The 112499-nt window shown below is 65.6% G+C and carries 106 protein-coding genes and 1 pseudogene (1 of these 107 running past the window's edge); 67 read left to right on the top strand and 40 right to left on the bottom strand.

Annotated features, from left to right (window positions below):
- A protein-coding gene (locus AC1DT6_RS14650) for an IclR family transcriptional regulator (protein ID WP_441627669.1) crosses the window boundary here: on the top strand, positions 1-256 show its final stretch. Its footprint begins 605 nt before the window's first position; only the last 256 of its 861 coding nucleotides appear in the window; its start codon lies off the left edge, out of view; the stop codon is at positions 254-256.
- A 24-nt stretch (positions 257-280) separates the two neighbouring features.
- Here the strand turns inward: AC1DT6_RS14650 and AC1DT6_RS14645 are convergent, their stop codons facing one another.
- Positions 281-1270 (bottom strand): LysR family transcriptional regulator, encoded by a 990-nt coding sequence (locus AC1DT6_RS14645; RefSeq protein WP_441627667.1) that lies wholly within the window; start codon positions 1268-1270, stop codon positions 281-283.
- Positions 1271-1593: 323 nt separating this feature from the next.
- On the opposite strand from AC1DT6_RS14645, the gene AC1DT6_RS14640 reads away from it, so the two are divergent.
- From AC1DT6_RS14640 to AC1DT6_RS14615, 6 genes are all read left to right on the top strand, one after another.
- On the top strand, positions 1594-2661 hold the full coding sequence (locus AC1DT6_RS14640; RefSeq protein ID WP_441627665.1) for an aromatic ring-hydroxylating dioxygenase subunit alpha: 1068 nt from the start codon (positions 1594-1596) through the stop codon (positions 2659-2661).
- Between the two features lie 6 nt (positions 2662-2667).
- Positions 2668-3621: a PDR/VanB family oxidoreductase gene (locus tag AC1DT6_RS14635; RefSeq protein ID WP_477114747.1), complete on the top strand. Its 954-nt coding sequence runs from the start codon at positions 2668-2670 to the stop codon at positions 3619-3621.
- Positions 3622-3704: 83 nt separating this feature from the next.
- Complete coding sequence (locus tag AC1DT6_RS14630) at positions 3705-4862, top strand: ABC transporter substrate-binding protein (protein WP_441627661.1); 1158 nt, start codon at positions 3705-3707, stop codon at positions 4860-4862.
- Positions 4863-5023: 161 nt separating this feature from the next.
- Positions 5024-5836 carry a MetQ/NlpA family ABC transporter substrate-binding protein gene (locus AC1DT6_RS14625; protein WP_441627659.1) on the top strand — a complete coding sequence of 271 codons (813 nt, stop codon included), beginning with the start codon at positions 5024-5026 and terminating at the stop codon, positions 5834-5836.
- A 61-nt stretch (positions 5837-5897) separates the two neighbouring features.
- The gene (locus AC1DT6_RS14620; RefSeq protein WP_441627724.1) at positions 5898-6773 is read left to right on the top strand and encodes a methionine ABC transporter ATP-binding protein; all 876 of its coding nucleotides are present in this window, start codon (positions 5898-5900) and stop codon (positions 6771-6773) included.
- Complete coding sequence (locus AC1DT6_RS14615) at positions 6766-7410, top strand: methionine ABC transporter permease (protein ID WP_441627722.1); 645 nt, start codon at positions 6766-6768, stop codon at positions 7408-7410. Before AC1DT6_RS14620 ends, AC1DT6_RS14615 begins: the two co-directional genes overlap by 8 nt.
- Before the next feature lie 21 nt (positions 7411-7431).
- On the opposite strand, the gene AC1DT6_RS14610 is transcribed toward AC1DT6_RS14615, so the two are convergent.
- From AC1DT6_RS14610 to AC1DT6_RS14600, 3 genes are all read right to left on the bottom strand, one after another.
- On the bottom strand, positions 7432-8133 hold the full coding sequence (locus AC1DT6_RS14610) for a glutathione binding-like protein (protein WP_441627657.1): 702 nt from the start codon (positions 8131-8133) through the stop codon (positions 7432-7434).
- A gap of 175 nt (positions 8134-8308) precedes the next feature.
- Positions 8309-8446 carry a hypothetical protein gene (locus AC1DT6_RS14605; RefSeq protein WP_441627655.1) on the bottom strand — a complete coding sequence of 46 codons (138 nt, stop codon included), beginning with the start codon at positions 8444-8446 and terminating at the stop codon, positions 8309-8311.
- Positions 8447-8470: 24 nt separating this feature from the next.
- A complete protein-coding gene (locus tag AC1DT6_RS14600; protein ID WP_441627653.1) occupies positions 8471-9292 on the bottom strand; it encodes a class II aldolase/adducin family protein in 822 nt (273 codons plus the stop codon).
- A 185-nt stretch (positions 9293-9477) separates the two neighbouring features.
- Between AC1DT6_RS14600 and AC1DT6_RS14595 the strand changes: the two genes are divergently transcribed.
- Positions 9478-10440, top strand: a complete 963-nt coding sequence (locus AC1DT6_RS14595) for a tripartite tricarboxylate transporter substrate binding protein (protein ID WP_441627651.1) — start codon at positions 9478-9480, stop codon at positions 10438-10440.
- Between the two features lie 100 nt (positions 10441-10540).
- Complete coding sequence (locus AC1DT6_RS14590; protein WP_441627649.1) at positions 10541-11170, top strand: cysteine hydrolase family protein; 630 nt, start codon at positions 10541-10543, stop codon at positions 11168-11170.
- Between the two features lie 173 nt (positions 11171-11343).
- On the opposite strand, the gene AC1DT6_RS14585 is transcribed toward AC1DT6_RS14590, so the two are convergent.
- The 3 genes from AC1DT6_RS14585 to AC1DT6_RS14575 all read right to left on the bottom strand — a co-directional run bounded on the left by AC1DT6_RS14585 (position 11344) and on the right by AC1DT6_RS14575 (position 13956).
- Positions 11344-12351 carry an AraC family transcriptional regulator gene (locus AC1DT6_RS14585; protein WP_441627647.1) on the bottom strand — a complete coding sequence of 336 codons (1008 nt, stop codon included), beginning with the start codon at positions 12349-12351 and terminating at the stop codon, positions 11344-11346.
- Positions 12352-12515: 164 nt separating this feature from the next.
- Positions 12516-13571, bottom strand: a complete 1056-nt coding sequence (locus tag AC1DT6_RS14580; RefSeq protein WP_441627645.1) for an alkene reductase — start codon at positions 13569-13571, stop codon at positions 12516-12518.
- An 88-nt stretch (positions 13572-13659) separates the two neighbouring features.
- Entirely contained in the window at positions 13660-13956 is a 297-nt protein-coding gene (locus tag AC1DT6_RS14575; protein WP_276291090.1) for an ArsR/SmtB family transcription factor, read from the bottom strand.
- A 277-nt stretch (positions 13957-14233) separates the two neighbouring features.
- On the opposite strand from AC1DT6_RS14575, the gene AC1DT6_RS14570 reads away from it, so the two are divergent.
- From AC1DT6_RS14570 to AC1DT6_RS14560, 3 genes are all read left to right on the top strand, one after another.
- A complete protein-coding gene (locus AC1DT6_RS14570) occupies positions 14234-15457 on the top strand; it encodes an MFS transporter (RefSeq protein ID WP_477114746.1) in 1224 nt (407 codons plus the stop codon).
- 150 nt (positions 15458-15607) lie between these two features.
- Entirely contained in the window at positions 15608-17185 is a 1578-nt protein-coding gene (locus AC1DT6_RS14565; protein ID WP_441627641.1) for a DUF1800 domain-containing protein, read from the top strand.
- Between the two features lie 30 nt (positions 17186-17215).
- Positions 17216-18568: a DUF1501 domain-containing protein gene (locus tag AC1DT6_RS14560; protein ID WP_441627639.1), complete on the top strand. Its 1353-nt coding sequence runs from the start codon at positions 17216-17218 to the stop codon at positions 18566-18568.
- A 58-nt stretch (positions 18569-18626) separates the two neighbouring features.
- Here the strand turns inward: AC1DT6_RS14560 and AC1DT6_RS14555 are convergent, their stop codons facing one another.
- Positions 18627-19211 (bottom strand): gamma carbonic anhydrase family protein, encoded by a 585-nt coding sequence (locus AC1DT6_RS14555; RefSeq protein WP_477114745.1) that lies wholly within the window; start codon positions 19209-19211, stop codon positions 18627-18629.
- Between the two features lie 269 nt (positions 19212-19480).
- Between AC1DT6_RS14555 and AC1DT6_RS14550 the strand changes: the two genes are divergently transcribed.
- From AC1DT6_RS14550 to AC1DT6_RS14540, 3 genes are all read left to right on the top strand, one after another.
- The gene (locus AC1DT6_RS14550; protein WP_441627719.1) at positions 19481-19999 is read left to right on the top strand and encodes a BON domain-containing protein; all 519 of its coding nucleotides are present in this window, start codon (positions 19481-19483) and stop codon (positions 19997-19999) included.
- Positions 20000-20253: 254 nt separating this feature from the next.
- Positions 20254-21039 (top strand): hypothetical protein, encoded by a 786-nt coding sequence (locus AC1DT6_RS14545; RefSeq protein ID WP_052685896.1) that lies wholly within the window; start codon positions 20254-20256, stop codon positions 21037-21039.
- 38 nt (positions 21040-21077) lie between these two features.
- Positions 21078-21464, top strand: a complete 387-nt coding sequence (locus AC1DT6_RS14540; RefSeq protein WP_441627635.1) for a nuclear transport factor 2 family protein — start codon at positions 21078-21080, stop codon at positions 21462-21464.
- On the opposite strand, the gene AC1DT6_RS14535 is transcribed toward AC1DT6_RS14540, so the two are convergent.
- Together AC1DT6_RS14535 and AC1DT6_RS14530 are read right to left on the bottom strand one after the other, a co-directional pair.
- The gene (locus AC1DT6_RS14535) at positions 21457-21852 is read right to left on the bottom strand and encodes a PIN domain-containing protein (protein WP_441627633.1); all 396 of its coding nucleotides are present in this window, start codon (positions 21850-21852) and stop codon (positions 21457-21459) included. The two genes, AC1DT6_RS14540 and AC1DT6_RS14535, sit on opposite strands and share 8 nt — an antisense overlap.
- Positions 21849-22094 carry an AbrB/MazE/SpoVT family DNA-binding domain-containing protein gene (locus AC1DT6_RS14530; RefSeq protein WP_276291057.1) on the bottom strand — a complete coding sequence of 82 codons (246 nt, stop codon included), beginning with the start codon at positions 22092-22094 and terminating at the stop codon, positions 21849-21851. The genes AC1DT6_RS14535 and AC1DT6_RS14530 overlap by 4 nt, the downstream gene beginning before the upstream one ends.
- A gap of 138 nt (positions 22095-22232) precedes the next feature.
- Between AC1DT6_RS14530 and AC1DT6_RS14525 the strand changes: the two genes are divergently transcribed.
- The 3 genes from AC1DT6_RS14525 (at position 22233) to AC1DT6_RS14515 (ending at position 23975) form a co-directional block, all read left to right on the top strand.
- A complete protein-coding gene (locus tag AC1DT6_RS14525; RefSeq protein WP_441627630.1) occupies positions 22233-22727 on the top strand; it encodes a MarR family winged helix-turn-helix transcriptional regulator in 495 nt (164 codons plus the stop codon).
- Between the two features lie 188 nt (positions 22728-22915).
- Entirely contained in the window at positions 22916-23341 is a 426-nt protein-coding gene (locus tag AC1DT6_RS14520; RefSeq protein WP_441627628.1) for an organic hydroperoxide resistance protein, read from the top strand.
- 259 nt (positions 23342-23600) lie between these two features.
- On the top strand, positions 23601-23975 hold the full coding sequence (locus AC1DT6_RS14515; protein ID WP_441627626.1) for a CzcE family metal-binding protein: 375 nt from the start codon (positions 23601-23603) through the stop codon (positions 23973-23975).
- Positions 23976-24113: 138 nt separating this feature from the next.
- Here AC1DT6_RS14515 and AC1DT6_RS14510 read toward each other — a convergent pair whose 3' ends face one another.
- Entirely contained in the window at positions 24114-25190 is a 1077-nt protein-coding gene (locus AC1DT6_RS14510; protein WP_441627624.1) for a porin, read from the bottom strand.
- 377 nt (positions 25191-25567) lie between these two features.
- On the opposite strand from AC1DT6_RS14510, the gene AC1DT6_RS14505 reads away from it, so the two are divergent.
- From AC1DT6_RS14505 to AC1DT6_RS14495, 3 genes are all read left to right on the top strand, one after another.
- A complete protein-coding gene (locus AC1DT6_RS14505) occupies positions 25568-25993 on the top strand; it encodes a hypothetical protein (protein WP_441627622.1) in 426 nt (141 codons plus the stop codon).
- Positions 25990-27060 (top strand): FUSC family protein, encoded by a 1071-nt coding sequence (locus tag AC1DT6_RS14500; RefSeq protein ID WP_441627620.1) that lies wholly within the window; start codon positions 25990-25992, stop codon positions 27058-27060. Before AC1DT6_RS14505 ends, AC1DT6_RS14500 begins: the two co-directional genes overlap by 4 nt.
- A 135-nt stretch (positions 27061-27195) precedes the next feature.
- Positions 27196-28059 carry a c-type cytochrome gene (locus AC1DT6_RS14495; RefSeq protein WP_441627618.1) on the top strand — a complete coding sequence of 288 codons (864 nt, stop codon included), beginning with the start codon at positions 27196-27198 and terminating at the stop codon, positions 28057-28059.
- A gap of 97 nt (positions 28060-28156) precedes the next feature.
- Here AC1DT6_RS14495 and AC1DT6_RS14490 read toward each other — a convergent pair whose 3' ends face one another.
- A complete protein-coding gene (locus AC1DT6_RS14490; RefSeq protein WP_441627616.1) occupies positions 28157-29692 on the bottom strand; it encodes a glucan biosynthesis protein G in 1536 nt (511 codons plus the stop codon).
- A 264-nt stretch (positions 29693-29956) separates the two neighbouring features.
- Here AC1DT6_RS14490 and bglX point away from each other — a divergent pair, with 264 nt between their 5' ends.
- Together bglX and AC1DT6_RS14480 are read left to right on the top strand one after the other, a co-directional pair.
- Positions 29957-32245 carry a beta-glucosidase BglX gene (gene bglX, locus AC1DT6_RS14485; RefSeq protein WP_441627717.1) on the top strand — a complete coding sequence of 763 codons (2289 nt, stop codon included), beginning with the start codon at positions 29957-29959 and terminating at the stop codon, positions 32243-32245.
- Between the two features lie 99 nt (positions 32246-32344).
- The gene (locus tag AC1DT6_RS14480; protein ID WP_441627614.1) at positions 32345-32836 is read left to right on the top strand and encodes a flavodoxin family protein; all 492 of its coding nucleotides are present in this window, start codon (positions 32345-32347) and stop codon (positions 32834-32836) included.
- A gap of 268 nt (positions 32837-33104) precedes the next feature.
- On the opposite strand, the gene AC1DT6_RS14475 is transcribed toward AC1DT6_RS14480, so the two are convergent.
- Entirely contained in the window at positions 33105-33908 is an 804-nt protein-coding gene (locus AC1DT6_RS14475; RefSeq protein ID WP_477111326.1) for a GntR family transcriptional regulator, read from the bottom strand.
- Positions 33909-34326: 418 nt separating this feature from the next.
- Here AC1DT6_RS14475 and AC1DT6_RS14470 point away from each other — a divergent pair, with 418 nt between their 5' ends.
- Positions 34327-34806 (top strand): DUF4440 domain-containing protein, encoded by a 480-nt coding sequence (locus AC1DT6_RS14470; RefSeq protein WP_441627610.1) that lies wholly within the window; start codon positions 34327-34329, stop codon positions 34804-34806.
- A gap of 133 nt (positions 34807-34939) precedes the next feature.
- Here AC1DT6_RS14470 and AC1DT6_RS14465 read toward each other — a convergent pair whose 3' ends face one another.
- Together AC1DT6_RS14465 and AC1DT6_RS14460 are read right to left on the bottom strand one after the other, a co-directional pair.
- Positions 34940-36031: a porin gene (locus AC1DT6_RS14465; protein ID WP_441627608.1), complete on the bottom strand. Its 1092-nt coding sequence runs from the start codon at positions 36029-36031 to the stop codon at positions 34940-34942.
- Positions 36032-36188: 157 nt separating this feature from the next.
- Positions 36189-36965 (bottom strand): enoyl-CoA hydratase, encoded by a 777-nt coding sequence (locus tag AC1DT6_RS14460; RefSeq protein ID WP_441627606.1) that lies wholly within the window; start codon positions 36963-36965, stop codon positions 36189-36191.
- Between the two features lie 31 nt (positions 36966-36996).
- Here AC1DT6_RS14460 and AC1DT6_RS14455 point away from each other — a divergent pair, with 31 nt between their 5' ends.
- The 3 genes from AC1DT6_RS14455 (at position 36997) to AC1DT6_RS14445 (ending at position 38063) form a co-directional block, all read left to right on the top strand.
- A complete protein-coding gene (locus AC1DT6_RS14455) occupies positions 36997-37419 on the top strand; it encodes a hypothetical protein (protein WP_477102693.1) in 423 nt (140 codons plus the stop codon).
- Positions 37373-37798, top strand: coding sequence for a phasin family protein (locus AC1DT6_RS14450; protein WP_045236975.1), 426 nt, complete (start codon positions 37373-37375; stop codon positions 37796-37798). Before AC1DT6_RS14455 ends, AC1DT6_RS14450 begins: the two co-directional genes overlap by 47 nt.
- Positions 37799-37916: 118 nt before the next feature.
- Positions 37917-38063 (top strand): DUF3096 domain-containing protein, encoded by a 147-nt coding sequence (locus AC1DT6_RS14445; protein ID WP_082094789.1) that lies wholly within the window; start codon positions 37917-37919, stop codon positions 38061-38063.
- A gap of 184 nt (positions 38064-38247) precedes the next feature.
- On the opposite strand, the gene phaP is transcribed toward AC1DT6_RS14445, so the two are convergent.
- Complete coding sequence (phaP, locus tag AC1DT6_RS14440; protein ID WP_441627603.1) at positions 38248-38805, bottom strand: TIGR01841 family phasin; 558 nt, start codon at positions 38803-38805, stop codon at positions 38248-38250.
- 454 nt (positions 38806-39259) lie between these two features.
- Between phaP and AC1DT6_RS14435 the strand changes: the two genes are divergently transcribed.
- Positions 39260-40420 (top strand): GNAT family N-acetyltransferase, encoded by a 1161-nt coding sequence (locus AC1DT6_RS14435; protein WP_441627601.1) that lies wholly within the window; start codon positions 39260-39262, stop codon positions 40418-40420.
- Positions 40421-40478: 58 nt separating this feature from the next.
- Here AC1DT6_RS14435 and AC1DT6_RS14430 read toward each other — a convergent pair whose 3' ends face one another.
- From AC1DT6_RS14430 to AC1DT6_RS14415, 4 genes are all read right to left on the bottom strand, one after another.
- Positions 40479-40802, bottom strand: a complete 324-nt coding sequence (locus AC1DT6_RS14430) for a putative quinol monooxygenase (RefSeq protein WP_441627599.1) — start codon at positions 40800-40802, stop codon at positions 40479-40481.
- A 44-nt stretch (positions 40803-40846) separates the two neighbouring features.
- The gene (locus AC1DT6_RS14425) at positions 40847-41596 is read right to left on the bottom strand and encodes an SDR family oxidoreductase (protein ID WP_441627597.1); all 750 of its coding nucleotides are present in this window, start codon (positions 41594-41596) and stop codon (positions 40847-40849) included.
- Positions 41597-41848: 252 nt separating this feature from the next.
- Positions 41849-43504: an AMP-binding protein gene (locus AC1DT6_RS14420; RefSeq protein ID WP_441627595.1), complete on the bottom strand. Its 1656-nt coding sequence runs from the start codon at positions 43502-43504 to the stop codon at positions 41849-41851.
- A 509-nt stretch (positions 43505-44013) separates the two neighbouring features.
- Positions 44014-44181, bottom strand: a complete 168-nt coding sequence (locus AC1DT6_RS14415; RefSeq protein ID WP_441627593.1) for a hypothetical protein — start codon at positions 44179-44181, stop codon at positions 44014-44016.
- Between the two features lie 209 nt (positions 44182-44390).
- Between AC1DT6_RS14415 and AC1DT6_RS14410 the strand changes: the two genes are divergently transcribed.
- From AC1DT6_RS14410 to AC1DT6_RS14400, 3 genes are all read left to right on the top strand, one after another.
- Entirely contained in the window at positions 44391-44945 is a 555-nt protein-coding gene (locus AC1DT6_RS14410; RefSeq protein WP_441627591.1) for a YbhB/YbcL family Raf kinase inhibitor-like protein, read from the top strand.
- An 11-nt stretch (positions 44946-44956) separates the two neighbouring features.
- Positions 44957-45370 (top strand): GNAT family N-acetyltransferase, encoded by a 414-nt coding sequence (locus AC1DT6_RS14405; RefSeq protein WP_441627589.1) that lies wholly within the window; start codon positions 44957-44959, stop codon positions 45368-45370.
- Positions 45371-45761: 391 nt separating this feature from the next.
- A complete protein-coding gene (locus AC1DT6_RS14400; RefSeq protein ID WP_441627586.1) occupies positions 45762-46967 on the top strand; it encodes an NAD(P)/FAD-dependent oxidoreductase in 1206 nt (401 codons plus the stop codon).
- A 141-nt stretch (positions 46968-47108) separates the two neighbouring features.
- Here AC1DT6_RS14400 and AC1DT6_RS14395 read toward each other — a convergent pair whose 3' ends face one another.
- Both AC1DT6_RS14395 and AC1DT6_RS14390 read right to left on the bottom strand, forming a co-directional pair.
- A complete protein-coding gene (locus AC1DT6_RS14395) occupies positions 47109-47648 on the bottom strand; it encodes an RrF2 family transcriptional regulator (RefSeq protein ID WP_441627584.1) in 540 nt (179 codons plus the stop codon).
- 109 nt (positions 47649-47757) lie between these two features.
- Positions 47758-48552 (bottom strand): SDR family NAD(P)-dependent oxidoreductase, encoded by a 795-nt coding sequence (locus tag AC1DT6_RS14390; protein ID WP_441627582.1) that lies wholly within the window; start codon positions 48550-48552, stop codon positions 47758-47760.
- 144 nt (positions 48553-48696) lie between these two features.
- Between AC1DT6_RS14390 and AC1DT6_RS14385 the strand changes: the two genes are divergently transcribed.
- The 10 genes and pseudogenes from AC1DT6_RS14385 (at position 48697) to yfiB (ending at position 57004) form a co-directional block, all read left to right on the top strand.
- Entirely contained in the window at positions 48697-49026 is a 330-nt protein-coding gene (locus tag AC1DT6_RS14385) for a hypothetical protein (RefSeq protein ID WP_441627580.1), read from the top strand.
- A gap of 230 nt (positions 49027-49256) precedes the next feature.
- Complete coding sequence (gene purT / locus AC1DT6_RS14380) at positions 49257-50462, top strand: formate-dependent phosphoribosylglycinamide formyltransferase (protein WP_441627578.1); 1206 nt, start codon at positions 49257-49259, stop codon at positions 50460-50462.
- A gap of 200 nt (positions 50463-50662) precedes the next feature.
- Positions 50663-51616, top strand: coding sequence for a homocysteine S-methyltransferase family protein (locus AC1DT6_RS14375; RefSeq protein ID WP_441627576.1), 954 nt, complete (start codon positions 50663-50665; stop codon positions 51614-51616).
- Positions 51617-51679: 63 nt separating this feature from the next.
- The gene (locus AC1DT6_RS14370; RefSeq protein ID WP_441627574.1) at positions 51680-52378 is read left to right on the top strand and encodes an aspartate/glutamate racemase family protein; all 699 of its coding nucleotides are present in this window, start codon (positions 51680-51682) and stop codon (positions 52376-52378) included.
- Between the two features lie 68 nt (positions 52379-52446).
- Positions 52447-52827, top strand: a complete 381-nt coding sequence (locus AC1DT6_RS14365; RefSeq protein ID WP_441627572.1) for a DUF427 domain-containing protein — start codon at positions 52447-52449, stop codon at positions 52825-52827.
- 175 nt (positions 52828-53002) lie between these two features.
- Positions 53003-53908, top strand: a complete 906-nt coding sequence (locus AC1DT6_RS14360) for an ATP adenylyltransferase family protein (protein ID WP_441627570.1) — start codon at positions 53003-53005, stop codon at positions 53906-53908.
- 195 nt (positions 53909-54103) lie between these two features.
- Positions 54104-54226: pseudogene (locus tag AC1DT6_RS14355) on the top strand (Fic family protein); the annotation flags it as partial.
- Positions 54227-54596: 370 nt separating this feature from the next.
- The gene (yfiR, locus tag AC1DT6_RS14350; RefSeq protein ID WP_441627568.1) at positions 54597-55172 is read left to right on the top strand and encodes a regulatory sequestration protein YfiR; all 576 of its coding nucleotides are present in this window, start codon (positions 54597-54599) and stop codon (positions 55170-55172) included.
- The gene (dgcN, locus tag AC1DT6_RS14345; protein WP_441627566.1) at positions 55169-56443 is read left to right on the top strand and encodes a diguanylate cyclase DgcN/YfiN; all 1275 of its coding nucleotides are present in this window, start codon (positions 55169-55171) and stop codon (positions 56441-56443) included. The genes yfiR and dgcN overlap by 4 nt, the downstream gene beginning before the upstream one ends.
- Before the next feature lie 90 nt (positions 56444-56533).
- Positions 56534-57004 carry an outer membrane lipoprotein YfiB gene (gene yfiB / locus AC1DT6_RS14340; protein WP_441627564.1) on the top strand — a complete coding sequence of 157 codons (471 nt, stop codon included), beginning with the start codon at positions 56534-56536 and terminating at the stop codon, positions 57002-57004.
- A 130-nt stretch (positions 57005-57134) separates the two neighbouring features.
- On the opposite strand, the gene AC1DT6_RS14335 is transcribed toward yfiB, so the two are convergent.
- Positions 57135-58277, bottom strand: coding sequence for a Leu/Phe/Val dehydrogenase (locus AC1DT6_RS14335; protein ID WP_441627562.1), 1143 nt, complete (start codon positions 58275-58277; stop codon positions 57135-57137).
- Positions 58278-58561: 284 nt separating this feature from the next.
- On the opposite strand from AC1DT6_RS14335, the gene AC1DT6_RS14330 reads away from it, so the two are divergent.
- Complete coding sequence (locus AC1DT6_RS14330; protein ID WP_441627560.1) at positions 58562-58999, top strand: universal stress protein; 438 nt, start codon at positions 58562-58564, stop codon at positions 58997-58999.
- 55 nt (positions 59000-59054) lie between these two features.
- On the opposite strand, the gene tdh is transcribed toward AC1DT6_RS14330, so the two are convergent.
- Entirely contained in the window at positions 59055-60110 is a 1056-nt protein-coding gene (gene tdh, locus AC1DT6_RS14325) for an L-threonine 3-dehydrogenase (protein WP_441627558.1), read from the bottom strand.
- 21 nt (positions 60111-60131) lie between these two features.
- Positions 60132-61334 carry a glycine C-acetyltransferase gene (locus tag AC1DT6_RS14320; RefSeq protein WP_441627556.1) on the bottom strand — a complete coding sequence of 401 codons (1203 nt, stop codon included), beginning with the start codon at positions 61332-61334 and terminating at the stop codon, positions 60132-60134.
- Between the two features lie 310 nt (positions 61335-61644).
- Here AC1DT6_RS14320 and AC1DT6_RS14315 point away from each other — a divergent pair, with 310 nt between their 5' ends.
- From AC1DT6_RS14315 to AC1DT6_RS14280, 8 genes are all read left to right on the top strand, one after another.
- Positions 61645-63054: an ABC transporter substrate-binding protein gene (locus AC1DT6_RS14315; protein ID WP_441627554.1), complete on the top strand. Its 1410-nt coding sequence runs from the start codon at positions 61645-61647 to the stop codon at positions 63052-63054.
- Between the two features lie 53 nt (positions 63055-63107).
- Positions 63108-64151 carry an ABC transporter ATP-binding protein gene (locus AC1DT6_RS14310; RefSeq protein WP_477111325.1) on the top strand — a complete coding sequence of 348 codons (1044 nt, stop codon included), beginning with the start codon at positions 63108-63110 and terminating at the stop codon, positions 64149-64151.
- Entirely contained in the window at positions 64148-65080 is a 933-nt protein-coding gene (locus AC1DT6_RS14305) for a carbohydrate ABC transporter permease (protein ID WP_441627550.1), read from the top strand. Before AC1DT6_RS14310 ends, AC1DT6_RS14305 begins: the two co-directional genes overlap by 4 nt.
- 1 nt (position 65081) lies before the next feature.
- On the top strand, positions 65082-65948 hold the full coding sequence (locus AC1DT6_RS14300; protein ID WP_477114744.1) for a carbohydrate ABC transporter permease: 867 nt from the start codon (positions 65082-65084) through the stop codon (positions 65946-65948).
- Positions 65949-66049: 101 nt separating this feature from the next.
- Positions 66050-66535, top strand: a complete 486-nt coding sequence (locus tag AC1DT6_RS14295; RefSeq protein ID WP_441627546.1) for a hypothetical protein — start codon at positions 66050-66052, stop codon at positions 66533-66535.
- A gap of 95 nt (positions 66536-66630) precedes the next feature.
- The gene (locus AC1DT6_RS14290) at positions 66631-67704 is read left to right on the top strand and encodes an efflux RND transporter periplasmic adaptor subunit (RefSeq protein WP_477111324.1); all 1074 of its coding nucleotides are present in this window, start codon (positions 66631-66633) and stop codon (positions 67702-67704) included.
- The gene (locus AC1DT6_RS14285; RefSeq protein ID WP_441637524.1) at positions 67704-70829 is read left to right on the top strand and encodes an efflux RND transporter permease subunit; all 3126 of its coding nucleotides are present in this window, start codon (positions 67704-67706) and stop codon (positions 70827-70829) included. Before AC1DT6_RS14290 ends, AC1DT6_RS14285 begins: the two co-directional genes overlap by 1 nt.
- A 113-nt stretch (positions 70830-70942) precedes the next feature.
- Positions 70943-72160, top strand: coding sequence for a TolC family protein (locus AC1DT6_RS14280; protein WP_477102718.1), 1218 nt, complete (start codon positions 70943-70945; stop codon positions 72158-72160).
- A 15-nt stretch (positions 72161-72175) separates the two neighbouring features.
- Here AC1DT6_RS14280 and AC1DT6_RS14275 read toward each other — a convergent pair whose 3' ends face one another.
- Entirely contained in the window at positions 72176-72826 is a 651-nt protein-coding gene (locus AC1DT6_RS14275; RefSeq protein WP_441635373.1) for a TetR/AcrR family transcriptional regulator, read from the bottom strand.
- A 114-nt stretch (positions 72827-72940) separates the two neighbouring features.
- Between AC1DT6_RS14275 and AC1DT6_RS14270 the strand changes: the two genes are divergently transcribed.
- Positions 72941-73984, top strand: a complete 1044-nt coding sequence (locus AC1DT6_RS14270; protein WP_441635375.1) for an SDR family oxidoreductase — start codon at positions 72941-72943, stop codon at positions 73982-73984.
- Between the two features lie 27 nt (positions 73985-74011).
- Here AC1DT6_RS14270 and ada read toward each other — a convergent pair whose 3' ends face one another.
- Positions 74012-75079, bottom strand: a complete 1068-nt coding sequence (ada, locus tag AC1DT6_RS14265; RefSeq protein WP_441635377.1) for a bifunctional DNA-binding transcriptional regulator/O6-methylguanine-DNA methyltransferase Ada — start codon at positions 75077-75079, stop codon at positions 74012-74014.
- A 116-nt stretch (positions 75080-75195) separates the two neighbouring features.
- Positions 75196-75957: a 2OG-Fe(II) oxygenase gene (locus AC1DT6_RS14260; RefSeq protein WP_441635379.1), complete on the bottom strand. Its 762-nt coding sequence runs from the start codon at positions 75955-75957 to the stop codon at positions 75196-75198.
- Between the two features lie 256 nt (positions 75958-76213).
- Between AC1DT6_RS14260 and AC1DT6_RS14255 the strand changes: the two genes are divergently transcribed.
- From AC1DT6_RS14255 to AC1DT6_RS14230, 6 genes are all read left to right on the top strand, one after another.
- On the top strand, positions 76214-77254 hold the full coding sequence (locus AC1DT6_RS14255) for a TRAP transporter substrate-binding protein (protein ID WP_441635404.1): 1041 nt from the start codon (positions 76214-76216) through the stop codon (positions 77252-77254).
- Positions 77255-77300: 46 nt separating this feature from the next.
- The gene (locus AC1DT6_RS14250; protein WP_441635381.1) at positions 77301-79199 is read left to right on the top strand and encodes a TRAP transporter large permease; all 1899 of its coding nucleotides are present in this window, start codon (positions 77301-77303) and stop codon (positions 79197-79199) included.
- 10 nt (positions 79200-79209) lie between these two features.
- Positions 79210-80289, top strand: coding sequence for a LacI family DNA-binding transcriptional regulator (locus AC1DT6_RS14245; protein ID WP_441635383.1), 1080 nt, complete (start codon positions 79210-79212; stop codon positions 80287-80289).
- Positions 80290-80405: 116 nt separating this feature from the next.
- A complete protein-coding gene (locus AC1DT6_RS14240; protein WP_441635385.1) occupies positions 80406-80729 on the top strand; it encodes a hypothetical protein in 324 nt (107 codons plus the stop codon).
- Between the two features lie 204 nt (positions 80730-80933).
- The gene (locus AC1DT6_RS14235) at positions 80934-81776 is read left to right on the top strand and encodes a transcriptional regulator (RefSeq protein WP_441635387.1); all 843 of its coding nucleotides are present in this window, start codon (positions 80934-80936) and stop codon (positions 81774-81776) included.
- Between the two features lie 143 nt (positions 81777-81919).
- Positions 81920-83533: an MFS transporter gene (locus AC1DT6_RS14230; RefSeq protein WP_441635389.1), complete on the top strand. Its 1614-nt coding sequence runs from the start codon at positions 81920-81922 to the stop codon at positions 83531-83533.
- 25 nt (positions 83534-83558) lie between these two features.
- On the opposite strand, the gene AC1DT6_RS14225 is transcribed toward AC1DT6_RS14230, so the two are convergent.
- Positions 83559-85871, bottom strand: a complete 2313-nt coding sequence (locus tag AC1DT6_RS14225; protein ID WP_441635391.1) for a helicase C-terminal domain-containing protein — start codon at positions 85869-85871, stop codon at positions 83559-83561.
- A gap of 304 nt (positions 85872-86175) precedes the next feature.
- Here AC1DT6_RS14225 and AC1DT6_RS14220 point away from each other — a divergent pair, with 304 nt between their 5' ends.
- The 3 genes from AC1DT6_RS14220 (at position 86176) to AC1DT6_RS14210 (ending at position 92973) form a co-directional block, all read left to right on the top strand.
- Complete coding sequence (locus AC1DT6_RS14220) at positions 86176-87738, top strand: hybrid sensor histidine kinase/response regulator (RefSeq protein WP_477114743.1); 1563 nt, start codon at positions 86176-86178, stop codon at positions 87736-87738.
- A 230-nt stretch (positions 87739-87968) separates the two neighbouring features.
- Positions 87969-90023: an NAD(+) synthase gene (locus tag AC1DT6_RS14215; RefSeq protein ID WP_441635406.1), complete on the top strand. Its 2055-nt coding sequence runs from the start codon at positions 87969-87971 to the stop codon at positions 90021-90023.
- A gap of 745 nt (positions 90024-90768) precedes the next feature.
- Positions 90769-92973, top strand: coding sequence for a hypothetical protein (locus AC1DT6_RS14210; protein ID WP_477111323.1), 2205 nt, complete (start codon positions 90769-90771; stop codon positions 92971-92973).
- Positions 92974-93081: 108 nt separating this feature from the next.
- On the opposite strand, the gene AC1DT6_RS14205 is transcribed toward AC1DT6_RS14210, so the two are convergent.
- Positions 93082-93591: a DUF3016 domain-containing protein gene (locus tag AC1DT6_RS14205; protein WP_441635397.1), complete on the bottom strand. Its 510-nt coding sequence runs from the start codon at positions 93589-93591 to the stop codon at positions 93082-93084.
- An 80-nt stretch (positions 93592-93671) separates the two neighbouring features.
- Positions 93672-94637 carry a LysR family transcriptional regulator gene (locus AC1DT6_RS14200; RefSeq protein WP_441635400.1) on the bottom strand — a complete coding sequence of 322 codons (966 nt, stop codon included), beginning with the start codon at positions 94635-94637 and terminating at the stop codon, positions 93672-93674.
- A gap of 97 nt (positions 94638-94734) precedes the next feature.
- On the opposite strand from AC1DT6_RS14200, the gene AC1DT6_RS14195 reads away from it, so the two are divergent.
- Positions 94735-96000 (top strand): MFS transporter, encoded by a 1266-nt coding sequence (locus AC1DT6_RS14195; RefSeq protein ID WP_477102676.1) that lies wholly within the window; start codon positions 94735-94737, stop codon positions 95998-96000.
- A 174-nt stretch (positions 96001-96174) separates the two neighbouring features.
- On the opposite strand, the gene AC1DT6_RS14190 is transcribed toward AC1DT6_RS14195, so the two are convergent.
- The 4 genes from AC1DT6_RS14190 to AC1DT6_RS14175 form a co-directional block, all read right to left on the bottom strand.
- Positions 96175-97572 (bottom strand): MFS transporter, encoded by a 1398-nt coding sequence (locus AC1DT6_RS14190; protein ID WP_441637705.1) that lies wholly within the window; start codon positions 97570-97572, stop codon positions 96175-96177.
- Positions 97573-97970: 398 nt separating this feature from the next.
- Positions 97971-99542 carry a benzoate-CoA ligase family protein gene (locus tag AC1DT6_RS14185; RefSeq protein WP_441636440.1) on the bottom strand — a complete coding sequence of 524 codons (1572 nt, stop codon included), beginning with the start codon at positions 99540-99542 and terminating at the stop codon, positions 97971-97973.
- 49 nt (positions 99543-99591) lie between these two features.
- Complete coding sequence (locus AC1DT6_RS14180) at positions 99592-101136, bottom strand: 3,4-dehydroadipyl-CoA semialdehyde dehydrogenase (RefSeq protein ID WP_477114742.1); 1545 nt, start codon at positions 101134-101136, stop codon at positions 99592-99594.
- A gap of 10 nt (positions 101137-101146) precedes the next feature.
- Complete coding sequence (locus AC1DT6_RS14175; RefSeq protein WP_441636436.1) at positions 101147-101611, bottom strand: DUF4863 family protein; 465 nt, start codon at positions 101609-101611, stop codon at positions 101147-101149.
- An 89-nt stretch (positions 101612-101700) separates the two neighbouring features.
- Here AC1DT6_RS14175 and AC1DT6_RS14170 point away from each other — a divergent pair, with 89 nt between their 5' ends.
- The 4 genes from AC1DT6_RS14170 to boxA all read left to right on the top strand — a co-directional run bounded on the left by AC1DT6_RS14170 (position 101701) and on the right by boxA (position 107411).
- Positions 101701-102684, top strand: a complete 984-nt coding sequence (locus AC1DT6_RS14170) for a helix-turn-helix transcriptional regulator (protein ID WP_441636434.1) — start codon at positions 101701-101703, stop codon at positions 102682-102684.
- A 116-nt stretch (positions 102685-102800) separates the two neighbouring features.
- Positions 102801-104459: a 2,3-epoxybenzoyl-CoA dihydrolase gene (gene boxC, locus AC1DT6_RS14165; RefSeq protein WP_441636432.1), complete on the top strand. Its 1659-nt coding sequence runs from the start codon at positions 102801-102803 to the stop codon at positions 104457-104459.
- A 107-nt stretch (positions 104460-104566) separates the two neighbouring features.
- Positions 104567-105994 (top strand): benzoyl-CoA 2,3-epoxidase subunit BoxB, encoded by a 1428-nt coding sequence (gene boxB, locus AC1DT6_RS14160; protein ID WP_441636442.1) that lies wholly within the window; start codon positions 104567-104569, stop codon positions 105992-105994.
- 136 nt (positions 105995-106130) lie between these two features.
- A complete protein-coding gene (boxA, locus tag AC1DT6_RS14155) occupies positions 106131-107411 on the top strand; it encodes a benzoyl-CoA 2,3-epoxidase subunit BoxA (RefSeq protein WP_441636430.1) in 1281 nt (426 codons plus the stop codon).
- A 126-nt stretch (positions 107412-107537) separates the two neighbouring features.
- On the opposite strand, the gene AC1DT6_RS14150 is transcribed toward boxA, so the two are convergent.
- The 4 genes from AC1DT6_RS14150 to AC1DT6_RS14135 form a co-directional block, all read right to left on the bottom strand.
- Positions 107538-108005 carry a nucleoside deaminase gene (locus tag AC1DT6_RS14150; RefSeq protein WP_441636428.1) on the bottom strand — a complete coding sequence of 156 codons (468 nt, stop codon included), beginning with the start codon at positions 108003-108005 and terminating at the stop codon, positions 107538-107540.
- A 32-nt stretch (positions 108006-108037) separates the two neighbouring features.
- A complete protein-coding gene (gene uraH, locus AC1DT6_RS14145; protein WP_441636426.1) occupies positions 108038-108373 on the bottom strand; it encodes a hydroxyisourate hydrolase in 336 nt (111 codons plus the stop codon).
- A gap of 64 nt (positions 108374-108437) precedes the next feature.
- Positions 108438-108986, bottom strand: a complete 549-nt coding sequence (gene uraH, locus AC1DT6_RS14140) for a hydroxyisourate hydrolase (protein ID WP_441636424.1) — start codon at positions 108984-108986, stop codon at positions 108438-108440.
- Position 108987: 1 nt separating this feature from the next.
- Positions 108988-110346, bottom strand: a complete 1359-nt coding sequence (locus AC1DT6_RS14135; protein ID WP_441636422.1) for an MFS transporter — start codon at positions 110344-110346, stop codon at positions 108988-108990.
- A gap of 350 nt (positions 110347-110696) precedes the next feature.
- Here AC1DT6_RS14135 and AC1DT6_RS14130 point away from each other — a divergent pair, with 350 nt between their 5' ends.
- Together AC1DT6_RS14130 and uraD are read left to right on the top strand one after the other, a co-directional pair.
- On the top strand, positions 110697-111647 hold the full coding sequence (locus AC1DT6_RS14130; RefSeq protein WP_441636420.1) for a LysR family transcriptional regulator: 951 nt from the start codon (positions 110697-110699) through the stop codon (positions 111645-111647).
- A gap of 125 nt (positions 111648-111772) precedes the next feature.
- Positions 111773-112318: a 2-oxo-4-hydroxy-4-carboxy-5-ureidoimidazoline decarboxylase gene (gene uraD, locus AC1DT6_RS14125; protein WP_441636418.1), complete on the top strand. Its 546-nt coding sequence runs from the start codon at positions 111773-111775 to the stop codon at positions 112316-112318.
- Between the two features lie 53 nt (positions 112319-112371).
- Here the strand turns inward: uraD and AC1DT6_RS14120 are convergent.
- A partial coding sequence (locus tag AC1DT6_RS14120; RefSeq protein WP_441634434.1) for an acyl-CoA dehydrogenase C-terminal domain-containing protein occupies positions 112372-112499 on the bottom strand: 128 nt, incomplete at its 5' end.

Raw genomic sequence — 112499 nt, 5'->3', positions numbered from 1 at the left:
GTACGCGGCCCGGCTGGCGCAAATTCGCGCGCAGCGGATCGACAACGCGCTGAGCCGGCCCGTGCCCGGCATCGACACACTTGCGGCGGCCGTGTTCGACCACACCGGCAGCGTTGCGCTCGTCATCGCCCTGATTGGCACGTCGGGCAGCTTCGACAGCGGTATAGATGGCGCCACGGCCAGGACCCTGTTGCAAGCGGCGCGGCGGCTGTCGTGGCGGTTCGGCGCGATGGAACCGGCTGAGGCGGACGGCTAGGCGCCTGCGCGTTCAGGCGCGTTCTCATTGTCCCTTTGCCACGCGCCGCGACCGCTTCACCGGCGGTGGCGATGCCGCCGGTTCATCCTCCCCGACGAACACCTTGGGATAGTGTTCAAAGGTCCGCTTCACCAGCTCGCGCAGCCAGATGATTGCCGGGTCATGGTGGAAACGCGGGTGCCAATGCTGCTTGATGGCAAATTTCGGCAGCGCCACCGGCGGCTGCATGACGCGCACCGTGCCGTATCTTGCAAAGACGTTGGCGAGTTCCAGCGGCACGGTGGCAATCAGATCCGGATGCTGTTCGATCAGTAGCGGCACAACCAGGAAGTGGGGCGTGGACAGGTAGATGTTCCGCTTGATGCCGTGATCGTCGAAGGCGCTGTCGTAGGCCGCGCTGGCTCGCCCTGACAGCGTGACCACAATCTGCGGCATGCGCTGAAATTGCTCCAGCGTCAGGGCTTCGCCGATCTCGCGGTTGCGCGCGCTTACGATCGTCACGAAGGAATGCATGAACAGGCGCTGCTGGAACAGGCCCTCCGGCGCGGCGCGGATGGAGCCAAGCGCCAGGTCGGCTTCCCCGGAACCGAGCAGGCCTTCGATCTGCTGCAGCGGCACTTGCAGCGTGCGCAGCGTGCAGTGCGGTGCTTCGCGGCGCAGCCTGCTGATCAGCGGCGGCAGGAAGACCAGTTCGCCCATATCGGTCATGCACAGATTGAACGTGCGCCGCGCCGCCAGCGGGTCGAAGCGCGCCTGGGACAGGACTTGCTGTCTCACCGTCGCCATCACGCCGACGATGGCTTCGGTCAGTTCCTCCGCCTTGTGCGTGGGCATCATGCCCTCTGGCGTCTTGACGAACAACTGGTCGTCGAAGAACGCGCGCAAGCGGTTCAGGGCGTGGCTCATCGCGCTTTGCGTCAGGCCCAGTTCCTGCGCCGCCTTGGTCACGCTGCGTTCCCGCAGCATCGCGTCGAATACCGACAACAGGTTAAGGTCGAGCTCGTCTGTATGCATGGCCTACATTCCCGCTATTAGGTAGATGACGTTGACGCATGTTTGCTCCAAACCTATTCTGCAGTCAAGGACCCCGCAGATGGGTCCCGGCATACGGAGACAGACATGACGCCCCACCTGTTCGCGCATTTCCACCCGCAACCCCGCCTGCACGGGGCATCGCCCCCATCCTGATTTCCCTCCTGGTCCAGGCCACGGCACCTTAGCCCGGTCTGGCAGCTTCAATTCCTCGCCCGCGCATCGCCGGAAGGCAATGCGTGCACGGCGACGCGCGCCCCGGATTTCCACGCCGGGCGCAACGAGACTTTCCGAAGGAACGCAGCATGTTTATCAAGAACACCTGGTATGTGGCCGGCTGGGACAATGAGATCCCCGCCGAAGGCATGTTCTCCCGCACCATCATCGGTGTACCGGTGGTGATGTACCGCAAGGAAGACGGCAGCATCGTCGCGCTGGAGGACCGCTGCTGCCATCGCGGCGCGCCGCTGTCGGTCGGGCGCAGGGAAGGCGACTGCATCCGCTGCATGTACCACGGCCTGAAGTTCGACAGCGCAGGCCACTGCATCGAGGCGCCCGCGCAGGAGCGCATTCCGCCACAGGCCAAGGTGCGCAAGTTTCCAATCGCCGAGCAGCACCGCTGGATCTGGATCTGGATGGGGGATCCGGACAAGGCCGATCCGTCGCTGATCCCGGATACGCAGTGGCTGGACCACCCGGACTGGCGCAGCCAGGACGGCTATATCCACTATGACGTGAACTACCTGCTGATCTGCGACAACCTGCTGGATTTCTCGCACCTGCCGTTCGTTCACCCGACCACCCTGGGCGGGAGCGAGGACTATGCAGCCGTCAAGCCCAAGGTGGAGCGTATCGATGGCGGCGTGCGGATTACGCGCTGGGCCATCAATACCGAGGCGCCCGCATTCGCCAAAGCCGTCAAGGAATGGCCCGGGAAAGTCGACCGCTGGAATATCTACAACTTCACGATCCCGGCCATCCTGCTGATGGACTCCGGCATGTCTCCCACCGGCACGGGCGCGCCGGAGGGCGTGCGCGTCGATGCCGCGGAGTTCCGGGGTTGCCAGGCGATCACCCCGGAGACCGAGAACTCCACGCACTACTTCTTCGCCCATCCGCACAACTTTGCCATCGACAAGCCGGAGGTCACCGCGTCGATCCACCAAAGCGTGGTAACGGCGTTCGACGAGGACCGCGAGATCATCTCGGCGCAACAGCGAAGCCTCGCGCTCGAGCCGAACTTCAAGATGATGCCGTTCTCCATCGACGCGGCGCTGTCGCAGTTCCGTTGGGCCGTGAACCGCAAGATCGAAGAGGAAGCGGCAGAATCCCCGGCACCCGTTGAGAAGACGGCGATGTCCGGGGTGAGGTAGCACGGCATGCTCGAACTGATCGTATCCAGGCTGACCTCGGAGGCGGAGGGCGTTCGCGGCATCGAGTTGCGGCGTCCTTGCGGCGGTGCCTTGCCCGCCTTCACCGCGGGCGCGCATATCGATGTTCACCTGCCAGGCAATATCGTCAGGCAGTATTCGCTCTGCAACGACCCGGCCGAGACCCACCGCTACTGCCTTGGCGTCGGGCTCGCGCCGTCTTCGCGCGGAGGCTCGCAATATGTTCATGCCGGGCTAAGGGAGGGCGACCCGGTCACCGTGAGCGTGCCGCGTTCGCTGTTTGGCATCGACGCGGCTGYCACGGCGCATGTCTTTATTGCCGGCGGCATTGGCATCACGCCGGTTCTCAGCATGATTCGCTGGTGCGAAGCCAACGGCAGGCCATGGAAGCTGCTCTATTGCATGCGTTCGCGCCAGCGTGCGGCTTACCTGGATGTGTTGTCGCGATATGGCGAACGGGTGCAGCTTCATGTCGATGACGAGAGCCGGGGCGAACTGGCGGACCTGTCCGCATTTCTCGGCGCGCTGGCCGACGGCAGTCATGTGTACTGCTGCGGACCATCGCCGCTGATGGACGCGGTGGCCGCCACGGCGGAAGCGGCGGGCGTGCCACGGGCCGCCACGCACTTCGAACGGTTCAGTGCCGAGCCACGGCAAGCCAGCGCAAGGGCGGAGCAGGCATTCACGGTGATCCTGCACCGGCACGGCGGCCGCTTCATCGTTCCCGCCGGCTCCACCATTCTCGAAACCCTGGAACAGAATGGCGTGCCGCTGCCATTCGCCTGTCGCGAGGGCCTGTGCCGCAGCTGCGAAGTACCGCTCTTGTCCGGCATGGCGGACCACCGCGACCATGTGCTGGGCGATGCGGAGCGCGAGGCGAACACGGCCATCATGATTTGCGTTTCCAGGGCACTGACACCCGAGCTTGAACTGGATATCTGAGCCTGCCCGGAACGCCTCGCCGCCACCATACCCTCACCACGCGCGCCACCGAGATGGCCGCGATACACCAAGGAGACAAAGCGATGTTCCATCCCACCCGCGCACTGATGACTGTCGTGCTTGCCATGTCCGGCCTGGCCGCAGCCACCGCCCATGCCGATATCAACATCGGCGTCACCTTGTCGCTGACCGGTCCTGCGGCGTCGCTGGGCATTCCGGCGAAGAGCGCCATCGACCTTCTGCCCAAGGACGTGGCGGGGCAGAAGCTGAACTTCATTGTGCTCGATGACGCCTCGGATCCGAGCGCCAGCGTTCGCAACTTCCGGCGTCTGGTGGATGAACACAAGGTGGATGTGGTGATGGGTTCCTCGGTCACGCCATCGACCATCCCGCTGGTGGACGTTGCCGCCGAGACCAGGGTGCCGCTGATGAGCCTGGCCGCAAGCGCGAGGATCGTCGAGCCGCAAGACGAGAAGCGGCGCTGGGCATTCAAGGCAATCCAGAACGAAAGCCTGATGGTCGGCGCCACGCTTGACCACATGCGCCAGACCGGTGCGAAGACGCTGGCGTTCATGGGCTTCTCGGATGCTTACGGAGACGCGTGGCTGTCGGCGCTCCAGCCGCTGGCGGACAAGGCCGGCATCAGGCTCGTGGCGACGGAGCGCTACGTGCGCACCGACACCAGCGTGGTAGCCCAGACACTGAAGATCATCGCCGCGAAGCCGGATGCCGTTCTGGTCGCCGCGTCCGGAACGCCCGGCGCCTTGCCGCAGAAGACGCTCGCCGAGCGTGGCTACAAGGGCAAGGTCTACCAGACCTATGGCATCGCCAACCGGGACTTCCTGCGCGTGGCGGGAAAGGATGCGGAGGGTGCGATCTTTGCCGTCGGGCCGGTGCTGGTAGCCGACCAGCTTGAGCCGGACAGCCCGATGCGTCCCGTCGCGCAGGATTTCATCAAGCGATACGAGGCCGCTAACGGGCAGAACTCGGCCTCGATCTTCTCGGCCAATGTCTGGGACGCGGGCCTGGTCCTGCGCTCGGCGATTCCCGTTGCCCTCGGCAAGGCCAGGCCAGGCAGCGAAGCGTTTCGCGCTGCGCTGCGCGATGCGCTGGAGAGCACCAGCGGCGTCGTGACAACCCAGGGCGTGACGACGATGTCCAGGTCCGACCATGTTGGCTACGACAAGCGGGCGGCCGCGCTGGTGCAGATCCAGAGCGGTGCCTGGAAGTATCTGAAGTAGGGTGGCGGACGGACAAGCGGCTTTCGCCCCGGCGGCCGCATTTTCCGGATTTGCTACTGCGGTTTTATTCTTGGACCATCATGCCGCCGCTTGCCTAGACTGGCTCACCTGGCATCTCGCCAACTCAACCATTGCCAGTCCAAACTCAAGGTGAACGGCTTATGAACCTGCGCGCATTGCTTTCAACACTCCTGACCGCCACGGCGGCGCTAGCCATTGGCGCCGCCCCGGCGCTGGCTGCCGACAAGACCATCAAGGTAGGCGTGCGCGGCGGCGTGGACGAGGAGATCTGGGAGGTGGTCACACAGGTGGCCAAGAAGCAGGGCCTCAATGTGCAGCCGATCGTGATCACCGGCACCGCCAGCCCCAACGAAGCGCTGAACAACGGCGACCTCGACGCCAATGCCTTCCAGCACATCCCCTTCCTGCGCGACCAGGTGAAGCAGCGCGGCTACAAGATCGTGGCGGTGGCGGATACGCTGATCTCGCCGATCGCCTTCTACTCGCGCAAGTACAAGTCGCTGGAATCGCTGCCGCAGGGCGCGCGCCTTGGCATTCCCAACGACCCGAGCAACCAGACCCGCGCGCTGGTGATCCTGCGCGATCACGGCCTGATCAAGCTGCGCGATGGTTTCGACCCCTACACCGGCACTGCCGCGCTGGCCGACGTGACCGCCAACCCGAAGAAGCTGGACCTGGTGGAAAGCGCCTCGGTGGTGCTGGCGCGCTCGTTGCCCGACGTTGACGCCGCGGCGGTGGTCAACACCTTTGCCTACCAGGCCGGCCTGATCGCCACGCGCGACGGCATTGCCGTGGAGAAGAAGGAGCACAACCCCTACGTGAACGTCATCGCGGTACGCGAGCGCGACAAGGCCGCGCCGTGGGTGGCGCCGCTGATCAAGGCGTACCACTCGGACGAGGTGCGCAAGTTCATCCTGACCAAGTTCCAGGGCTCGGTGATTCCGGCGTTCTGAGCTTCGGATTTGCGATTTCCGATTCCCGATTGTTGTTGTTCCTGCAATTCCCAGGAGGATCCTGATCGTGTCACAGGTGCTATCGCTGCAATCCAGTCCGCCGCATATCGTCTTCGCGCATCTCGGCAAGCGCTATGCGGGCGCGCAGGCCCCGGCACTGGAGGATGTTTCCTTCACCGTGGCGCGCGGCGAGATATTCGGCATCATCGGCCGCAGCGGCGCGGGCAAGTCCACGCTGCTGCGCACCATCAATATGCTGGAGCGCCCGGGCACCGGGCAGGTTCGCGTGGATAACGTGGACGTGGGCGGACTCGATGAAAACGGCCTGGTGGCGTTGCGGCGGCGCATCGGCATGATCTTCCAGCATTTCAATCTGCTCTCGGCCAAGACCGTGTTCGAGAACGTTGCCTTGCCCTTGCGCGTGGCGGGCGTGCCGCGCGCGGAGATTGCGCCGCGCGTGATGGCGCTGCTGGAACTGGTGGGGCTGGCCGGCAAGGCGCAGGTCTATCCGGCCACACTCTCGGGCGGGCAGAAGCAGCGCGTGGGCATTGCGCGCGCGCTGGTGCACCGGCCCGAGATCCTGCTGTGCGATGAAGCCACCTCGGCGCTGGATCCCGAAACCACGGAGTCCATCCTGGCGCTGCTGCGCGACATCAATCGCCAGCTGGGCCTGACCGTGGTGCTGATTACGCACGATATGGCGGTGATCCGCCAGGCTTGCGACCGCGTGCTGGTGCTCGACCACGGCCGCGTGGTCGAACTCGGCAACGTGTGGCAGGTATTTGCCGAGCCGCAAGCCGACGCCACGCTGGCTTTGCTGCGGCCGCTGCGGCTGGAGATGCCGGCCCCGGCCGGTGCGAATTCGAATTCCAATGCGGCGTACGCGGGTGCGCGCGCCGGCCATTCCGAGGTACGCGGCTATGCTGCCCATGGTTGACAAGTACATACGCGCACTGGGCGAGACCCTGCTGATGGTGAGCAGTTCGTGCCTGGTGGTCTTCGTGGCGGGCATGGCGCTGGCGATCGTGCTGACGCTGAGCGCGCCGGGCGGCCTGCGGCCCCGGCCGCGGCTGTACCGCGCGCTGTCCGCGCTGGTCAATACCTTCCGCTCGATCCCCTTCATCATCCTGCTGGTGGCGATGCTGCCGGTGACGCGGCTGATCGTCGGCACCACCATGGGCACCTGGGCGGCGGTGGTGCCGCTGAGCGTGCACCTGATTCCCTTCTTCGCGCGCATCGCGCAGGTGAGCCTGAACGAGATCGATCCGGGCTTGATCGAGGCCGCGCGCGCCATGGGCTGCCGGCGCTGGCATATCGTGCGGCACGTGCTGCTGCCCGAGGCGCTGCCGGGTATTGTCGGCGGCGCCACGGTCAGCGTGATCGCCATGATCGGTTCTTCCGCCATGGCCGGCGCGGTGGGCGCCGGCGGCCTTGGCGACCTTGCCATCCGCTATGGCTACGAGCGCTACGAGACCGCGGTGATGTTCAACGTGATCGTTATCCTGGTGGCGCTGGTGACGCTGGTGCAGTTCGGCGGCGAACGGCTGGCACGGCGTTTCGACCACAAGCGCTGATCCGGCCAGCGCGTTCACCCGTCAGCGTACGGTCGAGGCATCCTGCCCGAACAACACGCGCTTCGACGCTTCATCGACTACCGGTGCGGTATTGATCGTCTTCGCCAGCGCGTAGGCGCGTTCGGTGGCGGGGCGCGCCCGTATGCGCGCAAACCAGTTTGCCAGATGCGGGAAGTCATCGAGGTTCTGGCGCTGCCGTTCGTGCGGCACCACCCACGGGTAGCAGGCGATATCCGCTATCGAATATTCGGCACCGCAGATGTATGCACGACCGTCTGCCAGGTGCTTGTTCAGCACACCATACAGCCGCGCCGTTTCCTTCACGTAGCGCTCGATGGCGTAGGGCAGTGGCTCGGGCGCGTATTGCACGAAGTGATGGTTCTGGCCTGCCATCGGCCCGAGCCCGCCCATCTGCCAGAACAGCCATTGCAGCGCCATGTTGCGGCCACGCAGGTCCGCCGGGATGAAGCGCCCGGTCTTGTCGGCCAGGTACAGCAGGATCGCGCCCGACTCGAAAGTGGAGACCGGCTCGCCGCCATCATCGGGCGCCTGGTCGACGATGGCCGGGATGCGGTTGTTCGGGGAGATCTTCAGGAAGGCGGGCTCGAACTGTTCGCCGCGGCTGATATTCACCGGGACCACGCGATAGGGCAGGCCAGCCTCTTCGAGGAACATCGTGATCTTGTGGCCGTTGGGGGTGGTCCAGTAGTACAGATCGATCATGTGGATGGTCCTGTTGTGCCGCATGGCAGGCACGGGGAAACGGGAGGCCTGGACGGGCTTGCATGCAGGTGGATTATAGGATCGCCTCCCTTTCCCTGCTGCGGCCGGGACCAGCCGGCGTGGACTACCGCGGTGGCTGCCGGCATGCGCAGCCCGCTTCGCCGGGCGCTACGGCTCAGTTCGTCAGCGGCGGGCACGGCGCCGGATCGCTGCGCAGCGCCGCCAGCACGCGCGGGTCGCGGCTGGCGCGCAGCAGTAGCAATAGGGCCGCCAGCCCGAGGCCGGCCAGGGTAACGGCGGAGGTCGCGGGCATGAGGCCTCTGGCGTCCGTTTGCGCTTATTGACGGTAAGACGGGTCGCTGCGGTCGAGCTGCCGTAGCAGGGCGGCCCAGTGTTTGCGCGTGACCGGTCCGCCAGCATTGTTCACCACCACGTCCGCTACCTTGCGGGCCACCGCATCCGGCGCGATCACCAGCGGCGCGCCACCGGACTGCGCGGCAAGCTGCGCGACGCAGGCACGCTCCAGCATGTGCAGTTCCTGGAAGGCTTGCGCGATGGTAGGCGCGCAAGTCAGCAGGCCGTGGTTGCGCAGGATGAAAATGTCCTTGTCGCCCAGATCCGCCACCAGCCGCGAGCGTTCGTCCAGATCGATGGCGATGCCCTCGTAATCGTGATACGCCACCCGGCCGAAGAAGCGCATGGCGTGCTGCGAGATCATCAGCAGCCCGTCGCGCTGGGCCGAGACGCCGATGCCGGCGGCGGTGTGGGTATGCAGCACGCATCCTACGTCGTGGCGCGCGCCGTGGATGGCGCTGTGGATCACGTAGCCGGCGGGGTTGATGCCAAGGCCGGTGTCGTCGCGCAGGATCCGGCCGTCGATATCGACCTTGACGAGGTTGGACGCAGTGATCTCGTCGAACGTCAGGCCATAGGCATTAATCAGGAAATGTTCGTGCGGACCGGGCACGCGCGCGGAGAAATGGGTGTAGATGTGATCGGTCCAGCGGAACTGCGCCGCCAGCCGGTAGGCCGCCGCCAGCTCCACGCGCACAGCCCATTCATCGGGCGAGACCTCGGTCTGGACAGCGGGGAAGTGCAGGGCGGGAAGGGACTGGCTGGTGTCAAGCCAGGCCAGCTGCGGTTCGGTGACGGCGTTCATGCGGCGCTCCGGCGTATGGGGATGGTGCCGCAACATCATACGGCTGCGGGTCAGGCTTGCCAACGCCGCAATCGGCATATGGAAATGCGCTGGCGGAGCTTGCGCGCGCGGCCGCCGACGCGGCATCCCGTAGAATCCGTTGCAGCGCATGCACAACACATAAAACGAAAAAACAGGAGAGCCCCTTGAAGAAGCCCATTTCCCTGATCGCTGCCGCCGCACTGACGCTGGCCGGCACGCTTGCCCATGCCGCCTACCCCGAGCGGCCCATCAAGCTGATCGTGCCTTTCCCGCCGGGACAGGCCACCGACATCTTCGCGCGCGCGCTGGCCGAGCGCCTGGGCAAGCAGCTTGGCCAGCCGATCGTCGTGGACAACCGCGCCGGTGCCGGCAGCAACCTCGGCATGGAGCTGGCTGCGCACGCCGCGCCCGATGGCTACACGCTGGTCATGGCCGGCAGTGCCATGGCGATCAACCAGACCCTGTACAAGAAGCTGAATTACAACCCGCGCCAGGATTTCCAGCCGATCTCGGGGGTGTTCTCGGTGCCGCTGGTGTTCCTTGCCACGCCGGCTTCGGGCATCGTCTCGCTGCGCGACCTGATCGCCAGGGCCAAGGCCGCACCCGGCAAGTACAGCTACGCCAGCGCCGGCGTGGGCGGTACCCAGCATCTCTCCGCCGAGATGCTCAAGGCCCAGGCCGGCATCTTCATGGTGCACATTCCCTACAAAGGCAGCGGCCCGGCGCAGGCTGACTTCCTTGGCAACCAGATCCCGCTGATGGTGGATTCGGTGACGGCGGCGCTGCCCCTGATCCAGTCAAAGAAGGCCGTGCCGCTGGCGGTGACGGTGGCCAGGCGCACGCCGCAGCTGCCCAATGTGCCCACGGTGCGCGAGGAAGGCGTTGCCGGTTTCGAGGCGCTGGGCTGGGCCATCCTGATGGCGCCCAAGGGCCTGCCGCCCGCGCTGGTGAGCCAGCTCAACGCGGAAACGGTGAAGGCCTTGCAATCGCCGGAGCTGGGAAAGTTCATCACGGACCGCGGCTCGGAACCGATGCCGATGAGCCCGGAGGAAACCGGGAAGTTCCTCGACAGCGAGATTCGCAAGTGGGGCGCGGTGGTGAAGCGTTCCGGGGCGCAGGCAGACTGAGTCGCGCGGGACCAGGAAACGGAATCCTCCGGACTTCCGATTGACGCGCTGCGAAGGGTTCCCTACTCTGGGACAGTGTCCGGCGTTCAGGAGAAGAAGGATGAGAAAAAATGCCTACCCCAAGGCGATCACCGCGCTGCTCCTGGTCGACCCGTACAACGACTTCCTGTCGGACGAAGGCAAGCTCAACCGACCCGCCCGGGCCGTGGCCGATGCCACCGGCACGGTCGGGAATATGCGCCGGGTGCTAGCCGCCGTGCGGGCGGCGGGCATCACGGTCTTCTACGTGCCGCATCACCGCGCCACGCCGGATGATTTTGCCGGATGGAAGCACCTGTCGCCCTACATGGCCGGCGCGCATCGCGTGCAGCCTTTCGCGGCAGGGTCCTGGGGTGGCGAATGGCATCCCGATTTCATGCCGCAACCGCAAGACGTCATGGCCACCGAACATTTCGGGTCCAGCGGCTTTGCCAACACCGACCTTGACCATCAGCTCCGGCGGCGTGGCATGGAGCATCTGATCGTGATCGGCATGCTGGCGAACACCTGCATCGAGACCACCGCGAAATTCGGCGCCGAGCTTGGCTACCACATCACGCTGGTAAAGGACGCGACCGCGGCGTTTTCCCCGGAAGCCATGCATGCCGCCCACGAGATCAACGGCCCGACGTATGCCCACGTGATCCTGACGACGGACGAACTGCTGCCGCAACTGCAGGCAGCGGGCTAAAAGCGCGATGCAGCGGGGGTGCTCCGGCGCAGCTATGCGACGGCGTCTCTCGCCATCCTGCGACGGCAATGCGCCATGGCCCGGACGATGTGCTCCCGGACCATGTAGATGCTGAGGCAATCGGCGACTTCAGCACGCGTCACGCCTTCCACCTTGCGTATGCCCGTGGCGTGCTACAGCGCACGCACAGGAATGCACAGCTCGCAGGTCAGCACCCCCGTGCGCCGGTCCAGCGCGGACACTGCCGAGAACCGCTCGAAGCACGGGCGCTCGTCGCATTGCATGCCGCTCGACGGCAGCCATTCCCGGGTCAGCCACATCCACGCCTCGCCGATGGTGGCAGGGGCGCCGCTGAATGGCGCCACGGCGTAGCGTCCGCCCGGCAGGACGGCGATGCTGGCCTGGCCGCCGGGCTGGAACGCTTCCGGTACCGCCACGCAGGCGTCGTAGCGGCACTTGTCCGGCGGCGTAATGCCCGGGGCGTCGTGGCCGATGCCATAACACGTCTGCTCACCCAGGCCGTTGGCATGCATCCATGGCGCGACGGCTTCGCGCCAGAACGTGCCGATCGCCGGGCCGTAGGGACCGATGTGGCGCTGGTAGGCGACACGTACCTCGGGTAGATCGATGATGCGGACTTCCATATTGCGCTCTCCATGTGCTTGGTGGGAGCCGCCATGGTCGGTGAATGCACGGCCGTCCACCTGACTGGCATTGCGCAGGACCTGATCCGGATTGCTATCCGGATTGCCATGGCGGTTGGCATGGCGCTCGCGTGCCGCCGCCATTTGCTCGGCCCGGTGTTGCGCCGCGCCAGCGCGCCAGGCCGACGGCGTGCAGCCAAACCTGAGCTTGAAGGCGCGCGCAAATGCCTCGCCTGACCCGAATCCCGTGGCCAGTGCGATTTCCAGCACCGAGGCCTCCGGTTTGCAGGACAAGTGAAATGCCGCGGATTCGAGCCGGCGCCGGCGCGCGTAGTCGCCCAGCGTCTCACCCATCCATGCCGCGAACACGCGATGAAAATGGAATCGGGAAAAATTCGCCACATCCGCCAGTTGCGCCAGGTCGAGCGCCGTGTCCAGATGCTGGTCGATATAGTCGAGCACGCGGTTCATGCGCCGCGCGTACTCTGCGCGATGGATGCGCGGCAGCGGTGGGTCGGACGGGTCGGTAGATGCCATGGCTGCGGATTATGGCATGGTGGCGATGCGCACAAACCGTCGCGGGCATGGGAAACGCCCCGCGCGAGGCGGGGCGTTTCAACCTTTCAGCCTTTCAGCCGATCGACCCTTCAGCCAGCCACGCGCGCTGTCGCACGCGAGCCAGCGCGGGCTGTCATGCCGGGTCAGGCGAGCGCGGGGTAGTCGATATAGCCTTCGGCGCCCGGATGGTAGTAGGTCGCTGGCTGCGGCGCGTTCAGCGGCGCGTCGATCTGCAGGCGGCGCGGAAGGTCGGGGTTGGCGATGAACAACTGGCCAAAGGCCACGGCATCGGCTTCGCCGGCTTGCAGCACATGCTCGGCCGTTTCCTTGGTCATCTGTTCGTTGGCGATATAGACGCCGCCGAAGGCCTTCTTCAGCGCGGGGCCGAGGCGGTTGTCGCCGAGCGCTTCACGCGAGCAGATAAAGGCGATGCCGCGCTTGCCGAGGTCGCGGGCCACATAGCCGAAGGTGGCGCCCAGGTCCGAGTCGCCCATGTCGTGGGCATCGGCGCGCGGCGCCAGGTGCACGCCCACGCGCGATGCGCCCCATACGTCGATGCAGGCGTCGGTCACTTCCAGCAGCAGGCGGGCGCGGTTCTCGATCGGGCCGCCGTAAGCGTCGGTGCGCTTGTTGGTGCTGTCCTGCAGGAACTGGTCGAGCAGGTAGCCGTTGGCGCCGTGCACTTCCACGCCGTCGAAGCCGGCGGCCTTGGCATTTTGCGCGCCGTGGCGGTAGGCCGCGACGATGCCCGGGATCTCATCGGTTTCCAGCGCGCGCGGCGTGACATACGGGCGCTTGGGGCGCACCAGGCTGACATTGCCCGCGGCCGCGATGGCGCTGGGCGCCACCGGCAGCTCGCCGTCGAGGAAGACGGGGTCGGAAATGCGGCCCACGTGCCATAGCTGCAGGAAGATGCGGCCGCCGGCGGCGTGCACGGCATCGGTCACTACCTTCCAGCCGGCCACTTGTTCGTCGGACCAGATGCCCGGGGTGTCGGCGTAGCCCACGCCTTGCGGGGTGACGGAAGTGGCTTCGCTGAGGATCAGGCCCGCCGAAGCGCGCTGCACGTAGTACTCGGCCATCAGGGCATTGGGCACGCGGCCGCCGCCCACCGCGCGCGAACGCGTCAGGGGCGCCATGATGACGCGGTTGGGAAGATCGAGGTCGCCGATACGGATCGGATCAAAGAGTGTAGGCATGGCTATTGGTCTTGGTACCGAAAAGGGTGGAGGAGGATGACGCACCATGGACTTGGTGCGGCTTCGGGCGCTTGCGCGCCGCCAGGTTTCACAGATCGCTATGCATGTGATCCAGAAAAGCCTGGATGGTCACTTCGTTGCGCTTGAAAAAAATCCATTGGCCAACCCGCTTGGACGTCACCAGGTCGGCGCGCTGCAGCGTGGCGAGATGCGCCGACACGGTGGACTGCGACAAGCCCGTGCGCGCGTCGATCAGGCCCGCGCAGACGCCCAGCTCAAGCGGGTAGTCCTGTATGGCGAAGTTCTCCTGCGGCGATTTCAGCCAGGCCAGGATATTGCGCCGCACCGGGTTTGCCAGCGCTTTGTGGATGGCGTCGATGTCGATCGGGTTTGAGTCGGAACTCGCGTCGGGGGTGGCTTCAGGGTTCACTGCTGTCACGGAAGGGATATTTGTTTCGCAGGCTGGCGAAACAAATATCTGCTTCTCACAAAATTAATATCGTGACTATACGATATGTGTCGGGACTTTGCCGGAGGGGCGAAAACATCACCAATTGGCCCCATTCCGGGAAAGGTTTTAGCGAAACCCAATCTGGTTGCTTTAAGAAACCATGAAGGTTAGACTTCACTTGGTTTTTTTACAAAACCAGATGGAGCCCGTCATGACTTTTAACCCAGGAAGCGCAGCCGCATTGCGTGCGGCAGCGCCTTCGATGCCTTCTTCGCTGGTCTGGCTGTTCGCGCTGGCTTGCGGCCTCAGCGTGGCCAACGTCTACTACGCGCAGCCCTTGCTCGATGCCATGGCGCATGAATTCGGCTTCGGCACCGGCGCGGCAGGCATCGTGGTCACAGCCACGCAGGCGGGCTGCGCGCTGGCGCTGCTGTTGCTGGTGCCCGTGGGTGACCTGGTCGACCGGCGCCGCCTGATACTGCTGCAATTGTTGTTGCTGGCGATGGCGTTGGCCCTGGTGGCCCTGGCTTCCTCGCGCGTTGCCTTGCTGGCCGGCATGCTCGCCGTGGGCTTGCTGGGCACGGCCATGACGCAAGGCCTGATCGCGTTCGCCGCCACGCTGGCCGCGCCCGCCGAACGCGGCCGCGTGGTAGGCGCGGCGCAGGGCGGCGTGGTGATCGGGTTGCTGCTGGCGCGGGCCCTGGCGGGCGTGCTGGCTGACCTGGCCGGCTGGCGTGCCGTGTATGTGGTCTCGGGCGTGCTGGCGCTGCTGATGATCGCCGTGCTGGCGCGCCGCCTGCCGCATCGGCACGGCGCGCCGTTGCGCATGAGTTATGCGMGCCTGCTGGGCTCGATGTTCACGCTGCTGGCGCACGAGCGCACGCTGCAGATCCGCGGGGTACTCGCCATGCTGATGTTCGCCGCCTTCAGCGTGTTCTGGACCGCGCTGGTGTTTCCGCTGAGCGCGCCGCCGTATTCGATGTCGCATACGGCCATCGGCGCCTTCGGGCTGGTGGGGGCGGCGGGCGCGCTGGCGGCGGCGCGTGCCGGCCACCTAGCGGATCGCGGGCTGGGCCAGGCGACGACCGGCGCTGCGCTGGTGTTGCTACTGGCCTGCTGGCTGCCGCTGGGTTTCGCGCAGCAATCGCTGTGGCTGCTGGTGGCCGGCGTCATTGTGCTGGACCTTGCCGGGCAGGCCATCCATGTCACCAACCAGAGCCTGGTGTTTCGCGTACAGCCGGAAGCGCACAGCCGGCTGGTGGGCTGTTACATGTTGTTCTATGCGCTAGGCAGCGGCGCCGGCTCGATCGCCTCGACCCACGTCTATGCGCGCGCCGGATGGTCCGGCGTGTGTGTGCTGGGCGCCGCCATCAGCGCCGCTGCGCTGGTGTTCTGGGCCCTGACCTTGCGCGCGATGCCCCGGCCGCTTGAATAGCAATCCCCCCGTTTGCGTGGTAATCCGGCAGGAACTTTCATTTTGCTTGCGGATCCAGTATGGAAATCGGGCTGATCACGTCAACCAAAACCCGCCCGCTCGCGTAAGAGCGGTGTCACCTACAGGTGTTCGAGATCAGGCAGGCTATCCATGACCTTCAGCTTTTCACGTGTGATGCCGGTGTTGCTGCTGGCTGCTGCCGCCGGCCTGCTGGGCGCGTGCGCGCAGGGCGGCGGCGCGCCGGACAGCGGCAGCGCCGCGGCGACCCTGAAACCGGCCGACCTGCACTGGCTCAACACCGTCACCTTCGGCGCCAACCAGGCCAGCATGGAACGGCTGCGCAAGCTGGGCCGCGAACGTTATCTCGATGAACAGCTCAAGGCGCCCGCCACCGATGCCGGCGAACTCGCCGCCACCATCGGCGCGCTGAGCATTGCACAGCAAAGCGGCGAGCAAAGGCTGCGCAGCGTGCGCGCCGAGCAGCAGCGCATCAATACGCTCACGGACGATGACGAAAAGCAAAAGGCGCGCGATGCGCTGAACCGCGGCGGCAACGAGGTGCTGCTCGATACCAGCCGGCGCCATCTGCTGCGCGCGCTTTACTCCACAGCGCAGTTGCGCGAGCAGATGACATGGTTCTGGATGAATCACTTCAGCGTGTACTCCGGCAAAGGCTCGATACGCTGGGTGCTGGCCGACTACGAAGACAAGGCAATACGCCCGCGTGCGCTGGGCAAGTTCCGCGACCTGCTGATGGCCACGGTGACCGCGCCGGCCATGCTGGAGTACCTGGACAACGCGCAGAGCGCGGTCGACCGCATCAACGAGAACTACGCGCGCGAGCTGATGGAATTGCATACGCTGGGCGTGTCCGGCGGCGCAAGCGGTTCGCGCTATTCGCAGCAGGACGTGCAGGAACTGGCCCGTGTGCTGACCGGACTGGGCATCAATGCCAGCGGCCAGCCGCCGAAGCTGCCGCCGCAAAAGCAGGCGCTCTACCGCGCCGATGGCGTATTCGAGTTCAATCCGGGCCGGCATGATTCCGGGCCCAAGACGCTGCTCGGCCATCGTATCGAGCCGACCGGGTTCCACGAGGTGGAGCAAGCCGTGGACATTCTCAGCCGCGAGCCCGCCACGGCGCGTTTTATCTCCTACAAGCTCGCCGCGCATTTCGTTGGTGATGCGCCGCCGCCATCGCTGGTCAACCGCATGGCGGCCACGTTCGTGCAGAGCGACGGCGATATCGCGGCGGTGCTGCGCACGCTGTTCCTGTCGCCGGAGCTGAACGCAACGCTGGCCTCGGGCAACCGCAAGTTCAAGGATCCGATGCAGTTCGTGGCCTCGTCGCTGCGGCTGGCCTACGACGGCCGCATGGTGGCCAACCTGCGCCCGGCCATCGCCTGGCTCAACCAGCTGGGCGAGCCGCTTTATGGCCGCATCACGCCGGACGGTTTCCCCGCCGCGGAAAGCGCGTGGGCCAGCTCGGGGCAGATGGTCAAGCGCTTCGAGATTGCCCGCGCGATCGGTTCCGGGCAGGCTGGCCTTTTCTCCAAGGATGATGGCAAGCCGGCCGAGCGCACCGGGTTTCCGCAACTCGGCAACCGCGTGTTTTTCGACAGCATCGAACCCACCCTCGGGCCCGCCACGCGCACCGCGATGACGCAGGCAGCTTCGCAGGCGGAGTGGAACACCATCCTGCTTTCCTCGCCCGAGTGGATGCAGGAATGAGAGGCCCTGCCCTGGATCAAGGAGCGACCCATGCAACGACGTGAATGGCTAAAGGGCGCCGGGCTGGCGGGACTGGCTGCGCTGGCACCCGGCATTGCCTCGCGCGCCTACGCGCTGCCGCAGCAGGCCGATGCGCGTTTCCTGCTGGTGTTCCTGCGCGGCGGCTACGATGCCACCAATGTGCTGGTGCCGGCAGGCAGTGATTTCTACTACGCGTCGCGTCCGAATATCGCCATCGCCAGGCCGGCTGCGCAGGGCGCCCCGGCCGATCCGCGCGCCGCGCTGTCGCTGGCGGCGGCCTTCGATGGCGGCGCGGACCGGGGCATCGACACGTGGGCGCTGCATCCCGCGCTCAAGGACAGCCTGCTGCCCTTGTGGCAGAAGCAGCAGCTTGCCTTTGTGCCCTTTGCCGGCACGGCGGACTCCTCGCGCAGCCACTTCGAGACGCAGGACAGTATCGAGGCGGGTTTGCCGCTGGCTGCGAACGGAAAGGGCAACGGCCGCGCCGATCCCTCGCTGCGCGGCACCGGCTTTCTCAACCGGCTCGCCGAGTCCATGGGCGGACGCGCCGCGCCGGTAGCCTTTACCGACGGCCTGCCGATGGTGCTCAGCGGTGCGCTCAGTGTGCCCAATGTCTCGCTCAAAGGCACCGGGCGCACGCCCTTCGACGAACGCCAGACACGCGTGCTGGCGCAGATGTACCGCGGCACGCGTTTCGAGTCGCTGATCAACGAGGGCTTCGAGCTGCGGCAGACCGTGGCGCAGGAGGCCGAGGCCATGCAACGCCGCAACAGCATGATGGCCGCGAACCTGCCCGCGCAGCCCGAGCCCGACATGGCCAGCCGCATGCAGGAAATGCAGGCGGCCAACCGGCGCGCGCTCAGCGCCAAGGGTTTCGAACTGGAAGCGCGGCGCATGGCCAGCCTGATGCGCGAGCGCTTCAACCTGGGCTTTATCGACGTGGGCGGCTGGGATACGCATGTGAACCAGGGCGGTGCGCAGGGGCAACTGGCCAACCTGCTGGACAACCTGGGGCGCGGCGTCGCCGGCTTTGCCGATGAGATCGGCCCGGTGTGGAGCAAGACCACGGTGGTGGTGGTTTCCGAGTTCGGCCGCACCTTCCGCGAGAACGGCACGCGCGGCACCGACCATGGCCACGGCACCGTGTACTGGGTGGCCGGCGGCGCGGTGCGCGGCGGGCGCATAGCCGGCGAGCAGGTGGCGGTAGAGCAGCGCACGCTGAACCAGAATCGCGACTGGCCCGTGCTCAACGAATACCGCGCCATGCTGGGCGGCCTGTTCAGGCGCCTCTACGGGCTGGACGATGCGCGCCTGGCGCATGTGTTTCCCGATACCCGCGCGGTGGATATCGGGCTGCTCTAGCCGCTTCATCCCCTGGCCGGCAGCACCGGCCGCCCGATCTTGCCCGCGATGCGGCCGGTCACGATCCAGTAGCTTCCAGCGCTGCCTGCAGCCTCTCCATTTCCGCCATCATCTCCGCCGTGAACTCCGGTCCTTCCCATGCCCGATAATCCTGCCGCGCATAGGCCAGCGCATTCTTGTAATACAAAAACGCATTGAGCCGGTTGCGCACATAGTTGTTCTGCGTGCGCGTGACCTTGYCGGGGCTGCCCATCACGATGGAATTGGGCGGAATCACGGTGCCCTCCTTGAGGAAAGCATGTCCGGCGACGATGCAGTTATCGCCGATTACGCAGCCATCCATGATGGTGGCGTTGATGCCGATCAGGCAGTTGTCGCCGATCGTGCATCCGTGGATCGTGCAGTGATGCGTGATGGAGCAATGGCTGCCGATGATGGTTGGCGAGCGGTCGCCGATATGCAGCATCGCGAAGTCCTGGATATTGGTGTAGGCGCCGATCACGATTTCCCTGCTCTCGGCGCGCGCGGCGACATGGATCCAGATTGATGCGCCCTCGTGGATGGTGATCTTGCCATAGAGGTAGGCCGATTCGTGCACGTAGGCGGTGGGATGCAAGCGCACATCGGGTCCGATGACTGCCATGACTGTCTCCTTGAATTATTCTTTTGAATGCGGAGATTGTACGTGGATGCGCTCACGCGCTTTCGCGCGGCACGCTGCGAAAGCCCAGGCTCCCCTGGCGCAAAAAGCAGGGAAACCGGGCCGAAGCGCCCGCGTTTGGCCGCACTTTCACCTGGCCGCGGCTGGTCCTATGCTATGCAGACGCAGCCGTTACCGCGGAGTCCGCCGTGCCCGTCCATCGTTCGTTTGTTTCCGTGCGGATCGCCATGATTGCGCTCGCCGGCGCCGCCATGCTGGCCTGGCCCGCGCGCGGCGGCGATAACGACAAGGAAAACCGTGGCCGCGATCCCTTCTTCCAGATCTCTTCGCGCATCGCCGGTTGCCCGGAGCCGCTCGGGCCCCGCGTGGACGAGGCGCAATGGCGGCGCGATGCCCATCACCGGATCGAAGATGGCAACCACTGCTATGTGGAAGGCCGCTGCCGCCTCGCCAATTCCTACCAGTACGAGAAGGAGATCGTGGAAAGCACGCGCCGCCGCCTGCAGTCGCTGTCGCTCGCCATGCCGGGCTGGCAGGATTCCACGCTGTGGCTCACAGTGCGGGGGCGCTGGCTGCTGGTGCAGGGCTGCGTGGGACGTGGCTTCGCGCATCAGCCGTTCATGGCGGCGCTGCGCGAGGTGGCGGATGTGGAGATCGTGATAGACCAGACCACCGACGATCCTGCGCGCGGGGTGCCTTACCCCTTGTTCGGTGACCGCCAGGGCGTGGCGGCGCCGGCCCGGCCGCAATCCGCTGGCGGGCAGAAGTAAGCACTTTCTTGCCGTGCATGGATGCTTCCGTTCCGGTGTCTGTCCCGGTTGTGGGCCGCGATGCCAAGTGCTACCTTCGGGGCATGCTGGTGGCCCGGCCGGGCCGAAATCCCTCTATCCAGGGGGATCGCCAGCGCGAGGTTTCTGGCTTGGGACAAGACATGACCGCTCACCCTTACGGGCCGACGCGCGCCTTCCGAAGACTGGGCGCGGTGTTATTTCCACTGCTGTTATGCGGGCTTCCCGATGAAGGGATGGCTCAGCAAGGGCAAACCGGCAGCGCAGCGCCCGAGGGCATCCCCGGCACCATCTGCGACGCGCCCTGGTTCCAGTCGGGGGCGCGCGCGCAGATGGAGGCCAGTGGCGACATGCCGATGTCGATCACCATGACCATCCGGCATCCTTCGATCACGGAGAAGGGCTGCAGCGCATGGCTGTCGATCCATTCCAAGTCGGCGCTGGCGGCCATGATGGGCCCGCCGGTGGTCATGGACCAGGTGCACAGGATGAGCTTTGACCGGGGCGCTACGCCCGGCGCGGTGGCCACGGTGAGCAGCCAGCGCGCCACCATCAATGCGCAGGCGCGCTATACGCGCCTGTTCGGGCAGGCCTCGTTCCAGGGCAAGGGCGTGCTGAGCTATGCGGGCCTGGCCATCAGGGAGGGCGTCGTGCTGCCTGGCGAGACCCTCAGTTCCAGCCTGGACCTGGAGATACATAGCCTGGCAACGGACGAGATGGTCACCACCATTCGGGCCCCCTCGGCCTCGGTCTCCATCGGCGAGCGCCGGGTCGGCCGCGCGCAATCCATCGAGACCGCGATGGGACGCCGCGAATGCATGCCCATCACCTATGAGAAGCGATCCTCGCTGGGGCCATTGATGATGGGAGACGACCTCATCCAGACCGAGCCGACGATCATGAACGTCACCGACTGGTACTGTCCGACCGAGGCGTTCGTGCTGCGTACGGAAGTGCGCCAGAAGGGGAAGGTCGAGCGGATCGATACGACGGCGATTGGCCTGGATGAGGATGCGCCGTGATCCGGGAAGCAAGACGCTAACGAGAGGAGTGCCCTGGTATGAATGAAGATAAGGCACTGCTGCCAGTGCTGCAGCAGCTTGAAACCGAACTACACCAGCCTGCCGCCGGCGGCGACAGGGATCGGCTGGACGTGCTGCTGCATGACAGTTTCCTGGAGATTGGCCGGTCCGGGGGCATTCACACCAAGGCCGAGACGCTCAGCGAACTGCCCCCCGAGGCCGCATCCGGCACGATATGGGCGCAGGACTTCTCGCTGCGGCAGCTCGCGCCAGACGTTGCCATGCTGAACTACCGGTCGGCGTGCCGGCGGCCGGACGGCCGGCTGGAACGGCATACCCTTCGCACTTCGATCTGGAAGCTTACCGACAAGGGCTGGCAGATGTTCTTTCACCAGGGCACGCCGACGGACCCTTTCTCTACCTGATGAGCTTCAATCCGGCTGACCTGGCCGTTTTCACGTCAAACGTGGCCGTGTATTCACATTGCGCGTCGTGGCAGGCGCGTTCTATCAAGCAGTCCGCGAAGTCGGCTGCCGAGGAGGCAAACACCCTTAGGGCTTTCCAAACTGTCTCTGACGCTTCAACGGCGAGTTCTTTCGTCCGCAGCAGCGTCTCGATAACCCGAACGATATCTTCGCGTTGCGCGTCATAGCATTTGCTCAACACCCAGACGACCTCGACCAGTACCACTTGCGTCACGTAGCCTTGCCGCTCGGTCGATAGCGACTCGATCAGGGCATTGGCTTTGGGTGACTGCACGGCATCGTCTTGCGCAAGGTAACGAACAAGTACATTGGTATCGAGGCCAATCATCGCGCCGAGGCGCCTTGCCCGGCGATGGCAGCGTTCATATCCTCCACCGAGACCGGCCGTTTCGGACTGCCAATGATGCCTTTCAGCGCCGTTACCGATTGAATGGCTGGAACGACCTCATAACGACCGGATTGCTCATTCATGATGAATTCGATCCGGTCACCTGAACCTACGCCTAACGCATTGCGCACGTCGACAGGGATGGTGACCTGCCCTTTCGAAGTGATTGTTGCTGACGTCATTGTGAGCTCTCCTGCGGAACCTGATTCCTTACTTTAGTGTAAGGATATGGAAATCTCAAGGGAATGGCAGCGGCAGCCCCTATCGACGCCCAGAAAAATAGCTTGCAATTTAATCGTGCGCGATATAAATTTCAGCCCATGGACACGAAACGCACCTCCCGGACCAAGCAAGCTGCACCTGACGCCACGCTCAGTGCCGCGTCGGCGCAGCTGCTGGACCAGCAGTTCTGCTTTTCCGTGTACGCCACGTCGCTTGCGCTGAACAAGCTGTACCGCAAGCTGCTGGCGCCGCTGGGCCTGACCTATCCGCAATACCTGGTGATGTTGGTGCTGTGGGAGGCCGATGGCCTGACCGTTTCGGAAATCGGCGCGCGGCTGCACCTGGATTCGGCCACGCTGACGCCGTTGCTCAAGCGGATGGAAGCCCAGCAACTGGTGCGGCGCGAGCGCGCCGCCGCGGATGAGCGCCAGGTCATCGTCTCGCTGACCGCCGAAGGTCGTGCGCTCAAGGAACCGGCCGAGGCCGTGCCCCGCGCGGTGCTGTGCGCTTCGGCGTGCAGCGTGGAGCAGGTCGTGGCGGTGAAGGCGGAACTGGACAAGTTGCGCGAACGGTTCGCCGAAGCAGGCGGCTGATCAGGATCGCGGTGCCAGGGCGATGCGAGCCACTGGCGCCAGGCGGGCCAGGCAGGAGGGCGGCCCGTTTTTATTGTAATTTATATAGCGTACTATTTAATAGTTAGCTATTTAATATGGAAGGCTCCCGGGCTTTCTCGAACCGCAGGCTCGACGAGCCGGCTTTATCACTTATCAGGAGTGCCATCATGTCGATCGAAAAAGTCCTCTACCGCGCTACCGCCACCGCAACCGGAGGCCGTGACGGCCGCGCGGTATCGTCTGACAACGTGCTGGACGTCAAGCTGGCCACGCCGCGCGAACTTGGCGGCGCGGGCGGCGCGGGCACCAACCCGGAACAACTGTTCGCCGCCGGCTATTCGGCCTGTTTCCTCGGCGCGCTGAAGTTCGTCGCGGCCCGCGACAAGGTGGCGCTGCCTGCCGATACCGCCATCACCGGGCAGGTTGGCATCGGTGCCATTCCCACGGGCTTTGGCATCGAGGTGGACCTGAACATCGCGCTGCCGGGGCTGGACCGTGCCGTCGCGCAGTCGCTGGTGGACAAGGCACACATCGTCTGCCCGTACTCGAATGCCACGCGCGGCAATATCGACGTACGTCTCAACCTGATCTGAGCGCGGATCCGGATTCCAGGCAGTTGGCGCGGATTCGCGCGCCAACTGCCTGGGAACCGGCCCTGCGCAATGCGCCGGCGTGCGCTTCCCTTGCGCATGGGCCGGACCGCCCGGCCGTGCGGAATCGTCGCTGGCATCACCATCACTCATGAAAAAAGCGACTTGATTTGTGTTGTATATATCATTTTTAGAATGATTGCGGCGTAGCTACACTTTTCCTACCTCCCCAACAAACAAGGGCAGGCACAAGGAAAACATAATGACCAAGAAGCAAACGCTTGCCGCCGCGCTGGCACTCTCCATCCTCGGCATCTCGTCAGCCTGGGGTGCCACGGCGCCCACGCAAGCGCCACTACCGGTTGCAATGGCCGACCGGATCGCCGCCCTGTTCGGCAGCCCCGCGGACGTGAGCACGACGACCCGCACCGTGACGCTGACGCCGGGCATGAACTACGTGAACGTGGCATCCGGGGAATCGGTGGCCTTCCGCGCCGGCAACACGACCGTCGGCTGGACCTTCCTGGAGGCGATCGGGGGAACGTCGGTCGATATGAAGACCATTTTCCCGAATGTGGCACAGGCCGGCGGTATCCGCGTGTACATCGCGCCGAGCAAGCTCTTCACCGGAGGCTGACGCCCCACCCCGAAGGCGCCAAAAAATGGCCGGCATCGCTGCCGGCCTAACGTCCTCCGACTCAGTGAACAAGCCAAGGTCGATATGATCGTTCGCTGGCGTGGCCCGCAAGCCCGCCAGCTTGTGCCGCGATGGAGGTCAGAAGCGGTGGCGCACGCCGGCCATGACGCCGGTCTGATTCTGGCCCGCCAGCGTATTCATCGCGTTGGTGACGCCGTAGGTGGCCTGCCCCTTGTTGTTCACGTAGCCGAGCAGCAGGTAGGCGTCGGTGCGCTTGGACAAGGCATAGTCCGCATTCAGCACGAACATCCACGAATCGTTGCTGTCCTTGCGGGCATCGGTGTAGTAAGCCGCACCGGTCAGGCTGAAGGCGGGCGTGATCTTGTACAGCGCGCCAAGCCAGTACAGGTTGTCCTGGCGCACCGAGGTCGCACTGGTGAGTTCGTCGCGCAGCCAGCGGTAGCCGGCGAACACCTTCGCATCGCCGAAGGCATAAGACCCGCCGATGGCGGCGCGCTTGGCCGCGGCGCCGGACGTGGCAACGGTGCTGCCCTGATACTGGTCATAGGCGACACCCACCGAGACCGGGCCGGTGGCGTACGCCACGCCACCGCCGAAATTCTTGCCGACCCGGAAGCTGCCCGGTACTTCGCCGCCGTTGGCGACGTTGCTATCGCGGCCGAAGCTGTAGAAGCCGGTTGCGATCAGGCCGCCGAACTTGCCAGTGTACTTGACGGCGTTGTCTGCGCGGCCGTTGAAGCCCTGGGTATCGACCGAGTTGAGCGAGTAGCTGCTGCCGACCGCCATCGGGTCATAGGCACCGAACAGGTCATACAAGGCATTTTGCTGGCGGCCCAGCGTGATGGCGCCAAGGTCGTTCTGCAGGCCGACATAAGCCTGGCGGCCGAACAGGCGGTTGCCCTGGCCGGACTTGCCCGTGTCGATGTCGAAGCCGCTTTCCAGTACAAAGATGCCCTTCAGGTTGTTGCCGAGATCTTCCACGCCGCGAATACCCCAGCGCGAACCGGAAAGGCCGCCGGATGTCACCCCATACAGTGCGCCGCCCCCGTTGGGGCCCTGCACATGGCTTTGGTAGCTGATGCCGGCATCGGCAATGCCGTAGAGCGTCACGCTGGAGGCAGTCTGGGCGGAGGCGATACCGGAGGCGGAGCATGCCGCGGCTGCGGCGGTCAGTGCGAGGAGCGTTTTTTTCACTATCAATCTCGGTTTTCTTGTCTGGGCGAATAAGGGTCCCTGCTGCCGGGGAGGTCATGGTCGCGATGCGAGCCGGGGACCATCCACCAATGCGGCACCGAGAGTTTGCGTCGGTAGTGTGACAACGATATGTAAACAGTTATGAAAAAATGAAGGTAACTGTTTCTTAATAAGAAATGAACGAGTTTGCGTATGGGCGCCATCCATGACATGCGCCGGGCACCTGCGCTGCCACCCGCGCGGCTGGTGCGGTTGGTCGCGGACGGGCGCCGGATGTCGGGCGCTGACGGAGCGACCGGACGCGCGCAGCCGATTTCCGTTTCTTCCCAAACCGGTAGGGATAGAATCAAGTGCTTTTTTCGACTGGAGAAAGCGCAATGAACCCTGGTGACATCGCCCGGCTCCGGGAAGGCAACGCAGAGAACCCGGCCGCTTCAGCCGCGCAGGTAATGACTTGTATCGCGATGCCTCGAACGAGCACGCTGGACGTGGTCGGGCAGGTCACACCGGGCGGCAGCGCCACGGTGCAAACACTGCCGCTTGGCTTGCGCGATCCGCCCGACGTCCGTTCGCCCTCCCATGTGGCGCTGCCGTTCCCGCCGGGCGACGGCCTCTACGGCGCGCAGCCCGACGCGGGCGATTACTACGGGGTCCAGCTCGGCGCGATGGCCGCGCGCGGCGAACGGGCGGCGCTGATCGTCAGCCTGGATGCGCCGATCGGCATGTCGTCCAATCCCTTCTTCCCGCATCTATTGCAGCGCGTGGATGAAGGCATCGCAAGTCCCGCCGCCGCGCCCAAATGACCAGCCCGCTATCCACGCACCTTCCTCCTGTGCTGCGGCGCGTGCTGCGCCCGCTGCTGGATCCGGCCCGCCGCTATCGCTACGCCCGGCAGATTCACGCTGCCAGGGTGGCGCTCGGGCTGCTGACGTCCATCGCGCTGACCACGGGGATCCACCTGCCTCACGGCGAATGGGCATCCATTACGCTGCTGGTCGTCATCGGCGGCTTGCAGCACCATGGCAACATCCGCAAGAAGGCCGCCGAGCGCGCGCTCGGCACGCTGATCGGGGCGGGGGCGGGGCTGTTGATCATCCTGCAGCAATCGTATTTCCACGCGCCCCTGCTCAGCTACGTGCTGATCGTGATCGCCTGTGCCATCTGTGCGTACCAGGCAATCGGCAAGGGCGGTTATATCGCGCTGCTCTCCGCCATTACCATCTTCATCGTCGCGGGCCACGGCGAGAACGCCGTCGCCGACGGGTTGTGGCGCGCGGCCAATGTGTTGATCGGCATCGCAATCGCGCTGCTGTTTTCCTTCGCCTTGCCCCTGCACGCCACGTACTCGTGGCGCTACAAGCTGGCCGAGGCACTGCGCAGCTGCGCGAGGATGCACACAGCCATCGCCACGGATGCAGCCCTCGACAAGGCCGAACTGCAGCGCGCCATGGTCCTGCAAGGCGGCCTGCTGGTGCAGCTGCGATCCCTGATGCCATCCGTGGCCAAGGAGATCAACGTGTCGATGGAACAGCTCGAGGCAATCCAGCACGGCATGCGGGTCAGCATCAGTCTGCTGGAAGTGCTGGCCGCCACCCGTCCGTGCTTCGACGACGAATCCAGGGCTGTCATCCAGGACTGCCTCGGCGAAGAAACGCGCCGCATCAGCGCCATGCTGATCGGCATGGCGCGCGCCCTGACGCACGGTGTCGTCGCGCGCCTGGAGCCGCGCGGCGATTCGCCACTCGAACGCATGACGGAAGCCATACCCGCGCAATGGGCCGGCTATGTATCGTTGACGCTGAGACTATCCGGCGAGTTCGATGCGTTGCGGCAGCGGCTGTCGGAGATTGCGCAGCGGTGGAATATCTGAAGCCGGTTTCTTTCGCATACACTGTGCGCTCGAACGGCGGGCGCGCGTGCGCATTTCGCGCCGCTGTTCATCCTGCTCCCGGCGCTGTCGACGGCAGGAATACCGTGCAAATTTCGCTCGCTCTGGAGAGAACGCATGAAAGCCTGGATCGCAATGGCCGTTGGCGCGCTTGGATGCGCAATGGCGTTCCTGGCAGGCCCGGCGTGCGCCGCGGACACGGCGACGCTGACCATTGCCGCCGGTACGCAACAGCGCAACTGGACGCGGGAGGCGCTGCTGAATGACCGCCGCCTGACCGACGTAACGGTGGACGACGACAACCTGAAGCACCGGCTGACGTTCAAGGCTATCCCCCTGGCGGCGCTGCTGCGCGGCATGCCGGTGACGGCCGATGCAAGCGCGACGACCGCAGCCAGCGATGGCTATATTTCCCACCTGCCGATGCGCCTGCTGCTGGCCGATAGCGTTGACGGGCCGCGCGCCTGGCTGGCGGTGGAAAATCCTGACTCGCCATGGCCGACGCTCAAGGGCCAGGACATCGGGCCGTTCCGCCTGATCTGGACAGTGCCGGCGGGCCGCGCCACCTCCGTGATCAATGAGAGTCTCTGGACGTACAGCATCGTGCGCATCGACATTACCGCTTTGCCTGCTGAGCGTTTTGCGGCAATCCGGCCCGCCGCCAGCCTGCCGGCCGGCGGAACGGTCGCGCGCGGCTTTGCGACATTCCAGCGCGTCTGCTTTTCGTGCCACTCCCTCAACCGCGTCGGCGATGCGCACCTTGGCCCCGATCTGAATGTGCCGTACAGCCCGGTCGAGTATCTGGGCGACGACAAGCTGGCCAGGCTGATTCGTGACCCGCAGTCGCTGCGCTGGTGGCCTAACGCGCGCATGTCGGCGATCGACAAGAAAACGCTGTCCGATGCGGATCTGAAGGACTTGCTTGCGTATCTCCACCATATGGCCGGACGCAAGGTGGCGGCGCCTGCCGCCGGCTCCTGACCCGGTGTCGGGCGCGCGCTCGGCGGAATGGCGAAGACCGCGGCGTGGACAAAGCATGCGGCTCGTCGCAGGCACTCATGCGCGGCGGCGATTCCGCTTATTGTCCTCCGACCGAATGTGGCGGCAGCTGGTAGCTCCACGTCTCGCTTAGCGTCTTGTCGCCGGACACCAGCGCGGCGCGCATTTCCACCACTTTCCGCGGATCCTTGACTTTGATCCGCAGATTCAGCCGCCAGCCTTTGGTGACAGGATTGGGCTCCAGCACGTTGGCGAGCAGTTCGGCGTTCTCGCTCACGCTGACCTGTGCGCTGACTTGCGTACTGGCTGGAAGGTCAGCGAGCACGGGGCCTTCGAAATCGACTACAAGGCCGGTGCTGCCATCGAGGCGGCGGATCAGGTTGGCCTGCGTGATTTCTCCTGCGGAGCGCAGCGTCTGCTTGACCCAGGCCAGATCCTTGTTGAGCAGGGCGCGCTCATTCATGGTCCAGTGCATCGTGTAATCCGCCCGCAGCGGCTGGCCCTTGGGCGGCAACTGGTCCGGCGTCCAGAAGGCGACGATGTTGTCGTTGGTCTCGTCCGGCGAGGGGATTTCCACGAGCTCGACCTTGCCCTTTCCCCAGTCGCCCTGCGGTTCGATCCAGGCGCTCGGGCGCAGGTCATAGCGGTCCTTCAGGTCTTCATAAACAGAGAACTCGCGCCCGCGCTGGAGCAGCCCGAAGCCCCTTGGATTCGTGACCTGGAAGGTGCTGATGGCGAGGTTGCGCGGGTTGTTCAGCGGCCGCCACAGCCATTCGCCATTTCCCGTGTGGATGGCGAGGCCGTTGGAGTCATGCAGGGCCGGCCGGAAGTTGTTCGGATCGCGTTGCTGGTTCGGCCCGAACAGGAACATGCTGGTCAACGGCGCAACGCCGAGCTTGGCCGGGGCCCCACGCAGAAAGATGCGCGCCTGCACCTTGAGGATCGTGTCCTCACCGGGGTAGAGATCGAAGCGGTAAGCGCCGGTGGCGCGTTGCGAGTCAAGCAGGGCGTAGAACACGAGATGCTTGTCCTGCGGATCGGGCCGAGCGATCCAGAACTCGCGGAAGGCTGGAAACTCCTCGGCTACGGGCAACCCGGTATCGATGGCCAGGCCACGACTGGACAGTCCATACACCTGGTTCTTGCCGACGACCCGGAAATAGCTGGCGCCCAGCACACTCATGATCTCGTCGAGCTTGTCGGCGCGGTTGATCGGGTAGAGCACCCGAAAGCCGGCATAGCCAAGCTTGCCGGTCGCGGACTTGTCGAACTTCAGGTCGCCGAAATTGAACCGCTCCGGGTTGTATTTGATCTCGTGGACTGCGTCACCGGCGATCTCGTTGATGCGAACCGGGCTGCTGAACTGCATGCCCTGGTGGTAGAAGCCCAGGCGGAACGGCGTGCCTGCGTCCTTCCACTCCATCGTGTCGCTTCGGGGCTGGATCTTGATGTAGTCGGCAAACTGCATCTGGCTGAACACGGGTGGCAGGTTGCTGACCGGTGCGGCATATGGCATGTCGGCCAGGGTCCTGGCGCGGGGGGTCACGTCGTCCAGGGAGAACGCGCATGCCTGGGTGCCGCACAGCAGCGCCCAGGCGGCCAAAAGCGCTGGCAAGGCGGTTTGCGTCTTGGTACGTAACGACGCGGCGATGGCGGCAGGAACCACAAGTCTCTCCAGAAAATGCACGTTAAGGAATGCTGTTGTCCCGCAAGTGCGGCGAAAGCCGCTGGTGCAGTGGCGGTAAACTGCGGATGCAATGCAGAAAGATAACGTATTTCGCTTCGCATACCTGTAGAACGGGAGGTGTGCACCATCGCGGGGCGGCTACCCTGTCGCACCGCCTGGATCCTTGGACACTTGGACAACTATCTGATGAGAATGCTCTCTTCGCTGGTCCTGTCGGCCAGCCTGGTCTGTTTGCCGGTTCTTGCCGGTCCCGCGTCGGCTTCCCCCGACGACAAGAACGCATTCATCGCCGATCTCATGAGACGGATGACGCTCGACGAGAAGGTCGGCCAGCTGCGCCTCATCAGCATCGGCGATGACATGCCGCAGCCCCAGTTGCTCAAGGAGATCGCGGCGGGCCGGGTAGGCGGCACGTTCAATTCGGTGAGGCGACAGGACAACCGGCCTATGCAGGACGCGGCAGTGACGCACAGCCGCCTGAAGATTCCCATCTTCTTCGCGTACGACGTGGTACACGGGCACCGCACCGTATTCCCGATCAGCCCGGGTCTCGCATCGAGCTGGGACATGGAGACAGTGGCGCAGAGTGCACGTGTCTCGGCGATTGAAGCCAGCGCGGATGGCCTTGACATGACCTTCGCGCCGATGCTCGACATCTCCCGAGATCCGCGCTGGGGGCGCACGTCCGAAGGATTTGGCGAGGATCCCTATCTTGTCTCGCTATGCGCCCAAGCCAGCGTCAGGGGGTTGCAGGGAACATCGCTGGCCAATGCCGACAGCGTGATGGCCGTTGTCAAGCACTTCGCGCTATACGGAGCCGTGGAAGGCGGGCGTGACTACAACACGGTCGACATGAGCCCGACCCGCATGCTCCAGGATTATCTGCCGCCGTACCGGGCGGGCGTCGATGCTGGCGCCGGCGGGGTCATGATTGCGCTGAATTCAATCAACGGCGTGCCGGCCACGTCCAACAAGTGGCTGCTGAGGGACTTGCTGCGCAAGACTTGGGGGTTCAAGGGCATCACGGTGAGCGACCATGGGGCAATCGACGAGCTGACGCTGCATGGCGTGGCAAAGGACGGGCGCGAGGCCGCCAGGCTCTCCATCCAGGCCGGCGTCGATATGAGCATGCACGACTCGGCTTACCTGGCACACTTGGCCGGGCTCGTGAAATCGGGCGAAGTGTCCGTGCGTGACGTCGACGACGCAGTGCGGGAGGTGCTGGGCGCCAAGTACGACCTGGGGCTCTTCCAGGACCCCTACCGGCGCATCGGTGTCGCAACGCAGGACCCGCCGGACGTCGACGCGGAGAGCCGCCTGCACCGGGCGGCGGCACGCGCCGCCGCGCGCAAGTCTTTGGTCCTGCTCGAGAACCGCGGCCGGACGCTGCCCCTGAAGAAGACCGGAACGATCGCGGTCATCGGGCCGCTGGCCGATGCGCCCATCGACATCATGGGAAGCTGGTCCGCGGTCGGCAAATCCCGGCAGTCGGTCACGTTGCTGCATGGCATGCGCGACGCAGTCGGCGACAAGGGCCGTGTGGTCTATGCCCGCGGCGCGAACGTGACCGACGATGCCGGCGTGGTCGGGTATCTGAACTTGATGAATTGGGACAAGCCCGAGATTGTGCAAGACAAGCGTCCGCCGGGCGACATGATTGCCGAGGCCGTAAAGGCAGCGCGCAGCGCCGATGTGATCGTGGTGGCCGTGGGCGAGTCGCGCGGCATGTCGCACGAGGCGTCGAGCCGCACGAGCCTTTCACTGCCGGGAAGCCAGGAGACCCTGCTCAAGGCGCTCAGGACGACCGGCAAGCCGCTGGTGGTGGTACTGATGAACGGCCGCCCCCTGGCGCTCAACTGGGAGAAGGAGAACGCCGATGCATTGCTCGAGACCTGGTATGCCGGCACCGAAGGCGGCCATGCTATCGCCGACGTGCTGTTCGGCGATTACAACCCGTCGGGCAAGCTGCCCATTTCCTTCCCGCGCTCGATCGGGCAGATTCCGACCTATTACAACCATCCGCGCATCGGACGCCCATTCGTACAAGGCAAGCCACGGAACTACACCTCTCAATACTTCGAGGAGCCGGCCGGCCCGCTGTACCCGTTCGGCTACGGGCTGAGTTATACGGAATTCAGCGTGTCGGACTTCACGCTGTCTAGCCGGACCATGGCGCGCAATGGCCGGATCGACGCCAGCGTGACCGTGAAGAACACCGGGCAGCGCGACGGGGAAACCGTTGTCCAGCTGTATCTCCAGGATGTCGCCGCCTCCGTGGTACGGCCGGTGAAGGAGTTGAAGGACTTCCGCAAGCTCATGCTCAAGGCCGGTGAAGAGCGCGTGGTGCATTTCAGCATAGACGAAGAGAAACTGAAGTTCTTCAACGCGAAACTCGAGTATGCCGTCGAGCCAGGCGATTTCAATGTCCAGATCGGGCTAGATTCGGAGGCGGTGCAGGTGCGGAGCTTCGTGCTCGAGTAGCATGATGGCTCGTCCGTGGCGGATGGTTTTCGGGGCGTGGTTTTGTGACGGGGGCGTGATACAGTCGGTGCGGTATCGACGGACGGCGAGTGGGAGCGAATGAAGACGCTGCTGATCATCTATCACACAATGACCGGGGGAACACAGCAGATGGCCGAGACGGCAGCCGATGCGGCGCGCATGCAGTCTGGCGTCGCAGTCAAGCTGCAGCGTGCGGCCGAGACCGGTCCGGACGATGTGCTGGCAGCCGATGGCTATCTGTTCGCGACGCCGGAGAACCTGGCTGCGATGTCCGGGATGATGAAAGACTTTTTCGATCGCTGCTACTACGCGGCACTTGACCGTGTGAATGGCCGACCGTACGTGGCCATGATCTGTGCCGGCAGCGACGGGCAGAACGCACTGCGTCAGGTCGAACGCATCGCCACTGGCTGGCGCCTCAAGTGTGTGGCGCCAGGCCTGATCATCTGTACCCATGCACAGACGCCGGAACGCATTCTGGCGCGCAAGGAGATCGGCGCGGAAGACCTTGCGCGCTGTGCCGAACTAGGTGCCGGATTGGCGGCGGGTCTAGCGCTTGGCGTGTTCTGACACCGGCTCCAGCCGCGTTCGGGCCCAGCTCGATGAGCGACCGAACCTTCCGTCTGATGCGGCCGCCTTACTTCGTTCTGGTTGGAATGTGGTTTGGGGAGATGTTCGAAGTCCATGACGTCGATGGACCCCGCAAGGCGGGTCTGCCCGCATTGTTGCTGGACATGTGCGGCAGGGCTACACACAGGTTCATTGAGCGCCTGGCCCCGGTTTCCCTGGTCACACCCCGGAACGCGCGAGGGCGGCGTCCCCGATAGCGGGGAGGTGTCTAACTCAACCCCAGCGTGAACGCCAGAAGCAGCGCATTCACGATGAGCAAGCCATAGACGATCGCCATGGACGTTGAGAGGGTCCAAGGCTGTTCATGTTGTGGCGAGGCGCGCCGATCGCGCTTGCGTTTCCACAGGCAGGCCGCGCCAATGCCGAAGGCGGCGAAGCCTGTCAGCAGGCCCGGCAATCCGACGGTGCCTGCTGGCTTGGGCATAGCTTGCCCGGATGCGATCGAGGTCGGCGAGGCCTGAAAGGAGGCAGCCGTCGGCGGTGTTGGCCCGATCGGTTGCGGGCTCTCTTGCATGGCAATCAACTGAGCCGGCGTCGCCCGATCTTCCGCGGCAGGTGCTGGCTCTTGCTTTGGCGGGACGGGCGCCGCAACGGTTGTCCCTGGCGGGACGGATCGCGATGCCGGCTTGATGCGGGCAGCATCCCGCCACCGCCACCATTGGTGGAACAGGTTATCAAGACAGCGCACGGAGCCGCAGGCATCCCTTTCGATGCGCCAGGCGCCGACGTCGGCATCGTTCGTGACGCCGGTCCGCAGCAGCCTCTGCTGCTCGGCGTAGATGCGCTCGTAGCGCATCGAGAGCTGCGGGTCATCGCAGACCAGGTGCCTGTTACGCGGGCGGTTGTCGGTCACCTGCGTACATCTTGTCCCGTTGCCGTGTGGGTCTTCGCAGCGGACCGATCCCGCGCCCGGCGCTGACTTACAGTTGATGTCGGATGCCTGCGCGCCATCGAAGGCGGACAGGCCCAAGACAACGAGCACGGCCAGGTGTCCTGTGACCCTGTTCATCATCGCTCCTCATGGCAGTGGCCACGTCGGCCTTGAGGTTCAACATAGTCGATGGTTGCGTGGGGCGGCAAGCGCGCGGTTGGCAACGCGTGCGGTAGTGCACTTCCTTCGACGTCGCATGTGATTGGTGCGGCGGCTGGCGAACAGGCGCATCGGCGTTTCCCAGCGAGATGCTCAATGCCTGACACGTTCGACAAACGCGCCGGCAAGTGCTCTATCAGTTCCCGCCGCCGCTCTCCTACTTCTGGATGATGTCTCGCCTGGGAAAACTGCACCAGAATCTGCCAGAGCCTTAACAGGGCGGGGAAATCACGAGGCGAATCGAGTTCGCGGCTGCAGCCGCGACCTTGCCGCCTGGCGCCTGCGCCACGACGGGCTTCCAACGCAACGACTGCAGGTTGCAACTCGGGAGAACGCTGCCATGAAACTATCCAGCATTGCTGTCCTGGCGCTTGCGCTCGCCGGATGCGCCACGAACCAGGGTATCCCGGGCAACGCTCAGGCATCGCGAACGGAAAGCTGCAAGGTCACGTCAGAGCAGGAGATTGCGGCGTTGTTCGATCGGTGGAACCGGTCGCTGCAAACAGGGGATCCCCACAAGGTGGTCGCCAACTATGCGGAACGCTCAATTCTTCTTCCGACGGTATCCAACAAGCCTCGCTTGACGGTCGCGGAGAGAGAGGACTATTTCAATTACTTCCTACAGGACGGTCCCTCCGGAAAGATCGACTTCCGCAGCATTGAACTGGGGTGCAATTCCGCTGTCGATTCCGGGCTTTACACGTTCACTTTCTCCCGAACCGGCGCCGTCGTTAAGGCCCGCTATACCTATACGTATCACTGGGATGGGGCGCAATGGCTGATTACAAGCCATCACTCATCGGCCATGCCGGAGAAGTAAGACGTTGGGCGCGGGTCGCAAGGCCGGAGGCCAGACGGCTTCAATCGATAAAGACTAAAAAACGCCCGCCAAAGCGGGCCAATGTCGATATGGGAGATTCGCGCCGGGCTGTCCGCAGCCCGCGCGCGGATTCTCAGAAGCGATGCCGCACGCCAACGATCGCACCGAGCTGGCTTTGCCCGGTACCCACCTGTTCGGTGGCGTTGACGAGGGTCGTGGCGCTGGGGTTGAGCGACGGCCCGAAGCCGGACAATCCCATCGCAGAGCCATCGCGGTTCTTCGCATAAGCGAGGATCGTGTAGAGGTCGGTGCGCTTGGAGAGCGCGTAGGTGCCGGACAGCACAAAGCTGTAGGGATCGGCCGACGAGTTGCGCACGTCCGTATAGTACGCAGCGCCTGTCAGCGACAGTGCCGGCGTTGCCTGGTACTGCACGCCCGCCCAGTAGAGGTTGGTGCGCAGCGAACTGGTGGTGAAGTCGCCGCTGTAATAGCGGTAGCCTGCCAGGACCTTGAGTTGCGAGAAGGCGAACGCTGCCCCCACCGCCGCGCGGCGCTCGCGATTGTCCTGTAGGGCTGCGGTGCTGCCGCGTACTTCGTCGTAGGCCATGCGCGTCGAGAACGGGCCATTGGCGTAGCCAAGGCTTGCGCTCCATTCACGGCCGGCTTTGGAGGCGCCGGGGATTTCTCCGCCGGCGGTACTGTCATAGCCCGTGCTGTAGAGCAGGCCGTAATAGATGCCGCCCGTGGTGCCCGTGAACTTGACGGAGTTGTCGGCGCGGCCGGACATCCATTTGTCGTGCATCAGCAATGAATAGCGCGTCGAGATGACCATCGGGTCGAACGCCGACGAGAAGTCGAACAGCAGGGTCTGATGGCGGCCGAGGGTCAGCGTGCCGTACGGGTTCTGCAGGCCGACGAACGCCTGGCGGCCGAACAGGCGGCCGCCCTGGTTGACCTTGCCCGTGTCCAGGTCGAATCCGTTTTCCAGCACGAACACACCTTTCAGGCCGCTGCCGAGATCTTCCGTGCCGCGCAGGCCAAAGCGGGAGGTGGAGAGATTGCCGGTGGACATCCGCACCGTGGAGGCACTGCCGCCGCCGGCGGTGGGCACGTGGCTCAGGTATTCGATACCGGCATCGACCACGCCGTAGAGCGTGATGCTGCCTTGCGCCAGCGCAGCACCGGGGATAAGCGGCAACAGCGCCAGCCATGCACGAGATTTCATTGCTTGAATTTCCTTATGATTTGCGATGGCCCAAGGGCTCGGTCATCGCGGCGGCGTCAATGTAGCCTCATAAGGACATTGTGGAAAAGGGAGCTGCCGGGACAGACTGTTCATGCTGGTGGACAGTCTTCACCCCGTCCCGGCTTCTGGCGGCGCGCTACCGCTCGCGTTGCAAAAACGCATTCATATAGCGCTGCGGTTCCCCGGTTTCGAACGCGCTGCCAAACTCCGCCACGCTGTTATTGATGGACACGTCCAGTGACGACTCTTCCCACTCGCGCAGCAGCCGCTTCTGCTGCCGTACCACGGCAGGCCCGAAACCAGCCAGCAGCGTAGCAATGCGTTCGATCTCGGCGTCCAGTTCCGCCAGCGGCACGACCTTGCTCACCAGGCCCCACGCCAGCGCTTCGCGGGCATCGGAGATTTCGCCGGTCAGCAACATCCATGCGGCGCGTGCGTTGCCGATCAGCCGGGGCATCAGCGCGGCGTGGATGACGGAGGGGATGCCCACCTTGACCTCTGGCATGCCGACGCGCGCATTGTCCGCGGCGATGCGGATATCGCAGGCCAGTGCCAGTTCCAGGCCGCCGCCGAGGCACCAGCCCGGCATGCGCGCTATCACCGGAACGGGGAAGTGGCGCAGCGCGTCGCAAAGCCCGCGCAGGCCGCTGATAAAGCGTTCGCCGCTTTCGCGGGTGAGAGCCGCCATTTCCTTGATATCGGCGCCGCCGATAAAGCCTTTTTCTCCGGCGCCTTGCACGATCAGTACGCGGATCTCGTCGCGGCTGGCCAGCTCGTTCACCGCCTGGGTCAGCGCGGCGATCACCGGCGTGCTCAGGATGTTGAGCGAGCCCGCCTCACGGATGGTGAGGCTCGCGATGCCTAGGGCGTTGATCTCCACGCCGGCGTAGTGTTTGGTATCTGCTTGGCTCATGGCTTCGTCCGTCCTGCTGCGGTCTGTTGAAATGAATGTCCTTGACGAGCTTCAGCTGGCCGGGGCGTTCCACCTTGGTGCCAGCCACGGCCTGATGATGCATGGCCTCTCCCCGGGACAGGTAGTGATAGTGCGGGCGAGTGTATCGGCGGCACCTCTGCGGAGCCAGTTCATTGTCTTGAAGGCGGTGTTCGCCGAATTCGAACGGTGGCGGGCGATTCGTGCCGGACGCAACGGCGTTCCCAAGTGCATTGCCGGGCGCCCGGCAGGCGTCGGTGCCGCAATGATCTCCAAGTGCCGTGCGGCACGCGCTACACTTGAGCTACCGCGCGGCGTTGGGATAGAAAACCCATCGGCTGGCGCGGCCGGTTTCCTGCTTCACCTACCCCCCAGCGAGGAGATGCACCATGGCTACAACGTCAAATCCGTTCACCGATTTCAGCAAGTTGCTTGAGCAGTACAAGCTACCGGGGGTCGACATGACTTCGGTGATCGAAGCGCGGCGCAAGGATATCGACGCCATCACGGAGGCCAACAAGGTCGCCTACGAAGGCATGCAGGCACTGGTGCAGAAGCAGACGGAGATACTGAGCAAGACCATGCAGGAGATCCAGGCCGCGGCCCAGAAAATGACCGCCGGCGGCAATCCGGCCGAGGCGATGGCCAAGCAGGGTGAATTCGTGCAGCAGGGTCTGCAGACGGCGTTCAATAACATGCGCGAACTGGCGGAGATGGCGCAGAAATCGCAAGCCGAGGCGCTGGCCGTGATCACCAAGCGCGCGGAGCAGAATATCGAAGAGGCGAAGAACCTGATGAAAGGCAAGGGCAAGTAAGCGCAAGCCATAAGCCCGTTGCGGACGGCCTTGCCAGTGCGGATCGCTCGCGGTCCTGCACTGGCGAGCCGCGCCGCTGTTTCATGCCTTTGCGTATATCGTTGTGGAGGGGATCCCCATGATCGCCATCACGAACGCCAGCCCGTTGATTTCGCTGATCGCGGGCATTCTTATCCTGGTCATGCCGCGGTTGCTGAACTACATCGTGGCGATCTACCTGATCGTGATCGGCCTGCTCGGGCTGTTCGGCGGGCATCTGCACTGACTACCGGTCTTCGAAGACGCTTGCGCGATCGGCAAGCTACGGCGGGCGCGCTGATCGACACCAGGCGAGCGCCGGCACATGCGATCAGGCTCAGGGCGGGACACCGGTTCCAGGCATGCTGCCGGGATCGGTGCCATGCCGACCGCGGCGCAGCGCGGTCTCCCGCACTGCGCCGCATGGATGCTTACTGCTTGGCCGTGCGGCGCGAGGCCTGCTGGGCCGCGCCGGACGCCACGGCGGTCGATGCTTCGAAGTTGGACTTGACCGTTTCAGCGGCTTGCTTCGTGGCCTTCTGCACCGATTCGTAAGTGTTGTTGGCGGCGGCAACCGTCTGCTGCAGCAGGGCGGTGAGCGCTTCCGAGCCTGCCGGCGCGTTCTTCACGAACGTGTCGACAAAGGTCTGCACGCTGCGGGTGTGCTGTTCGTACTGCGCTTCCACTGCCTTGGCGAGTTCGGCCTGCGTGCCCGAGGTAATTTCGTACACATGGCGCGCATACGCCAGTGCCTTATCTGCCGCCGGCTGCGCGAACCTGCCCTGTGCGTTGAATACGTCCTTCAGGTCGCCGCCGGACAAGGCAGCCTCGATGTTGCCCTGGCTTTCGGCAAGGGACGATTTCGCTGCCTGCAGGTTCAGCTCGGCCAGTTTCTGGAAACCGTCGAAAGCCGTATTCGTCAGCGCGAACAGGTTGGCGAAATGGGCTTTCTGGGCTTCGGCGAACTGGTCGGACGAAAAAGCGAACATGCGTGTTCTCCTGTGAATCGCCCGGCTGCCAGGCCGGCATGCACGGGATGTGATGTCGGGCGGACCGGGTCGAATATCTGATTAGGAAGGGTGGCGGTATCACTGATTTGCGCAGTGCACCATCCAAGGGCAAATTCTAGAGCCCTCTATTTGGATAGCCCCTAGGGAGATACCCGGACAAAAGCAGGATCCATGCTGTTGCTGTGCAGCAAGGTCGACTTTCGGATGCCCCCGCTTCGTGGGGGTGCTTTTGGCGGCACAGTGCCCTTGACTCTGCCAGGCATCATTGTCTTGTCAGGGTGACATCACGACCTCGGCCCGGACCAGGAGGCGGGCTCAGCAGGCCGCACCTGCGCCGCCCACGGCGGTGGCGCTGTGTTGGTGAGCGCACGTTCGATGGCAAGGCACGGCCGCTAAGATGCGGCTGTCTATTCTCTTGTCGCACGGAATCAAAATGACGACCGACGCCGTGACGCATGAGGTGATCAGTGACGTCCAGGCATTTCGCGCGCTGGAGCCGGAATGGAATGCGCTGTGGCACAAGGCAAAGGGCGAGCATTTCCAGACGTTTGCCTACTGTCACGGCAGCCTGGACGCCACCGTCGATGGCCGCAAACTGCAATGCGTGGTCGGGCGCCGGCAGGGCCGGCTCGTGGCGCTCTGGCCCCTGGTCATGTACCGCAAGCTGTGGTGGCGGTTCATACAGCCTCTGGGGCCAGACTGCAATCCGCCCCATGACATGCTTGTGGAGCCGGGCCCGGATGTGGCCGACGTGGTTGCGTCCACTTGGCGAGCCATGCTTGCCTTGGCCAGACCCGATCTGGTCTACCTGCCTCGCATCCGTAGCGGCTCCCTGCTTGACCGGTGCGCAAGCAGCAGTGGCCGCGTTGCCTGCCGGCTGGACGGGACGACCCCGGCGGTTCTGCCGCGCGAGCGGGCCGAGTGGCCCGCATATTGCCGCCCGCGCTTCGGGCGCACGCAAAAGCTGCCGGATTACCTGAGGCGCCGGATCGCGGGCCAGGGTGATGTCGCGGTCGCGATCCTCGATCACAGCGACAACCGGGCAGAGTCCCTTGTCGGCTGGCTGCGGCTCCACAAGCGGCAGTGGGCTGAGCACGGCGATATAGAGAGCGCGCGGCTGTTGTCGGACGACAGCTGGAGATTCCTGATCCGGCTGATGACGCAAGGCGGCAGGCAATCGCAGCCCTTTTGCTTTTTTGTCCTGACCCTGAACGGCATGCCGTTGGCAATCAGTCTGCTTGGGATCCGGAGCAACAGCGTCGATCTGGTCATGAATACCTACGACGCCGCGTATTCAAGGCTGTCGCCCGGCGCCCTGCTGATCGACTACTGCGTGAAGTGGGCGTTCGATAACCACTTCGATTTCAACTTCGGCACCGGCCAGCATGGCAAGCAGTCCTGCGGCACTGGTGTCACCGGCGCTACGGTCAGCCTCCATATCGTCCATACGCATTGGGGACTGGCGGGCTACAGGCTGCGGCGGGGCGCGCGCTGGGCCACCGGGGCAATGACCCGTCTGCTTGAGCGCGGCGGCCAGCGCCGTCGCCGTGGCGCGTGTGCCGGCGGGGAGACGGAGTCATCCACTTCCGGCTAGCCTTCGCCCTGTTCCCGCCGCGGCCGGCGCCCCGAAGCCAACGGATATCTCCATGCCCTTACGCGGCGGGCTTTTCGAAGGCGCGCACGGGCTTGAGAAACTCCAGCGTGCGCGTCCGCTTGAGCAGGCGCGGGAGCGCTGCCTCATAGGCACTGCGGTAAGGGCGCGCGAGGTGATGCGTTTGAAAATACTCGCGGCTGCAGGCCCAGGTCTCATACAGGATGAGCGTATCCGGATCGTCGGCCGAGCGATGCAGGAAAGTGTTGATGAAATCCGGCTCCTTGGCCATGTGCTCCAGGACGTCAAGCAGGCCGGATTCGAGTTCGTCGCGATGCTCCGGCTTGCCCGGCAGATGGACGATAAAGGCAATGGTTTCACTCATGGAAAGACTCCTTGTGCGCTAGGTACGGTCGGCTGGCTCCCGCCTTACAGTTGGCTCATGCCACCGTCGATCACGATCTCGGTGCCGACGATGAACGCCGACTCGGCCGATGAGAGGTGCAGCACGGTCGCCGCGATTTCTTTCGGGTCGCCGAAGCGGCCGAGCGGAATCTGGCTCTTGATCTGGGCCGCGGTGTTGGCCAGCGTGTCGGCATCCAGGCCGAGCTTGCCGTAGATCGGCGTGCTGACCGGACCCGGGCTGATCACGTTGACGCGTACGCCGCGCGGCAGCAGTTCGGCGGAGAGGGTCTTGGCCAGCGAGATGATGCCCGCCTTGCTGGCTGCATAAGCCGACGACGCCGGCATGCCGATATGTGCGTTGATCGAGCCGTTGAGCACGATGGAAGCGCCTTCGTTGAACAGGGGCGTCAACGCCTGGATCTGGAAGAAGGGACCCTTCACATTGGTATTGAAGGTCTGGTCCCACATGGCTTCCTCGACCTCGGGCAAGGGCGCGAACCTGGCGATGCCCGCGTTGATGAACATGGCGTCGAGCCGGATGCCCTCGTCGGTAAGACGTTGCGCGAGCGCGCGGGCCGCGGCAACGGTGCCGGCTTCGTTCTGGATGGCCAGGGCGTTGGCGCCCAGCGTGGGCCTGGCGGCTTCCAGCGTGGCTGCATCGCGGCCGGTAACAATGACGCGCGCCCCTTCCGCGGCGAACGCTTGCGCGGTCGCCAGGCCTATGCCACTGTTGCCGCCGGTGACCAGTACGGTTTTGCCTTCAAAGCGATTCATGGTGTTCTCCTGGGAACGTCTATCGGTGTGTGTGGTGCGTGAAAGCATTATGGACCGCGTAGTTCAATAATCCATGCGAAGGAGTCGATGACTTCGTTCGATGGAATTGGACGTGTTTGCGGCTTGCCGGAAGCGGTTCCGGCCACACATGGAGGCGTTCAGGAGGGGAAGGAAAGCGAGGGGGGAGCGGTGATGAAGAAAGTAGGGCGCTGCCAGGCAGCGCCCTCCCATACGTTACTGCCGCCGGCGGCGCTACGCCTGTCCTTGCGCCTCGCGCTGCCGCGCCACTTCCTGGTTGCGCAGGATGAAGCGCTGGACCTTGCCACTGGGCGTTTTCGGCAGTTCGGCCACGAACTCGATCTCGCGGGGATAGGCGTGCGCGGCAAGGCGGTTGCGCACATGCAGGCGCAGTTCTTCGGCCAGTTCCGGGCTTGGCCGGTATTGCGGGTCGAGCACGACGAAAGCCTTGATCAGTTCGGTGCGATCGGGATCGGGCTTGCCAATCACCGCAGTCTCGACCACGGCCGGATGCTCGATCAGCGCGCTCTCCACGTCGAACGGACCGACCCGGTAGCCGGAGGTGGTGATGACATCGTCGGCGCGGCCGATAAAGCTGATGCTGCCATCCGGGTTCAGCTCGGCAGTGTCGCCGGTCAGGTAGTACTTGCCGACGAATGCGCCGGTCGGTGTTTCGTGATAGCCGGCGAACCAGCACATCGGCGACTGCTCCAGGTCCAGCGCCAGCGTGCCTGGCTGGCCAGCCGGCAGCTCGCGCGCTTCATCGTCCACCACTACCACGCGATGGCCGGGGCTGGCAAAGCCGGCGGCGCCCAGATGCACCGGGTGGCGCAGCGCGTGGTGATTGCACAGCACCATGCCCAGCTCGGTCTGGCCGTAGTGATCGTGGATGGTGACGCCAAGCTCGCCGGCGAACCAGCGGATCACCTCCGGGTTGAGCGGCTCGCCCGCGCTGCTGACCGCGCGCAGCTTGCCGCGCAGGGGACCGGCCACGGCCTGCCCCGCCGCGATCAGCAGGCGATAGGCGGTAGGTGAGCCGGCCAGGTTGGTGATGCCGTATTTTTCGATCATGCGGCAGGTGCTCTCGATGCTGAACGGGCCGTCGTAGAAGGTGGTGGGATGCCCCAGCGCCAGCGGTCCGGTCACCGCGTAATACAAGCCATAGGCCCAGCCCGGATCGGCGAGATTCCAGAAGGCATCCTCGGGGCGCAGGTCTACCGCATCGCGCATATAGCCCGCGAACGCGGCGACGGCCTTGAGCGGTACCAGCAAGGGCTTGGCGGGGCCGGTGGTGCCGGAGGTGAACATCATCAGGAACGGATCGCTGCCGCTGCGCAAGACGGGTTCAAAGTCCGCGGGCTGGCGATCGAGTTCCGCCCAGAAGCTGAAGTCGCCGTGCACAAGGCCGCGGCCCTTGGCGCCACCAACGGTGAGGACTTCCGGGCAGTTCGCCACGTCCGCCAGCTTGCCGCGATTGGCGCCATCGGTGACGACGAGGCGGGCGCCCGAGGCCTGCAGCCGGTGTTCAATGGCTTTCGGCCCGAAGGCAGTGAACAGTGGCTGGTAGACCGCGCCTGCGCGCCATGTACCCAGGATGGTGACAAGCAACTCCGGCGTGCGCGGCAGCAAGCCCGCCACCCTGTCGCCCGGCCCGATGCCCTGCGCCTTCAGGAAACTGGCGAACCGGGCGGAGAGTTTTTGCAGCTGGGTGAAGGTGTAGGTCTCGCTGGTGCCGTCGCGGCTTTCCCAGAACAGCGCGATGCGTCCGGGCAGGGCATGGCGGTCGCAGCATTCAACGCAGGCGTTGAGGGCATCGAGCTTGCCGCTGAGGCGCTCCGAGATCGATGCCTCATAGGAAAAGCCGGCGATGGCCTCGGCGTAGTCGCGCATGGTGGTCTCCTGGTGTTCTTTTGTGAATGGCAGCCGTCCGTCCGGACAGGGTCTGGCGAAATTCTGGGCCACGCCGGTGCGCCCGGCAATGGCCAAAGTTCCCAGCCTGGCTGAACCCGTTTGCCAGTGGCTGCCAGTGGCGCCATGGTTCAGCACAGGGGCGGGTTGCATTGGCTGGGGTAGCCAAGCTGTGCCGAATACGTCCGGCCGCGAAGATTGTGCGCCGCCGCATCGCACAATGTGTACCGGATGATGGATCCGGTCACTGGGAAGGGAGGGCCCCCGGGCAATCGGGCAATCGGGCAATGATCGGGTAGTCGGGTGCGAGCCCCGCACGCGTGTCGACGGGGCCGCCAGGGCGGGCTAGGCAATGGCTGCGCCGGACGCAGCCTGCAAGGCATCGAATCCCGCAAGAATGCACTGAACGGACCGTTCGCGCAGCATGGCCTTCCGCGCGGCGGCTCGACGCGGATGGCCGCCGCGGCACCTGTCCCATCGCGTGGGTGGACTTACCCCACCACGTGCCAAGGCGAGACGGAGAACGCCAGCATCAGGACCGAGACGATCGCCGGCGCACCGAATTTGATCGCACGGGATTGGGCGAGTGTACCGAGCAATACATAGAGGCATACAAGGCCAATAGCGCACAAAAAAACGAGGCTTTGATAATCTTGCATGGATGTCTCCTTTAATCGTTATATTTTTAACGTTATATCTAATGACATCACCGGACGCCGTCCGGACGCATTAACTGCCTGGAGCACGATCAAGTCCATGGTAAATCCGGAATCACCGTGCTGGCAATCGCGAATGCCAGAGGGTATACGCGCAGATTAGCCGGCGCCTTGCGCATACATTCCACTCATTTCATTGACGGAGACAAAAAATGAAACTGCTTAGAACACGATTCGCGGCGCTGGCCGGCGCACTGTTTTATACCTGTGCCGGCATTGCCCATGCGGCAGGCATGCTGGTGTCTTCGGCGTCGTTTGCGGATGGCGCCACGATCCCTGTGCTGCATGGCAACAATACGAATGATTGCGGTGGCAAGGGCGTGACGCCGCAGGTGTCATGGTCGAATCTTCCCGCCGGCGCCAAGTCGGTTGCCGTGCTGCTTTCGGATCCCGATGGCGCGATGGGACTCGGCGTTTCGCATTGGGTTGCGTACAACATTGCCGCCGAGCGCGGGCAGCTCAAGGAGGGCGAGGCGCAGGCCGACGGACACGGCGCCACCGTAGGCAAGAACGTCAGGGGCGAGATGATCTATCGCGGGCCTTGTCCCACGATTGGTGATGCGCCGCACCATTACACCCTGACCGTCATTGCGACGGACCTTCCGCCCTCCGCGCTGCCGCCGGGGCTGACCAGGGAGGAACTGATGTCGGCGCTAAAGGGCCACGCGCTCGGCGGCCAGAGCGTGATCGGAAAATACAGCCGTTAGCCGCCGCGTTCATGTCCATCGTCCAGATCAGTACCGCCACCGAACAGGAAGCCCGGGATGTTGGCGCGCGCTTGCGGCGCTTTAACTACGCGGCAATCGGCGAATACGAAAGCCAGCCGGTCTGGCTTGTCGCCAGGAACGGGCAGGGTGAGGTAGTCGGCGGCCTGAACAGCTACGTCATGATGCAGTGGCTGTCGATCAACGTCCTCTGGGTCGCGGAGGAAGCGCGCGGCGCGGGGCTTGGTTCGCGCCTGCTCATCGATGCCGAGGCGCGCGCCAGGGAACTGGGTGCGCACAATGCCTGCCTGGATACGTTCGAATGGCAGGCCGCGCCGTTCTACGCCAGGCACGGCTATGCGGAGTTCGGTCGCTTGCAGGATTTTCCTGTCGGGTCATTCCGGCTCTACATGAGCAAGAAGCTCTAAGCCATCACGCCGAGCCATCACGCCGGCACCTCGCGAGAGGGCCTGGCGTGTCTCGCCGTCCTCTTCCTGAGTGACGAACTCCGGCATTCATACCGATACGCCGGGCTTTTCTTGCCCAAAAACCAAGGTTCGAAGTATCGCGGTTTCCGCCGTCTGCCGTGTGCGGTCGGGTGAGTCCCTTCGTTCACGCCGCACGAGATTTTCGCAGCACAGGCTTCGCCGTGCAAAAAAATCCCTTGAATTCCATAACTACGACTCATAGAATCGGAGTTATGGAGGGGCTTGTGGCGCAGCCCGGCCCTTTCCCCCTTCCTTCACGGACCAAAGCCCGCGCATGGCGCAAGGAGGTCCAGCAGAGTGAAAGCACGTATCAATTCAACGGAGTGGCACGATGACCAAACGTATCCTGGTAGTTGGCGCCGGCTTTGCCGGCATGTGGAGCGCCCTGAGCGCGGCGCGCCTGATCGACCAGCAGGGAGAGACGGGCATAGAGATCGCGCTGATCGCCCCCCAGCCGGAGCTGCATGTGCGTCCGCGCCTCTATGAAGTGGGTGCCGCGCAGATGCGGGCGCCGCTCAAGGAGATCTTCGATGCGGTTGGCGTCAGGTTCATCCAGGGCACGGTGGAGCGGATCCACGCGGACCGCCACGAAGTCGAGGTGGTCGGCGTCGATCAGGTCCGCTCCACCGTGGCGTATGACCGCCTTGTGCTGGCTACGGGCAGCCGCCTGTTCCGCCCGCAAATCCCCGGCCTGGACAAGCACGCATTCAGCGTCGACCAGGTTGATGAAGCGGCCGAGCTGGAGGCGCATATCAAGCGTCTGGCCGACCATCCCGCATCCCTTGCGCGCAATACCGTGGTGGTGGCTGGCGGCGGCTTCACCGGCATCGAGACAGCCGCGGAAATGCCGGCGCGCCTGCGCGAGGTGCTGGGGGAGGACGCCGACGTGAACGTCATCGTGGTCGATCGCAACGACGAAGTGGCGGCCGAACTCGGTGCCGGGCCGCGCCCCGTTATCACGCAGGCACTCGATGCACTTGGCGTCAGCTGGCGGCTTGGCTCCGCGGTGGCATCCGTCGACGAGAATGGCCTGACCACCGCGGACGGACAACGCATCGATGCCAGGACGGTGATCTGGACTGCCGGCGTGCGCGCGAGTTCGCTGACGCAGCAGATCCCCGCGCAGCGCGATGCGTTCGGCCGCCTGCACGTGGACAGCAGCCTGCGCGTCAAGGGCGTGGACACCGTGTTCGCCACCGGCGACGTCGCCTATGCCGCGACGGACGATGAAGGCAACTACGCCGCGATGTCGTGCCAGCACGCGATGAACCTTGGCCGTTCGGCAGGACACAATGTGGCGGCGGATCTGCTCGGCCTTGCGCCGATCCCGTACAGCCAGCCGAAGTACGTCACCTGCCTGGACCTGGGTCCGTGGGGTGCGATTTATACCGAGGGCTGGGAGCGCGAAGTCAGGCTCGTGGGTGCCGATGCCAAGAAGCTGAAGAGCCAGATCAACTCGGAGTGGATCTATCCGCCCAGCGCCGATCGCGCGGAAGCACTGGCCGCGGCCGATCCGAACCGCATCGTGGTGGCGTGATCGGAAGCCCGGCAACGTTCGCTCGCGCGGCGTTGCCGGATGTCCTGATGGCAGGATAGCAAGGGCAAAGGTAAAGGCCGGACCGTCAATTGCGCTGACGGTCCGGCCTTTACCTGCTGGCGTCGGCCGAATCGCCTTGGCCTAGTCCCTGGTATCCGTGTCGCGGTCGCCGCGACGATGCGTGGCGCGGTCCGTCAGCCACTGCACCACATGCGGCCCGAAGCTGGCGTTTGCCTTGGCGAGGGTCCGTTCGGCCAGGTCGGCGAGGGTATGTTTTGACAGCTCTTGCCGCATGGCCTTTTCCGCCGCCTGCATCACCGCATGGATGGAACAGACGCCGCGCGTGGCCCAGGCGGGCGGCGCATCCTCGAACAGCGCGCAGCGCGAGCGGATCTCGCGGCAATCGAACAGTGCCTTGTCTCCGTCGATGGCTTCCACGACATCCTGGACGGTGATCTTCCCTGCCGGCCGCGCCAGCGAAAAGCCGCCGCGAATGCCCTCGGTTGCCACCACCAGGCCGGCCTTGGCAAGCTTGGTGAACAGCTTGGCGAGGTATTCGACAGGCACGCCTTGCAGGTCGGCGAGGTCCCGCACGCTGGCGCCTTTGGTGCCCGGCGGCGGGTCCACGAGGAACAGCAGGCAATGCAGTCCGTATTCGACACCTGTGCTGATGTGGGACATGACTTAACTAAGATGAATTGAATCGTAGTTTTAGCCTATAGGGAATCGATGCAAAGCGCAAGACGGTGCCGCCGCCCGCCATGCCACCGCGCGCCGGTCCGGCCGCGGGTCAGGCGATCGTATCGACCACGCCGCCATCCACGCGCAGCGCGGCGCCAGTGGTAGCCGATGCCTGGGGCGAGCAGGCATACACGATCATGTTGGCGACTTCCTCGACGGTGGCGGCGCGCTGGATGATGGAAGACGAGCGGTGCGTCTTCACAAAATCCGCCGCCACCTCCTCGGCGGATTGCCCCGTGCTTGCGATCGCGTCCTTGAGCATATCGGTGACGCCTTCGGACAGCGTGGGGCCAGGCAGCACGGCGTTGACCGTCACGCCGGTGCCGGCGAGCCGTTTGGCCAGCCCGCGCGAAACGGCGAGTTGCGCGGTCTTGGAGAAACCGTAGTGGATCATGTCGGCGGGGATATTCAGCGCCGATTCCGACGAGACGAACACGATCCGCCCCCATTTGCGCCCGGCCATCGACGGCGCATAGGCGCGCGACAGCCGCACGCCGGACATGACGTTGGTTTCGAAGAAGCGGGTCCACTCGCTGTCGGGCGTCTCGAAGAAGTCCTGCGGCTTGAAGATGCCCAGGTTGTTCACCAGGATATCGACCCGGGGGTATTGCGCCACCAGCCGGATGCAGGCTTCGGGGTCGGCAAGGTCACCGACGAAGCCCGCCACATCGGCGCCGGGCACGGCGCCGCGCAGCGTTTCCAGGGCCTTGCCCACCGTGGCCTCGCTGCGGCCGTTGACGATCACGCGGGCGCCCGCGCCGGCGAGCCCTTTTGCCGCGGCGAAGCCGATGCCGGCGGTGGATCCTGAAACGAGGGCGATCTTGCCCGAGAGGTCAATCTTCATGTTGATTCCTGGTTGGCAGGCATCCGGGACGGAGGCCGATTGACCCAGTGTATTGGCTCCGCGCAAATGGGCAAGGAGGTGCGGGGCGTACGACAGCAGGGATCGGCGTATCATCCACTTCCATCATGCATTGGAGCCCGGGCGATGAAATCCCGTTGGTCTGTTCCCACTGTCGCATTATCCGCAGCCGTGGCGCTGCTGGCTGGCTGCACCGGCCCGGTCGAGTTCTCGGCAGGCGGCCCCGATACCGTATCCCCGGCGAATCCGGATTCCCTCGACTTCGGTCCGATGGACCGCTCGATCGCGCAATGCAAGGCCGCCTCGCAACAGGCCGGCACGGGGCAGTGCGCCAAGGTGCGGGCCTATGAAGCGTGCATGAAGGGCAGGGGCTATTTCACGCTGATGGGTCCCGAGAACCCGTCCGGATGCGGCGAACCGTCCTGGCAACAGGATGTGCGCAAGCTGCTTCGCTGAGGGCCTGCCATGTGAGGGCCTTGTGCGCGCGTCCGGCGCGCCGCGGCGATCTGCGTGATGCCACACGATGCTTTGCGCTTCCCCTCGCGGATGTAACGCGAAAGCCGCAACGTTGTGGCGCAGGCCTCGCCAGCCCGGCCTCCCCGGCCCGCTTGCCGCCCGGCCTGGGCGCGCCCTTTCTCTGCACGTACAATCCCTGTTTTTACTTGATCTTCAGGCCCTGATCTCACATGACCACTATCGGCACCCCTCTCTCGCCTTCCGCGACCAAAGTCATGCTGCTGGGCTCCGGCGAGCTTGGCAAGGAAGTCCTGATCGCGCTGCAGCGGCTCGGCGTTGAAACGATCGCGGTGGACCGCTATGAAAACGCACCCGGACAGCAGGTCGCCCACCATGCGCGCACCATCGCCATGAGCGACCCGGAGCAGCTCAAGGCGCTGATCGAAGCCGAGAAGCCGGACCTGGTGGTGCCGGAGATCGAAGCGATCGCCACGCAGATGCTGGAGACGCTGGAAGCCAGCGGCGTGGTGCGCGTCATTCCCACGGCGCGCGCGGCGCGCCTGACCATGGACCGCGAAGGCATCCGCCGCCTGGCCGCCGAAACGCTGGGCGTGCCCACGAGCCCGTACAAGTTCTGCGATTCGCTGGAAGAACTGCAGGCCGCCATCGACGGCGGCATCGGCTACCCGTGCGTGGTCAAGCCAGTGATGAGCAGTTCCGGCAAGGGCCAGAGCAAGATCGACGGCGCCGCCGATGTCAAGGCCGCTTGGGACTACGCCATGGCCGGCGGCCGGGTCAGCCACGGCCGCGTGATCGTGGAAGGCTTTATCGATTTCGACTATGAAATCACGCTGCTGACGGTGCGCGCGATCGGCGCCGGCGGCCAGGTCGAGACGCAGTTCTGCGAACCGATCGGCCATGTGCAGGTGAGCGGCGACTACGTGGAAAGCTGGCAGCCGCATCCCATGCATCCCGCCGCGCTGCGGAAGTCGCAGCAGATCGCGCAGGCCGTTACCGCCAACCTGGGCGGGCAGGGCCTGTTCGGCGTGGAGCTGTTTGTCAAGGGCGAGCAGGTCTGGTTCAGCGAAGTCAGCCCGCGTCCGCACGACACCGGCATGGTGACCATGATCACCCAGTGGCAGAACGAGTTCGAGCTGCATGCGCGCGCCATTCTCGGCCTGCCGGTCAGCACCGCGCTCAAGAGCCCGGGCGCCAGCGCGGTGATCTATGGCGGCGTGGATGCGCAAGGCGTGGTGTTCGACGGCGTGGACGAGGCGCTGCGCGTGCCGCAGACCGAGCTGCGCCTGTTCGGCAAGCCGGAGAGCTTTGCCAAGCGCCGCATGGGCGTGGCACTGGCGTATGACGCCGATGTGGAAACCGCCCGCGTCCGCGCTAAGGATGCGGCGGGGCGCGTCAAGGCACGCACGGCCGGCTAAGGGCGCCACGGCAGGCTGGCGGCGAATCCAGGCGCTTCTATACTTCGAGGCATCGGCAACACCGGTGGATTGGCCAGTCCTGCTGCTGGGCCGCGGGTGAAGCCGGCGGCATGCGCGTATTGGCGCTCTCCGGCGGTGTGCCGGGGCCGGGACGGTGCGTGCGCGCCGAGTCCTGGCGTCCCACTGCCGGAGGTGCTGTCATGCCACTCGCTCCCCAAAACCTGCCAAGGCCCGGCGGCCCGGTCTTCCTGGCCGATGGCGGGCTCGAGACCACGCTGGTTTTCCTGGAAGGCATCGAATTGCCATGCTTTGCCGCGTTTCCGCTCGTGCTCAGCGACGAGGGGCTGCAGCGGCTGGAGCGCTACTTCGTGCCGTATCTGCGCACGGCCGTGGAGCGCGGGGTCGGATTCGTCCTCGATACGCCGACCTGGCGGGCCAACGCGGACTGGGGCGGCAAGCTTGGTTTTTCGCCACAGGCCGTAGCCGATGCGAATCGCCGGTCGGTCGCCTGGGCGGCGGGCCTCGGCGCGGCCTTTGCCACGCCGGATACAACGATCGTCATCAACGGCGTGGTTGGCCCGCGCGGGGATGGCTACCAGCCCGGCATCCGGATGAGCGAGGACGAGGCCCGCCATTACCATGCCCCGCAGATCGAGGCGCTGCGCGAGGCGGGCGCTGACATGGTCACTGCCGTGACCATGACCTATCCGGACGAGGCGATCGGCATCGTGCGTGCCGCAAGCGCCGCCGGTGCGCCTGTCGCGGTTTCCTTTACCGTCGAAACCGACGGCAAGCTGCCATCGGGCGACACCCTGGGCGCGGCGATCGAACGGGTCGACCGCGAGACGGCGGGCGGTCCGCTCTACTACATGATCAACTGCGCGCACCCGAGCCATTTCGAGGCAGCCGTCTCCACCGGAGAGCCCTGGACCGCGCGTATCGGCGGCGTGCGTGCCAATGCCTCAGCCAAGAGTCACGCGGAACTCGATGAAGCGCAAACGCTGGATGCCGGCGATCCGGTTGACCTTGGGGAGCGATATCTGGGGCTGTGCCGGCATCTGACGAAGATGTCGGTGCTGGGCGGATGTTGCGGGACCGATCACCGGCATATCGTCGCGATCTGCGATGCCGTATTGAGGCCCCCGGGGAGATAGCCACCGGGCAACGCAGGAAGCGGGCGCGATAAACTCCCCCCTTTCTCCTGACGGGATCCCCCAATGCCTGGCCACATTGGCATCGTTGCCTGCTCCGCCGAAGGCGCGGCGCTTTGCTATCGCACCATCTGCATGGAAGGCAGCCGCCTGCTGGGGGCGCATGCGCATCCCGAGATATCGATGCACACGCCTTCGCTCGCCGAGTATGTCAGGTGCCTCGATCGCGGCGACTGGGAAGCGGTAGGTGAGTTGATGCTCACCTCCGCCGGAAAGCTTGCCGGCATGGGTGCCGATTTCCTGATTTGCCCCGACAACACCATCCACCAGGCGTTGCCTTACGTGCTGCCGCGTTCGCCGCTGCCGTGGCTGCATATTGCCGAGGCAGTCGCCGACAGCGCGGTGCAGCGCGGCTTCACCCGCCTTGGCGTGACCGGCACGCGCTGGCTTGTCGACAGCGAGGTGTACCCCGAGAAGCTCGGCGCGCGTGGTCTCGGGTTCGTGCGGCCGGACCACGCCGAGCGCGCCGAGATCAACCGCATCATCATGGATGAACTGGTTGGCGGCATCGCCACGCCGGAAGCGCTCGCTTACTTCCAGCAAGTCATCGAGCGGATGAAGGGGCAGGGATGCGACGCCGTGGTGCTTGGCTGCACGGAAATCCCGCTGATCGTGAATGACGCCAATTCGCCGCTGCCTACGCTGGATTCCACGCGATTGCTGGCGCGGGCGGCGCTGCGCCGGGCGGTGCAGGGCGCACATTGACGCCCGGCGGCGTTGCTGCTTCGGGCGTAGTATTGGCGGTCTGGCGATTCCCCGGAAGAGGCCTGGCCATGACCAGCAAGCCGATCAAGATCCCTGGACCCGATCATCCGATCACGATCGAGGCCAACCCGTCGCGCGTCGTGGTGTCCATCGGCGGCGTCGTGATCGCCGACACGCGCGAAGCCCTGACGCTGCAAGAGGCATCGTATCCCGCAGTGCAATACATCCCGCGCAAGGACGTCGACATGTCGCGGCTTGCCCGCACCGGCCACGCCACCTACTGCCCGTACAAAGGCGACTGCGCCTACTACAGCATCCCCTCGGGCGGCGAGCGGTCGGTCAATGCGGTGTGGACCTATGAGGCGCCATATCCCGCCGTTGCGGCGATCGGGGATCACCTGGCTTTCTATCCGGGCCGCGTCGACGCAATCGAGGAGCGGGCAAGCTAGCGCACCGGGCCTGGCGCCCGGCGTCGCGCCATTGTCAGTCATCCCTGATTTTCGCTGAGGCAAGATGCCGGCCGCGCGCCACGGGCGTCACTTCCGGCGCATTGCGCGGCTGCGGGATGGGATTGGCCGGCGAGGCCGGCTATGACTATAGTCACTGCATCCTGTCGTCCAGATCATGCCTGATCGATCTTTCCAGCCCGGCACGCTGTGGCCGGCCATCCTGCGCCAGACGGCGCACGCCCTGCGTTGCGGGGCGCTGCGTCCGATCGAGACCATCCAGGCGGTCATCGAGGATGGTGGCGTACGCTTCCTGGTGCGGCAGGTCTCCAGCCTCGCGCGCAAGGATCAGGACAAGGCCCGGCAACGCGACGCCAGCGCGGCGGTCAACCCGTTCCTTCCTTACGATCCGGACCTGTTCGTCGCCGATATCTCGGACACCCACGTGGCGCTGCTGAACAAGTTCAACGTCATCGATCATCACCTGCTCATTGTCACCCGCCGTTTCGAATCGCAGGACGCGCTGCTTGCTCTGGCGGATTTCGAGGCGCTGCTGGTATGCATGGCCGAGTTTGATGCGGTGGGTTTCTACAACGGGGGAGCGGCTGCCGGCGCAAGCCAGCGCCACAAGCACTTGCAGATGGTGCCGCTGCCGCTCGGCCCGGATGGCCCGGCGCTGCCAATCGCGCCCTTGCTGGCTTCGGCGCGGATAGATGGTCCGGTGGGCATCGTGCCTGGGCTGGCTTTTGCGCATGCGTTCGCGCCGCTGGCTTTGTCCTCCGCGCGCGTGCCCGGGCTGGCGGACATCGCGCTCGCGCGTTACCGGGCGCTGCTCGATGCCGTCGGCGTGCGGGCGATTGATGTCAACGGTGAATTACAGCCGTCGGGGCCGTATAACTTGCTGGTCACGCGGTTGGGGATGCTGCTCGTGCCTAGGTCGGCGGAGTGCGTGGAGGGAATTTCGGTGAATACGCTGGGGTTCGCGGGGTCGTTTTTTGTGCGGGATGGGGCGCAGATGCGAATTGTGGAGCGGGTTGGGCCGATGGGGATGTTGGGGAGGGTTGCGGGTGCGGCTTTGGTTTGAAAGTGGTTTTTGGCTGGCGTCAAAGGACGTGCGGCCTCGACGGCGGTGCCGCCAGAACGCAGACTAAAGAAAATCCTGGGGCGCCGAAAAAAACTTTGCGTACTGAGCGGGTCCGAGTCCGGCGTGGGTAGTGTATTAGGCACAATTGAATAAAATACTGGGCTGCACTCGGATTTCGTCAACGATGCCCCGTGCCAGGTCGACCCTATCATTGCGGCCAGCATCGCCTCGTTCGGATTCGTCTTCATTCACCCGTTCATGGATGGTAACGGTCGGCTGTCCCGGTTCATGTTTCACAAGGCCCTGTGCATGTCAGGAATACGGCTACGCTGAATTGTTGTCTCGGCAGCGCTTTCATTGACAGGCATTCGGATATCGAACGCCGGGGCTTTGGTCCCGGGCCTGCTTCCGCCTGCCAGTTCCTGTCGTGCCGCAAACAATCCCGTCTCGTTTCCCGTGGTTCCTGGCCAAAGGGAGCGGCATCCGCTCGACAGCCAAAATAAAGGTAAATATCAATCCGGGAACGCCGTTATAGGGTTTGGGCTGGCAAGGTTGTCCCGTGATTGCATCCGCATCGGGCAGGAATCCCTGAGTATCGACGCTGGCCAAGTCAGATCGTATCGCCTGCAGTGTGATTCGATGTGCCCAACAAGTACAACCTGGTAGGCCCGAACTCTTGCCTCTTGAAATGGCTACCGCCCCGGCCAGTCCCTGTACCGGCCGGAGGCGCTTCTCTCCCTCTCGTTTCCTGCTGGCCCTGCTTGCCGCCAGCCTGTGCGTGCAGTCGCAGGGGACCGCTGCGGACACGGCCCCGCAACGTTCCGAGGCGGTGGCACGGGTGGTATTCAGCCTGCTCGGCTATGCCCGCTGGCCCTCGGAGCGAGACGTCTTGCGCCTTTGCATAGACGGATCCGCCCGCTACGCCGCCAAACTCTCGGAAGGCGGGATCCTGGCGACCGGGCGCTCCGTGCAAGCCAGGCGCATCGAACTCCTGGATGCCGGGATGACCACGGGCTGCGATTCCGTCTATCTGGGCGTCATGACGGATGTCAGGCGCAAGAAGGTGGCAACGGAGCTGAGCGGGCGCCCCGTCCTCGTCATCACGGAGGAAGACTTCGAGTGCGAGGTCGGCAGCATGTTCTGCCTCAACGTCGCCGATGGCCGCGTTACCTTCCGCGTCAACCTGGATTCCGTTGCCCGTAGCGGGATTCACATCCATCCGGGCGTGCTGCAGCTCGGCCGCCGCCGGGGGCCGCCGTCATGACCATGCCATCCCGGCCCGACGCAGCGGTATCGCGCCCGACGCTGTACAACACGCTGCGCCGCATCCACTTCGGCGTGGCGCTGATCGCGGTCTGCACCGCCGGCATCTCGCTGACCGCGCTCGGACTGGCGGCGCTGCGCGTGTATGCCGACCACAACCTGCACCTGGTGGCCCGCTCCGTCGCCTATACGCTGGAGGCGCCGGTGGTGTTCCGCGACCAGGCGGCCGCTAGCGAGGCACTGGTGGCGATCGCCGCGGCGGAGGTGGCCGAGGCCAGCGTCTATGACAGGGACAACCGGCTGCTGGCCGAATGGCAGCGCCCGGAAGGCGCGCGGTTCTCCGGCCTGCAGCGCCTGGCGAGCCGCCTGATGGCGCTGGGCCCGGTGGAACAGGTGATCCTGCATGAAACGCAGCCGGTTGGCACCGTTCGGCTGACCGGCGATCCCGCCAACCTGCTGCGCTTCGTGCTGAGCGGCCTGCTCGGCTTGCTGGCTTGCCTGCTGCTCACCGCGGTCAGCGCGCACTATCTGTCGAGCCGCATGCTGGTCCACATCATCGAGCCGGTGCGCAACCTGATGCACGTAGCCCACGCGGTGCGTTCGGAGCGTGCCTTCGACCGGCGTACGCCCCCGGCCCATATTGCCGAACTCAACGCGCTCGGCGAGGACTTCAACGGCCTGCTCGACGAGCTTGAGACCTGGCAGAACCAGCTCCAGCACGAGAACCGCTCGCTGGCACACCGCGCCAGCCACGATAGCCTGACCGGCCTGCTCAACCGGGCGGCATTCGAAGACGCATTGCAGCGCACCGTGCGCCTTGCCACCGCCACGAAGACGCATGCGGGCGTGCTCTACCTGGATAGCGACGCGTTCAAGGAGATCAATGACAGCTTCGGCCACGCCGCGGGGGACGAAGTGCTGTTCGACATTGCGCAGCGCATCCGCTCCTGCGTGCGCGAGGGCGACGTGGTCGCGCGGCTGGGCGGGGACGAGTTCGCCGTGCTGGTGACGGCGCTGCGCAAGCCGGCCGACATCATCCAGGTCGCGGAGCATATCCTGATTCGCATGCGGGATCCGGTTCAACTGTCGAGCGGAACCCGCATCGACGCGTCGCTGAGCATCGGCCTGTCCGTGTTTCCCGTGCACGCGCAAACGGCCGCCGCCTTGCTGCGGACCGCGGACGAAGCCATGTATCAGGCCAAGCGCAGATCGGGGGGGCGCTGGCAAAGCGCGGAACCGCGCCTGGTCACGGTGCAAGCCGAACAGGCATAGAAGAAGAAAACCGAAGCGGAAGCGGAAGCCGATGCGGAAACAGGAGTATCCATCGTGTTATCGAACTTGCGAGGCATCGGAGGCTGGGGCATGGCTGCCGCCCTGATCGCCATGACGCTTGCCCTGGGCGCCTGCCAGACCGTGCCTGTCTCCACACTCACCGCCACGCAAGTCGACGCGCTGCAGCAGCAGGGTTTCAAACTGACCGAAAACGGCTGGGAACTGGGCTTGTCGGAGAAGGTTCTCTTCGGCTTGAACGAGGATGTCATCAGCGGCGACCAGCAAGCGACCGTGCAACGGATAGGGCTGGCGCTGACGGGCGCGGGCATCGATCAGGTCAGGCTGGATGGCCATACGGACGATTCAGGCTCGGCCGACTATAACCAGCAACTGTCGGTGCGGCGTGCGGAGGCGGTGGCCAATGTGTTCGCCACGGCGGGATTCCTGCCTGAGAAGATCGAGGTACGAGGGCTGGGCAAGAGCAAGCCGGTGGCGGACAACCGCACGGCGGCCGGCCGCGCGGAGAATCGGCGGGTGGCTATCGTGGTGACGATTGATTAGCCGGTCGAATAGCCGATCGATTTGTAAATAGAGAGAGCTTTCCTCGCGCCTGATCATGCGATCGGCGCGAGCCGGACCCGTGATGCCGCGCCGGCTCCCGCTGCCGGCGCGGACTCTCGCAACGGCGAGGCTAGCGTACGCCCCGTGCGAGCTTCTCCTGCGCCCAGCTGACCGCCTCGCGCGCGGGCGCCAGGCCGGTCTTCTCCACGCGCTGTGCCAGCTCGAACACGCGCTCGCGGATATGGGCCACCTCGGCCAGCACCGCGGCTTCATCGGCGCCGCCGAGATACTCGCGGGCGCAACTGATGATGCCGCCGGCATTGATCAGGAAATCGGGCGCATAGAAGATGCCGCGGCGCTGCAGGGTGTCGCCTTCATCCAGCGAGGCCAACTGGTTGTTGGCGCCGCCTGCGATGATCTTGAACTGGCACTGCTCGGCAACCGCCGGGGTGATCACGGCACCGAGCGCGCAGGGCGCGAAAACATCGGCGGCGACGCTGGTGATGGCGGTTGTCGGCACGGCATGCGCGCCAAACTGCTCGCGCGCTTGCTCCGCCCTGGCGCCGTTGATGTCGGCCACGATCAGTCTGGCGCCGGCTTCATGCAGCCGGCGGCACAGGTCCCAGCCGACCGAGCCAAGCCCTTGCACGGCAACGGTCACGCCTTGCAGGGTGTTGCGGTCGAGCACATAGCGCACGGCGGCTTCGATGCCGACGAACACGCCATAGGCGGTCTTGGGCGAGGGGTTGCCGCCGAAAGTGCCTTCGCGCGGCATGCCGCTGATGTAGCGGGTCTGCGTGCGGGCGGCGACCATGTCTTCCACCGTGGTGCCGACGTCCTCGGCAGTGATGTAGCTGCCGTCCAGCGATTCGACCAGCCGGCCGAAGGCGCGGAAGAGCTGAGCGCGGTCATGCTGCGCCGGGGTGCGCAGGATGACGGCCTTGCCGCCGCCGAAGGGCAGGTCGGCGAGCGCGTTCTTGTAGGCCATGCCTTGCGACAGGCGCAGGGCGTCGGTCAGGGCATCGCTCTCGGCGGGATAAGTCCAGTAGCGGCAGCCGCCGAAAGCGGGGCCAAGGCTGGTGCTGTAGATGGCGATGATGGCCTGCAGGCCGGATTCGGGGTCGGTGGCGAGCGTGACGCGCTCGTGGGTCGGGCCTTCGCCGGTGCCGAACAGGCGGCCGGCGGCCTCTGGGGTGGTGCGTTCAGTCAAAGCGTCTTCTCCATGAAGATTGGGAATGCAAAGGGGTAGCTTCGCTTTCCTGGTGCGCCGCATTGGGTGGCAAGGCGGTGCAGTGGCGACGGTGGCCGGGCGGCTGCCGTCTTGACAAGGCCGGGCTGCCATTGTGTGGCTGCCCGGCCTCGGGTAAACGCTTGGTGCCGCGCACTGGCGCGGAACCGGTGCTGGATCTTACCGGCAAATCGCGGCTGGATGAAGAGGGCGGTGTGTGCGCGGCACCGCGACACCTATACTTGGAGTGAGGTAATCCTCAACCCCGAGCGATGGGCGAGGAGGAATCTACCCGGTGGCCTCCGCCCCTCGCGTGCAAGGAGGAAGCCATGTTCCAGCATCTGCTGCTACCCGTCGACGGCTCGCCACTGTCCGAATCCGCTTTCAGGAAGGCGCTGGTGTTTGCCCGCGAGGCGCGAGCTCGGGTCACTCTGATCCGTGTGATCCCGGATTTCCATGTCTATACGTACCAGGTGGAGATGCTGGCCAATACCCGTGCGCGGTTCGAGCGGGAGGCCACCAGCAACGTGGCGGACTATTTGAAGACCCTGGCCGCCGAAGCCGAGGCGGCGGGCGTGTCTTGCGAGACCCTTGGCGTGATGCAGGACCACCCGTATCAGGCGATCATCCAGGCTGCCCAGGACAAGGGCTGCGACCTGATCGTGATGGCCTCGCACGGGCGCCGCGGCGTGCAGGGCGTGCTGATCGGCAGCGAGACCAACAAGGTGCTGACGCACAGCAATATCCCAGTGCTGGTGTATCGCTAGCGGCGCTTGAGCGGGGGTGCCGACAGGGCCGGCATGCGCATTCGCTCTCGCTCTTCTAGGCGGGAACGGTGGCCGTCTGACTCGATCCCGTCCAGTCCAGCACCACCTTGCCGCTATTGCCCGACAGCATGGCGGCAAAACCGGCTTCGAAGTCGCCGACGCTGTAGCGATGGGTGATCATGGGCGTCAGGTCGAGGCCGCTTTGCAGCATGGCGACCATCTTGTACCAGGTCTCGAACATCTCGCGGCCGTAAATCCCCTTGATCTCCAGCCCCTTGAAAATCACCTGGTTCCAGTCGATCGCCATCTTCGACGGCGGAATGCCGAGCATGGCGATCTTGCCGCCGTGGTTCATGTGCTCGAGCATGGTGGCGAAGGCGGTCGGCACGCCGGACATCTCCATGCCCACATCGAAGCCTTCCGTCATATGCAGCTCGGCGGCCACGTCTTTCAGATTCTCGTGCTGCACGTTGACGACGCGGTTGGCGCCCATCCTGCGCGCCAGCGCGAGACGGTAGTCGTTGACGTCAGTGATCACCACATTGCGCGCGCCCACATGGCGCGCGATGGCGGCGGCCATGATGCCGATGGGGCCGGCGCCGGTGATCAGCACGTCCTCGCCCACCAGGTTGAAAGACAGCGCGGTATGAGTGGCGTTGCCGAAAGGATCGAAGATGGCGGCGATCTCGTCCGGGATGTCGTCGGGAATGCGGAAGGCGTTAAAGGCCGGAATCACCAGGTACTCGGCGAACGCGCCGGGCCGGTTCACGCCCACGCCCACCGAATTGCGGCACAGGTGGCGGCGCCCGGCGCGGCAGTTGCGGCAAAAGCCGCAGGTGATGTGCCCTTCGCCGGACACGCGGTCGCCGATTTCCAGCCCGCGTACCTCCTGCCCGATGGCGACGATCTCGCCGACGTACTCATGCCCGACCTGCATCGGCACGGGGATGGTGTTCTGCGCCCACTCGTCCCATTTCCAGATGTGGATGTCGGTGCCGCAGATGGCGGTCTGGCGGATGCGGATCATCACATCGTTGTGGCCGACTTCCGGCTCGGGCACCTCGGTCATGGTCAGGCCGGGCGCGCGTTCAAGTTTGGCGAGGGCTTTCATGGGGAGCCTCCTGCACGAAGCTTAGGCGATGGCGCCGAACTTGCGGCCGACCTTTGCAAACGCGGCAACGGCCCGCTCGATCTGCTCCGCCGTGTGCGCGGCACTCATCTGCGTGCGGATCCGCGCCCGGCCCTTGGGCACCACCGGGAAGGAGAACCCGACCACATACACATGCTCCGCCAGCAACGCGTCCGCCATGCCGGAGGCCAGCGCGGCATCGCCCAGCATCACCGGGATGATGGGATGCTCGCCAGGCACCAGCGTAAAGCCCAGCGCCGTCATCTCGCGGCGAAAATGCTCGCCGTTCTCGCGCACGCGGGCGCGCAGCGCGGCGCCTTCCTCGCTGGCCAGCAGGTCCAGCACCTTCAGCGTGGCGGCGCAGATGCTCGGCGCCAGCGAGTTGGAAAAGAGATACGGGCGCGAGCGCTGCCTCAGCAATTCCACGATTTCCCGGTGCGCGGCCACGTAGCCGCCGGAGGCCCCGCCCAGCGCCTTGCCCAGCGTACCGGTGATGATGTCCACGCGGCCCTCCACGCCGCATAGCTCCGGCGTGCCGCGCCCGTGCTCGCCGACAAAGCCTACTGCGTGCGAGTCATCCACCATCACCAGCGCGCCGTAGCGGTCCGCCAGGTCGCAGATGGATTTGAGATCGGCAATGATCCCGTCCATCGAGAACACGCCGTCGGTGGCGATCAGCTTGAAGCGCGCGCCGGCGGCATGGGCCTCGCGCAGCCGCGCCTCCAGGTCGCCCATATCGTTGTTGCGGTAGCGGTAGCGCTTTGCCTTGCACAGTCGCACGCCGTCGATGATGCTGGCATGGTTCAGTTCGTCGCTGATCACCGCATCCTGGTCATCGAGCAGCGTCTCGAACAGCCCGCCGTTGGCATCGAAGCAGCTGGAGTACAGGATGCTGTCGCCGGTGTGAAGGAATTTGGCGAGCACCGCCTCCAGCGTTTTGTGGACCGACTGCGTGCCGCAGATGAAGCGCACCGACGCCATGCCGAAGCCATCCTGCTCCAGGCCGCGCCGCGCCGCGTCGATCAGGCGGCGATCGTCGGCCAGGCCCAGGTAGTTGTTGGCGCAGAAGTTCAGCACATGCTCGCCGCCCGCGAGCCGGATGTCGGCTGCCTGCGGACTGGCAATGACGCGTTCGGCTTTGTGAAAGCCGTCGGCTCGGATGGTGTCCAGCGTATCGCGGAGGTGGGAAAGATAGCGGTCGCGCATGGGAAGCCCCTGGCTAGGTTGTTGGGCGGCGTGGCTGGCGCCAGCCTCCATGGTATGGCGAAAGCCGGAGGAATACCGGTTTGCGATGCGCGTGTTTTGTGCTGCGCTGCGCAAGTGGCGGCCGGCGCGGGCTACCGATGCTGCTATGCGGCAGAGACCCGGCCAGTCCTTGAATCTGGATACTAAACCCAATGAAATCAAGCCTTTGTCTCTTTTCCTTGGGTTCGCCAACTCCTATTCTTAAGTCAGGTTGCGCATGCCACCGCGATCGGCGCGCATGCCGGCTAACGGCTTGCTTGCGGAGGCGGCCATGAACGAAGACACGCGGATTGCACCTATCGATCGAATCGTCTATTCGCGCCGGCACGGATCCACCGGCACCCTTATCGGCCACAACGCGCGGCGGCGCCGCCTGATTCAGGCCGCCGGGGCAACCGCGCTCGCTGCGGGCCTTGGCCCCTTTGTGCTGCCACGTCGGGCGCGGGCGGCCAAACACACCTTGAAGATCCTCCAGTGGAACCATTTCGTACCGGGCTACGACAAGTGGTTCGACAACACCTACGTGAAGGAATGGGGCCAGCGCAACGATACCGAGGTCATCGTCGATCACGTGGGAATCCCCGCGTTGGCCACGCGGGCCGCGGCCGAGGTTTCCGCGCAAAAAGGGCACGACCTGTTCATGTTCCTGTCGCCGCCCCCGGTGTACGAGGAGCAGGTCATCGATCACCGCGAGATCTACGAGGAATGCCAGCGCAAGCATGGCAGGCCGGTCGAGCTGGCGATCAAGAGTACGTATAACCCGAAGACGAAGAAGTACTTCGGCTTTTCCGACAGCTTCGTGCCGGACCCGATCAACTATCGCAAGGACCTTTGGGACGACGTTGGCATGGCCGCGCCCGATAACTGGCTGGATGTCCTTGCAGCGGGCAGGAAGATCAAGCAGAAACGCAATATTCCGGTCGGCATTGGCTTGTCCGCGGAACTCGACACCGCGATGGCGATGCGGGCCATCCTCTATGCATTCGGCGGCTCGGTGCAGGATGAGCGCCATACCGTGGTGCTGAACTCGAAGAATACGCTGGAGGCAGTCAAGTTCGTCAAGGCGCTGTACCAGGAAACCATGACGGCGGAGGTCTTGGCGTGGGACCCGTCGTCCAATAACCGAGCCATGCTCGCAGGCAAGATCTCGCTTTGCCTGAACGCGATTTCCATCACCCGCGAAGGCGAGAACAAGAACCTGCCGGTCACGTCGGACATCTGGCTCACGCAGGCCTTGCAAGGGCCGGTGCGGCGCATCGGCCTGGAGCATGTGATGGATTGCTACGTGATCTGGAAGTTCGCCGAGAACATTGCGGGCGCCAGGAAGTTCCTGGTGGACTATATCGACCACTTCCGCGAGGGCTTCCTTGGTAGCGAGTTCTACAACTTCCCGTGCTTCCCGGGCACGGTGCCGGACCTGCAGAAGCTGATCGCCGACGACCCCAAGGCCAGGCCGCGCGACAAGTACAAAGTACTGGGCAGCCTGAGGAATCAGGCCACCAACGTCGGCTTCCCTGGCTATGCCAACGCGGCCACCGACGAGATCTTCAATACATGGGTGCTCAACACCATGTTCGCCAAGGCCGCCACTGGCGACGAAACGCCGGAGAATGCCATCCGCGCCGCGGATGCGACCTGCAAGCGGATCTTCGCCAAGTGGCGGGAAAAAGGGCTGGTATGAGCCGCCGCCCCCGCCGGGCCGGCGGTGTCGGGACGGGCGTGGGCCGATGAGCCATGGCCACGGTGGAGACCCGCTCGCTCACCAAGCGCTTCGACGGCGGCAACGCCGTCGACGGCATCAGCCTTGCCGTGCGCGAGGCCGAGTTCCTGGTGCTGCTGGGCCCGTCTGGCTCGGGCAAGACCACCTTGCTGCGCCTGATCGCCGGGTTGGAAGCGCCCACCTCCGGCGACATCCTGGTGGGCGGCCGTGTCGTCACCGGGCTGCCGCCGCGCGCGCACAACATGGCAATGGTGTTCCAGAGCTACGCGCTCTATCCGCACCTGAGCGTGGCCGGCAACATCGCCTTCCCGCTGCAGGCGCAGCGCATGCCGCGCGAGGCGATCGCGCGCAAGGTGAACTGGGCCGCGGCGCTGTTCGGCATCGGCCACCTGCTGGCGCGAAAGCCGCGCCAGCTCTCCGGCGGCGAGCGCCAGCGGGTGGCGCTGGCGCGCGCGGTGGTGCGCGATCCGGTGGCCTTCCTGCTGGACGAGCCGCTCTCCAATCTGGACGCCAAGCTCAGGACTTCCGCGCGCGAGGAATTGCAGCAGTTGCAGCGGCGCCTGGCGGCCACCACGATCTACGTGACGCACGACCAGATCGAGGCGCTGGCGCTGGGCGACCGGGTCGCCATCCTCGACCACGGCCGCGTGCACCAGATCGGCACGCCGCAGCAAGTGTACGAGCACCCGGCCGATACGTTCGTGGCCAGGTTCATCGGCTCGCCGCCGATGAACCTGGTCGATACGGATGCGGTGGTGACGGGCTTCCGGCCGGAGCACTTCCTGCCGCGCGGTGTCTACGGCGACGATGAAATGCTGGAACCCTTTCCGTTCCATGTCACCCGCATCGAAAACCTCGGTTCCGACCGGCTGGTGTACGGCTTGCTGGAGCCACCGCTGCCGCCCGCCAAGGTCATCTCGCGGATTCCCTGCACGGTCACCTTCCCGCTGGAGACCGGTGCGCGCTACCCGTTCGTGGTGCGGCATGCCGACCTGAGGCGCTTTGATCCGCGTTCCGGCGCCAGCGTGAGCGCGGCGCCGTCAGGGAGGCCCGCATGAGCGCCCGGTCTTCCGCCGCGCTTGCGCCACAGGCCGGCGGCTGGCATGTGCTGGAGGGCGAGCGCTGGCTCGGCGCCCTGATGCTGGCGCCGGCACTCATCTACATCGCGCTGCTGCTCGGCTTTCCCTTCCTGCTGTCGATCTACTACAGCCTGTCCGACATCACCGTGGGCAGCCGCGCCATGCATTTCGTTGGCCTGGAGAATTTCCGGCGCATCGTGCAGACCCCCACCTTCTGGCGCTCGCTCGGCAATGCGCTTGTGTTCACGCTGGTGTCCCAGGCGCTGGTGGTGATTCTGGCCAAGATCCTGGCGTTGGCACTGCTGCGCGACTTTCGCGGCAAATGGCTGGTGCGGCTGCTGATCCTGCTGCCGTGGGTGGCGCCGATCTCGCTGGGTTCGATCGGCTGGCTGTGGATCTTCGATCCGGTCTACAGCATCATCAACTGGACGCTGCGCGCGCTCGGCCTGCTCGGCCCGAATACCTGGCCGGTCTGGCTGGGCCAGCCGGACCTGGCGATGGCGTCGGTGATCCTGGTGGATGTCTGGCGCCTGCTGCCRCTGGCCACGGTCATCATCCTGGCCGGCCTGCATGGCATCCCGCAGGATATCCACGACGCCGCCGCCATGGATGGCGCCGGTTTCTGGCGCCACCTGTTCCGCATCAATATCCCGCTGGTGATGCCGATCATGCTGGTGGCGCTTCTGTTCGGCATCGTGTTTACGCTCACCGACATGATCATCATCTTCGTGCTGACGCGTGGCGGGCCTTACGACACCACGCAGGTGCTGGCCAGCCTGGCATTTTTCACCGGCATCCAGGGCGGCGACCTGGCCGAGGGCGCGGCGATTTCGCTGTTCCTGTTCCCGCTGCTGGTAGCGGTGGTGGCCCTGCTGCTGACCGTCGCCAACCGCGCGGAGGTAGCCTGACATGCGTGCCGATGCAAATCGCTGGCAGCACCGTGGCGCGCGCTGGGGCGCACGCTTCGGCCATGTCGCCATCCTTGCCGTCTTCGCGGGGTTCTGTGCTTTTCCCTTCTACTGGATGCTGATCACCACCTTCAAGGATGTCCACGACCTGATCAACACCGCCAACAACCCCTTCCTGTTCAACCAGCCGCCCACCCTGGACAACCTGCGCGTGCTGTTCCTGGAGACCCAGTACCTGCGCTGGATCGCCAATACGCTGCTGGTGGGCGCGATGGTGGTGGCCATCACCCTGCTGCTGGCGGTGCCCGCCGGCTACAGCCTGGCCCGGCTGGCAGGCAGCCGCGGACGGCAACTGGCGATCGCCATCTTCCTGACTTACCTGATCCCGCCCACCATCCTGTTCATTCCCTTCTCCCGCATCATCGGCGCGCTCGGACTGCAGGATTCGCTGTGGTCGCTGGTGCTGGTGTACCCGAGTTTCACGGTGCCGTTCTGCACCTGGCTGATGATGGGTTTCTTCAAGGCGGTGCCGCGCGATATCGAAGAGGCGGCGATGATGGACGGGCTGAGCCGCTTCGGCGCCTTCCTGAAGGTGGTGGTGCCGCTGTCGTCGGCCGGCATCCTGACGGTGGTCATATTCACGCTGACGCTGGTGATGCAGGAATTCGTCTATGCCCTCACCTTTATCACCAGTTCGTCGCAGTACACCGTCAGCGTTGGCGTGCCGACCTTCCTGGTGYGCGGGGACGTCTATTTCTGGGGCTCCCTGATGGGCGCCTGCCTGGTCGTCAGCGTGCCGGTGGCGGTGCTCTACAACCTGTTCGTCGACCGCTTTGTCGCGGGCTTTACCGTGGGCGCGGTGAAGTGAACGGGCTTGGCGGTGGGCGGTGCCGAGCGCCCGATGCGCAGCCTTTGCGCTTCGAGAAGCCGGGCAGTGTCGAGCGCTGATCCTCGGCCAGCGCAGATGCCATGAGCACTAGCCACCGCCTCGAACTCGGTTACAATCGCGCCATGTTTCGCGCAGACCGCCCCTCCTTCTTCCGGGGAGTCCTGCTGCTGTTGCTGTTCGCAATGCAGCTCCTGACCCCGCTTCTGCACGGCCATCTCGGAACCCCGAAACTCCATGGCCTGCATGTGCACACGGCGCTGCAAGGTGCGGTTAATTCCTATTCTCCTTCCGCTTCGCCCAACGCTTCCGCTGCCCACGATGGCAGCGCGCTGGTCGCGGTCGAGCCGCTGGAGGTCGATGTACAGACCGCCATCGGCCCCATTGCCTTTACCCTCCACGTACAGGCCGCCGATGTGCTCGTCGGCGTGGTCTTCGCGTTCCTGCTGTTTGCGGCGCTGCCCTTGCCGGCACCCCGGCGCCTGCCCTGGCGCGAACGCACGCCGCCCCGATGGCGTGGCGGCGATAGCAGGCCGCCTCCGGCGCACGCTCCTCCCTTCGCCTCCTGATTCCCCCGCCGGCCACGCCGGCGGTGCACGCTCGCGCGCCTGACCGGGACCGGTCAAGGCGCGCCGGGCGCTTCCATCCTGCTTTGGAGTCAGGCATGTTTTCCCGTCGCATGTTGTTCGTTGGCGCATTGCTTGCGTCAGCGCTGTTTCCCGTCGGCATGGCGCGCGCGCAGGCGCTGGCCTTGTCCGATGCCCAGGCCCGCGCGCTCGGCGTGCGGTTCGAGCCGGTCGCCAGTGCCGCGCAGGTTGAGATTGGCGCCAGCGGGCGCGTGGTGCTCAAGCCCGATGCGCAGTACGTGGTGGCCGCGCCTTATCCCGGCATGGTCGCGCGCGTGCTGGTGGCGATCGGCCAGCCGGTGCGTGCCGGCCAGGCGCTTGCCACCTTTGCCAGCCCGCAGTTGTTCGAGGCGGGGCGTGCGCTGGCCGAAGCGCGCTCGCAGGCCAACCTGGCGCGGCTCGCGCTGGCGCGGGACCGCAGCTTGCATGAAGACGGCATCATCCCCGGCAGCCGCTGGCAAGCCACGCAGGCGCGCGCCGCAGAGGCGGCGGCAATGGTGCGCGCCCGCGAGGCCGAGATGGGCGCCGCGGGCATCGTGTTCGCCAGTGGCTCTGGCGAACCCCAACTGGTGGCCGGCCGCGCCGGGCTGATCGCCGAGGTGAACGCGGTGCCCGGCACGCGCGTGGACGGCGCGGCGCCGTTGTTCCGCATCGTCGATCCCACCGCGCTGGAGCTTGACCTGCTGGTCGGCCGCGACATGCCGGCCCCCACTGGCGGCGAGCGCGTGGAAGTGCGCCAGCGCGGCGCCACCGGCAAGGTGGCCGGCGTGGTGCCGGCGAGCGACGGCACCGCCGCCGTGCGCGTGCGCGCGGCGCTGGACCAACGCGGCAGCCTGCAGGCCGGCGAAAGCGTGAATGTGATCGTGCACTTGCGTAGCGCGCCCGACGCCACCGGCGCGGGCCGCGCGCGGGTACCGGCTGCCGCGCTGACGTACTGGCGCGGCACACCCGGCGTGTTCGTGGCGAACAAGGCCGGCGTGCGCTACCAGACCGTGGTGGTCGAGGCCGTGGACGATGCCGCGGCGACCGTGCGGGCCGCGCTGCCGGCCGGCACGCGGGTTGCGGTCGGCGGCGTGGGCGCGCTCAAGGGCATGCTGGCGGGAGGTCAGTGATGCTCGCCGGCCTGATTGAATTCTCCCTGCGCCAGCGGGCGCTGGTGCTGATTGCCGCCTGCGTGCTGGCGGTGGCCGGCGCGTGGGCATACCTGAAGTTGCCCATCGATGCCTTCCCGGACATCTCGCCCACCCAGGTCAAGGTCATCCTGAAGATTCCCGGCATGACGCCGGAGGAAGTGGAGCAGCGCGTCTCCACGCCGGTCGAGCAGGAACTGCTTGGCATTCCGCACAAGACCATCGTCCGCTCGGTATCGAAGTACGGCATCAGCGACGTGACGGTCGATTTCGAGGAGGGCGTGGACAGTTACTGGGCCCGCCAGCAGGTGTCCGAGCGGCTGTCCGGACTGATGCGCGATTTGCCGCCCAACGCCATCGGCGGGCTGGCGCCGATCACCACGCCGCTGGGCGAGATGTTCATGTTCACAGTGGAAGGCGATGGCTTCTCGCTCGCCGAGCGGCGCCGCGTGCTCGACTGGGTGATCCGCCCGGCCTTGCGGACGGTGCCTGGCGTGGCCGACGTCAACGCGCTGGGCGGCGCGGTGCGCAGCTACGAAGTCATCCCCGACCCGGCGCGGCTGCGCGCCCGCGCGGTCACGCTGGAGCAACTGCGCCAGGCGCTCGACGCCAACAACCGCAACGATGGCGCGGGCCGGGTGGAGCAGGGCGACGAGAACTGGGTGGTGCGCGTGGAAGGCGGCGTGCGCGGCGTGGAAGACTTGCGGCAGATCGTCATCGATGCGCCCGGCGCGCGCAATGGCATGCCGCTGGTGACGGTGGGCGATGTGGCCACCGTCAGGCTCGGCGTGGCCACGCGCAACGGCGCGGTCAGCAAGGACGGCCGTGGCGAAGCGGTCGAGGGGCTGGTGCTGGGCTTGCGCGGCGCCGATGCCCGCCAGCTGGTCACCGCCGTGCAGGCCAGGCTGGACGAGCTGGCGCCCCAGCTGCCCAAGGGCATGTCCACGCACGTGTTCTACAACCGCGGCGAACTGGTCACCCGTGCCGCCAATACCGTGGTGCGCGCGCTGATTGAAGCCAGCCTGCTGGTGGTGGTGACGCTGTACCTGTTTCTCGGCGGCCTGCGCGCGGCGCTGGTGGTGGCGGCCACCCTGCCGCTGTCGATGCTGGCAACCTTCCTGCTGATGCGCTACGTGGGCCTGAGCGCCAACCTGATGAGCCTCGGCGGCCTGGCGATTGCGCTTGGCATGCTGGTGGACGCGGCGGTGGTGGTGGTGGAGAACATCGAGTCCGCCCTGGCGCGGGCGCACGGCCACAAGAGCGATCCGTCGCTGCGTGGCGCGGTGATCCGCCATGCCGTTGCCAGCGTGGCGCCGCCGATGCTGGCCGGTGTGTCGATCATCGCCATCGTATTCCTGCCGCTGTTGTCGCTGCAGGGCCTGGAGGGCAAGCTGTTCGGGCCGGTGGCGCTGACCATCGTGCTGGCGCTGGCGTCGTCGGTGGTGATCGCGTTCACCGTGGTGCCTGCGCTGGCATCGATGCTGCTGCGCGCGCATGCCGACGAGGCGCCGTACCTGATGCGCAAGGTGGCGAGCGGGTTTGCCCGGCTGCAGGACTGGAGCGCGCAGCATCGCCGCATCGTCTTTGCCGCGGCGGGCGCGGCGCTGGCCCTGGCGGTGGCGCTCTACCTGTCGGTGGGCAAAACCTTCATGCCCACCATGGACGAGGGCGACCTGATCGTGCAGTTGCAAAAGGCGCCGTCGGTCTCGCTGGCCACTTCGGTGGACCTGGACCTGCGGGTGCAGCAGGCGCTGCTGGCCGAGGTGCCGGAGATCCGCTCGATCGTGGCGCGCTCCGGCTCGGACGACCTTGGCCTGGACCCGATGGGGCTGAACGAGACCGACACTTTCCTGGTGCTAAAGCCAAAGGACCAGTGGCGCGGCAGCAAGGAAGATATCGCCACCGCCATCCGCCACGTCATGGAACGCTTCCCGGGCGTGGTGTACGGCTTCACCCAACCCATCGAGATGCGCGTGTCGGAAATGCTGACCGGCACGCGCGGCGACGTGGCGATCAAGGTGTTCGGCAACGATCTCGGCGCCATCGACACGGCCGCGCAGGCCATCGCAGCGCGCGTGCGCAAGATCGCCGGCGCGGCGGAAGTCATCGCGCCCAGCAACGAGGGCGTGCAGTACCTCACGCTCGCGCTGGACCGCGCGGCCGTCGGTCGCGCGGGGCTTTCCGGCGACGCGCTGCAGGCGTTGCTGCGCGCGCAGGTGGAAGGCGAGCGCATTGGCATCGTGCCGGAGGGCACCGTGCGCACGCCGCTGATCCTGCGGGGCGGCGAAAGCCTGCGGCAGACGCCGGAGATGTTCACCAGCCTGCAGGTGACGGCACCGGATGGCACGCCCTGGCCGCTCACCTCGTTGGCGCAGGTGCGGCGCGTGGAAGGGCCGGTGCGGATCAACCATGAAGACGGCGGACGCTTCGCGGTGATCCAGGTCAGCGTGGAAGGGCGCGACCTGACCGGCTTCGTGCAGGAGGCGCAAGCCGCCGTGGCTGGCCTGGCCGGGCTGCCCAAGGGGCTGCGCGTGGTTTGGGGCGGGCAGTTCGAGAACCAGCAGCGCGCCGCCGCGCGTCTTGCGCTGGTGGTGCCGCTCGCGCTGGGCGCCATCTTCCTGCTGCTGATGCTGACCTTCCGCTCGATCCGGCAGGCGGCGCTGGTGATTGCCAATATCCCGTTCGCGCTGGTGGGCGGCATCGCCGCGCTGCGGGTGGCGGGCGAATACCTCTCGGTGCCTGCCTCGGTGGGCTTTATCGCGCTGCTTGGCATTGCCGTGCTCAACGGTGTGGTGCTGGTCTCGCATTTCAACACCTTGCTGGAGGAGGGGCGGCCAGTGGCGGAGGCAGTGCGCACTGGCGTGCGCGACCGCTTGCGGCCGGTGCTGATGACCGCCTGCATCACCGCGCTGGGCATGATCCCGCTGCTGCTGGCGACCGGGCCGGGCTCGGAGATCCAGCGTCCGCTGGCCATCGTCGTCTCGGGCGGGCTGGTGAGTGCCACCGCGCTGACCTTGCTGCTGTTACCGCTCTTGTTCGAGCGCTACGGCGTGGCGCGTTCGCGTGAGGAAAACCAGGGCCGCATGGAACAAGGAGAGGGGCAATGAAGAGCGCAACCAGGAGCGCGAAGGGCGCAACGAAGGGCGCAATGCGCGGGATTGCCGCCGCTTCGGCATTCGCCGTGGCAACGGCCGTCTCCCTGATGGCCGCAACCGGCGGCATGACGAGTACCGCGTGGGCGCAGGCGATCCGGCCGGCCGAAGCCGGCATCTTGCCTCCGGAAGCCGCCGTGCGCGAGGCGGTCGGCCAGTCCCCCGACGTGCAGATGGCCGAAGCGCACCGCGACGCGGTGCTGGCCCGCGCGGACGGCATCCGTGCCGGCACCGCCGAGGCCGTGGTGCGCGCCATCGGGCAGGGCCGGCAGGTGCGGGAGCCGTCCGAGCGGTATGCCGAAGGGCAACTGGCGCTGGAGCGCCCGCTGCGGTTATGGGGCAAGGCCGATGCCGATGGCGCGCTGGCCGATGCGACCGTGCAGTCCGGCCAGCTCGCCGTGATGGATGCGCGCCATGAGGTCTCGCGGCAGATCCTGTCGCTGTGGTTCGCGGCGCTGCGCGCGCAGCAGGCAAGGGTCGCGGCGCAGGGCAACGACAGCCTGGCCGCGGAGTTGGCGAGCGTGACCGCGCGGCGCGTACAGGCAGGCGATGCGGCGCGCATGGATCACGAACTCTTGCTGGCCGAGCGCTCCCGCACGGCTGCCGCGCTGGCTAGCGCGCGGGCGGCCGAGGCAGCGGCGCAAGCCGAGCTGCGGGCGCGCTTTCCGGGGCTTGGCGTGCCCGGCGGCCTGCCTGCGGAGGTGCGCCTGCAGGCCTTGCCGGACGATTCCGCCGACGCGCTGCGCATCCGCTATGTGGAGGACAGCCACGAGTTCCGCCTTGCTCAGTCCGAGGAGATGCAGGCGCAGCGGCAGGCCCGGCGCACCGACCTGGAGCGCAAGCCCGACCCGACCGTGGGCGTGTTCTTCACGGTCGAGCGCGGCGGCGCGGAGCGGATTGCCGGTGTGAGCATCGCCATGCCGCTGGGCTCGGCGCACCGGCGCGCGTCGGCGGTGGCGGCCGCCGCCGACGCGGAGGCAGCGGCCCGCCGCCGCCTGTCGGTGGAGCGCCGGATCGGTGCGGAGTTCGAGGTGCAGTATCGCGGGCTGGAAGGCAAGCGGGCCGCGGCCATGGCCCAGTCCGAGGCGCTGGCGCTGCAGCGCAGCGCCGCCGCGCGCACCGGGCGGGCCTACAAGGCGGGYGAAACCGGCTTGAGCGAACTTCTGATCATCCGGCGCGCGCTGGCCGACACCACGCTGGCCGAACGGGTGGCCATGGTCGACGCGCTGGAAGCGGACAGCCGGCTGCGGCTGGACCTGCACCGGATGTGGGATTTCGACGACTGAGGCGCGGGGCGCCCACTAACGGCGACGCGCGGTGGGCGCGTCGCCCGCGGCCCCGGCACTGGCCAGCAGGCCGCGCAGGAAGACCATGAGCATGCGGCCCGTGGGGTCGGGATGCGTCGTGGTCCGTTGCAGCGCAAGCCCATGCGCAAGCGCCATGAAGCTGGCGGCCAGCTCTTCCGGTGCAGCCGGCGGTATGCGGCCAAGGTGCCGGAACAGCCGTTCGATCAGGCGGCCGAGTTCCGCACGGTGCGTTTCCCAGACGGTGCGATATGCGCCGGCGAACGCCGGGCTGCGATTGGCGTGCATTTGCAGCTCGATCGAGAGCATGGCCCAGTCCGTCTCCGCGTTGAGCGTCGCGGCCCAGGCATCCAGGCCCGCGAGCACCTCGCCGCCCGGGCGTTCCGCGGTATCGAACACCATGGCAAGCTGCCGCGCCTCGGCTTCCATATGGCCGCGCAGCAGATCGAGCAGCAGCGCCTCCTTGTCAGGAAAGTTCGAGTAGAACGCACCCTGCGAATAGCCAGCTTCCTCCGCGATATCCCGGATCGACGTGCCGCCGAAGCCGCGCTGCACGAATAGCCGCCGTGCTGCATCGAGCAGGCGTTCGCGGGTTTGCGCCTGGCTTTGCTCGCGGCTTAGCCGCTTTCGTGGGGTGGGTTGGTTCATTGGCGTGGCGGGTGGTGATAGCGATAGCCATTGATGTTGGGAATTCAACTGCTATGATAACGGATATCAATTGATATCTGAATTCGCAATGAACGTCGAAATGCAGGGGCTGCCATGAATTTGAATACCGCTTTCGTTACCGGGGCCACCGGTTTGCTGGGCAACAACCTCGTGCGCGCGCTGCTTGGCCGCGGCGTGGCCGTCAAGGCGCTCGTCCGTTCGCCGGAAAAAGGACAGCAGCAATTCGCCGGCCTGGCCGGCGTCGAACTTGTGGTTGGCGACATGGAGAACGTTCCCGCTTTCGTGCCGGCCCTGCGCGGCTGCGACGTGGTGTTCCATACCGCGGCCTTCTTCCGCGACAACTACAAGGGCGGCAGCCACTGGGAAACGCTCAGGCGCATCAATGTCGATGGCACGGCCGCCCTGATCGGGCAAGCCTATGCCGCTGGTGTCCGGCGCTTCGTGCAGACCTCGTCCATTGCCGTGCTGAACGGCGCGCCGGGCGCGGTGATCGATGAGACCAACGATCGCGATCCCGCCGAGGCGGACGACTACTATCGCAGCAAGATCCTGGCGGACCGCGCGGTACAGGACTTTCTCAAGGCAACCCCTGACATGCACGCCACCTTCGTGCTGCCCGGCTGGATGTGGGGGCCGGGCGATATCGGCCCGACTTCCGCCGGCCAGGTGGCGCTCGACACGGTGCTGGCCAAGCTGCCGGGACTGGTTCCAGGGAGTTTCTCCGTGGTCGATGCCCGCGACGTCGCGCTGGCGCAGATCGCCGCCGCGCAGCGCGGCCGGCGTGGCGAGCGCTATCTCGCGGCGGGCCGGCATATGACGATGCGCGAGCTGATTCCGCTGATCGGCCGCGTCGCCGGTGTGCCAACGCCGGCGCGCGCGCTACCGCTGCCTCTGCTGTATGCGCTCGCCGGCGTACAAGAGATCTACGCGCGCCTGAGCGGCAAGCCGGTCCTGCTCAGCCTGGCCACCGTGCGGCTGATGGTGAGTGAAGCGGACCGGACCCGTTTCAGCCACGCCAAGAGCGAGCGCGAGCTGGGCCTGGGATTCAGGCCGGTCGAGGAAACGGTGCGCGATGTCATCTCCTGGTACCGGGGGCACGGCTGGCTGCCCGCCGGACATGGCGCGCTGATTCGCTAGCGGGTACGCCGCAGGCGGCTGCGCTATTCACAATTTCGCTTGCGCTTCCCGCTCGAGCAACTCGCGCTTGCGCTCCACGCCCCAGCGGTAGCCGGACAGGTTGCCATCGCTGCGCACCACGCGATGGCAGGGAATCGCCACGGCGAGATGGTTGGCGCCGCAAGCCTGCGCCACCGCGCGCACGGCCTTGGGTGCGCCGATGCGCGCGGCGATCTCGGCGTAGCTGGCGGTCGTGCCGGCAGGAATTTCCCGCAGCGCTTGCCACACGCGCTCCTGGAACGCCGTGCCGCGGACATCCAGCGGCAGGTCCAGGCCCAGCGACGGCGCTTCGATCAGGCCGACCACCCGCGCGATCCATTGCTCGAAGCCGGCATCGCCGCCAATCAGGTTGGCCTTGGGAAACTGGTCCTGCAACTCGCGCGCCAGCGCGTCGGGGTCGTCGCCCAGCAGGATCGCGCACACGCCACGCTCGCTGCGCGCGACCAGGATCGAGCCGAGCGAGCACTCTCCGACGGCAAAGCGGATGTCGGTATTGGCGCCACCCGCGCGGTACCGGCTTGCCGTCATGCCAAGCATCTGGTCCGAGGCCTCATAGAAGCGGCTGTTGGAGTTGAAGCCCGCGTCGTAGATGGCTTCGGTGACGGAGCCGCCGCGGCCGAGCTGCGTGCGCAGCTTGCGCGCGCGGTGCGCGTCGGCGTAGGCCTTCGGCGTGAGGCCGGTGACCGCCCTGAAGACACGGTGGAAGTGATAGGGGCTCAGGCCGGACTGCGCGGCGAGCGTGTCCAGCGTGGGCGGACTGTCCGCGCGTTCGATGGCCCGGCAGGCCCCGGCGACGAGGGCGGCGTGCTGCGCGGCAACCGCAGCCTGATCTGCCGCCGCGCGCTGGCTCGGGCGGTAGCCGGCCGCTTCGGCGGCCTCGGGCGTGTCGAAGAATTCCACGTTCTCCGGACGCGGCAGGCGAGACGGGCTGCCGGGCCGGCAGTAGATGCCGGTGGTCTTCACGGCATAGACGAAATCGCCATCGGCAGCCGGGTCGCGGGCGAGCACGCGTGCCCAGCGCGGGTCGCGTTCGGCGGAGGTCAGCGGGATTTCCATGGTGGTCCTCGTGCTGGGTGTCTGGTGGCGTTTCATGGGTTCACTGTATGCCGGTGGAGCGGGCTGCGCACTCCGGCTCTTGCGGTCAAATTCCGCGGGTGGATTCCGCGTTACCCCTACAGGGCATCATGGAAGATGATCCCCACCGTATGCCGCTGGCCCGAGCGCAGGCGGCTGACGCCGTGGCGCAGCTTGACCCGGTAGCTGCCGCGCGTGCCTTGCACCGGGCGCTGGTTGACCGCGAACACCACCGCGTCGCCCTTGCGCAGCGGCACCACCTCGGCGCGGGACTGCATGCGCGGGCGCTGTTCCGTCAGCACGAATTCGCCGCCGGTAAAGTCCTGGCCCGGCTCGGAGAGCAGGATGGCTGCCTGGATCGGGAAGACGTGTTCGCCGTACAGGTCCTGGTGCAGGCAGTTGTAGTCGTCCGGGCCGTACTGGAGGATCAGCGGGGTGGGGCGTGTCTGGCCGGCTGCGTGGCAGCGTTTCAGGAAATCGGCGTGCCGGGCGGGGTAGCGGGTGTCGATGGCCATGGCTTGGTTCCAGCGGTTGGCTATCGGGACGAGGTGGGGATATAGCGCGCCGCGCAGGCTTTCGATCAGGGCAGGCAGGGGGTAGCTGAAATACTTGTATTCGCCTTGGCCGAAGCCGTGGCGGCTCATTACCACGCGGGAGCGGAAGGGCGTGTCGAGGGGGTAAAGGGCCGCGAGCGTATCGCACGCGTTGGGGGCGAGCAGGTTTGCCATGACGGCGTAGCCGTGGTGGTCCAGGTTCTGCGCGATGGCGTCCCAGTCCAGGGTCTCCAGGGTCTCTACGCGCGGGGTGGCCTCTTCAATGGTATTCGCGCTGCGGGTTGCCGTTGCCTGGCTTGCTTTCATGCTGCGGCCTTTCGTGGTTCGTGTCGATGCAACGAACTTTAGAGGAGGATCCCGGCGGCATCACTCCGTGTCTTGCTGTTGAATTCTCTTGTTCGTGCATGCTCTCCCCGCGCCTGGCGCCCGGATGTGCGCCGCCCGCTGCCCTGCCAGTTCGCCGCGCTTGCTTTTGGCTCCCACTCGCCTATGATCTCGTGAATCGTTTTAGTAAACCGTTTTACTGAAACGCTTAATACCAAGTTGCCCGGCCCTGCTCATGATGGAGTCTTACGACGTGTGTAATGCTTTTCGCCGCAAGATCATGAAGTCCTCGCTGGCGCTTGCCGCGGGTTCCGCGCTGCCGCGCGTTGCGATGGGCGCCGATGCGCCGGTGGTGCTGCGCTGTTCCTCGGCCATGCCGGTGGACCAGAGTTCGGCCCAATACCTGTGGTTCGAGCGCTTCCGCGAATGCTTGCGCGCGGCGGTGGGCGAGCGCATCCGTGTCGATTATTTTCCGAACGGGCAGTTGGGCAAGGAGGCCGATGTGGTGCAGCAGGTGCGCCTGGGCTCGATCGACATGATGGTCACCGGCAGTTCGATCTGGGCCACCGCATTGCCTGAGCTGGCACTGCTTGACCTGGGCTATCTGTTCGACGGCTGGACGCACCTGGCGCGCGCGCTGGATGGCGGCGTGGCCGCGCGGTTCGATGCCATGCTGCGCGAGCGTACCGGTTGCCGCGTGATCGGATGGGGCGCCTTCTTCAACGCGCGCAGCGTCTATACCCGCCATCCGGTGACCTCGCTGGCGGCGCTTCAGAAGGTGAAGCTGCGCGTGCTGCCCACGCAGATCTTTGTCGACACCTTTCGCTTGATGGGCGCCATTCCCACGCCGATTCCCTTCAACGAGGTCTATACGGCGGTACAGACCGGCGTGGTGGCGGGCTTCGAGCACGACGCCGCCAGCGTGCTGGCCAACAAGCTCAATGAGGTGGTCGGGCATTGCTGGCTGACCGAGCACCTGTTCAGTGCCAGCGTTGCCGTGCTGGGCAAGCGGGCATGGGAAAAGCTGCCGCTCGAGCTGCAGGCGCCGCTGTTGCAGGCGGCCGCGCAGGCCAGCGCCTACCAGCGCGAGGTGGCGCCGCAGCGTGGCCAGCGGGCCATGGATGCGCTGCGCCAGCTCGGGTTGGCCTTTCATCCCATGCGCGCCGCGGAGCGGGAGTCGGTCCGCTCTCGCATGCAGGCGCAGCTATGGCCGGGATTCACCGCCAGCTATCCGGCTACCCGGCCGCTGCTGGCGGCGATCGAAGCCGCGCGCGCCTGAGCAGCATGGGCGTGCCATCTTGTCTTTGCGCGCAAGGCGCGGCGGTATGAGCGCGAACCCGCTGGACGATGCCGCGGGCGTCGCCGCACGCGCCCCCGATGGGCGAGCCGGCAGCGTGCCGGGCCGCCTGTCCAGGCTGGCCGAATACCTCTGCGCGGCAGCGCTGGCCGCCGACGTATTGCTGGTGTGCGCATCGGTAATCTGCCGCTACCTGCTGCACGCGCCGCTGGAGTGGGCCGAGGATGCGGCGCGGCTGTTGATGGCGGTACTTGTGTTCTTCGGCGCCGGCACGGTGCTGGCGCGCGGCCGGCATCCCGGCTTCGAGGTCTTTCGCAACCGGCTGCCGGGCAGGTGGCATTCTCTTGCCACGCGGCTGTGCGCGTGGATGATCGCGGCGGTGTCGGTCATGCTGTTCGCTTCATCGGTGCTGCTGCTGCTCGACGCGCGCAACGTCAGCACGCCGCTGGGCCTGCCGCAGTGGCTCCATGTCTTGCCGGCTTGCCTGGGCAGCCTGTACCTGAGCGCGATCGCGCTCGCCAATGCACTGAGGGGGGGCCGTGCCAGGTGGCTGGCCTTGTTGCTGGCGACGTTGCTGTGCGCCGCAGTGTGGGCGTGGAACACGCTGTCCGGCACGGTGGCCGGCAGCGGCTGGCAGGTTCCGCCGTGGCTGCTGCTGGCCGTGGGTTTTGCCGGCGGCATGCTGCTGGGCATGCCGATTGCCTTCGTGCTGGGGCTGGCCGCGCTGCTGTATTTCCTGGCAGAGCCGTCGCTGCCGCTGATCGTCTATTCGCAGCAGGTGCTATCCGGCATGGATCATTTCGTGCTGCTGGCGATCCCCTTCTTCGTGCTGGCGGGCCTGCTGATGGAGGTCAACGGCATGTCGGCGCGGCTGGTCGAGTTGCTGGTGCTGGCCTTCGGCCGCGTGCGCGGTGCCATGAACCTGATCGCCATCGTGGCGACGGCGGTCTTCTCCGGGGTGTCCGGCTCCAAGCTGGCGGACATTGCCGCGGTGGGCGGCATTGTGGTGCCGGCGGTGCGCCGCACGCGGCAGGATGCCAACGAAACCGCGGCGGTGCTCGCCAGTTCCGCCGTGATGGCGGAGACCATCGCCCCGTGCATCAACCTGATCCTGATGGGTTTTGTCGCAAACATCTCCATTGGTGGCCTGTTCCTGGCCGGCGTGGTCCCGGCCGCGGTGATGACGCTCGGCCTGATCGTCCTCGCCGTGGCCCGCGGCAGCCGCATCGATCCCGCCCTGGCCTTTCCGGTGCGCAAGTCCAGGCGCAAGCTGGCCGGCGGCGCGCTGGCCACCCTGCTGATGATCGCGATGATCGGCAAGGGCGTGACATCGGGCATGGCTACTTCGACCGAGGTGTCCGCCTTTGCGGTGGTCTACGCGTTGCTGGTGGGGGTGCTGGTGTTCCGCGAGCTCGATGTGCGCGCCGTGGTGCGCCTGTTCGCGCGGGCCGCGGCCATGACCGGCAGCATCCTGTTCGTGATCGCGACGGCATCGAGCCTGGCATTCGCGCTGTCGATCCAGCAACTTCCCGGCCTGCTCCAGCACGCCATGACCGGGCTGGCGGTGCAATACGGCAGTACCGCCTTCCTGCTGGTGTCGGTGCTGCTGACGATCGTGTTTGGCACCATCCTGGAGGGCGCGCCGGCGCTCATCCTTTTTGGTCCGCTGCTGGCGCCCATTGCCGGGCAGGCCGGCGTGCATCCGCTACACTTCGGCACTGTGATGGTGATCGCCATGGGGTTCGGCCTGTTCATGCCGCCACTGGGCCTGGGGCTGTTCGCCACCTGCGCGATGACCGGCACGCGCATGGAGCAGGTCGCCGGGCCGATGCTGAAGTACCTGGCGCTGCTGTTGCTGATTTTGCTGCTGTTGGTCCTGATGCCATCGCTCACGCTATGGCTACCCCGCCTGATGAAGCTGGCATGAGAACCCGATAATGGCAACCATACAAGACGTCGCCAGACTGGCAAACGTGTCCGTGAGCTCCGTTTCCAACGTGCTCAACGGACGCACCGAACGGCTCAATCCCGCCACCTTCGAGCGGGTGCAGGAGGCGATCCGCACGCTCGGCTTCCGCCCCAGCCAGGTTGCGCGCCAGCTCAAGACCGGGCAGACGCCCATGCTGGGCCTGCTGGTGCCTTCCACCGCCAATCCGATGTACGGCCAGCTCGCGCTGAAGATCGAGGCCGAAGCGCAGCGCCAGACCGGCTATCGCGTGCTGCTGGGCAACACCAACCGCGACCGGGAGCAGGAGTCGCGCATGCTCGACGACCTGCTCTCGTTTGGCGTGCACGGCGTGATCATCGTCTCGTCGCTGACCGACGAGCAGCATTTCGAGCCGGCGACCCGCCAGGGGCTGGCGATGGTGAGCTACGACGGCGGCGCCGATCCCAACATGCCTGCGCGCATCGACCATATCGCGCCCGACAACTTCCAGGCAGGCCACCTGGCCGCCTCGCACCTGATCGCCCTTGGCCACCGGCACATCGCATTCGTCATGCCCGCCGGGCGCACCGTCAGCCGCGCGAGCAAGATTGCCGGCTTCGAGGCCGCGGCAACAGAGGCCGGGATCGCGGAAACGGCAGAGGTGATAGAGTGCCCGCCCGCCGCGCACTATGGCGATGCCGAACTGGCCGAACTGGGCCAGGTCCTGGCCGCGCGGCTGGCGCGCACCACGGCGCGCCCGACCGGGCTGATCGCGGTCAACGACATGATGGCGATCGGGCTGATGTCGGGCTTGCACCAGGCCGGTTTGTCGGTGCCGGCCGACGTTTCAGTGATTGGCATGGACGATATCGGCATGTGCTCGTACACCAATCCCGCGCTCACATCGGTGGCCATGCCTTTTGGCGACATGGCGGAGGCCATGGTGCGCCGGGTCATGCTGCGGCTGGCGCAACCCGGCCTGGCGCCGATTCGCCTGTGTTTCCCCAGCGGCCTGGTGGTGCGCCAGTCCACCGCGCCGCCGCCTGCCGTCAACCGCGTGGCCGGCGCGCCGACCCGAAGGCGAGGCTGACCCGTGCATTGCAGCCCGTGGCGGCCGGGGGGGAGCCCGCCGCCAGGGGCTGGTGGTGACGCGCACGGCGTGCGCGTGATGGTGTTGGAATGATCTGTATCGTGGAGGAGCGAGAGATGGTGCCCGACAAACCGGAACGCCGGCTGGCAGGACCGGCCAGAACCTATATCGAGGCGGGATACGCCATTGAAGTGGATATCCTGCAAGTGGAGGACGGAAGCTGGGGATCGCTCGTCCGCCTGTCAAAGCTGGCCGACGGCCTGGTGCCCGCCGCGCACTTCATGCTCAACCGCACATTCGAGGACCGCGCCATGGCGTTTTCCTACACACTGGCGCTGACGCGCGCATGCGTAACGCAGTTCGCACCGGCCGCGGCGACCACGATCGCCGAGTTGCTCAGGTCCGGCAACGGCGGGGGGGCCGACACGGCTGACGAATAGGGAGCAGGCCGCGGCGAGAGGCTATTCAGGACGATTTCGACGAGGCGCAAAGCAGATGAGACGACCGGAATGACATAGCGCCGGCCCTGGCCGGCGCCTGGCGTCCGGATGACGATCGCGACGGCACGCGCGGCCATTACCTGGCTGAGCGGCACGTTGCGGCAAGTGCGGAAGGGGGGCCCACCAGGCAATCAGGGGGGCAGCATGGAAAACACCGCGGTGTTCGCAAGGCAGGAACTGGACACTTATTTTGCTTCGTATGTCGGCATGGAGGGCGGGAATCCGCGGGGTTCGGTCTGGTTCTGCGACAGGAGTCCGAATCCCTGGTCCGAGCACCTGAAAGCGCCGCTCGAGCCCCGCATGGCGCCGTTGTCGTGGGACCGCGCGTTTCGTGAAGCGCATCGGGGCAGCATGGGCAAATGGCTTAGTCACCAGCGCATTGCCCGCATCATGGCCGCCGCCCGCGCCGAGGTGCTGGGCCTTCGCGATGCCGATGCCGACTGGAAGTCGTATTACGAGCACTGCCTGTATTCGTCCTGCGGCGCCGAGTTCAAGCTCAACCTGTTTCCCGTGCCCGTGCAGCTCGATGGCCTGACCCCCTGGTCCAGGGTGTTCCGCGGCCAGCCCGAACTGGTGCCCAAGGAGCGTTACCTGGACCTGTGCCGGTACGGCGGACGCTTCCGCTTCCTGGCCGAGATGTGCGCGCGCTGGCGGCCAAAGGTGGTGGTGTGCCTGGGCCATCGGCACACCGAGGATTTTGTCAGTGCATTCGCGCTGGACGGCGCGGCGGTGCAAGAGCGGCAGTTGCAGCCCGCCGACCTGGTGAAATCCCTGCGCGTGTTCACGCGCGACGACAGCACCTGGATTATCTGCCCGGCACTGGCCGGCCCCTCCGGCCTGACCTCCGACGTGCTCCTCAGTGCTTTTGGCAAAGTGCTTGCCGCCATGCTCGATCCGGCCGACTTCGCTCCGGCGAGCGAGGCGCGCCAGGCAGCGGATGTTCGCCCGTGGCCGCAGCCCGAGGCGCACCTGGGCCCGCCTGGCTGACAACGCCTGTCAGCCGATGCTCAGGCGCCATCGCGCGGGCAGTGATTTCCGGCGCTCGAAATGCGGCATGCCCGCGGGGACCCATGCCACGCATACCGCATCCTACAATCCATGGGTGTCGCTTTCGTGGACCTGGAGCTGAGATGAATCAGGAGCTTTCCCATGCGGGCTCCGCGGTAGCCGCGCCTGCCGCCGGGCCGTGGAGTCCCTTGCGCAACAAGGTGTTCCGGGCCATCTGGCTGGCCACGCTGGCGTCCAATATCGGTACCTGGATGCATGATGTCGGCGCCGGCTGGATGATGACGTCGGTCAGCCAGTCGCCACTGATGGTGGCGCTCGTGCAGGCGGCCACGACGCTGCCGATGTTCCTGTTCGCCCTGCCGTCCGGCGTGCTGGCCGATATCGTGGACCGGCGCAAGTACCTGCTGTTCGCGCAAGCCTGGATGCTGGTGGTGGCGGCGGCGCTTGGCCTGCTGGCGCTGGCCGGGCTGGTAACGCCCGCGGTGTTGCTGGCCGCCACTTTCCTGTTGGGCATTGGCGCGGCGATGAGCGCGCCGCCGTTCCAGGCCATTGTGCCGGACCTGGTGCCCAAGCCGGCGCTGCAGTCGGCGGTGGCGCTCAACTCGCTGGGGGTGAACATCAGCAGGGCGATCGGGCCCGCGCTGGGCGGCGTCGTGCTGACGCTGTTCGGGCCGCCGGCGGTATTCCTGATCAACGCGGTGTCGGTGCTGGGGGTGCTGTGGGTGATCTACCGGTGGCAACCGGCGCCGCTCACGCGGCGCTTGCCGCCCGAGCATTTCCTCCCGGCCGTGCGGGCGGGCCTGCGCTACGTGCAGGCGGCGCCGGTGCTGCAGGTGGTGCTGGTCCGCGCGGTGGCCTTCTTTGTGTTCGGCAGTGCCGGCTGGGCGCTGTTGCCGCTGGTGGCGCGCAAAGGGCTGGCGGTGGGGCCGGGCGGCTACGGGCTGCTGCTGGCTTGCGTGGGGGCGGGGGCGATCGGCGGCGCCCTGGTGCTGCCGCGCCTGCGCCAACTGCTCTCGCCCGATCGGCTGGTGCTTGGCGCCAGCGTGATTTTCGCGCTGGTCTTGTTCGCCATGTCGGTCTTCAGGAGCTTCGCCTTGATCGCCGCCGTGCTGCTGTTCGCGGGCCTGGCCTGGATCGTCGTGCTGTCCGTGCTCAATGGCGGCGCGCAGCGCAGTTCGGCGGGCTGGGTGAAGGCACGGGCGCTGGCGGTCTACCTGGTGGTGTTCTTCGGCGCCATGGCGGCCGGCAGCGCGGTGTGGGGGCAGGTAGCCTCGCTCAAGGGGACGGACCTGGCGCTGCAGGTGGCCGGCTCGGGCATGCTGCTGGCCGCCGTGGCGGCCTTGCGCTGGCGTCTGGCCGATTCGCCGGACCTGGATCTCACGCCGTCGCCGCACGATGCCAGCGTGCCGCTTTCCGAAGAGACCGCCGACGATTGCGGGCCGGTGATGATCACCGTCGAGTACCGCACCGACCCGGCGGATGCCGCCGCGTTTCGCGCCGCTGCCCGCGAAATGCGGCGCGTGCGCCGGCGCGGCGGGGCGCTGTCGTGGGGCCTGTTCGAGGACATGGAAGCGCCCGGCCGCTACGTGGAAACGTTTGTGATCGAGTCGTGGCTGGAGCACCTGCGCCAGCACGAGCGCTTCAGCGCCAACGACAAGGCGATCCAGGCCCGCGTCCATGCCTTGCATCGCGGCCCGGCGCCGCCGCGGGTGCGGCACCTGGTTTCGCCGCCGTAACGGCTGCGTGCCGGCTCACGCAAGGCTAGGCACTCCCCGGCGTTGCGCCGGTTTCGATGGCGACTTCCCACCAGGCCGGCAACAGGGCGCGCACCTCCGGCCGCGCGAAGCGGTCGTCGATCAGGTGCACCACGCCGCGGTCCGCCTCGGTGCGGATCACGCGCCCGGCCGCCTGCACGACTTTTTGCAAGCCGGGATAGAGGTAGCCGTACTCGTAGCCGCAGCCGAATGCCGACTGCATCCTGCGCATGGTCAGTTCATTGACCGGGTTGACCTGCGGCAAGCCGAGCGTGGCGATAAAGGCGCCGATGAGCCGGTCCCCCGGCAGGTCGATGCCCTCCGCGAAGGAGCCGCCAAGCACCGCGAAACCGATGGCGCAGGTTCCGGGCGCAAAGGCCGCCAGGAACTCGGCCTGCTCGGCCTCGGTCATGGCGCGCGACTGCCGGCGCACGGCAATATCCGGGCAGCGCTGCTCAAAGGCGTCCGCCACTTGCCGCAGGTAATCGTGGCTGCTGAAGAATGCGAGGTAGTTGCCCGGACGCGCCCTGTACTGCGCGCCCAGCAGGTCCACGATGGGGCGCACGGAGCGCTCGCGGTCGCGGTAGCGCGTGGAAATATTGCCGGCGATACGCACCGCCAGCTGGTCGGCGCGGAAGGGCGACTGCACTTCCAGCCAGACCGTGTTGCGTGGCAGGCCCAGCGTGTCGCTGACAAAGCGCGCGGGGGTCAGCGTGGCGGAGAACAGCGTGGTGGCATGGGCCGCCGCGAACCGGGGCGCCAGGAAGGCCGCGGGGATGAGGTTGCGCACGGCAAGGCGGCCCTTGCCTGTCTTGCTCCGGGCGGGGCGCGTCGCGGATTCGGCGGCGCCAGCCTCCTTGCTGATATCGAAGACCGAATGCGCGTCGAGCGACTCGGCCAGGCGGCAGAAGTGCAGGGCATCGAAATAGAAGCGCTGCAGCGCCGGGCCCACGCTTTCCGGCGCTTCGGTGAGCTGGTCCAGGATGGCCGATGCCGTGCGCTCCAGCGCCGCGATAAACGGGCCGGGAATTTCCGGGTGCGCGGCATAGGCGCTCTCCTGCGCCTTCGCCAGCAGGTTCCACTGGCCGGAGAGCCGGCGCAGCGCGCTGGCGAGCGGCCTTGGCGCGCCGCGCCGCAGTTCGGGCAGCACCGCGGGATCCAGCTCCGCCGAGTACATCTTGCGCGCCCGCTCCAGCAGGTTGTGCGCCTCGTCGACCAGCACGCCGACGCGCCAGTCGTTGGCGGTGGTCATGCCATGCAGCATGGCGGCGCGGTCGAAGTAGTAGTTGTAGTCGCCGATCACGAGATCCGCCCAGCGCGCCATTTCCTGGCCCAGGTAGTACGGGCAGATATCGTGGCTGAGCGCGATCTGCCGCAAGGCTGCGCGATCGAGCAGGGCCTGCCCGGCGGCGTCCTGCCGTGCTGCCGGCAGGCGGTCGTAGAACCCGCGCGCGAGCGGGCACGATTCGCCGTGGCAGGCGCGGTCCGGCTGCTCGCAGGCCTTGTCGCGCGCGGTCAGCTCCAGCACCCGCAGGCGCAGGCCGGCGTTACCGTCGCGCAGTCCCCGCGCGGCGTCCAGCGCCATCTGGCGGCCGGTGGTCTTGGCGGTCAGGTAGAACACCTTGTCGATCTGCCCCTGGGGTACCGCCTTGAGCATGGAGAACAAGGTGCCTGCTGTCTTGCCGGTGCCGGTAGGGGCCTGCGCCAGCAGGCAGCGGCCCGAGCGTGCGGCGCGATAGACGGCTTCGGCCAGGTCACGCTGCCCGCGCCGGAACGAGGCATGGGGAAAGGCCATGCCTTGCAGCGCCTGGTCGCGCGCCGCGCGATGCGCGCTCTCCTGCAAGGCCCAGTTGACGAAGCGCTCGCACTTCTCTTCGAAGAAAGCCAGGAGTTGCCCGGCCCCGAAGTGCTCGCTGAAGCCCGACTCCTGCCGGCTCGCCACGTCGAAATAGACCACGCCCACCTGCATGCCGGCGAGTCCGAGCTTTTCGCATAGCAGCCAGGCATAGATCTTCGCCTGGGCCAGGTGCAATTGCCGATGGTTCTCGGGCAGCGCGGTCCAATCGCCGCGCACCGTCTTGATTTCTTCCAGCAGGTTCCGGTCGGGATCGTAGCCATCGGCGCGCCCGCGCACCCGCAGGTTCCTGAACTCGCCCTGCAGGCTGATCTCGGACTGGTACGCGGCGCCGCGCCGCGACTGCACCAGGGCATGGGCGGCCATGCCGTCGGCGGCGGTAGGCGAAGGCGTGAAGCGCACGTCGAGATCGCCTTGCTTGGCGGTGAATTCACACAAGGCACGCACGGCGACGGTGTACGTCATCGGCCTCGCTCCTGTGTCGGAGGCGCGGCGGGCGGGCTCGGCAAGGAGGCAACTCCCGGTGTAGGGGATGACGCACTTGGTAGGGGAAATCACGGGATGAACATGCTGCTGCGGCGAACTGTATGAATATACAGTACCGGGGTGGGGCCGGCCGGCATCTCGCCTAATCTGGCTGCGCTGCCCAAACCGTGTCACAATTTTGCATCCCGCGCATCCCGGCCACGCCGCCGCTCATTGCAGCAGGGCGGCACCGGCAAGCTTGCGCCGCCAGGGCATCCGCCCTGCAAAGCTTCACGAATCCGCCATGACAGAGCCCAGCAGCCTGAATGCTCCCTCCTCGTCAGCTTCGCCCACCCCGCAAGTCGAGGAGTCGAGCGAGACGAGCTACCGCGCGCTGGTGGACGCCATCCAGGACTACGCCATCTTCACCCTGACCGGGACCGGCCATATTTCGAGCTGGAGCCCGGGCGCGCAGCGGATGAAGGGTTATGCGGCGGCGGAAGTCATTGGCAAGCATTTCTCGGTGTTCTACACGCCCCAGGCCGTTGCCAGCGGCTGGCCGGACTACGAGTTGCGGTGCGCCCGGGCGGAAGGGCGCTTCGAAGACGAGGGCTGGCGGGTGCGCAAGGACGGCACGCTGTTCTGGGCCAACGTGACGATCACACCGATCTACGATGAGAGCCAGGCCGTCAGCGGCTTTGCCAAGGTGGTCCGGGACATGAGCGAAAGACGGCGGCTGGAAGAAATCGAAGCGTCGAGCCGCCGCATGATTGAGTTCCTCGCGACGCTGTCGCATGAACTGCGCAACCCGCTGGCACCGGTACGCAATGCCATCAACCTGATGCGGCTGGACACCAGCCTCAGTCCCCATGCCGCGCGCTGCCGGGACATGATCGACCGGCAGATCAGCCATCTGACGCGGCTCGTCGACGACTTGCTGGATGTGGGACGCATTGCCTCGGGCAAAGTGGGACTGCGGCTGAGCAATGTCGACCTGCGCGACGTGGTGGCGCGTGGCATCGAATCCGCCCGGCCCGTGCTGGACTTGCGCGGGCAGCACGTCGACGTCAGCCTGCCTGATGAGCCCGTGGCGTTCCGGGCCGATCTCACCCGGCTTGTGCAGGTCCTGCAGAACCTGCTGCACAACGCCGCGAAGTTCTYGCCGGCGGGCAGCCGCATCGCCATCAGTGGCGAGGTGACCGGCCGCCTGCTTGAACTGCGGGTATCCGACCAGGGTTGCGGCATCCAGCAGGACGCGCTGGAAGATATCTTCAGCCTGTTCGTGCAACACAGCCCCATCAGCGAAGTCCAGAATGCCGGGCTTGGCATTGGCCTGTCGCTGTGCCGCTCGCTGGTGGAATTGCATGGCGGAACCATCCGGGCCTCCAGCGCGGGGCTGGGCAAGGGCAGCACATTTACCATCCAGATGCCCTGTATCAAGCATCAGCCCGCGGACACCACTGCCGATACGTCCCCGCGGACCGGCGCATTGCGCGTGCTGGTGGTGGATGACAACCGGGATTCGGCCGACAGTCTCGCCATGTTGCTGCAGATGCTGGGCCATGAAGTGTCGGTCGCCTACGAGGGGGAAATGGCCCACGCGATCGCTACCGGTTTTTCGCCGCACCTCGCGCTGATCGACATCGCCATGCCCGTCATGGACGGCTTCGAATTGCTGAAGATGCTGCGGGCCCAGCCGGAACTGCGCGGCACGGTCTTCGTCGCGATGACCGGGTTCGGGCAACCGGCCGACCATGAGGATACGCATGTCGCCGGCTTCCACGCCCATATGGTGAAGCCGATCGAGATGAGCCACCTGGAGATGCTGCTGGCAACGGTGGGGCGGCAGATCGCCCGCGGCGAGTAGCGCTTGCCTGCCGGCACTGGTCGTTCCTTCCCGCTCGTTGAAAACGCCGCAATGTCCGGCGCCGGGCGCAGCCCGTCCCGGCCGTGCCTGTGCCGTTGCGCGCCGGCAGACTTCAGCGCCGGCAGGACGCGCATCGTAGAATTGCGTCATGTACCGCACAACCCGCTCCGGCGCCTGGCAGGCGCCGGGACGCTGCGACGCGCAGCGCAAGGATGACTGACATGAGTGACATGACGAACAAGTTCCTGAATATCTATTCCCACGGTTTCGCCCGCGTGGCGGTGGGCGTGCCTGTCTGCCGCGTGGCCGATCCCGCCTTCAACGCAGCCGGGACGATTGCGCTGGCCAGGGAAGCCGCCAGCCAGGGCGCGGCGCTGGTGGCCTTCCCGGAACTCGGCTTGTCCGCCTATACCTGCGACGACCTGTTTCACCAGCGGGCCTTGCTCGATGCGTGCGAGGCTGCCCTGGCAGAGATCGTGGCTGCCTCCAGGACCATTGCCACCACGCTGGTGGTCGGGCTGCCCCTGCGGGTCGAGCATCAGTTGTTCAACTGCGCGGCGGTGGTCGCCGGCGGGCAGGTGCTCGGTGTCGTCCCGAAGTCCTACCTGCCGAATTACTGGGAGTTCTACGAGGCACGGCAATTCAGCGCGGCGGACAGCGCGGCGGTGAGCGAAGTGCTGCTGGATGGAAACAAGGTGCCGTTTGGCGCCGGCCTGCTGTTCGAAGCGCGGGACATTCCGTTTTTCCGCTTCCACGTGGAGATCTGCGAAGACGTCTGGGTGCCGATTCCCCCGTCGTCGTTCGCGGCGCTGGCGGGCGCCACCGTGCTGGTGAACCTGTCGGCATCCAATATCGTGGTCGGCAAGTCCGGCTACCGGCATCAACTGGTCAGCCAGCAATCGGCGCGTTGTCTCGCGGCCTATGTCTACAGTTCGGCCGGCAAGGGCGAGTCGTCCACCGACCTGGCGTGGGACGGGCAGGCGCTGATCTACGAGAACGGCGAACTGCTGGCCGAGTCCGAACGCTTCGCGGACAGCTCGCACCTGACCTTTGCCGACGTCGACCTGGAGCGCCTGTCGCGCGAGCGGATGCACCAGACCACCTTCGGCCACTCGGTGCGGCGCCATGGCGCGGAGGTCGCGAAGTTCAGGGTGATTCCGTTTGCCGTCGATACGGTGCTGGACAAGTCCTTGCCGCTGCGCCGGACGGTGGAGCGGTTCCCCTACGTGCCATCCGACGCCCGGCGCCGGGACGAGCGATGCAGCGAGGTCTACAACATCCAGGTGCAGGCGCTGGTCCAGCGCTTGTCGGCCAGCGGCATCTCCAAGGTGGTGATCGGTGTCTCCGGCGGGCTGGACTCAACGCATGCGCTGCTCGTGTGCGCGAAGGCCATGGACCGGTTGAAGCTGCCTCGCACCAATATCCTCGGCATCACCATGCCCGGCTTCGCCACCAGCGACCGCACGCTGCTCCAGGCGCGCAAGCTGATGGAGGTGGTGGGCTGCGTGTCGAAGGAGATCGATATCCGGCCGAGCTGCACCGAAATGCTCAAGGATCTCGGGCACCCGTATGCGTCCGGCAAGCCCGTGTACGACGTGACGTTCGAGAACGTGCAGGCGGGCGAGCGTACTAACCACCTGTTCCGCTTTGCCAATTCCAGCCACGCTATCGTGATCGGCACGGGCGACCTCAGCGAGCTTGCGCTTGGCTGGTGTACTTATGGCGTTGGCGACCATATGTCGCATTACAACGTGAACGGCAGCGTGCCGAAGACGCTGATCTCGCATCTGGTCCGCTGGGTAGCGGAGACGGGACAGATTGGCGACGCGGGGTCTGACGTATTGCTCGATGTGCTTGGGACGGAGATCAGTCCCGAACTGGTGCCGGGCGACTCGGCCGATGCGCCACAGCAGAAGACCGAGAATTTCATCGGTCCGTATGAGCTGCAGGATTTCAATCTGTACTACACGTTGCGGTTTGGATTTACGCCGACCAAGATTGCGTTTCTTGCCATGAGCGCCTGGGGCGATCGCGATAAGGGAAGCTGGCCCGAGGGGCTGCATGTGGCGCGTAATGAGTACAAGGTGGCGGATATCAAGCGGAACCTCGGGATCTTTCTTGACCGGTTTTTCCGGACGAGCCAGTTCAAGCGGTCTTGCGTGCCGAATGGGCCGAAGGTGGGGTCGGGTGGGTCGCTGTCGCCGCGGGGGGACTGGCGGGCGCCTAGTGATTCGGAGTCTGTTGTGTGGATGAAGGACCTTGAGAGGATTCCGGATGGGGTTTGAGGCAGGAGGTAACCGCAACGGCTTGAACTTCAAAATCAAAATCCTAAAGCCAAAGGCGGTTTCACCACCCTTGTGGGCGGTGCGCCCCATTCTTCTCTCGCAGCTGCGAAAGTAGCCAGGGAAGGCGATCGGGACGAGGCGAAAGACGCCTCGTCACCGATCCAGAAAGAGCGGCGGGGACCCAAACTCGCCGCGCCCTGAGTACGACCTGAAAAACTCGGTTCTGAGTCCCAGGCGTCCTATCGGCAATGTCGCGAGTCAGGTCTCGCAGGCATCCAGTCGCTTACATCGGCGCAATCCCGTCCTGTTCCTGCCTGAAGGGGCTGTTCCACCCCTTTAACCAATGTCACGTGCCGTGCGCAAGCAGCGCCCGACGAGCCTGACATGGCAGGGTCATGTCAGCATTTGTCAGTTTTTCGGTGATTCATTTGGATAGGATCGGTGCTGATATAGGCACTCGGTTCCTATCCGCCTGCGTCAGCCAGCTCATTGCCTCCACCGCGATAGCAACCCCGATGGCCTGCAATTCCAGTGGCCCGGGCATGCCTTCCGACAAGACCGTCAACGGGATCAAGGCCACGTTGGCGCCGATGAGATAGACGGCGCCTGTCTGTCACGGAAGCCATGGCTCCAGAAGTCGTCCACGCCCAATCCAGTGATTCACTTGATTGCTTCATTGGGCGGTTTCCTGAGTGCTTATCACTGAAATTAATTCATTTTCTTGACATTGACGGGAGGGTTTGTGTTGAAACGAGTTGCACTCATCTTTGGCATTTCGATGCTGGCCGGCTGTGGTGGTGGTGGTGGTGGTGACGCCCCTGGCGAGGCAAGTCCGGGACTGACCGCTTCGCAAGCCTGCACCGGAAACATGGCCACCCGCTTGAAGTTCTCGTCTTCGGCCGTGCCGCTGACATCTACGGTGAAAGTGGATGTGCTACAGGAATCGGACACTACAGATGTCGCTTCCGGAGCGGGTCTTCTTGCCTGTGTGCAAGAAGACGGGTTCTGCGCCGGGGATATCCCGGTAAGCCAGGTTTCTCGCGGTTACTACACGCTGATTGCGAGTGACGAAAGCGGTAGGTTCCTGGGGGCCACTGCATTCAGGATCGAGCCCGACAGTCACTGTGCGATCAGCACGAACCCGATCATCAGCACGGAAACCACCGGGTTCTACGTGGGGCGAAAACTGAACCAGCTCAGCCCGCTTGACGAAGAAGAGATCCGCGGCAAGCTAACTGCGCTGACCAAGTCCGAGGGCAGTATCTATGATTTCTACCTTGGCCTCGGCCAGTATTTCGTAGGCAAGGGATCGGCCATTTCCGATGTTCGGAAACATGAAGGAGTCTTTTCTGAATTGCTGCAGGCAATCGATTCCGGAAATTCTCCTTACATGAAATCCCCGGCTGCCAGTGTCTCCACAGGCAACCAGCGCGCACTGGCATCGGCCGAGACGGATTCCACCACGTGGCCGTCAATTGCCGCGTTTGGGGTCAAGAACGGGGGCGAGATAGCTCTTAGCCTGGCGGAGGGAAAATACGCCAAGGCGGCAGTCGCTGGCATGACCAGCCTCTTCGAGGCGTTCGATCTGTTCAACAAGCCTGAAGACCCGATTGCGCAGCTGGGTCCGGAAATCATCTCGCGGCTGGATCAGATCAATAGCAAGCTGGATAATATCTCCGCGACGTTGCAGGATCTGACTTCCTACATAAAGAAGTTCGAGGCGATCTACCTCAAGAATATCGCACAGCAAAGTGCCAGTCAGATATTCGATAATAGTTCAAAAATCAATTCGTCCTATAACTCGCTTGTCTATGTGACGTCTTTCGACTGCGCACATGGAAATAAGCCGTTCCCCAGTCAATACTTCATAATTGAATATGTGAGGCGATTTGGGGCTTCATTTCCGTCTGATTGCGCCAAGACAGGTTTGAACAAGGCGCTGGCAAATCTCGATGGCATATTTACCAATTCTGTCGAGATCTCAGGTGATGATGTGGCGATCAAGGGGCTGCCAAATGATCGGCTGAGTATTTTCTATAGTTCGATGCGGCAGGCGACTTTGAAATATCCGGATCCGCGCAATCTTTATAATGGTTCTCCTGATCCGAGTTTCAATCAGCCCGTCATGGCGCAGCAATATAATATCTATAATTCCCTGGTGGCGAAATACTCCGCTGGAATATGGGATTCGCTGGACAAGGCTTATCTGGTGGAAACGTCGGCGGCCTACCTGAATAGTCTGCCCAAGTGGCCGAACGAGCGGCGCAAGGACATGAATTATCCGTTGTCCGAGATGTTGGGCAACTCCTTGAATCCGACCTACGGCGAGCAGAGGGATAAGATTGGCACTTGCATAGGCTTTGACGGAAAGCCCGTCGAGCAGCCCGTCGACCCCGAAGGAAAAACAATGCACGAGCCGCTTTGCGATTTGAATATGATTTACTCCTATCGCAACGGGCTGATCAAGAAAAAGGTGGAAGAATATACGCTCGATTTTTTCAATGATGTTGATCTCCCTCCTGCGTTGCCCGGTGGCGATTGGTCGCGCTATTGCCATTTCCCGATGGATCAGGTCGGCGATCGCCGTGCGGAGAAGCCGCTGGTGCTGGGTTACAGCAGCTACGCTATCGATATTATGTGTCCTCTCACGCCGTACTCCGTTGCGCCGTCGGTTTGGGGGCCTTCCGGCTGGGATTCGTCAGGTTTCCCTGCGTGCGAGGATATTATCTCGGGGAAGATTTCCAATATTTCTCAGCTCTACCCAAGGGACGGTAATATTCAGTACTGCCGTTTCAACAACCCTGTACATCCCGATGCTAATGACAAGAGCCGGCGCTGGGCGAGATTCATGACGATCGAGTTCATGAACTGCCGAAAGGATCCCGGGGTGGCGATCAACTATTATTCGACAACCAGGGATGGTTCTGGTGCCGATTGCGTGCGCAAGTAATCACTGAAGCCGGGCGCGGTGCCGCTGGCATCGTGCTCGCCATCGCTTGATCAACTGCATAGGGCGCCTGCACGCAGGCATGTGCGCCAGGCGCCGCGCGAGAGGGGGCTAGTGCCTGACGATCCGCCTGTCGAACCAGTCATCCAGCATGGGCTTCTCATAGCGCAGCGGGTCGCTGCTCGAGTACGTATTTACCGACATCATGAAGTTCATGTCGGCCAGCCGTTCCTCGCCGCTTGCCAGTATGCGGTCGTCATGGCTCAGGGTGTAGCGCAGCGTCATCCGCGGCCAGGTGATATCCCGCACCACGCGGATTTCCTGCCCGTTGAAGCGAAACGGTTCGAAGCGCCCGGCCAGGTCGATGTCCAGCACTTCGATCTTGAGCGAGTCGCCCGGGGCGAGCTTGCGCTCGGCCAGCCGGGTCAGATGCCGCGTGATATCGCTTTCCACCGCGGCGAGATCCTTCTCGCTTGCATACGGGTGGGAGTAGGCGGCGTCGGTGTAGCTCTGCGGATCAATGAAGCTGACAGAGAGACTGCCGCCCGGAGGCGTCGCCAGGGCGCCGGCGCCGGACAATGCGGCCAAAGCGGCGGCGGCGAAACAAAGGGACCTGGACATTGCGACCTCCCGCTTTCCTCACGGCTTGATCAGTTCGACCGCGCGCGGGGAGGGCTTGTTCCGGGGCGCGGCGGCTCCGCTCAGGGCGCCAGCACCGCGCTGCTCGCCATCGTCGCCGGTACGGTCTGCCGCATCGTTTCCACGAAGCGGCGCAGCTTGGCGGGATAGAAGCTCGCGTAGGGATAGACCAGTTGCATGGGCAGCGAGGAAGCTTGCCACTGCGGTACCAGGTGGAGCAGGCGTCCCTGCGCGATGTCGTCCGCCATCAGCCACGCCGACGCCACGCAAACCCCCAGCCCCATGACCGCGGCGCTGCGCAGCGCATACAGGCTGTCGGTGCCGACGCGCGGGTGGAAGGCCAACCGCTGGGTCTCGCCCGTGGCCGCATGGGTGAGCGACACCTCGTTGCGGTAGAAGGTGCGCAGCGACAGCCAGGGCAAGCCGGCAAGCTCATTCGGATGCGAGGGCATCACCCTGGCTTCCAGTACCGATGGCGCCGCCACGACGATGCGGGGCACTTCGGAAAGCCGGATCGCCACTACTGACGGGTCGCTGACCTCGCCCACGTGGATGGCGCAATCGATGCCTTCGGCGATGAAGTCCGGTGTCCGGTCGTGCAGCAGCCATTCGACCGTCACCCGCGGGTGGCGGCGCAGGAATGCCGCCAGCGGCCCCACCAGCTGCTGCTGGCCGAACGCGTGTGGCACCACCACCCGCAGCGTGCCCGCCGGTTCGTCGCCGGCGCCCCGCAAGTCCGCCTCGAACGCTTCCCAGCCCGCCACCAGTTCCTTGGCGCGCCCGAAGCAGCGTTCGCCGTCCTCGGTGAGTTTCATCGCATGCGTGGAGCGTTGCAGCAGGCGCAGGCCCAGCGAGCGCTCCAGGTTCTGCAGGCGGCGGCTCACCGTGGGCTGGGTGGTGCCCATCTGCGCGGCGGCCGCCGACAGGCTGCCGGCTTCGACGATCCGCACAAAGGTCTGCATCAGTTCGATGCGGTCGGTCGAGGCGGGCGCTGGCGTGGCGGGCGAGGGCGGTTTCAAGTTGGTCATACGTCGGACGCATAGCAATTGTGCAGAGTGTAGTACTACCGCGCTGAACCAGGGGCCGGCAAACTCCAGTCTCGTTTTCGATCCGAGGGTTTCCGCTATGTCATCCATTCGCGTTACAGATGCAAATGTCGCCACACACCCGGCCAGGGCTCCGGCGGTCCTGGCGGCCGAGACGGGTGCCGCCACCGGCTTGCCCGCCCGGTTGGTCCTGCTGCTTGCCGCCGGCGCCGGCCTGGCCGTGGCATCGCTCTATTACAGCCAGCCCATGCTGGGCGTGCTGGGTCCGGATATCGGTGCGTCCGACTGGGCGGTGGGGCTGGTCCCCACGCTCACGCAACTGGGCTATGCCCTGGGCATCCTGCTGCTGGCGCCGCTGGGCGACCGCTATGACCGCCGGCGCATCGTCCTGGCCAAGGCCGCCGTGCTCAGCGCCGCGCTGCTGGCCAGCGGCGCCGCCACAGGCATCGGACTGCTGCTGGCCACCAGCCTGGCGATCGGGCTGGCCGCCACGATGGCGCAGGACATCGTGCCGGCGGCCGCCACGCTGGCGCCGGAGTCGCACCGGGGCAAGGTCGTCGGCACGGTGATGACGGGGCTGCTGCTCGGCATCCTGCTCTCGCGCGTGCTCAGTGGTTTCGTGGCGGAGCACTTCGGCTGGCGGATCATGTTCGTGATCGCGGCGGCCAGCATCGCGCTGATCGGCGCGGTGGCATGGCGCGCACTGCCGCGCTTCAAGCCCACCACGCATCTCGCGTACAGCGCGCTGCTGGGCTCGCTGGCCAGCCTGTGGCGCAAGCATGGCGCGCTGCGCCGGGCGACCCTGGCGCAGGGGCTGCTGTCAATCGGTTTCAGCGCGTTCTGGTCGACGCTGGCCGTCATGCTGCATGGCGCGCCGTTTCATCTGGGCAGCGCGGCTGCTGGCGCGTTCGGCCTGGCCGGCGCAGCCGGCGCGCTCGCCGCACCGCTGGCCGGCCGCCTGGCCGACCGCAAGGGCCCCGAGCTGGTCACGCGCCTGGGCGCCGCGCTGGCCGCGGTTTCGTTCGCGGGGATGCTGTTCTCGCCGTTGCTGGCGCCGCACGCACGGCTGTGGCTGATCGCGGCCAGCGCGCTGGGCTTCGACCTCGGCGTGCAGGTCGCGCTGGTCGCGCACCAGACCATCGTCTATGGCATCGAGCCCGGCGCGCGCAGCCGGTTGAATGCGGTGCTGTTCGTCGGCATGTTCGTGGGCATGGCGGCCGGTGCCGCGCTGGGCAGCCTGATGCTGGCGCGGTGGGGATGGATGGCCGTCACGGCGTTGTCGACGGCGGCGGCCATCGGGGCGTTGCTTGTGCGGGCATGGCCGGGGGCGCGGCTGGCGAAATGACATGTCGGCATGACAAGCACCGCTTGCCGCATCCGGCGAAAGGCGCCTCGCCAGCTCGGGAAAGAGCATGGCGAGGCGAAGGTACGGCGCTTGGGGGCCACTCACGTACAGGGCTAAATCTGCACCTGGAATCGGGCGCCGAATGTCTGCCGCCGCACATTGGATGCGCGGCCTTCAGCCGGAGTGCTGTACTCCGGGACCCATGCGCTGCCCGCCAGCCTGGCCGGGCGCTTGTGCCTGCTCTGCCAGGGCGGATGCGTGTTGCGCCGAGGCCGAGCGGCGATGATCGATCAGCAGGACCGCAATCATGGCGATCACCCCCGGAATGGCGATTGCCATGAAATTCTGTTGCAGCGGCAGCGACATGCCCACCAGCGCACCGATCACGATCGGCGCCAGGATCGCCCCGCTGCGGCCGATGCCCGATGCCCAGCCAATACCGGTGGCGCGCGCCGCCATCGGATAGAACTGCCCGGCATAGGCATAGGTCACGATCTGCGTGCCGATGGTCGAGGCCCCGGCCAGCGCCACCAGCACGAACAGCAGCGGGGTGGGTACCGGGTAGCCCAGCAGCGTGATCGATACGGCGGCCAGCGCGTACATGCCGACCAGCACGTACTTGATATTGAAACGGTCGGCCAGCCAGCCGCCGCCGATGGCGCCGACCATGGCGCCGAAGTTAAGCACCAGCACGAAGGCCAGCGCCGAGCCCAGGCTGTAGCCGGCGCTGGCCATCATCTTGGCCAGCCATGAGCTGAGTGCGTAGACCATGAAGAGACACATGAAGAATGCCACCCAGAACATCACGGTGCTGAAGCCTCGTCCGTCCTGGAACAGCTTGCCGATGGGCGCATCGCCGGCCTTGTCGCCGGCGGGCAGGGCGAACTGGTCGCCGGCGTGCGGCCGGTAGCCTGGTTCCAGCCGGGAAACGATGGCCTTGAGCGTGTCGATCTGGCCCTTCCTGACCAGGAAGGGCATCGATTCCGGCAGGGATTTCAGGATGAACGGGATCAGCAGCGCCGGCAGGCCTGCGGCGATAAACACCGACTGCCAGCCGTAGCTCTCGATCAGGCCCTTGCCCAGCAGGGCGGCCAGCATGCCCCCTACGGAGTAGCCGCTGAACATCAGCGTGACCATGGTGCCGCGGATCTTGCGCGGCGAGTATTCGGTCATCTGCGCCACCACGTTCGGCATGACGCCGCCGATGCCCAGGCCCGCCAGGAAGCGCGTGACGCTGAACGTCACGGGATCGCTGGTGAAGCCCGCGGCGGCGGTGAAGACGCTGAACAGCAGGATGCAGATGGCGATGGCGCGGCGCCGTCCGATGCGGTCGGCGATGGTGCCCATGAAGATCGCGCCGAACATCATGCCGAATAGCGCGGAGCTGACCATGAAGCCGGCGCTGGTGGCGTCGACGCCCATGCTTTTCATGATGGAGGGGAGTGCGATGCCGACGACGGCGAGGTCGTAGCCGTCGAAGATGATGATGAGGGCGCACCAGAGGAGGATTTGGGCGTGGAAGCGGTTGAAGCGGGCTTCGTCGGCTAGTTTGTGGATGTCGATTTGGGGCATGGGGTGTCTCCTTTTGGTCCTTTTGGGATTTGGGTGTTTTGTTTTTTTTGTTTGATGGGGTTGCAATTGCAACTGCTTAACTTCAAAGGCTTAAAACCTTAAAGTCAAAGGCGGTTTCACCCCCCTGCGGGGGGCGACCTACTTTCTTGTCTTGCCAAGAAAGTAGGCAAAGAAGGCGCGCCGGATGGGGCGACCCCCTCCTCGTCGGCAGGCAAAAAGAGCGGCCGCCTTAAGGCGATGCTCAGACATGGCCCCCTCTTTTCCGCTCTTTTTGCCTGCCGACGAGGCGCCCCATACGGCCTGGTACACCTTGACGGCTCGCTTCGCATCGCTTGGGGGGCTCGCTTCGCATCGCTCTTATTCTTTGCGCCGGTTGGCTCCCTCTCCCGCTTTGTTTCTCACGCTGGCGCGCTTTCCATCTCCCGCAGCCTGAACCGCTGTATCTTCCCCGTGGCTGTCTTCGGCAGCGCGTCCATGAACTCGATGATGCGAGGGTATTTGTATGGCGCCAGCCGTTCCTTGACGAAGGCTTTCAGCTCCGTCTCGCTCACCTGCGCGCCGGGTTTGAGCACCACGAAGGCTTTGGTCTTGGTGAGGCCCGCTTCGTCGGGGACGCCGATCACGGCGGCTTCGAGCACCGAGGGGTGCACCATCAGCGTGGCTTCCACTTCGAAGGGGGATACATAGATGCCGCTGACTTTGAGCATGTCGTCGCTGCGGCCAGCGTAGCTGTAGCTGCCGTCGGCGTTGCGTACGTATTTGTCGCCGCTCTTGGTCCAGCCGCCGCGGAAGGTCTCGCGCGATTTCTCGCGGTTGCCCCAGTACATCAGCGCCGCGCTCGGGCCCTGGATATAGAGGTCGCCGACGTCGCCGTCGGGCACCGGCCGGCCGTCTTCGTCGCGCAGTTCGACCACATAGCCGGGTACCGGCCAGCCGGTGGTGCCGTAGCGTACCTGTCCCGGACGGTTGGACAGGAAGATATGCAGCATTTCCGTCGAGCCGATGCCGTCGATGATCTCGCAGCCGAAGCGCGCGGTGAAACGCTCGCCGATGTCGGCCGGCAAGGCCTCGCCGGCGGATGAGCACAGGCGCAGCGAGACCTGTTCCCGCTGCGGCAGCCCGGGCGCGGCGAGCATGCCCGCGTAGCCGGTGGGCGCGCCGAAGAACACGGTCGGCTGGTTTTCCAGCCAGCGCTTGAAGGTGGCGTCCGGCGTCGGCCGTTCGGCCATCAGCACAACGGTAGCGCCCACGCTGAGCGGGAAGCTGAGGCCGTTGCCGAGCCCGTAGGCGAAGTAGAGCTTGGCCGCCGAGAAGCAGATATCGCTCTCGCACAATGAGAGGATGGGCTTCGCGTAAAGCTCGGCGGTCCAGTACGGATTGCCCTGGCTGTGCAGCACGCCTTTGGGACGCCCGGTGGAGCCCGACGAATAGAGCCAGAAGCCGGGATCGTCGGGGCCGGTACCAGCCGGCGCCGGTAGCGGCGCGTGGCCATCGATCAGCGCATCGAGCGCGATCATGCCGTGCGCAAGCGGCCCGGCGGGCCGGGAGACGATCACGCGCCCGATCTCATGGCCGCCCTGGGCGATGGCTTCCTGCAGCACGGGCAGCAGCGCGCCCGAAACCAGCACCGCCTGCGCGCGGCTGTGCTGCAGCATATAGGCGTAGTCATCGGCGGTGAGCAGGGTGTTGACCGCCACCGGCACGATGCCCGCGTATATCGCGCCGAGGAAGCACACCGGCCAGTCATTGCAATCGTGCATCAGCAACAGCACGCGCTCTTCGCGGTGGATGCCGCAAGCCTGCAGCGCGGCAGCGAGCCGGCGGATGCGGTCGGCCAGTTCGCCATAGCGCATGTGGCCATGGTCGTCGATATAGGCAACCTTGCCAGGCCGCTGCGCATTGCACGCGATCAGGTGCTGGGCGAAGTTGAACGGCGTCCCGGGCGGCTGGACCTGTGGTTCGGCTGTCATGCGTGTCTCCCCGTATCGGTGGTGTATTGATTTCGCCGGCGGCGCGCGCCTACAGGCGTTCCAGCACATGGGTGCCGGCCTGTACGGCGCTGCGCCGGTGATAGAAGTTCAGCGCGCGCAACCCGCCCAGCTCTTCGCCACCGCCGGCGCGGCCGGGGCCGCCATGCAGCGACTGCGGCATGACGTTGCCGTGGCCGGTGTGCAACTGGGCCACCTCGGGGGAGATCACGTGGACGCGTCCGTGGCTGTCGGCAAGTTCGACGGCGATGGCGGCCAGCGCTGCGGGATCGCTGCCATACAGCGACGCCACCAGCGATCCCTGGCCCCGGCGCACCAGGGCCAGCGCATGGGCGCCGTCGCGGTAGGGCAGCAGCGTGGCCACGGGGCCAAACACCTCGGTGTCGTGGACGCGACCGGCGGCGTCCGCATCGCGCGCGCCCAGCTGCGTGGGGCCGATGCAGCAGGCCACGGCAGGGTCGGCATCGACCAGCGCATGCGTGGCGCCGTCGTGCAGCACTTCGGTTTGCGCCTGCAGATAGCCGAGCCCTTCGCGCACGGACGCGAGTTGCGTCCGGCTGACCAGGGCGCCCATGCGCACCGACTCGTTGCGGGGATTCCCGACCGTGGTCTTGCGCAGGCGTGCCCCGATGGCTTCGGCGGCAGCGCCATACAAGGCCTCGGGCACGAAGATGCGGCGGATGGCCGTGCATTTCTGCCCGGACTTGACGGTCATTTCCCGCGCGGCTTCCTTGGCGAGCAGATCCAGTGCTTCGCTGCCTGCGGCCTCGCCAGGCAGCAGCAGGGCCGAGTTGACGCTGTCGGCCTCGATATTGACGCGTACCGAGCGTTGCGTCACCGCGGCATGCGAGCGGATCAGCGCGGCAGTCTCGGCCGAGCCGGTGAAGGAGACGACGTCGAATGGCTRCAACTGGTCGAGCAGTCCGGCCGCGCTGCCGCACACCACGGAGAGCGCGCCGGGCGGCAACACGCCCGCCTCGACCACATCTTTCACCATGCGCTGGGTCAGCCACGCGGTGGCCGTCGCCGGCTTCACGATCACGGGCACGCCCGACAGCAGCGCCGGCGCGGCCTTCTCCCACAACCCCCAGCCCGGGAAATTGAAGGCATTGATGAAGAGCGCCACGCCGCGCGTGGGTGCCAGCACATGTTGCGACTGGAAGAGCGGATCCTTGCCGAGGCGCGCGGCATCGCCGTCGATCAGGTAGCGGCGGTCGCCCAGCGACTCGCCGAGCTTCGCATAGGTGCCGAGGGTAAAGATGCCGCCATCGATATCCACCGCGGAATCGTTGTGCACGGTGCCGCTGTTGGCGGTGGCGATCTCGTAATACGCATCTCGGTTGGCTTGCAGGATCTTCTGCGCGGCGGCCAGCATGGCGGCGCGCTCGCGATAGGTCATGGCGCGCAATGCGGCACCGCCTTGCTCCCGCGCAAAGGCAAAGCCCGCCGCGAGGTCGAGCCCGGTGGCATCGACGCGCACCAGGGCATCGCCGAGGACGGGGTCGGACAGCGTCGTACCGTTGCCGGAGCCGGCCTGCCAGCGGCCGCCAAGATAGTTGGAAAGCAATTCGGTCATGGGGCGGTTCTCAGCGGGTGAAGTCGATGCGGCCTTCGGGCAGCAGGTAAAGGACGAGCGCGCGCCCACGGGTGACGGTGGGCCGGTGCGCGCTGCCCGGCGGGCAGACCAGCCAGCCGGCGGGGCGGCCGTCGAACTCGGCGCCGGCATCGACCGGCACGATCAGGTCGATCTCGCCATTGGGATGGGTGTGATGCGGGCCGGCGATGTCCTGCATATCGACCACGTCGACCGAAAAGCCATGCAGGTCGGCGGCCGGCTTGAAGATGCGGCCATAGCGGATGCCGCCGCCCTCGCGGTCGCACAGCCAGCCCTCGGCCACGCCGGTCTCGCAGGCGTTCTTCAGTGCGCTATAGGTAGGGCTGCCGACGCCGTGTTCGGCATTGAGCCAGGCATCCAGGGAGGCATCGAGAGGGCGGCCGGCAATGCGGGCCGTGAGCCGCGCGATCTGCTCGCGGAATTCGGTGGGGGACATGAAAGACGCTCCGTTAGACTTAGCCAGGTTGCATACCCGCGTTTCATGCATTATTGTGCATGAATGAAACATAGAGCCGTCACCAAACCATGTCAAGCACTATATTGCATGAAGCCGGGTTAACGCGGGATGCCCGCGATGCCAAAGACGACAGGGATGCCGATGCCGCGCACGGCAACGGCGCCAGCACCGAAGCCGGCTCCCATGAGAAAAATGCCTTTCTCGTCGCGCTGGGCGAGCGCGTGCGCGAGCTGCGCGCGCGGCGGGGTTTGACGCGCAAGGCCACGGCGCTGGCGGCCGGCGTCTCGGAGCGGCATCTCGCCAACCTGGAGTACGGCAGCGGCAACGCATCCATCCTGGTACTGCTGCAGATCGCCTCGGCGCTGCATTGCTCGCTGGCGGAGTTGCTGGGCGACGTGTCGACCTCTTCGCCGGAATGGCTGCTGATCAGGGAACTGCTCGAACACCGCGACGAAGGCACGCTGCGGCGCGTGCGCATCGCCGTGGGCGAGATGCTGGGCACCGGCGGCGGCAATGCCGCGCGCAGCCCGCGCGTGGCGCTGATCGGGCTGCGCGGCGCCGGCAAATCCACGCTTGGCGGCATGCTGGCCGAGGATCTTGGCTTCCCCTTTGTCGAGCTGAGCCGCGAAATTGAGAAGTTTGCCGGCTGCAGCATCTCGGAAATCCAGGGCCTCTATGGCATGAACGCCTACCGCCGCTACGAGCGGCGCGCCCTGGAGGAAGCCATCCAGATCTATCCGGAGGCAGTGATCGCCACGCCGGGCGGGCTGGTGTCGGACCCGGCGACCTTCAACCTGCTGCTGGCCCACTGCACCACGGTGTGGCTGCAGGCCAGCCCGGAAGATCACATGAACCGCGTGCGCGCCCAGGGGGACTTCCGCCCGATGGCGGCCAGCAAGGAGGCGATGGAAGACCTGCGGCACATCCTGGCTGGCCGCGCTGCCTTCTATTCCAAGGCGGATTTCACGGTCGACACCAGCGCGGAACCGCTCGAATCCACCTTCCTCGCGCTCCGGGAGCGCGTGCGTTACGCCTTGCAACTGCCCGTCTGAGCCTCTCCTCCGAAAGATGCACAATATTGCTTGACTGTTTTTCAGCACATGAACTATAGTTCTTTCACTGAATCACGACCCATGCACTATTGTGCTTCATCGCTGAGGAGACACTCATGACTACCGCCCCCCGCGTCGACTACCAGACCGACCCGTCCCAATACAAGCACCTCAAGCTGACGTTCGACGGTCCCGTTGCGACGCTGGCGGTGGACATTGACGAGAACGCTGGCCTGCGCCCCGGCTACAAGCTCAAGCTCAACAGCTACGATCTCGGCGTCGACATCGAACTGAACGATGCGGTCAACCGCATCCGCTTCGAGCATCCCGAGGTGCGTACCGTGGTGCTCACCAGCGGCAAGGACAAGGTGTTCTGCTCCGGCGCCAACATCTTCATGCTGGGCGTCAGCAGCCATGCCTGGAAGGTGAACTTCTGCAAGTTCACCAACGAAACGCGCAACGGGCTGGAGGATTCGTCGAAGCACAGCGGCCTGAAGTTCCTCGCCGCGGTCAACGGCGCCTGCGCGGGCGGCGGCTATGAACTGGCGCTGGCCTGCGACGAGATCATCCTCGTCGATGACCGCTCCTCCGCCGTGAGCCTGCCCGAAGTGCCGCTGCTGGGCGTGCTGCCCGGCACCGGCGGCCTGACCCGCGTGACTGACAAGCGCCACGTGCGCCACGACCTCGCCGATATCTTCTGCACCACCACCGAAGGCGTGCGCGGCCAACGCGCCAAGGACTGGCGCCTGGTGGACGACATCGCCAAGCCCGCCGTGTTCGCGCAGAAAGTGCAGGAACGCGCGCTGGCCCTGGCCGCGCAGAGCGACCGTCCGGCCGGTGCGAGCGGCGTGGCGCTGACGCCGGTTGCGCGCACGCTGGAAGACGATGCCTTGCGCTACACGCACGTCACCGTGGAGATCGACCGCGCCGGACGCAAGGCCAGCTTCACCGTCAAGGCGCCGTCGGGCCCGCAACCGCAAAGCGTCAGCGCCATCGCCGAAGCCGGCGCCGCCTGGTATCCGCTGCAACTGGCGCGCGAACTGGAAGACGCCATCCTGTCGATGCGCACCAACGAGCTCGACATCGGCACCTGGCTGATCAAGACCGAAGGCGATGCCGCCAACGTGCTGGCCATGGACGCCACGCTGCTTGCCAACAAGGATCACTGGCTGGTGCGCGAAACCATCGGCCTGCTGCGCCGTACCTTCTCGCGGCTGGATGTGTCATCGCGCAGCCTGTTCGCGCTGATCGAGCCGGGCTCCTGCTTTGCCGGCACGTTCCTCGAACTGGCGCTGGCTTGCGACCGCAGCTACCACCTGGCGCTGCCGGACGACGAAGCGCGCGCCCCGAAGATCACCGTGGCCGAGACCAATTTCGGCTTGTACCCGATGGTGACCGGTCAGAGCCGCCTGGGCCGCCGCTTCTACGACGAACAACCGGCGCTGGATGCGGTGCGCGCCAGGGCCGGCCAGCCGCTCGACGCCGACGCTGCGTTCGCGGTCGGCCTCGTCACCGCCAACCCGGACGATATCGACTGGACCGACGAAGTGCGCATTGCGCTGGAAGAGCGCGCGTCCATGTCCCCCGATGCGCTGACTGGCATGGAAGCCAACCTGCGCTTCAACGGCCAGGAGAACATGTTCACCCGCATCTTCGGGCGGCTTACCGCCTGGCAGAACTGGATCTTCCAGCGTCCCAACGCCGTCGGCGAGAAGGGCGCGCTCAAGGTCTACGGCAAGGGCGACAAGGCCGCGTTCGACTGGAATCGCGTCTGACGTTGTTCTTTAGTTAAAGCATCGTCGTGCGGCGCATGTCCGGGTGGGGCGCCGCACCTGAAATCGAACACGCGCCACCACATGCACAGCCAGCTTCGGAGACCATGATGTCCAGCATCAACTACAGCGACAAGATCCCCAACAACGTCAACCTCAGCGAAGACCGCACGCTGCAGCGCGCGCTCGAGCAATGGCAGCCCAATTACCTGAGCTGGTGGAACGACATGGGGCCGGATGGCTCGCAGAACTTCGACATCTACCTGCGCACCGCCATCAGCGTCGATCCGCAGGGCTGGGCGCACTTCGGCCATGTGAAGATGCCGGACTATCGCTGGGGCATTTTCCTGAACCCGGCCGAAGCCGACCGCAAGATCCATTTCGGCGACCACAAGGGCGAGGATGCCTGGCAGGACGTGCCCGGTGAATACCGCGCCAACCTGCGCCGCATCATCGTGACCCAGGGCGATACCGAACCCGCGTCGGTGGAGCAGCAGCGCCACCTCGGCCTGACCGCGCCGAGCATGTACGACCTGCGCAACCTGTTCCAGGTCAACGTGGAGGAAGGCCGCCACCTGTGGGCGATGGTCTACCTGCTGCACAAATACTTCGGCCGCGACGGCCGCGAAGAGGGCGAAGCGCTGCTGGAGCGCCGCAGCGGCCAGCAGGACAATCCGCGCATCCTGCAGGCGTTCAATGAAGAGACCCCGGACTGGCTGTCGTTCTTCATGTTCACCTACTTCACCGACCGCGACGGCAAGTTCCAGTTGTGCGCACTGGCCGAAAGCGCTTTCGATCCGCTCGCCCGCACCACCAAGTTCATGCTGACCGAGGAAGCGCATCACATGTTCGTCGGCGAGAGCGGCATCTCGCGCGTGATCCAGCGCACTTGCCAGGTGATGAACGAACTGAAGACCGACGATCCCGCCAGGCTGCGCGCCGCCGGCGTGATCGACCTGCCCACCATCCAGCGCTACCTGAACTTCCACTACAGCGTGACCATCGACCTGTTCGGCGCGGATGAGTCAAGCAACGCCGCCACCTTCTACAGCACCGGCCTCAAGGGCCGCTACGAGGAAGGCAAGCGCACCGACGATCACGTGCTCAAGGGCCAGACCTACAAGGTCCTGCAGGCGGTGGGCGGCCAGCTTGTCGAGAAGGAAGTGCCGATGCTCAACGCGCTCAACGAGGTATTGCGCGACGACTACATCAAGGATAGCGTTGCCGGTGTGGAGCGCTGGAACCGGGTCATCGACAAGGCCGGCATCCCGTTCCGCCTGAAGGTGCCGCACAAGGCGTTCCACCGCAATATCGGCGCGCTTTCCGGCGTGAAGATCGCGCCGGAAGGCCGGGTGATCTCGGACGCCGAATGGAAGGCGAACGTCGACCAATGGCTGCCGAGCGAGACCGACCGCGCCTTCGTGGCCAGCCTGATGGGCCGCGTGGTCGAGCCGGGCAAGTTCGCCGGCTGGATCGCGCCGCCGGTGATGGGCATCAACCGCCAGCCGGTGGATTTCGAGTACGTGCGCTTCAACTGAGCGGCACAAGAGAAAAGAGACAAGCGACAAGCGACAAGCGACAAGCGACAAGCGACAAGCGACAAGGGCGGGGGACTGCTGGACCCCACGCCCGAAGGCCCCGGCCACAGGGGCCGCTTCACCCCCGGAGATTGCCATGGACATGTCCGACATCCAGGTCATCAGGCAGCACCTGATCGACCCCGAGATCTGCATTCGCTGCAATACCTGCGAGGCTACCTGCCCGGTCTCGGCCATCACCCACGATTCCCGCAACTACGTGGTCGATGCCGACAAGTGCAACTCCTGCATGGCCTGCATCTCGCCGTGCCCGACCGGATCGATCGACAACTGGCGCACCATGCCGCGCGTCAAGGCCTACAGCATCACGGAGCAACTTGGCTGGGAGACGCTGCCTGACGAGATGTCAGCCGAGCAACTGGCTGCCGAAGGCGTGGCGGCGGATGCCGAGCCGGTCCTYGAATCCGCGGCGGTGACGCTGCCTGCCGCCGTCACCGGCGACGACGTATTCAACAGCGCGCAGTCTGGCGCCACCGTGCCGCCGTGGTCGGCCGCGCACGCCTATACCAATCTCTACGGCGCCAAGGCCGCGTCCCGCTCGATCACCGCTACCGTCACCGGCAATGCACGCGTGACCGAAGTCGGCCGCGAGTACGATACGCACCACATTGTGCTGGACTTCGGCACTTCGCCTTTCCCGGTGCTGGAAGGCCAGTCGATCGGCATCGTGCCGCCTGGTGTGGATGCCAGCGGCCGGCCGCACCATGCGCGGCAGTATTCGCTTGCCAGTCCGCGCAATGGCGAGCGCCCGGGATATAACAATATCTCGCTGACCATCAAGCGGGTGCTGGAGGACCACCAGGGCAATCCGGTGCGCGGGGTGGCGTCAAACTATATGTGCGATCTGAAGGTGGGGGACAAGGTGGAGGTGATCGGGCCGTTTGGCGCGAGCTTCCTGATGCCGAATCATCCGCGCTCGAATATCGTGATGATTTGCACGGGTACCGGCAGCGCGCCTATGCGGGCCATGACCGAATGGCGCAGGCGGTTGCGCAAGTCCGGGAAGTTCGAGGGGGGCAAGCTGATGTTGTTTTTCGGTGCGCGCACGCAGGAGGAGTTGCCGTACTTCGGACCGCTGCAGAGCCTGCCCAAGGACTTCATCGACACCAACTTCGCCTTCTCGCGTACACCGGGTCAACCCAAGCGCTATGTGCAGGACGTGATGCGCGAACGCGCCGCCGACCTGGGGCCCTTGCTTGCTGATCCGAACACCTGCTTTTATGTTTGCGGGCTGAAGAGCATGGAGGAGGGGGTTGTGCTKGCGTTGAAGGATGTGGCGGAACAGGCGGGGTTGTCGTGGGACACCGTCGGCGCCGCGTTGAAGAAGGATGGGCGGTTGCATCTGGAGACGTATTGATCTATTAAGGGTGGGCGCCCGCCGGGAACGACGCGCCACACCCGGACCATGCCTGTTGCTCAAAACCCATAACTAAGCGACGCAATCACGCGGTTCTCCTGATGCACCCCGGTTCCTGCCCGCGGGTCAGACGGCCTGGCGCTTGTGCCAGGCCTCATACAGGTCCTCGCCTTCATCGCGAACGGGGATGCACTCCAGCGCCATTTCCCGCTCCGCCACCGGCTTTGCCAGTTCAATGTAGCCGCGCTCGGCCGACAGGTCGTACGGCGCGCCGGCTTCATTGGAGTAGGCGTAGTAGACCTTGCCGACGCCCGCCAGGTACATCGCGGTCAGGCACATCGGGCAGGGATAGCCGCTGGCGTACACCGTGCAGCCGGTGAGATCCGGCTTGCCCAGCGCGGCTCCGGCCGCGCGCACGGCCTGCATCTCGGCGTGGGCGGTCGGGTCGCAGGTGGCATCCACTTCGTTGACCGCCTTTGCAATGACCTCGCCGTTCCTGACCACCACCGCGCCGAAGGGCCAGGTGTTGCGCTCCCGGACATTGCCCATGGCCAGGCGGATCGATTCGATGAGGTGTTGTTCTGCTTGTGTCATGCGTGGACTCCGGGGAAAGATTTCAGGTTGTTTCAACTGCCGCGGTAGGTGGAAAAGCACCACGGCGAGCACAGCAGTGGCACGTGGTAGTGCTGCTTGGGGTCGGCTACCGAGAACCGCACCGGGATCACGTCGGCAAAGGCGCTGGCCGCCTTGAAATGCGCGCCGACCTGGAAGCGCAGCTCAAACTCGCCGGCGCGCGCCTGCGGCGCCGGCAGCATGGGCGCGTCCGTGCGCCCGTCGGCGTTGCTGCGCGTGCTGTTGAGCAGCGTGGGCGGCGACGTGCCCAGGTCGAAGAGGTCGATCTGCATGCCCGCGATGGGCCGGCCGCTGGCGAGATCGAGTACGTGTGTGCTGATGCCTGCCATCTGCTTGCTCCGTAGTTGAGAGAGTCAGTGAGAGTGTTCGTGCCGTTGTCCCGGGCCGTTGTCTTCAGCTGCCGCGGTAGTAGGTATAGCTCCACGGCCCGAACTGCACCGGCAGGTGGATGCGCTCGCGCGTATCCGCGACCTGGAAGCGGATCGGTACCTTGGACAGGAAACCCGGCCGCGGCAGCTTCGCCTGGCGCATTGCAAAGTAGTCGTCCACGTGCAGCAGGAGTTCGTAGCTGCCGGCGCGGTAGCTGTCGTCGATCAGCAGGGGCTCGTCCACGCGGCCGTTTGCGTTGATCGTCAGCGAGCGCAGCAGCGTGGGCTTGCCGTCCTTCAGCACGGAGAAGTCCACGCGCAAGCCGGTGGCGGGCACGCCATGGTAAGTGTCGAGCGTATGGATGGTCAGCCGCGGGCTCACGCCATGCAGCACGATCGGGCCTGCGTCCTGCGCCGGGGCCGGCGTGCCCGCGGGTGCCTGCGGCGTTGCCGCCAGGCCGCTTGCAGCCAGCAGCATGCCGCTGCCGAACAAGGCGCTGCCGATGGCGAACTGCCTGCGGGGCTGATCGACGTGTTCGGCAAGCGCGTTGGAATCGATGCGATGGTCTTTCATCTCAGGCCTCCTGGGTCTTCCTGGACTTCATGGTGTTGACGGTGGCTGCGATCCCGATGAGCACAAGGATGGCTGCCAGCAGTTCGATGGCGGCCACCAGGTAAAGCCCCGGTGCAATGCGTCCCGTGGCGTTCTTCACCAGGCCCATCAGGTAGGGCGCGCCGAAGCCCGCGAGATTGGACACCGAGTTGATCAGCGCCACGCCCACCGCCGCCGCGCCACCGGCCAGGAAGCGGTTGGGCAGTTGCCAGAACACGGGGATGGCGCTCATGGTCCCGGCCAGCGCGATGGTCATGGCCAGCAGCGCAAAGACCGGCGAAAGGCTGCCAAAGTCCATCAACAGCGCCAGCGTGCCCATGGCCAGGGCGCCGCAGATGGCGGGTGCGCTGAAGTGCCACCGCACCTCCTTCCTGCGGTCCGAATGCGCGCCGTTGGCGATCATGCCAACGGCGCCGCACAGGTAGGCCAGCGCGGCGATCCAGCCGATGGCGACCGGTGTCGTAAAGCCCACGTCCTTGATGATGGTGGGAATCCAGAACGTCAGGGTCGAGTTCGCGCACAGCAGGCAGAAGAAGATGGCGATCAGCAGCCAGACCTTGGGATTGCGGAACAGCGTGCGCCAGTCGGTGCCGCGCTCGCCCAGCGCCAGGTTGTCGCGCTCCAGCCCTTCGCGGATCACGCGCTTTTCTTCCGTGTTGAGCCAGCCGGCCTGCTCCGGCCTGTCAGTCATGTAGAAAAAGGCCACCACGCCGGCCAGCACCGAGGGAATGCCTTCGAGCACGAACAGCCATTGCCATCCATGCATGCCGTTGACCCCGGCCATCGACGTCATGATCCAGCCCGCGATCGGGCCGCCCAGCACGCCGGCGATCGCCGATGCCGACATGAAGGTGCCGAATGCCCGCGCGCGGCGCTCACTCGGATACCAGTAAGTGAGATAGAGGATCACGCCCGGATAGAAGCCTGCCTCGAAGGCGCCGAGCAGGAAGCGCAGCACATAGAACTGCGTGGGCGTGGTGACCAGCGACTGCAGCATGCAGATCACGCCCCAGCCGATGGTGATGCGCATCACGGTCTTCTTCGCGCCGATCTTTTGCAGCAGCATGTTCGACGGCACTTCGAACAGGAAGTAGCCCAGGAAGAAAATCCCCGCGCCCAAGCCGTAGACCGCCTCGCTGAAGCGCAGGGCATCCAGCATCTGCAGCTTGGCGAAGCCGATGTTGACGCGATCGAGCCAGGCGAGAATCCACAGCACGCCGAGAAACGGCAGCAGCCGCCATGAAACCTTGCGATAGACGCTGTCCTCCGTGCCGGCCGCGCTGGCGGTGTAAAGAGGGGCGATCTGCTCTGTTGCAGACATGGTGTCTCCTTGGTTGAGTCCCGTACATGCGGGCTGCATTTGCTTTGAGGCAGAGTACATGAGCGCGCCGCGCAAAGTTAACCGGGGGCCTGCTATAGAGCGCATATCAGAGTTGATATCCGTGGCGGACCGGTGTCGCATCCGTGTCGGTAACCGGGGCGTATGAGACGCCTGAGGCGCAGGCAAGTGTCCGGGTTCGACCGAATCGCGCCTGGCGGCGCATCGATGGTAGAAGGAGGGAGCGGCGAAGCGCGCCGCGTCAGCCCGGTTTTGTCGGCGGACAATCGTGTGCGGCGCCAGTTGTCGGGCGATCCGGGCCGCCGGGCATGTCCCGAACAAGGAGTGTTGGAGTGATCCGAGCAGACGACCCGTTCGACACCTATCTGCTGCGTGTGTTGTGCACGCTGATCGCGGAACAAAGCGTATCGCGCACGGCGATCCGCCTCAACCAGTCCCAGCCCGCCATCAGCGCGGCGCTCAAACGGCTGCGCGAAATCTTCGGCGACCCGCTGCTGAACCGGGAAAAGAACGTGATGGTGCCGACCGAGCGCGCGGTGCAACTGGCCCGCAGCGCCCAGGCCGCGCTGGTCGCGCTGGACAAGCTGCTGGTCGACGAGGAAGCCTTCGATCCCGCCACCACGGAACAGAACTTCACGGTGGCGATGCCGGACTACCTGGCTCCGACCTTCTTCGCGCACGTGGTGAAGGCGTTCAGGGCATCGGCGCCGCGGGCCAGGCTGGTGACGCAGGCGCTCGGGCCGCAATATGACTATGAACAGGCCCTGGCGGAAGGTACCGTGGATATCGTGATCGGCAACTGGCCCAGCCCGCCCGAGCACCTGCATCTGTCGGTGCTGCTCGAAGACGAAGTCGTCTGCGTGCTCGCCGACGACAATCCGCTGGCGAAAGCGGGCAAGATGACGGCCGAAGCCTATCTGCAGGCGCCGCACATCGTGCCGATGCCATATTCGCGCGGCCAGCGCGGCGTGGTGGAGACCGGCCTGGGCACGCTGCGGCTGCACCGCGACCGCAAGGTCAGTTGCCCGTATTTCAGCCTGGCGCCCAACCTGATCCCGGGCACGGACCTGATCCTGACCACCGCGCGGCATTTCGCCAACTACTACGCGGCGAGCCTGCCGCTCGCCATCGTCGGCTCCCCGATCTCGTTCCCGTTCATGCGGTTCTACCAGTTGTGGCACCCGTCGCGCCATCGCTCTGCCTCGCACGTGTGGCTGCGTGGCTTGCTGACCGATGCCTCCGAGGAACTCCGGCGCCTGCGCGACATGCCCAGGCAGGCCTAGCGGCGCGGCCCCATCCGGAATTGCTATACGTGTTATAGGAGCCAGCCCCTCCTGCCCGGACCGCCTTCGTCCCTATACTCGGCGCATCGATTCATCTCACCCCCGAAACCGGACGACGACATCCCATGCAAGCGAACCACGACCTCCACGCCATCAATGCCATGGACAAAGCCACGTTCACGCGTGCCCTGGGCGACGTGTTCGAACATTCTCCCGAAGTGGCCGAAGCGGCCTGGGAGGCGCGCCCCTTCCCCACGGTTGCCGCGCTGCACGACGCGATGATGGCCGCGATCCGCCGCCGCGACGAGGCGGCCCAGACCGCTTTCCTGTGCCGCCATCCGCCGCTCTCGGCGCGTGCCATCCGCGCCGGCGCGCTGACCGAGGCGTCGAGCGCCGAGCAAAAGAGCGCGGGGCTGGATGGGCTGGCGGAAAGCGAGGAAGCACAACTGCAGTCGATGAACCAGGCTTATCAGGTGCGGCATGGCTTTCCCTTCATCATCTGCGTGCGGCATTACACGCGGGACGGAATCTTCTTCGAACTGGAGAAGCGCACCGGCCGCAGCACCGCGCGCGAGCTGGAGGAAGCCCTGGACCATGTGCAGGCCATTACCCGCGGGAGGCTGCAGCGCTGCATCGGGTTTGCGGCGGGTCACCCTGTGCAGGGAAAATGAGAAAAGGCGGCCCCGCCGGGCCGCCTTTCTTATTTGCCTGCTACCGGGCGATCTCAGAACTGCGCTTCGCTCAACGCATTGACCGGCACCGCGCCTGCCACGACGGCATCGCGCAAGGCCGACGCCTGCGACAGGATGTGCTCCGCGAAGAAATGCGCGGTCGCGATCTTGGCATCGCTGA

Source organism: Cupriavidus sp. 01L45, from assembly GCF_056399885.1.
This window is presented reverse-complemented; position numbering and strand designations above follow the sequence as displayed.

Coding starts and splice junctions, on each gene's coding strand:
- AC1DT6_RS14645 (WP_441627667.1), bottom strand. CDS start 1,270: ATGCATACAGACGAGCTCGACCTTAACCTGTTGTCGGTATTCGACGCG.
- AC1DT6_RS14640 (WP_441627665.1), top strand. CDS start 1,594: ATGTTTATCAAGAACACCTGGTATGTGGCCGGCTGGGACAATGAGATC.
- AC1DT6_RS14630 (WP_441627661.1), top strand. CDS start 3,705: ATGTTCCATCCCACCCGCGCACTGATGACTGTCGTGCTTGCCATGTCC.
- AC1DT6_RS14625 (WP_441627659.1), top strand. CDS start 5,024: ATGAACCTGCGCGCATTGCTTTCAACACTCCTGACCGCCACGGCGGCG.
- AC1DT6_RS14615 (WP_441627722.1), top strand. CDS start 6,766: ATGGTTGACAAGTACATACGCGCACTGGGCGAGACCCTGCTGATGGTG.
- AC1DT6_RS14610 (WP_441627657.1), bottom strand. CDS start 8,133: ATGATCGATCTGTACTACTGGACCACCCCCAACGGCCACAAGATCACG.
- AC1DT6_RS14605 (WP_441627655.1), bottom strand. CDS start 8,446: ATGCCCGCGACCTCCGCCGTTACCCTGGCCGGCCTCGGGCTGGCGGCC.
- AC1DT6_RS14600 (WP_441627653.1), bottom strand. CDS start 9,292: ATGAACGCCGTCACCGAACCGCAGCTGGCCTGGCTTGACACCAGCCAG.
- AC1DT6_RS14590 (WP_441627649.1), top strand. CDS start 10,541: ATGAGAAAAAATGCCTACCCCAAGGCGATCACCGCGCTGCTCCTGGTC.
- AC1DT6_RS14585 (WP_441627647.1), bottom strand. CDS start 12,351: ATGGCATCTACCGACCCGTCCGACCCACCGCTGCCGCGCATCCATCGC.
- AC1DT6_RS14580 (WP_441627645.1), bottom strand. CDS start 13,571: ATGCCTACACTCTTTGATCCGATCCGTATCGGCGACCTCGATCTTCCC.
- AC1DT6_RS14565 (WP_441627641.1), top strand. CDS start 15,608: ATGACCTTCAGCTTTTCACGTGTGATGCCGGTGTTGCTGCTGGCTGCT.
- AC1DT6_RS14560 (WP_441627639.1), top strand. CDS start 17,216: ATGCAACGACGTGAATGGCTAAAGGGCGCCGGGCTGGCGGGACTGGCT.
- AC1DT6_RS14550 (WP_441627719.1), top strand. CDS start 19,481: ATGCTGGCCTGGCCCGCGCGCGGCGGCGATAACGACAAGGAAAACCGT.
- AC1DT6_RS14545 (WP_052685896.1), top strand. CDS start 20,254: ATGGCTCAGCAAGGGCAAACCGGCAGCGCAGCGCCCGAGGGCATCCCC.
- AC1DT6_RS14540 (WP_441627635.1), top strand. CDS start 21,078: ATGAATGAAGATAAGGCACTGCTGCCAGTGCTGCAGCAGCTTGAAACC.
- AC1DT6_RS14535 (WP_441627633.1), bottom strand. CDS start 21,852: ATGATTGGCCTCGATACCAATGTACTTGTTCGTTACCTTGCGCAAGAC.
- AC1DT6_RS14530 (WP_276291057.1), bottom strand. CDS start 22,094: ATGACGTCAGCAACAATCACTTCGAAAGGGCAGGTCACCATCCCTGTC.
- AC1DT6_RS14525 (WP_441627630.1), top strand. CDS start 22,233: ATGGACACGAAACGCACCTCCCGGACCAAGCAAGCTGCACCTGACGCC.
- AC1DT6_RS14520 (WP_441627628.1), top strand. CDS start 22,916: ATGTCGATCGAAAAAGTCCTCTACCGCGCTACCGCCACCGCAACCGGA.
- AC1DT6_RS14515 (WP_441627626.1), top strand. CDS start 23,601: ATGACCAAGAAGCAAACGCTTGCCGCCGCGCTGGCACTCTCCATCCTC.
- AC1DT6_RS14505 (WP_441627622.1), top strand. CDS start 25,568: ATGAACCCTGGTGACATCGCCCGGCTCCGGGAAGGCAACGCAGAGAAC.
- AC1DT6_RS14500 (WP_441627620.1), top strand. CDS start 25,990: ATGACCAGCCCGCTATCCACGCACCTTCCTCCTGTGCTGCGGCGCGTG.
- AC1DT6_RS14495 (WP_441627618.1), top strand. CDS start 27,196: ATGAAAGCCTGGATCGCAATGGCCGTTGGCGCGCTTGGATGCGCAATG.
- bglX (WP_441627717.1), top strand. CDS start 29,957: ATGCTCTCTTCGCTGGTCCTGTCGGCCAGCCTGGTCTGTTTGCCGGTT.
- AC1DT6_RS14480 (WP_441627614.1), top strand. CDS start 32,345: ATGAAGACGCTGCTGATCATCTATCACACAATGACCGGGGGAACACAG.
- AC1DT6_RS14475 (WP_477111326.1), bottom strand. CDS start 33,908: ATGATGAACAGGGTCACAGGACACCTGGCCGTGCTCGTTGTCTTGGGC.
- AC1DT6_RS14470 (WP_441627610.1), top strand. CDS start 34,327: ATGAAACTATCCAGCATTGCTGTCCTGGCGCTTGCGCTCGCCGGATGC.
- AC1DT6_RS14465 (WP_441627608.1), bottom strand. CDS start 36,031: ATGAAATCTCGTGCATGGCTGGCGCTGTTGCCGCTTATCCCCGGTGCT.
- AC1DT6_RS14460 (WP_441627606.1), bottom strand. CDS start 36,965: ATGAGCCAAGCAGATACCAAACACTACGCCGGCGTGGAGATCAACGCC.
- AC1DT6_RS14455 (WP_477102693.1), top strand. CDS start 36,997: ATGAATGTCCTTGACGAGCTTCAGCTGGCCGGGGCGTTCCACCTTGGT.
- AC1DT6_RS14450 (WP_045236975.1), top strand. CDS start 37,373: ATGGCTACAACGTCAAATCCGTTCACCGATTTCAGCAAGTTGCTTGAG.
- AC1DT6_RS14445 (WP_082094789.1), top strand. CDS start 37,917: ATGATCGCCATCACGAACGCCAGCCCGTTGATTTCGCTGATCGCGGGC.
- phaP (WP_441627603.1), bottom strand. CDS start 38,805: ATGTTCGCTTTTTCGTCCGACCAGTTCGCCGAAGCCCAGAAAGCCCAT.
- AC1DT6_RS14435 (WP_441627601.1), top strand. CDS start 39,260: ATGACGACCGACGCCGTGACGCATGAGGTGATCAGTGACGTCCAGGCA.
- AC1DT6_RS14430 (WP_441627599.1), bottom strand. CDS start 40,802: ATGAGTGAAACCATTGCCTTTATCGTCCATCTGCCGGGCAAGCCGGAG.
- AC1DT6_RS14425 (WP_441627597.1), bottom strand. CDS start 41,596: ATGAATCGCTTTGAAGGCAAAACCGTACTGGTCACCGGCGGCAACAGT.
- AC1DT6_RS14420 (WP_441627595.1), bottom strand. CDS start 43,504: ATGCGCGACTACGCCGAGGCCATCGCCGGCTTTTCCTATGAGGCATCG.
- AC1DT6_RS14415 (WP_441627593.1), bottom strand. CDS start 44,181: ATGCAAGATTATCAAAGCCTCGTTTTTTTGTGCGCTATTGGCCTTGTA.
- AC1DT6_RS14410 (WP_441627591.1), top strand. CDS start 44,391: ATGAAACTGCTTAGAACACGATTCGCGGCGCTGGCCGGCGCACTGTTT.
- AC1DT6_RS14405 (WP_441627589.1), top strand. CDS start 44,957: ATGTCCATCGTCCAGATCAGTACCGCCACCGAACAGGAAGCCCGGGAT.
- AC1DT6_RS14400 (WP_441627586.1), top strand. CDS start 45,762: ATGACCAAACGTATCCTGGTAGTTGGCGCCGGCTTTGCCGGCATGTGG.
- AC1DT6_RS14395 (WP_441627584.1), bottom strand. CDS start 47,648: ATGTCCCACATCAGCACAGGTGTCGAATACGGACTGCATTGCCTGCTG.
- AC1DT6_RS14390 (WP_441627582.1), bottom strand. CDS start 48,552: ATGAAGATTGACCTCTCGGGCAAGATCGCCCTCGTTTCAGGATCCACC.
- AC1DT6_RS14385 (WP_441627580.1), top strand. CDS start 48,697: ATGAAATCCCGTTGGTCTGTTCCCACTGTCGCATTATCCGCAGCCGTG.
- purT (WP_441627578.1), top strand. CDS start 49,257: ATGACCACTATCGGCACCCCTCTCTCGCCTTCCGCGACCAAAGTCATG.
- AC1DT6_RS14375 (WP_441627576.1), top strand. CDS start 50,663: ATGCCACTCGCTCCCCAAAACCTGCCAAGGCCCGGCGGCCCGGTCTTC.
- AC1DT6_RS14370 (WP_441627574.1), top strand. CDS start 51,680: ATGCCTGGCCACATTGGCATCGTTGCCTGCTCCGCCGAAGGCGCGGCG.
- AC1DT6_RS14365 (WP_441627572.1), top strand. CDS start 52,447: ATGACCAGCAAGCCGATCAAGATCCCTGGACCCGATCATCCGATCACG.
- AC1DT6_RS14360 (WP_441627570.1), top strand. CDS start 53,003: ATGCCTGATCGATCTTTCCAGCCCGGCACGCTGTGGCCGGCCATCCTG.
- yfiR (WP_441627568.1), top strand. CDS start 54,597: ATGGCTACCGCCCCGGCCAGTCCCTGTACCGGCCGGAGGCGCTTCTCT.
- dgcN (WP_441627566.1), top strand. CDS start 55,169: ATGACCATGCCATCCCGGCCCGACGCAGCGGTATCGCGCCCGACGCTG.
- yfiB (WP_441627564.1), top strand. CDS start 56,534: ATGGCTGCCGCCCTGATCGCCATGACGCTTGCCCTGGGCGCCTGCCAG.
- AC1DT6_RS14335 (WP_441627562.1), bottom strand. CDS start 58,277: ATGCGGCGCACCAGGAAAGCGAAGCTACCCCTTTGCATTCCCAATCTT.
- AC1DT6_RS14330 (WP_441627560.1), top strand. CDS start 58,562: ATGTTCCAGCATCTGCTGCTACCCGTCGACGGCTCGCCACTGTCCGAA.
- tdh (WP_441627558.1), bottom strand. CDS start 60,110: ATGAAAGCCCTCGCCAAACTTGAACGCGCGCCCGGCCTGACCATGACC.
- AC1DT6_RS14320 (WP_441627556.1), bottom strand. CDS start 61,334: ATGCGCGACCGCTATCTTTCCCACCTCCGCGATACGCTGGACACCATC.
- AC1DT6_RS14315 (WP_441627554.1), top strand. CDS start 61,645: ATGAACGAAGACACGCGGATTGCACCTATCGATCGAATCGTCTATTCG.
- AC1DT6_RS14310 (WP_477111325.1), top strand. CDS start 63,108: ATGGCCACGGTGGAGACCCGCTCGCTCACCAAGCGCTTCGACGGCGGC.
- AC1DT6_RS14295 (WP_441627546.1), top strand. CDS start 66,050: ATGAGCACTAGCCACCGCCTCGAACTCGGTTACAATCGCGCCATGTTT.
- AC1DT6_RS14290 (WP_477111324.1), top strand. CDS start 66,631: ATGTTTTCCCGTCGCATGTTGTTCGTTGGCGCATTGCTTGCGTCAGCG.
- AC1DT6_RS14285 (WP_441637524.1), top strand. CDS start 67,704: ATGCTCGCCGGCCTGATTGAATTCTCCCTGCGCCAGCGGGCGCTGGTG.
- AC1DT6_RS14275 (WP_441635373.1), bottom strand. CDS start 72,826: ATGAACCAACCCACCCCACGAAAGCGGCTAAGCCGCGAGCAAAGCCAG.
- AC1DT6_RS14270 (WP_441635375.1), top strand. CDS start 72,941: ATGAATTTGAATACCGCTTTCGTTACCGGGGCCACCGGTTTGCTGGGC.
- ada (WP_441635377.1), bottom strand. CDS start 75,079: ATGGAAATCCCGCTGACCTCCGCCGAACGCGACCCGCGCTGGGCACGC.
- AC1DT6_RS14260 (WP_441635379.1), bottom strand. CDS start 75,957: ATGAAAGCAAGCCAGGCAACGGCAACCCGCAGCGCGAATACCATTGAA.
- AC1DT6_RS14255 (WP_441635404.1), top strand. CDS start 76,214: ATGGAGTCTTACGACGTGTGTAATGCTTTTCGCCGCAAGATCATGAAG.
- AC1DT6_RS14250 (WP_441635381.1), top strand. CDS start 77,301: ATGAGCGCGAACCCGCTGGACGATGCCGCGGGCGTCGCCGCACGCGCC.
- AC1DT6_RS14245 (WP_441635383.1), top strand. CDS start 79,210: ATGGCAACCATACAAGACGTCGCCAGACTGGCAAACGTGTCCGTGAGC.
- AC1DT6_RS14240 (WP_441635385.1), top strand. CDS start 80,406: ATGGTGCCCGACAAACCGGAACGCCGGCTGGCAGGACCGGCCAGAACC.
- AC1DT6_RS14235 (WP_441635387.1), top strand. CDS start 80,934: ATGGAAAACACCGCGGTGTTCGCAAGGCAGGAACTGGACACTTATTTT.
- AC1DT6_RS14230 (WP_441635389.1), top strand. CDS start 81,920: ATGAATCAGGAGCTTTCCCATGCGGGCTCCGCGGTAGCCGCGCCTGCC.
- AC1DT6_RS14225 (WP_441635391.1), bottom strand. CDS start 85,871: ATGACGTACACCGTCGCCGTGCGTGCCTTGTGTGAATTCACCGCCAAG.
- AC1DT6_RS14215 (WP_441635406.1), top strand. CDS start 87,969: ATGACGAACAAGTTCCTGAATATCTATTCCCACGGTTTCGCCCGCGTG.
- AC1DT6_RS14205 (WP_441635397.1), bottom strand. CDS start 93,591: ATGTCCAGGTCCCTTTGTTTCGCCGCCGCCGCTTTGGCCGCATTGTCC.
- AC1DT6_RS14200 (WP_441635400.1), bottom strand. CDS start 94,637: ATGACCAACTTGAAACCGCCCTCGCCCGCCACGCCAGCGCCCGCCTCG.
- AC1DT6_RS14195 (WP_477102676.1), top strand. CDS start 94,735: ATGTCATCCATTCGCGTTACAGATGCAAATGTCGCCACACACCCGGCC.
- AC1DT6_RS14190 (WP_441637705.1), bottom strand. CDS start 97,572: ATGCCCCAAATCGACATCCACAAACTAGCCGACGAAGCCCGCTTCAAC.
- AC1DT6_RS14185 (WP_441636440.1), bottom strand. CDS start 99,542: ATGACAGCCGAACCACAGGTCCAGCCGCCCGGGACGCCGTTCAACTTC.
- AC1DT6_RS14175 (WP_441636436.1), bottom strand. CDS start 101,611: ATGTCCCCCACCGAATTCCGCGAGCAGATCGCGCGGCTCACGGCCCGC.
- AC1DT6_RS14170 (WP_441636434.1), top strand. CDS start 101,701: ATGTCAAGCACTATATTGCATGAAGCCGGGTTAACGCGGGATGCCCGC.
- boxC (WP_441636432.1), top strand. CDS start 102,801: ATGACTACCGCCCCCCGCGTCGACTACCAGACCGACCCGTCCCAATAC.
- boxB (WP_441636442.1), top strand. CDS start 104,567: ATGTCCAGCATCAACTACAGCGACAAGATCCCCAACAACGTCAACCTC.
- AC1DT6_RS14150 (WP_441636428.1), bottom strand. CDS start 108,005: ATGACACAAGCAGAACAACACCTCATCGAATCGATCCGCCTGGCCATG.
- uraH (WP_441636426.1), bottom strand. CDS start 108,373: ATGGCAGGCATCAGCACACACGTACTCGATCTCGCCAGCGGCCGGCCC.
- uraH (WP_441636424.1), bottom strand. CDS start 108,986: ATGAAAGACCATCGCATCGATTCCAACGCGCTTGCCGAACACGTCGAT.
- AC1DT6_RS14135 (WP_441636422.1), bottom strand. CDS start 110,346: ATGTCTGCAACAGAGCAGATCGCCCCTCTTTACACCGCCAGCGCGGCC.
- uraD (WP_441636418.1), top strand. CDS start 111,773: ATGCAAGCGAACCACGACCTCCACGCCATCAATGCCATGGACAAAGCC.